The 115,343-nt window shown below is 61.8% G+C and carries 88 protein-coding genes and 1 riboswitch (1 of these 89 running past the window's edge); of the genes, 37 read left to right on the forward strand and 51 right to left on the reverse strand.

Annotated elements, in window-relative coordinates; all coding sequences use genetic code 11:
• The first annotated feature begins 794 nt into the window (after positions 1-794).
• On the forward strand, positions 795-2,795 hold the full coding sequence (gene rpoD, locus KHO30_RS00005; RefSeq protein ID WP_200575239.1) for an RNA polymerase sigma factor RpoD: 2,001 nt from the start codon (positions 795-797) through the stop codon (positions 2,793-2,795).
• Positions 2,796-2,857: 62 nt separating this feature from the next.
• On the opposite strand, the gene KHO30_RS00010 is transcribed toward rpoD, so the two are convergent.
• The 13 genes from KHO30_RS00010 to KHO30_RS00070 form a co-directional block, all read right to left on the reverse strand.
• A complete protein-coding gene (locus tag KHO30_RS00010; RefSeq protein WP_093635132.1) occupies positions 2,858-3,247 on the reverse strand; it encodes a hypothetical protein in 390 nt (129 codons plus the stop codon).
• A gap of 359 nt (positions 3,248-3,606) precedes the next feature.
• Positions 3,607-4,623 carry a M48 family metallopeptidase gene (locus tag KHO30_RS00015; RefSeq protein ID WP_211699683.1) on the reverse strand — a complete coding sequence of 339 codons (1,017 nt, stop codon included), beginning with the start codon at positions 4,621-4,623 and terminating at the stop codon, positions 3,607-3,609.
• 19 nt (positions 4,624-4,642) lie between these two features.
• Positions 4,643-5,749: a YjgN family protein gene (locus KHO30_RS00020; protein ID WP_211699684.1), complete on the reverse strand. Its 1,107-nt coding sequence runs from the start codon at positions 5,747-5,749 to the stop codon at positions 4,643-4,645.
• A gap of 147 nt (positions 5,750-5,896) precedes the next feature.
• Positions 5,897-6,694, reverse strand: a complete 798-nt coding sequence (locus tag KHO30_RS00025; RefSeq protein ID WP_211699685.1) for a YfaP family protein — start codon at positions 6,692-6,694, stop codon at positions 5,897-5,899.
• A gap of 22 nt (positions 6,695-6,716) precedes the next feature.
• On the reverse strand, positions 6,717-7,496 hold the full coding sequence (locus tag KHO30_RS00030) for a YfaP family protein (protein WP_211700923.1): 780 nt from the start codon (positions 7,494-7,496) through the stop codon (positions 6,717-6,719).
• 152 nt (positions 7,497-7,648) lie between these two features.
• Positions 7,649-9,469 (reverse strand): DUF2300 domain-containing protein, encoded by a 1,821-nt coding sequence (locus KHO30_RS00035; RefSeq protein ID WP_211699686.1) that lies wholly within the window; start codon positions 9,467-9,469, stop codon positions 7,649-7,651.
• 11 nt (positions 9,470-9,480) lie between these two features.
• Complete coding sequence (locus KHO30_RS00040) at positions 9,481-14,274, reverse strand: alpha-2-macroglobulin family protein (protein ID WP_211699687.1); 4,794 nt, start codon at positions 14,272-14,274, stop codon at positions 9,481-9,483.
• Entirely contained in the window at positions 14,271-14,924 is a 654-nt protein-coding gene (locus KHO30_RS00045) for a DUF1175 domain-containing protein (RefSeq protein WP_234486701.1), read from the reverse strand. Before KHO30_RS00045 ends, KHO30_RS00040 begins: the two co-directional genes overlap by 4 nt.
• Positions 14,925-15,002: 78 nt before the next feature.
• Entirely contained in the window at positions 15,003-16,793 is a 1,791-nt protein-coding gene (locus KHO30_RS00050; protein ID WP_211699688.1) for a DUF2138 domain-containing protein, read from the reverse strand.
• A 489-nt stretch (positions 16,794-17,282) separates the two neighbouring features.
• A complete protein-coding gene (locus KHO30_RS00055; RefSeq protein WP_211699689.1) occupies positions 17,283-18,479 on the reverse strand; it encodes an aminotransferase-like domain-containing protein in 1,197 nt (398 codons plus the stop codon).
• A 123-nt stretch (positions 18,480-18,602) separates the two neighbouring features.
• Complete coding sequence (locus tag KHO30_RS00060; protein ID WP_200619479.1) at positions 18,603-19,775, reverse strand: NAD(P)/FAD-dependent oxidoreductase; 1,173 nt, start codon at positions 19,773-19,775, stop codon at positions 18,603-18,605.
• 156 nt (positions 19,776-19,931) lie between these two features.
• Positions 19,932-21,431: an L-piperidine-6-carboxylate dehydrogenase gene (amaB, locus tag KHO30_RS00065; protein ID WP_200654023.1), complete on the reverse strand. Its 1,500-nt coding sequence runs from the start codon at positions 21,429-21,431 to the stop codon at positions 19,932-19,934.
• Positions 21,432-21,714: 283 nt separating this feature from the next.
• Positions 21,715-22,557 (reverse strand): HTD2 family dehydratase, encoded by an 843-nt coding sequence (locus KHO30_RS00070; RefSeq protein ID WP_211699690.1) that lies wholly within the window; start codon positions 22,555-22,557, stop codon positions 21,715-21,717.
• A gap of 227 nt (positions 22,558-22,784) precedes the next feature.
• Here KHO30_RS00070 and KHO30_RS00075 point away from each other — a divergent pair, with 227 nt between their 5' ends.
• Positions 22,785-23,597 (forward strand): 2OG-Fe(II) oxygenase, encoded by an 813-nt coding sequence (locus KHO30_RS00075; RefSeq protein ID WP_211699691.1) that lies wholly within the window; start codon positions 22,785-22,787, stop codon positions 23,595-23,597.
• A gap of 282 nt (positions 23,598-23,879) precedes the next feature.
• Positions 23,880-25,796 carry an FUSC family protein gene (locus KHO30_RS00080; protein ID WP_211699692.1) on the forward strand — a complete coding sequence of 639 codons (1,917 nt, stop codon included), beginning with the start codon at positions 23,880-23,882 and terminating at the stop codon, positions 25,794-25,796.
• 168 nt (positions 25,797-25,964) lie between these two features.
• On the opposite strand, the gene KHO30_RS00085 is transcribed toward KHO30_RS00080, so the two are convergent.
• From KHO30_RS00085 to KHO30_RS00100, 4 genes are all read right to left on the reverse strand, one after another.
• Positions 25,965-26,780, reverse strand: a complete 816-nt coding sequence (locus tag KHO30_RS00085; protein WP_211699693.1) for a VOC family protein — start codon at positions 26,778-26,780, stop codon at positions 25,965-25,967.
• A gap of 57 nt (positions 26,781-26,837) precedes the next feature.
• Positions 26,838-28,022, reverse strand: coding sequence for an ABC transporter substrate-binding protein (locus tag KHO30_RS00090; protein ID WP_211699694.1), 1,185 nt, complete (start codon positions 28,020-28,022; stop codon positions 26,838-26,840).
• Positions 28,023-28,401: 379 nt separating this feature from the next.
• Positions 28,402-29,148 (reverse strand): CbtA family protein, encoded by a 747-nt coding sequence (locus KHO30_RS00095; RefSeq protein ID WP_211699695.1) that lies wholly within the window; start codon positions 29,146-29,148, stop codon positions 28,402-28,404.
• Between the two features lie 11 nt (positions 29,149-29,159).
• Positions 29,160-29,381 (reverse strand): CbtB domain-containing protein, encoded by a 222-nt coding sequence (locus tag KHO30_RS00100; RefSeq protein WP_054040208.1) that lies wholly within the window; start codon positions 29,379-29,381, stop codon positions 29,160-29,162.
• 53 nt (positions 29,382-29,434) lie between these two features.
• Positions 29,435-29,522: riboswitch (adenosylcobalamin (AdoCbl) riboswitch) on the reverse strand.
• 95 nt (positions 29,523-29,617) lie between these two features.
• Between KHO30_RS00100 and KHO30_RS00105 the strand changes: the two genes are divergently transcribed.
• Entirely contained in the window at positions 29,618-30,229 is a 612-nt protein-coding gene (locus tag KHO30_RS00105; protein ID WP_211699696.1) for a histidine phosphatase family protein, read from the forward strand.
• Positions 30,230-30,266: 37 nt separating this feature from the next.
• Here the strand turns inward: KHO30_RS00105 and KHO30_RS00110 are convergent, their stop codons facing one another.
• The 5 genes from KHO30_RS00110 to KHO30_RS00130 form a co-directional block, all read right to left on the reverse strand.
• Positions 30,267-30,707 (reverse strand): hypothetical protein, encoded by a 441-nt coding sequence (locus tag KHO30_RS00110; RefSeq protein ID WP_093635116.1) that lies wholly within the window; start codon positions 30,705-30,707, stop codon positions 30,267-30,269.
• Between the two features lie 45 nt (positions 30,708-30,752).
• Entirely contained in the window at positions 30,753-31,763 is a 1,011-nt protein-coding gene (locus KHO30_RS00115) for an alpha/beta hydrolase (protein WP_211699697.1), read from the reverse strand.
• 43 nt (positions 31,764-31,806) lie between these two features.
• Positions 31,807-33,165 carry an MFS transporter gene (locus tag KHO30_RS00120; RefSeq protein ID WP_093635114.1) on the reverse strand — a complete coding sequence of 453 codons (1,359 nt, stop codon included), beginning with the start codon at positions 33,163-33,165 and terminating at the stop codon, positions 31,807-31,809.
• The gene (locus KHO30_RS00125; protein ID WP_211699698.1) at positions 33,162-34,238 is read right to left on the reverse strand and encodes an alpha/beta hydrolase; all 1,077 of its coding nucleotides are present in this window, start codon (positions 34,236-34,238) and stop codon (positions 33,162-33,164) included. Before KHO30_RS00125 ends, KHO30_RS00120 begins: the two co-directional genes overlap by 4 nt.
• 76 nt (positions 34,239-34,314) lie before the next feature.
• On the reverse strand, positions 34,315-35,370 hold the full coding sequence (locus tag KHO30_RS00130; RefSeq protein WP_093635112.1) for a porin: 1,056 nt from the start codon (positions 35,368-35,370) through the stop codon (positions 34,315-34,317).
• A gap of 210 nt (positions 35,371-35,580) precedes the next feature.
• Between KHO30_RS00130 and KHO30_RS00135 the strand changes: the two genes are divergently transcribed.
• The 8 genes from KHO30_RS00135 (at position 35,581) to KHO30_RS00170 (ending at position 45,276) form a co-directional block, all read left to right on the forward strand.
• Positions 35,581-36,489, forward strand: a complete 909-nt coding sequence (locus KHO30_RS00135) for a LysR family transcriptional regulator (RefSeq protein ID WP_093635111.1) — start codon at positions 35,581-35,583, stop codon at positions 36,487-36,489.
• 121 nt (positions 36,490-36,610) lie between these two features.
• The gene (locus KHO30_RS00140; RefSeq protein WP_200619492.1) at positions 36,611-38,128 is read left to right on the forward strand and encodes an ATPase domain-containing protein; all 1,518 of its coding nucleotides are present in this window, start codon (positions 36,611-36,613) and stop codon (positions 38,126-38,128) included.
• 4 nt (positions 38,129-38,132) lie between these two features.
• Positions 38,133-39,791, forward strand: a complete 1,659-nt coding sequence (locus KHO30_RS00145; RefSeq protein WP_093635109.1) for an ATP-binding protein — start codon at positions 38,133-38,135, stop codon at positions 39,789-39,791.
• Positions 39,792-39,905: 114 nt separating this feature from the next.
• Positions 39,906-40,367 (forward strand): MarR family winged helix-turn-helix transcriptional regulator, encoded by a 462-nt coding sequence (locus KHO30_RS00150; protein WP_093635108.1) that lies wholly within the window; start codon positions 39,906-39,908, stop codon positions 40,365-40,367.
• Between the two features lie 6 nt (positions 40,368-40,373).
• The gene (locus tag KHO30_RS00155; protein ID WP_211699699.1) at positions 40,374-42,476 is read left to right on the forward strand and encodes an FUSC family protein; all 2,103 of its coding nucleotides are present in this window, start codon (positions 40,374-40,376) and stop codon (positions 42,474-42,476) included.
• Positions 42,477-42,521: 45 nt separating this feature from the next.
• On the forward strand, positions 42,522-42,731 hold the full coding sequence (locus KHO30_RS00160) for a DUF1656 domain-containing protein (protein ID WP_211699700.1): 210 nt from the start codon (positions 42,522-42,524) through the stop codon (positions 42,729-42,731).
• A complete protein-coding gene (locus KHO30_RS00165) occupies positions 42,728-43,747 on the forward strand; it encodes an efflux RND transporter periplasmic adaptor subunit (RefSeq protein WP_211699701.1) in 1,020 nt (339 codons plus the stop codon). Before KHO30_RS00160 ends, KHO30_RS00165 begins: the two co-directional genes overlap by 4 nt.
• Positions 43,744-45,276 (forward strand): efflux transporter outer membrane subunit, encoded by a 1,533-nt coding sequence (locus KHO30_RS00170; protein WP_093635105.1) that lies wholly within the window; start codon positions 43,744-43,746, stop codon positions 45,274-45,276. The genes KHO30_RS00165 and KHO30_RS00170 overlap by 4 nt, the downstream gene beginning before the upstream one ends.
• Positions 45,277-45,535: 259 nt before the next feature.
• Here KHO30_RS00170 and KHO30_RS00175 read toward each other — a convergent pair whose 3' ends face one another.
• From KHO30_RS00175 to KHO30_RS00185, 3 genes are all read right to left on the reverse strand, one after another.
• Positions 45,536-45,997, reverse strand: a complete 462-nt coding sequence (locus KHO30_RS00175; protein WP_093635104.1) for a (2Fe-2S)-binding protein — start codon at positions 45,995-45,997, stop codon at positions 45,536-45,538.
• Positions 45,998-46,022: 25 nt separating this feature from the next.
• Entirely contained in the window at positions 46,023-48,293 is a 2,271-nt protein-coding gene (locus KHO30_RS00180) for a xanthine dehydrogenase family protein molybdopterin-binding subunit (protein WP_211699702.1), read from the reverse strand.
• 259 nt (positions 48,294-48,552) lie between these two features.
• On the reverse strand, positions 48,553-49,440 hold the full coding sequence (locus KHO30_RS00185; protein WP_211699703.1) for a LysR family transcriptional regulator: 888 nt from the start codon (positions 49,438-49,440) through the stop codon (positions 48,553-48,555).
• A 100-nt stretch (positions 49,441-49,540) separates the two neighbouring features.
• Here KHO30_RS00185 and KHO30_RS00190 point away from each other — a divergent pair, with 100 nt between their 5' ends.
• Positions 49,541-50,962 carry an aldehyde dehydrogenase family protein gene (locus KHO30_RS00190; protein ID WP_211699704.1) on the forward strand — a complete coding sequence of 474 codons (1,422 nt, stop codon included), beginning with the start codon at positions 49,541-49,543 and terminating at the stop codon, positions 50,960-50,962.
• Between the two features lie 59 nt (positions 50,963-51,021).
• On the opposite strand, the gene KHO30_RS00195 is transcribed toward KHO30_RS00190, so the two are convergent.
• From KHO30_RS00195 to xylA, 4 genes are all read right to left on the reverse strand, one after another.
• Positions 51,022-52,221 carry a sugar ABC transporter permease gene (locus KHO30_RS00195; RefSeq protein WP_093635100.1) on the reverse strand — a complete coding sequence of 400 codons (1,200 nt, stop codon included), beginning with the start codon at positions 52,219-52,221 and terminating at the stop codon, positions 51,022-51,024.
• A complete protein-coding gene (gene xylG / locus KHO30_RS00200) occupies positions 52,218-53,786 on the reverse strand; it encodes a D-xylose ABC transporter ATP-binding protein (protein WP_211699705.1) in 1,569 nt (522 codons plus the stop codon). Before xylG ends, KHO30_RS00195 begins: the two co-directional genes overlap by 4 nt.
• A gap of 88 nt (positions 53,787-53,874) precedes the next feature.
• On the reverse strand, positions 53,875-54,903 hold the full coding sequence (gene xylF / locus KHO30_RS00205; protein WP_054040132.1) for a D-xylose ABC transporter substrate-binding protein: 1,029 nt from the start codon (positions 54,901-54,903) through the stop codon (positions 53,875-53,877).
• A 174-nt stretch (positions 54,904-55,077) separates the two neighbouring features.
• Positions 55,078-56,400: a xylose isomerase gene (gene xylA / locus KHO30_RS00210; protein ID WP_211699706.1), complete on the reverse strand. Its 1,323-nt coding sequence runs from the start codon at positions 56,398-56,400 to the stop codon at positions 55,078-55,080.
• A 274-nt stretch (positions 56,401-56,674) separates the two neighbouring features.
• Here xylA and KHO30_RS00215 point away from each other — a divergent pair, with 274 nt between their 5' ends.
• The 5 genes from KHO30_RS00215 (at position 56,675) to KHO30_RS00235 (ending at position 61,840) form a co-directional block, all read left to right on the forward strand.
• Positions 56,675-57,892, forward strand: a complete 1,218-nt coding sequence (locus KHO30_RS00215) for a XylR family transcriptional regulator (RefSeq protein WP_093635097.1) — start codon at positions 56,675-56,677, stop codon at positions 57,890-57,892.
• A gap of 33 nt (positions 57,893-57,925) precedes the next feature.
• Complete coding sequence (locus KHO30_RS00220; protein WP_211699707.1) at positions 57,926-59,011, forward strand: aldose epimerase family protein; 1,086 nt, start codon at positions 57,926-57,928, stop codon at positions 59,009-59,011.
• Positions 59,012-59,184: 173 nt separating this feature from the next.
• Positions 59,185-59,475, forward strand: a complete 291-nt coding sequence (locus KHO30_RS00225; RefSeq protein WP_211699708.1) for a DUF4148 domain-containing protein — start codon at positions 59,185-59,187, stop codon at positions 59,473-59,475.
• 799 nt (positions 59,476-60,274) lie between these two features.
• The gene (locus tag KHO30_RS00230; RefSeq protein WP_234486705.1) at positions 60,275-61,351 is read left to right on the forward strand and encodes a polyamine ABC transporter substrate-binding protein; all 1,077 of its coding nucleotides are present in this window, start codon (positions 60,275-60,277) and stop codon (positions 61,349-61,351) included.
• A gap of 126 nt (positions 61,352-61,477) precedes the next feature.
• On the forward strand, positions 61,478-61,840 hold the full coding sequence (locus KHO30_RS00235) for a cupin domain-containing protein (RefSeq protein ID WP_211699709.1): 363 nt from the start codon (positions 61,478-61,480) through the stop codon (positions 61,838-61,840).
• 60 nt (positions 61,841-61,900) lie between these two features.
• Here KHO30_RS00235 and KHO30_RS00240 read toward each other — a convergent pair whose 3' ends face one another.
• From KHO30_RS00240 to KHO30_RS00250, 3 genes are all read right to left on the reverse strand, one after another.
• On the reverse strand, positions 61,901-62,128 hold the full coding sequence (locus tag KHO30_RS00240; protein ID WP_211699710.1) for a hypothetical protein: 228 nt from the start codon (positions 62,126-62,128) through the stop codon (positions 61,901-61,903).
• Positions 62,129-62,192: 64 nt separating this feature from the next.
• The gene (locus KHO30_RS00245; protein ID WP_211699711.1) at positions 62,193-67,637 is read right to left on the reverse strand and encodes an AAA family ATPase; all 5,445 of its coding nucleotides are present in this window, start codon (positions 67,635-67,637) and stop codon (positions 62,193-62,195) included.
• Between the two features lie 315 nt (positions 67,638-67,952).
• Positions 67,953-68,555 (reverse strand): NADPH-dependent F420 reductase, encoded by a 603-nt coding sequence (locus KHO30_RS00250; protein ID WP_200619509.1) that lies wholly within the window; start codon positions 68,553-68,555, stop codon positions 67,953-67,955.
• A gap of 167 nt (positions 68,556-68,722) precedes the next feature.
• Here KHO30_RS00250 and KHO30_RS00255 point away from each other — a divergent pair, with 167 nt between their 5' ends.
• From KHO30_RS00255 to KHO30_RS00275, 5 genes are all read left to right on the forward strand, one after another.
• Positions 68,723-69,652: a LysR family transcriptional regulator gene (locus KHO30_RS00255; RefSeq protein ID WP_200619510.1), complete on the forward strand. Its 930-nt coding sequence runs from the start codon at positions 68,723-68,725 to the stop codon at positions 69,650-69,652.
• 291 nt (positions 69,653-69,943) lie between these two features.
• Positions 69,944-70,813, forward strand: a complete 870-nt coding sequence (locus KHO30_RS00260) for a transporter substrate-binding domain-containing protein (RefSeq protein ID WP_093635087.1) — start codon at positions 69,944-69,946, stop codon at positions 70,811-70,813.
• A 75-nt stretch (positions 70,814-70,888) separates the two neighbouring features.
• Complete coding sequence (locus tag KHO30_RS00265; protein WP_093635086.1) at positions 70,889-72,415, forward strand: amino acid ABC transporter permease/ATP-binding protein; 1,527 nt, start codon at positions 70,889-70,891, stop codon at positions 72,413-72,415.
• A gap of 8 nt (positions 72,416-72,423) precedes the next feature.
• Positions 72,424-73,098: a GntR family transcriptional regulator gene (locus KHO30_RS00270; protein WP_093635085.1), complete on the forward strand. Its 675-nt coding sequence runs from the start codon at positions 72,424-72,426 to the stop codon at positions 73,096-73,098.
• Positions 73,099-73,209: 111 nt separating this feature from the next.
• Complete coding sequence (locus tag KHO30_RS00275; protein WP_054040108.1) at positions 73,210-74,064, forward strand: urea carboxylase-associated family protein; 855 nt, start codon at positions 73,210-73,212, stop codon at positions 74,062-74,064.
• A gap of 56 nt (positions 74,065-74,120) precedes the next feature.
• On the opposite strand, the gene KHO30_RS00280 is transcribed toward KHO30_RS00275, so the two are convergent.
• The 4 genes from KHO30_RS00280 to KHO30_RS00295 all read right to left on the reverse strand — a co-directional run bounded on the left by KHO30_RS00280 (position 74,121) and on the right by KHO30_RS00295 (position 77,745).
• The gene (locus KHO30_RS00280; protein WP_200619512.1) at positions 74,121-75,389 is read right to left on the reverse strand and encodes an RNA polymerase sigma factor; all 1,269 of its coding nucleotides are present in this window, start codon (positions 75,387-75,389) and stop codon (positions 74,121-74,123) included.
• Positions 75,386-75,757, reverse strand: a complete 372-nt coding sequence (locus KHO30_RS00285; RefSeq protein ID WP_054040106.1) for a YciI family protein — start codon at positions 75,755-75,757, stop codon at positions 75,386-75,388. The genes KHO30_RS00280 and KHO30_RS00285 overlap by 4 nt, the downstream gene beginning before the upstream one ends.
• A 222-nt stretch (positions 75,758-75,979) precedes the next feature.
• On the reverse strand, positions 75,980-77,197 hold the full coding sequence (locus KHO30_RS00290; protein WP_200652495.1) for an MFS transporter: 1,218 nt from the start codon (positions 77,195-77,197) through the stop codon (positions 75,980-75,982).
• A 113-nt stretch (positions 77,198-77,310) separates the two neighbouring features.
• On the reverse strand, positions 77,311-77,745 hold the full coding sequence (locus KHO30_RS00295) for a winged helix-turn-helix transcriptional regulator (RefSeq protein WP_093635082.1): 435 nt from the start codon (positions 77,743-77,745) through the stop codon (positions 77,311-77,313).
• A 157-nt stretch (positions 77,746-77,902) separates the two neighbouring features.
• Between KHO30_RS00295 and KHO30_RS00300 the strand changes: the two genes are divergently transcribed.
• The 4 genes from KHO30_RS00300 (at position 77,903) to KHO30_RS00315 (ending at position 82,016) form a co-directional block, all read left to right on the forward strand.
• Positions 77,903-78,901 carry an aldo/keto reductase gene (locus KHO30_RS00300; protein WP_211699712.1) on the forward strand — a complete coding sequence of 333 codons (999 nt, stop codon included), beginning with the start codon at positions 77,903-77,905 and terminating at the stop codon, positions 78,899-78,901.
• 16 nt (positions 78,902-78,917) lie between these two features.
• Positions 78,918-79,229 carry a high-potential iron-sulfur protein gene (locus tag KHO30_RS00305; protein WP_200619516.1) on the forward strand — a complete coding sequence of 104 codons (312 nt, stop codon included), beginning with the start codon at positions 78,918-78,920 and terminating at the stop codon, positions 79,227-79,229.
• A gap of 73 nt (positions 79,230-79,302) precedes the next feature.
• A complete protein-coding gene (locus KHO30_RS00310) occupies positions 79,303-79,752 on the forward strand; it encodes a (2Fe-2S)-binding protein (RefSeq protein WP_093635079.1) in 450 nt (149 codons plus the stop codon).
• Positions 79,752-82,016: a xanthine dehydrogenase family protein molybdopterin-binding subunit gene (locus KHO30_RS00315; protein ID WP_211699713.1), complete on the forward strand. Its 2,265-nt coding sequence runs from the start codon at positions 79,752-79,754 to the stop codon at positions 82,014-82,016. The genes KHO30_RS00310 and KHO30_RS00315 overlap by 1 nt, the downstream gene beginning before the upstream one ends.
• 22 nt (positions 82,017-82,038) lie before the next feature.
• Here KHO30_RS00315 and KHO30_RS00320 read toward each other — a convergent pair whose 3' ends face one another.
• The 9 genes from KHO30_RS00320 to KHO30_RS00360 form a co-directional block, all read right to left on the reverse strand.
• Positions 82,039-82,653 (reverse strand): ankyrin repeat domain-containing protein, encoded by a 615-nt coding sequence (locus tag KHO30_RS00320; protein WP_211699714.1) that lies wholly within the window; start codon positions 82,651-82,653, stop codon positions 82,039-82,041.
• A 67-nt stretch (positions 82,654-82,720) separates the two neighbouring features.
• Positions 82,721-84,208, reverse strand: coding sequence for a catalase (locus KHO30_RS00325; RefSeq protein ID WP_211700924.1), 1,488 nt, complete (start codon positions 84,206-84,208; stop codon positions 82,721-82,723).
• Positions 84,209-84,899: 691 nt separating this feature from the next.
• Positions 84,900-86,078 (reverse strand): porin, encoded by a 1,179-nt coding sequence (locus tag KHO30_RS00330; protein WP_200619520.1) that lies wholly within the window; start codon positions 86,076-86,078, stop codon positions 84,900-84,902.
• 53 nt (positions 86,079-86,131) lie between these two features.
• Positions 86,132-87,217, reverse strand: a complete 1,086-nt coding sequence (locus KHO30_RS00335) for a DSD1 family PLP-dependent enzyme (protein WP_200652506.1) — start codon at positions 87,215-87,217, stop codon at positions 86,132-86,134.
• A 162-nt stretch (positions 87,218-87,379) separates the two neighbouring features.
• On the reverse strand, positions 87,380-88,810 hold the full coding sequence (locus KHO30_RS00340) for an aldehyde dehydrogenase family protein (RefSeq protein WP_200619521.1): 1,431 nt from the start codon (positions 88,808-88,810) through the stop codon (positions 87,380-87,382).
• A gap of 72 nt (positions 88,811-88,882) precedes the next feature.
• A complete protein-coding gene (locus KHO30_RS00345; protein ID WP_211699715.1) occupies positions 88,883-89,647 on the reverse strand; it encodes an SDR family NAD(P)-dependent oxidoreductase in 765 nt (254 codons plus the stop codon).
• A 57-nt stretch (positions 89,648-89,704) separates the two neighbouring features.
• Positions 89,705-91,249, reverse strand: a complete 1,545-nt coding sequence (locus tag KHO30_RS00350) for an APC family permease (protein WP_200619523.1) — start codon at positions 91,247-91,249, stop codon at positions 89,705-89,707.
• Positions 91,250-91,466: 217 nt separating this feature from the next.
• The gene (locus KHO30_RS00355) at positions 91,467-92,399 is read right to left on the reverse strand and encodes a LysR substrate-binding domain-containing protein (protein ID WP_093635072.1); all 933 of its coding nucleotides are present in this window, start codon (positions 92,397-92,399) and stop codon (positions 91,467-91,469) included.
• 223 nt (positions 92,400-92,622) lie between these two features.
• Positions 92,623-93,588, reverse strand: a complete 966-nt coding sequence (locus tag KHO30_RS00360; RefSeq protein WP_211699716.1) for an ornithine cyclodeaminase family protein — start codon at positions 93,586-93,588, stop codon at positions 92,623-92,625.
• Between the two features lie 188 nt (positions 93,589-93,776).
• Here KHO30_RS00360 and mug point away from each other — a divergent pair, with 188 nt between their 5' ends.
• The 5 genes from mug to KHO30_RS00385 all read left to right on the forward strand — a co-directional run bounded on the left by mug (position 93,777) and on the right by KHO30_RS00385 (position 104,102).
• Positions 93,777-94,358, forward strand: coding sequence for a G/U mismatch-specific DNA glycosylase (mug, locus tag KHO30_RS00365; protein ID WP_211699717.1), 582 nt, complete (start codon positions 93,777-93,779; stop codon positions 94,356-94,358).
• A 557-nt stretch (positions 94,359-94,915) separates the two neighbouring features.
• Positions 94,916-96,169 (forward strand): efflux RND transporter periplasmic adaptor subunit, encoded by a 1,254-nt coding sequence (locus tag KHO30_RS00370; RefSeq protein ID WP_200652486.1) that lies wholly within the window; start codon positions 94,916-94,918, stop codon positions 96,167-96,169.
• A 15-nt stretch (positions 96,170-96,184) separates the two neighbouring features.
• A complete protein-coding gene (locus KHO30_RS00375; RefSeq protein WP_093635068.1) occupies positions 96,185-99,316 on the forward strand; it encodes an efflux RND transporter permease subunit in 3,132 nt (1,043 codons plus the stop codon).
• Positions 99,313-102,624: an efflux RND transporter permease subunit gene (locus KHO30_RS00380; RefSeq protein WP_200622343.1), complete on the forward strand. Its 3,312-nt coding sequence runs from the start codon at positions 99,313-99,315 to the stop codon at positions 102,622-102,624. Before KHO30_RS00375 ends, KHO30_RS00380 begins: the two co-directional genes overlap by 4 nt.
• Positions 102,621-104,102, forward strand: a complete 1,482-nt coding sequence (locus KHO30_RS00385; RefSeq protein WP_211699718.1) for an efflux transporter outer membrane subunit — start codon at positions 102,621-102,623, stop codon at positions 104,100-104,102. The genes KHO30_RS00380 and KHO30_RS00385 overlap by 4 nt, the downstream gene beginning before the upstream one ends.
• Positions 104,103-104,125: 23 nt before the next feature.
• Here the strand turns inward: KHO30_RS00385 and KHO30_RS00390 are convergent, their stop codons facing one another.
• Positions 104,126-105,160: a saccharopine dehydrogenase family protein gene (locus KHO30_RS00390; protein WP_200622345.1), complete on the reverse strand. Its 1,035-nt coding sequence runs from the start codon at positions 105,158-105,160 to the stop codon at positions 104,126-104,128.
• A 180-nt stretch (positions 105,161-105,340) separates the two neighbouring features.
• On the opposite strand from KHO30_RS00390, the gene KHO30_RS00395 reads away from it, so the two are divergent.
• Together KHO30_RS00395 and KHO30_RS00400 are read left to right on the forward strand one after the other, a co-directional pair.
• A complete protein-coding gene (locus KHO30_RS00395; protein ID WP_211699719.1) occupies positions 105,341-105,952 on the forward strand; it encodes a TetR/AcrR family transcriptional regulator in 612 nt (203 codons plus the stop codon).
• 125 nt (positions 105,953-106,077) lie between these two features.
• Complete coding sequence (locus tag KHO30_RS00400) at positions 106,078-107,799, forward strand: tannase/feruloyl esterase family alpha/beta hydrolase (protein WP_425312885.1); 1,722 nt, start codon at positions 106,078-106,080, stop codon at positions 107,797-107,799.
• A gap of 224 nt (positions 107,800-108,023) precedes the next feature.
• Here KHO30_RS00400 and KHO30_RS00405 read toward each other — a convergent pair whose 3' ends face one another.
• From KHO30_RS00405 to KHO30_RS00415, 3 genes are all read right to left on the reverse strand, one after another.
• The gene (locus KHO30_RS00405) at positions 108,024-108,554 is read right to left on the reverse strand and encodes a carboxymuconolactone decarboxylase family protein (RefSeq protein ID WP_211699721.1); all 531 of its coding nucleotides are present in this window, start codon (positions 108,552-108,554) and stop codon (positions 108,024-108,026) included.
• A 39-nt stretch (positions 108,555-108,593) separates the two neighbouring features.
• On the reverse strand, positions 108,594-109,499 hold the full coding sequence (locus KHO30_RS00410; protein WP_211699722.1) for an NmrA/HSCARG family protein: 906 nt from the start codon (positions 109,497-109,499) through the stop codon (positions 108,594-108,596).
• A gap of 70 nt (positions 109,500-109,569) precedes the next feature.
• Positions 109,570-110,148 carry a YceI family protein gene (locus KHO30_RS00415; RefSeq protein ID WP_211699723.1) on the reverse strand — a complete coding sequence of 193 codons (579 nt, stop codon included), beginning with the start codon at positions 110,146-110,148 and terminating at the stop codon, positions 109,570-109,572.
• Positions 110,149-110,340: 192 nt separating this feature from the next.
• Between KHO30_RS00415 and KHO30_RS00420 the strand changes: the two genes are divergently transcribed.
• On the forward strand, positions 110,341-111,249 hold the full coding sequence (locus KHO30_RS00420; protein WP_093635060.1) for a LysR family transcriptional regulator: 909 nt from the start codon (positions 110,341-110,343) through the stop codon (positions 111,247-111,249).
• Positions 111,250-111,266: 17 nt separating this feature from the next.
• On the opposite strand, the gene KHO30_RS00425 is transcribed toward KHO30_RS00420, so the two are convergent.
• Both KHO30_RS00425 and soxR read right to left on the reverse strand, forming a co-directional pair.
• Positions 111,267-111,698, reverse strand: coding sequence for a hypothetical protein (locus KHO30_RS00425; protein ID WP_200617274.1), 432 nt, complete (start codon positions 111,696-111,698; stop codon positions 111,267-111,269).
• 81 nt (positions 111,699-111,779) lie between these two features.
• Positions 111,780-112,268: a redox-sensitive transcriptional activator SoxR gene (soxR, locus tag KHO30_RS00430; protein WP_211699724.1), complete on the reverse strand. Its 489-nt coding sequence runs from the start codon at positions 112,266-112,268 to the stop codon at positions 111,780-111,782.
• 83 nt (positions 112,269-112,351) lie between these two features.
• Between soxR and KHO30_RS00435 the strand changes: the two genes are divergently transcribed.
• Positions 112,352-113,407 (forward strand): questin oxidase family protein, encoded by a 1,056-nt coding sequence (locus KHO30_RS00435; RefSeq protein ID WP_211699725.1) that lies wholly within the window; start codon positions 112,352-112,354, stop codon positions 113,405-113,407.
• 134 nt (positions 113,408-113,541) lie between these two features.
• Positions 113,542-115,343: the 5' portion of a TonB-dependent siderophore receptor gene (locus KHO30_RS00440; protein ID WP_211699726.1), read on the forward strand. 361 nt of this gene lie beyond the right edge of the window; the window shows 1,802 of its 2,163 coding nt (coding positions 1-1,802); the start codon lies at positions 113,542-113,544; its stop codon lies off the right edge, out of view.

Here is a 115,343-nt window from a genome sequence, read left to right on the forward strand (position 1 = left end):
CAAACTCTTCAGTTCAAACCTGTTACTGTTTTTCGGTTCTGTTACGAACCGGTCGCTCACTCAACGTACTGACGAATGATCATCCCGTCCGAAGACGGGAAAACCTTCCTTTAATACTAGTGTGAGACTTGATACTTTCGCTTATGCCAGACCCCGAAGAGCCCAGCTCGCGTCGCGCATCAAGCGCCCACACTTATCGGCTGTTAATTTTTAAAGATCGAGTCCGCATTCACTACCGAACCGCTGCCCACTTCAACTACCCGGCACCGCTTCGTTCTGCGTCGCTGCATCAGCAGCAGAGAAACGAGATTATGGAGAACGACCGACAGGTCGTCAACCCCCTTTTGTGAATTTTCTTTTGAACAACCGCGATTTGGCGCCGAAACATGCGCCCCACTAAATGTAGCAAGATCGACGGAAAGTCATCCGGTCGTGCGGGAGTGGCCGACATAGCCTATAGTGAAGAGCCTGCATACGCGCACGACGAGCAGTTGAAGTGCTGCCTTCTGCCCCCACCTGAACTTACGGATGACAGGCGATGAAGGGACCCTGCGACAAGAGCGCATGACAAATTGGTGCGCTCATAATGCGCGCGAAGGCGCAAGCTCGTATATAATGCGAGCCGCGCGAATTTCGCACATTTCTATCGGCCCGCTTCGCGCGGGCTCATCTTTTTTGCTCCCCAGAGCACAGCCAAACAACCGCGTTGAGTCACTCAGGTGATGTTGAGCCATGCTCGAAACGCCTGACGGTAGCGTCTTGCGTCTCATAGCGAAGCCTCTAGAGGAGAATACGTGAACCCTTTTGATCGCGAAGATTCGCAACACGAAACTGCCGGATACACCGCCAAGGCGCCCGCTGGCCGTACGGCCAAGGGCAAAGGCGCAGGCAAAGCGATCCCCGTAGCGGCCGAACTGCCGCCGCAACAAGCTGAAGAACGCCAGCGCCAGATGCGCGCGCTGATCCAGCTGGGCAAGGAGCAAGGCTACCTGACCCACGCGCAGATCAACGACCACCTGCCCGACAACTTCGCGCAGACGGCGGCGATTGACAGCATCGTCAGCGCCTTCAACGACATGGGCGTGCAGGTCTACGAGCAGGCCCCGGATGCGGAAACGCTTCTGCTCAACTCGAACGCCCCCGCCGTGGTGTCGGACGATCAGGCAGACGAGGAAACCGAAGTCGCGCTGTCGACCGTCGATTCCGAGTTCGGCCGTACGACCGACCCCGTGCGCATGTACATGCGCGAAATGGGCGCAACCGAGTTGCTGACCCGCGCGGGCGAAATCGCGATTGCGAAGCGCATCGAAGACGGTCTTCACGAAATGGTGCAGGCGATTGCCGCTTGCCCGCTCGCGATCTCCGCCATTCTGGCGAGCGCCCAACAGGTTGCGGACGGCGAACTGCGCATCGACGAACTGGTCGACGGCCTGAATGAAGACACGGTTGCGGCGGAAGAAGAAAGCGCGAGCGCGGACGCAGCAGCCGACGTCGACGCAGACGCCACCGATGACGACAGCGATAGCGAAGACGACGACGATGCCGGCCCGGCCGACTCCTCGGCAGCAGACGAAGCACGCCTGAAGCAACTCACCAGCGATTGCCTGGAAATCTTCGCGCAAGTCGGCATTCTGTCCGACCAGCAGAACGCCTCGCACACGCGCGGCGACGTCAGCTCGAAGGCTTACCTGCGCGCTCGCGAAGAGATTCAGCAGCACCTCGCCAAGATCCGCTTCACGGCACGCACCATCGACCGCTTGTGCGGCGACGTGCAACACCAGGTCGCGCAAGTCCGTGCAATCGAACGCCGCATTCTGCAAATCGTCGTGACGAAGAGCGGCATGCCGCGCGAGCAGTTCATCGAATCGTTTTCGGGTCATGAAGCCGATCTGGGCTGGACCGAGCGTGCCGCGCGCGGCACGTCGACGTACGGCGCGGCGCTGGAGCGTCACCTGCCGGCAATCCAGTCGGAACAGCAGAAGCTGATCGACATCGAAGCAACCGTTTCGCTGCCGCTCAAGCATCTGAAAGAGATCAATCGTCAGATGGTCGCGGCCGAGTCGAAGATGCGCAAGGCCAAGAGCGAGATGATCGAGGCGAATCTGCGTCTCGTGATCTCGATCGCGAAGAAATACGTCAACCGCGGCATGCTGTTCCTCGACCTGATTCAGGAAGGCAACATCGGTTTGATGAAGGCGGTGGACAAGTTCGAATACCGCCGCGGCTGGAAGTTTTCGACGTATGCAACGTGGTGGGTTCGTCAGGCTGTGACGCGCTCGCTCGCCGACCAGGCGCGCACGATTCGCGTGCCGGTGCACATGATCGAAACGATCAACAAGCTCAACCGCATTTCGCGCGAGATCCTGCAGCAGACCGGTCAGGAAGCCCATCCGTCGGTGCTGGCAGAACGCATGGAACTGTCGGAAGAGAAGGTGCGCGGCATTCTGAAGATCGCCAAGCAGCCGGTGTCGATGGAAACGCCGGTCGGCGACGACGGCGACGCCACGCTGGGCGACATGATCGAAGATTCGGCAGCTTCCTCGCCGGCCGACGCAGCGATGCAGGCCGACTTGCGCGCCGCCATCGACGACGCGCTCGACTCACTGTCGCCGCGCGAAGCGAAGGTGCTGCGTATGCGTTACGGCATCAACACGAAGTCGGACCACACGCTCGAAGAAGTCGGCAAGCAGTTCGACGTCACGCGCGAGCGGATTCGTCAAATCGAAAGCAAGGCCATGCGTAAGCTGATGCATCCGAGCCGTGCAGATCGTCTGAAGTCGTTCCTCGACCGCTAAGCCAAGCCGGTCGTTGCGCTTGTCGTGCGCCATGCACGGCAAGCGCATCTCCCTCTCCCCATTCAAGCAAGCAACGAGATGATCCCACCAATGGTGAGTCCCGCTGCCAGCCAACGCCCAGCCGTGTAGAACGCATTACGCTCTTCATGAGGCTGATCCGGGCGTTCGAGACCCAACGTACCGTACGCAAACGCCTTGACCGCCGAGGTATCGGTCGTCGACGCGCTCCCCCCCGCTGAATCGCTTACTTCACCGTCCTGAATCGCATTGCCCTCTTGCGCCGCCGTCGCTGCGCCTTCGGCGGAGATGTGGACGGCGTCGTCCTGTTCGGATGTATTCGACGCAACAGCCTGCGTGGCCGTGTCGTCCGCGTTGTCCGTTACGGACCGGCTCTTCATCATCGCGCGATCCGATTCCGGCAGTGTCGACGACAGCGCACTGTCGATTTGCATGGCAACCTCCGTTTATTTCGCCCAACGCATGCGCCGCCCCAGTTCGCCGCGGCAATGCAAACAGAACGCTCGCACACGGCGGTTCGACGCACAACCGCTTACAGGATCTATCGACGGCAGTACGCCAAAACTTGAGCGCTGGAAAGAAACGGTAAGTTCCATCGGACGCATTGCTCCGGCCCGAAACGTATCCGACGGCTGCGTGCGCAACACGCGGTTCTACAGAACGAATTCCATAGGTCGATTTGTTGTCCACAGAAACTGTTCAGAAGCCTGTGGATATCCTGAGCAAGAGTCACCCAAGTCGTTGAGCGCATTGCTTTTCACATCTACGCTTCCGACACGACAGGTCGCATCGCTCACGGCTTCCCGCACATTGCCCGAACCGCCGCCCATTGCTGCGCCGTCAATGCACTTTCGCCGACAGGTGATCCCTGATTCAGCTTTTCCCGGTCGAGCGTACGCGGATGATCCGACAGAAACCCAATCGTACCGCTGCCATTACGCTTCTCAGTCAACGCAAAAAATCCCGCGAGCCCATCACTGCGCAATCCGCTCGCTTGCAGATAGGCAACGCCGTTCGCATCGGCGAGACGCTCCATGTCACGGCTATACGATAGTCCCACCAATCGCCCCGCCAGTGACGATACGTCTGCGAAACCAAGATGGATGCCCAGGGTTGTGCTGATCAGCGTGATACCGGCGCTGCGAAACAAAGCGGTCAACGGATCGCGCCGCGCGATATGTCCTGTCTCGTGCGCCATCACGCCAGCCAGCTGATCGGGATTGTCGACGCGCTGGAACAGGCCGCGCATGATGATCATCCGTGCACCAGGTAACGTGAGTGCATTGACCGTCTTGCTGTCGATGACCACCACGCGTACCGGCTGCGCGATCCCCGCCGCGTGAGCGAGGCGCGCTTCGAGTTGTTCGAGCGCGCGTTGTCCGTCGTCGCCGCGGCACACCCGATGCTTACCGACCACGACCGACTCCACCATCTCGCCAAGCCGGTTTTCCGCGCTGCGTGGCACAAGCGCCGCGCCGGCCGAAGGCAGTCGCACAACGAGTACGAACGCAAGCGCCAGTGCCGCCACGCCGATCGTGACCCAGCCCAGATAATGCCAACGCCGCCTGCGCGGCGCCGTCATCTGCACAGGTAGTGCAAAGGCATCGGCCAACACGCGGCCCGGTTCGCCTTTGCACGACAACGCGACTCTGCCTTCCGGGTCGGGTTCGCCGACGATCAGCCGCGCACGCGGCCAAACCGCCAGCTCGCCCTCAACACCGTCGATCGACAGAAACGCCTCGCTCCAGCGCAGCGTTGCCACATGAGGCGCGGCGGTATGGCCGTCGTAATAGCGTGTACCGCTCGGCACTGAAGACTCCACAACCGCGTCAGAACGCGCCGCCATGATCGAGCAGGTTCAGCATGCCTTCGCCGGTGCGCGGCGGCGGCTGATCGCTCTGACCAAGCGTCTGCGGGTCGAGTTGACCGGACACCTGCAGCGTATCGGCTGCGAAGCGCATCACGCGATGCAGCACGATCGGAAAACCCAGACCCAGCGTAAAAACGATGATCGCCAGATTGCCCAGCATCATGCCGAGCAGACGCCCGGCGGTAATGCTGCTGCCGAAACGCAGTTGCGCGCCAAGCGTCGTATTGCCCATGACATGGCGCGTCACCAGCGCCAGATAGAAGCACTGGATCAGCAACGCGCCGACGATAAACAGCACGTAGAACAGGAATATCGAGCCGAATGCGGCGAACGCGGCGGGATCATGAGCCTTCAGCGGCGCATGCCCGATGGGCAGGAACGCCATGATGCTCTTGAGGAAAACTGCCCCGAGCACGACGAACAGCGCGACGATGCCCAAAAACGTGCCGACGAACGCGCCATACAGCGCACGTGCGCGCCCTTCAAAATGAAACGGCAGGCTGCCGAAACTGCTCGCGTTGATGCGTCGCTCCGCCAGGCGCATGGACACCCACGGCACCATCTGTCCAAGCGTGACGATGCACAGCAGGCCATACAGCAATGCGTACGCACCATAGACCCACGACGAGCCGGTCATGCCGCCGCGGATCCCACACCATTGGGTGCGGCTCAAGCGGTAACGCTGCGCGCTGAAATACGCCCCTGCTGCGATCACCGCGATCACGATGTAAAGAACAATGATCGGCACGAGAGCCAGTGCAGCGCTCCCAGTGATGGCGCGCAGAATCGCGCTAAGAATGCCTGCACCGACAATCGCGCCAAAGATAATCGCAATCGCCAGTAGAAAACCTTTGAACAGTTCGCCGCCCGTCCCGGTGTACTCAAATCGCTCACCTTGAAAACGCATGCGCGACCAGATATATCGACGGTTATTCGTGGTGGCCCAAAAACGATAAATGCCAAGCGTGATGATCTGCAGCAACAGATTCTTGATGAATATCCCGTACAGCTCTCCAAGCTTGCCGTCATAGCTCAACAGCGGTTGCTTCTGGTCGAGTGAGTTCATTTTTTCTTCCCCCGGCTGGCAAATATACGTTTTTGAGGCCCGCATGCGCATAAGCGCATATGCACGGCGGGCGGGTGGTCTTTCCTTCGCAAAACTGACTACGACAGCGTGAAAATTTGAAATCTGGCCCGCAAGAGAGCAACTGTTTTACGGCATCACGAATGTTTTCACGAGCGTCAGTTCGCCCGGCTTACGCATCGGCACCCGAATGGTTTCGCTCTTTTCGTTCGGCGTGTTCTCGTTCGTGATGATCGTCACCTGCGCGACGGTCATATCGCTGCCGCTGTTCCCGCTACCGTAGTAATTCACATAGACCAGATACGTACCCTTCAAGGGTGCCGCCGACGAGTAAATCTCCGGCCCGTAGCCGGTCGTCACATCCACGTCGAGCGCGCCGCCGTTCGGCGCAACGCGATCGCCATACCAGGTGTGTGCGCCGTCCGGCGACACCACGTGCAAGTCCAGATCGGTGCCGTCGGTGTCCCATGCGAGCAACACGCGCAACTTGGGCTGCGTCTTGCCACTGTAGGCGTCGTAAAACTGCACGCGTTTGCGCGAGCCATCCGGCGCCCGCAGTTCCACGCTATTGCTGCCGGACGGAAACGCGTAAGGCCGCGAAAACTTGCCGTCTTCCTCAACGCGCTGCGGCAACGGCGTGCCGTCGACCACCAGCGTGCCCACCGTAGTACCTTTCTTCTTCGGCGTGTTGCGGATCTGCCCTTCGATCAGCGCAAATTTCGACTGCCCTTCCGGCGTCGATACCGACACTGCCGGGTAATGCACGTCCTGCGTATAACGCTCGCTGTCACCGCTGGTGTTGCGCCAGCCGTTCAACGGCGCGCCGAAGTCGATATCGCTCGCGTGCGCCACCGTGGCGCCCTGCAAGCAGGCGACGACGAGCATCATCCAGCCAGCCTTCACCCACCCCGTCGTCTTGACCTTCATCGTCACTGCTCCCATCCCGCTGTCAGAGTCGCTCGCTTTTCACGAGCTGCAGGTCGCCGATCTTACGCAGCGGCACGACCATCGTTTCACGCCGCTCGTTCGGCGTGTTTTCATTGAACACCAGCGTCAACGTCGCGGTAATCACGTCGCGCTCGTGCGCGGCGGCGTCGAAGTTGTAGCCGGTCGAATCGAAGTTGCCCCAGTAGTTCAGAAAGAACAGCCACGTCCCGTGCTCGGGCGCCGCCGACGAAAATATTCCCGGCCCCGCACCGTCCACCGAATCGACATCGAATCCGCTGCCGTCTTCGAGCGTGGGGTTGGCGAAGAACGCGTGCAGACCGTCCGGCGTAATCACGTGCAGATCCACCTGCGCTTTCGGATCGTCCCACGTGACGATCGCGCGCAGCTTCGCCTGCGGCTTGCTGCGGTCGGCTTCGTAGAACTGCATGCGCTGGCGCTGCTTGCCGTCGGCGGAAATCAACTCGATGCTGTTCGAGCCCGCGCCAAATGCCCACGGGCGCGCGAATGCGCCTTCGTCGTCGGTATAGAGCGGCGTTGGATTGCCGTTGACAACCAGCGTGGGCAGCTTGCGCGCGTGTTTGTCGATGTGTTTCAGGCGCCCTTCGATCAGCGTGCGATAGCGTTGCGCGCCACGGTCGACCGGCGGCCGGGGATACGCCGCGACGAAGTGCTCGCCTTCGTTCGTCAGCCCGCTGTGGCGCCAGCCGCCGAACGCGCCGGTGAGATCGGCAAGTGCGCCGCCATTGCCGTCCGCGCCGGCGGCTTGCACGTTCGTCGTCATACTCGCCGCGAGCGCAACCGAGGCCACAGCAATTGCCATGTGAACGCGAACACCCTGCCTAAGAGGCGCCAAAGCAACGGCCGCAGGAATGCGAACGCGGCGCATCACAGGAAGCGCACGGAACACGGCAGAAAGCGAGCGCGAGACGGTGTTCATTGGATCGGATTGTCGGTACGAATCAGCGTGCGCGCGGTACGTTCGACGAAGTCTTCATCGAGGCCACGCGGATGATGCTGGAACGCGAGGTGAATATATTCATGCGCCAGCGCGATACGGTCTTCTTCGGTCTGCAGGCGATACACGTACACGCGATTGCGCTGCGCATCGGCATACGGCCGACCTTCGCGCACCGCGCACACGGCCGGCAGATCGGGCGTTTCGTAGCCGGGCGCGCCGTCCATACGCCGCGCCCACAACGGCGCGTTGCGCTGCAGCCATTGCTGGGCGCCGGCCACCTGGATGCAATCGCCGGACAACGGACTCTCGAACGACGTCAAGGTCGCTTGCGGCCAGGTGCGCGAGAGAATGGTGTCGAACGTGAGGCCGGTTTGCGCGGACGCCTTCGCAGCGAGCCAGCTCATCTGACCGGGTGCGGCCTTGTCGTGGTGATACTGAACCGGCACGCCGGTGAGCACCAGCGCGTCGGTCAGATCCGCGGCGCGACGCGCGGCGGCGGTCGGCACACGTGGCAGGACGCGCTGCGTGCTGCTGCTGTCATCGATACGGAAGCAGCCGTGATCGTGATTGCCGTGCTGCACGACGTAGGATCGCGCCGCCACCGCCAACGCTTTGGCCGCTTCCGGTTGGCTCGTGTCGCCTTCCCGCTCGACCACTCGCGCGACGTAGTCGTTCATGCCGAAGCGGCCGACTACTTGCGGTGCGCCTGCAGCGTCGCGATCGAGGCGCAGTTCGCCGCGGCTTTCCACACGCGCCCAGTTGCCATTGACAAAGCCGATCCGGAACTCGCCACGCAATGGGCCGTCCGGTACCGCAGCCGAACCTTTGTCGCCAAGCACCTGGCGAATCGGATAGCGGCTGAAGAAGTCGACCAGCACGCACGCGTTGTCGTCCGGCACGGTGACTTGTGTGAGCAACGGCGCGATGCGCGGTGCGGCGGCCGCCAGCACGCGCGCGCTGCCGCCGGCGCCGCCGAGCCACACCGGCGTGCCATCGGCGAGCCAGCCTGCCGCACCGCCGATCGAGGCGCCAGGCCGCGCGGGATCCGGCATCGTCCAGGTTTTGGCGCGCAGCAGGCTGCCGTATAGCGACACGGTGCCCTCGCCGCGTCCGCTCGTCAGCACCGACACCAGCGTGCTCGCCGCCGCTTCGCGCGGCTTGGCCGGCATCGCCTGCAATGCGGCGAGCAGGTCGGTCACGGGCACGCGGTGCGTCGGCGTCATCGCGTGAAGGTCGCGCAGCCAGGCGGGTGCATGCGCGGCCGTCCAATACTTGCGCCAATCAGAGGGATCGAGTTGCAGGCGTGCGGGCTCGAAAAAGCGTCCGCATGATTGCACCAGCGCATGTTCGCGGTCGATGTGCCCGCCCGTCATGCAGCAATACACTTCTTCAGGATCGCCGCCGCTGCAGGTGTAATCCGGCGTGGCGATATTGCGATCGACCAGATAGCCATAGACGAACAGCTTCCACACGCTGCCGAGCGGCGTCTCCAGCGTCGCCGGCAACGGACGCGCCGACTGCGGCGCGAGGCCGTCTGCAGCGCCGCCGGCGTTGAACTGCCAAAGCTGCGATTGACCATCGCGCAACCATGCGAAGCGCAGCATTTGCGCCGAGGACGCAACGGACGGCGAAGTTGGCGATGCGGTTGACGACGACTTTGCCCCCGCAGGCAGTGACACAGTCGACGACGCCATAGCCGCAGCCGCACCACTAAAAGCACACCCCACTCCCACGGCGAGCGCGACCCGCAGCGTAGCTGCCAGACGATCGCGCGAGTGCCGAAGAGCGGAGAACATAGCGATCTCGCTTACTGAATACGCAGAGTCGTCATGCGATCGCTCTTGCCGCCTTCGAACGCCTTGGCGTCCGGCTGATACATGCGGAAGTAGCGTGCGGGAGGCAACGCGAACGTACCCGGCAACGCAAAGCGCACCAGTTGCCGCAGCGTCACCGGACGATCGAGCAAAGGCACCGGCTGGTGATACGCCAGCTCACCCATCTCATACGAAGCAGCACGCGCAAACGGCTGTGGGCCGCTTACCCCTTCCTTCTCGCCCGGCAAACCGTCGATCGACACACCCCAGCTGGTCGCCTCCACGTCGCCGCCCGGCGGCAGCGGCACATCGAGCAGACCGTAGTGGTACGCATTGCCGGAGCGCGGCGTAAGCGTGACTTCGTCGACGTACAGCGCATTGCTGTCGATCGCATCGCCCTGCTTGACCAGGCGCGCGGTAAAGGCCGAGCGGCCCAGCTGGCTCTCCGCGCCACCCGCCTTCTTCGGATCGACCTTCACTTCGAGCGGCTCCAGCTTGTAGAAACGACGTTCGACGGTGATGTTCAGTCGACTGTCCTCGCTCGTATGACTGCGGAACGAAACCAGCGCGTTCACGTCGGTGCGCGCGCCGCCTGCGTCGAGCGTGGCCGGCAAAGCGGCGCCGGTCCACTTCCACAGCGGCGTACCAGTCGGCGTCGCGGCGCGCGTCCAACCCGCACCTTGCAGCGACGGCAGCGAAGCCGGCGCCGTGTCGCCACCAAGCGCTTTACGCACCCACAGCAACGTCAACGCGCGATCGAGCGTCGGGTAGTCGGCGCTGCTCTTCGCGAGCAACGCAGATGCATCGATCGCCGCACCACCATCGCCACCCGTCATATAAAGCAGACTCTGCACGAGCGGCGCGGGATCGTTGGCCAATGCCGTGCGTGCAGCACTCGCCGCTGCATCGAAGCCGTCCGGCAGTTGAGCACTCGCGCTACGCGCCATGTTGGCGACCAGCAGCGTCGCCATCTGCTTGCCGCGCGGCGAATCGGCTTGCGCGAACACGATGCTGTCCGACGCGCCATATGTGCCGTTGCGTGTAGGGGCCGAAGCATTGGCCGAGGCCGCTGAATCGCTCTGCAAGTCCGCCGCAACACCCGACACCGGCGTCGCGACCGGCAGGCCCATCTGCTGCATGAACCACAGCGCCAACGCGCGATGCAGCAGCGGCTCTTTCGCACCGGCATCGCGATAGACGTCCATTGCATGCTGCCAGTTGTCGGCGGGCAGCGTAATGCCGAGGCTGCGGCTCGCGAGCCAATCCGCGTAATACGCGTAGGCGGTGATCAGCGAACTGCCGCCGGTCGTATCGCCCCACCAGCCGAACGTGCCACCGACACCTGCCAGCATCGCCAGACGTTGGCGCTGATTGCGCAATAGCGCTTCGAGCCCTTGCGTCGAGCTAGTGTTATCGCCGCGACCGATCGCATCATGTGCGAGCGCCAAAGGAATCAGGCGGCTCGACGTTTGCTCGGCGCATCCGTAGGGATAATTGATCAGATCGTCGGCAACGCGCGCGAATTGGCTCGTGGCGCTGCCGATGAAACGCACGCTAACGTCCTGCGCATCTTGCGGCAGATTGAGCGGCTTGTTCGAGCCGTCGAGCGCCACCGTGTTCTGATGCAGATCGAGCCAGCCGCTCGCATCGAGCTGGATGGTGGTCTGCAAGCGATCCACATCCTTACCCGCCCGCCGCAGGCTCGCGTTGATCACACCCGCCTTCAACGCACCGGTCGGCAGACGCAGGTAATTCGCGCCGCGCTTGAGCGTGACCTTCTGGTTCAACGAGAGACCGCCGCCGTCAACCACCCACTCGGCGTCCATATCCGCGTCGGTCTGATTGAAGGCGATCATGTCGATGGCCGGCTGATCGTTGACGCGGAAATGCGAAGGCCCACTCCACTTCAGATACAGTGCCTTGTCCGAACGCACATACGCGGTACGTTGACCGACCATGCCGTCCGGCGCCGCCGCGCGCACGGTGACGCGCCAGCGGGCCAGCGAGTCCGGCATCTTGAAGGTCATGGTGGCGTGACCATTCGCGTCAGTCTTCAGCGTGCCTTCCCACGCGGCTGTGTCCTGATCGTCACGACGCGGCCGTTCGAGCACTTTCACGCCGCGCTCGTTGTAGTTGGCGCGTTGCGGCCCGCCCGGCGCACCCTTCAACGGCGAGCGCGCGAGGTCGTACGTAATGAACGACAGACTCGACGACGTCCGCACATTGTTACGGCGCGGATGATAGAAAAAGTCGACGATATTCGGTGCGATCTCCGGCTGCAGCACGTAGACCATTTCATCGACCACGCTGACCGTCAGATTCGCCGCTTCCGGCTTGCCGTTCAGCGTGCTGTCGAAGTTGAGCGTGACCGTATCGCCCGGACCGTACACCGGCTTGTCGCTCTTCACGTTCAATTCGATCTGCGGTTGCGCGACCACGATGCCTGCATTCTGGAACACGTATTCGCCCGCATGCACGTACAGCACCGAGAACGTCATGTTCGGCGCGAATGCTTCCCCGACCTTGATACGCGCTTTCCATTGCGAAGGCGCTACGCGTTGCAGTTGCAGCCAGTCGCCGCCGGCTGTCAGCAACGCGCGACGTTCGACGTTGTCGCGCTCCAGCGTCAGAAGAGCATCGTCGACCGGCATCGGGAAAGTAATCAGCGCTTCGGCGGTATCGCCGATCTTGTACCGGTCGCGATCGAACACGATTTCGACGCTGCCCGGAATCGCCTTCAGACCATCGCCGGCCACCCAATGACTTGTAGCCGCGAGCAGATTGCCGGTGTCGTCCTTGACCGACAGCATGTACGAACCCGGTTCGTCGAATTGCACCGGGAACGACAGCTTGCCGCCCGCGTTTGCGCCTTTGATTGCGCCTTCGCCATGAGTCTGCGATTCAAGGCGCGTCCATTCCCACTTGGCCGGCGCATGCGAAGACGGATCGATCGTGCCAAGCGCTTGCAGATCGAAATTGACCGCTTCCTTCGGCTGCGAAAACGATTTGGCCGTCGACAAGCGATACGGCGTCGCGCCGCGTGCGATCAATACCTCACGCGTCACACGTACCTTGTAGGCCGCGCCGTCCTGCGCGAACAGGGTCAACGCATAGCGGCTCGGTTCTTTAGCAGCGGGCAGCGTGAGGCTCGCATTGCCGTCGCTATCGGTCGTGAGTTCCTGCTGTTCCAGCTTGACCGGAAACAACCCTGCGTAGCGCAGTTCACCGTCGACGATCGTCACTTTCTGCGCGCGCAGCGTGACCGAAACCTTGCTGTCGCGCACCGGCTTGCCGTCCGGATAGCGCAACTGGATCTTGCCCTTCAATTGCTCGCCCGTCGCATAGTCGGCTTTATCCATCGACAGGTTGACGTCGAAATGCGGCTTCACATATTCGGCGACGCGAAATGCGCTGCCGTATACATCGCCGTTGTAATCGAAACGCAGCGTATAGCCGCCAGCGGTGGCATCGGCGGGCAACGTGAAGGACGCGTCCGCGCCCGTATCGGAAGCAAAATGCACCTTGCTGGTCGCCACCGGCGCACCGTTCGGATCGAGCACGTCGAGCTTGATATCGGCATCTGCAGGCGCGGTGGATTGCGTCGCGTTCTGGAACGTGCGGCCGATGAACTTCACATGCACTGCGTCGCCCGGCCGGTACATCGGACGATCGGTCACCGCGTAGATCTTGGTGTTGTAGATCTCGCTGTCGTAGTAGAAATTCTCCGAAACGAACACGCCGCCTTGCGGATCGGTGCCGAGCACGTAGCTGCGCTCGGGGCTAACGTGTTGCAGCACCAGTGCGCCGTCGTTACCGGTGGTGCCGCTTTGCAGCACGCCTACGCCGTCGGTCCAGTTCACGTCGGTATTCGCCACCGGCTTGCCGTTATCGCGCCGCGTGGTCCACACCAGCATGCCGCTCGACGCCGCTTTCACGACTGCGACCGTGTCCGATACGAACAGCAAGGTATGCGCGCGATAGTTGCCGATTACCGCCTCAACGATATACAGCCCCGGCGGCAGCTTGCCCACCGGAATCATCACGTTGCCCGAACTCGCTTCGATGAAGTTACTGCTGCTGCCTTCGAGATTGACACCCTTCGGCGGCTGGATCACCTTCGCGTCCCAGATCGGATAGCGGAAGCGCGCGACCATGTCATAGCCCTTCAGCGGTGCGAACTGCGAGTTCTGCTGGAATTGCGTCTGCTTGCCGGTCTGCTCGCCGAGCTTGAATTGCGGCTGGGCTTCGGTTGCCTTGCTACGCGTCGCGAACGACAGCACACGTTGCCAGGCGCGGCGTGCTTCCGTGAACCAGCGGTCCCACAGATAGGCCAACGTATTTGCGAGGCCTTCACCTTGATAATTCGGCGCGACGTTCAGGCGATGCAGATTCTTCTGCGCCTTCAAAAAATCCAACGGCTTCGACACGCGATACACAACGATGTCCGCACCGCCGTATGCTTGCAGCGCGTCCTTGAACTCGCGGCCGGGCGCTTCGAGACGCACCTGCGCCAACTGATCGCTGCCGAAGCTCGCATCCGAGAGCAGGAAGAATGGCTGGCCGTCGACCTTCTGCGACGCGAAATTACTCGATGGCGCTGTTTGCAGCGTCGGGTTCGCGGCGATGTTGGCATCGGCGGCGCTGCTCGAGGCGGCGTCGTCGGCGTAGGCCGTTGGTGCGATGGCGAGCGTCAGCGCCGCGAAGAGCGCGACCACGGTGAAGCCTGCACGACGTTTCAGGTTGCCAAGCCAGGCGCGCGACGCAGTGACGGAGTTCATTCGGGTCATGGTGTCAGAAAGTCCAAACGAAACACGCCAACGAAATTCGGATTGCCGTCGAGCGGCTGCCAGCGGGAATCTTTCCATTGCATCAGGTCGGAGACGGCCACGGCGCGCAGACCTGTATCGGTCGGCGTAACGGTGCCTGTGTGATAAGCGATGTAGCGATCCAACCAGATCATCAGATGCTGGTCGTCGCCCTGGTCGAAGAACAGCAGATCGCCAGGCAGCGCCTGGTTCACGTCCTTCGAAACAAAACGGCTATTGCGTTGAATCAGTGCGATCGCCGATGCGTACGCGCCGGTGGAACCGTCGAGCCGCGTCCAGCGATTCGCGATTCCGCGTTGCGACGTGGACAGTTGCAGCTCGGGCGGCATGCTGCTGGTGTCCGCGAGACTGGTCATGCCGTTCGCGCGCAACCATTTGGTGTCATGCGGCTTGAGCGTCTCGCCGACGGCAAAGCGCACGAGGCCCGCGCAATCGCGCTGCGTCCAGCGCGGCGTCGGGCCACGGCGCATTTGCTGGTCGACGATGCGCACGAACCACGCGCGAAATGCAGCGGATTGCTGCGGCGAAAGCGCGTCTGGGTCCGGCGATGCGGTTGTGCTGGTGAGTGCGTTCGCGTACGGCGCGAGGCCGGCCACGACGAGCGTCGACATAGCACGCACGAGCCAGATGCGGCGTGCCGTGCGGGCATTCGTCGCGAATGCCACGTCGGGGACGTGAAGGCGGCGCACTTAGTCGCCCTCGGTGCCGGGCTGATCTGCAGGCGAGTCTGCTACTCCCGCGGTGGCAGCGGGATCCGCACCCGCCTTCGCGCGATCGAACCACCATTCCACCGGGACCCAACCCGTCGACCCCGGCAAGTTCTGCGGCAGCGTCAACGAAACCGGCGGGTAGTGTGCCAGCGCATGCAGCTTCGGCACGAGGTGAGTGCGCGACGCATTGCGGAACACCGCTTCCTGATCCGCCGGCAAGGCCGCGCCCGCTTCGCGTTCGATCAACGCAGCCGCGGACGAAGGTGTCAGCGTGAGAATCGTGCGCGGCAGACGCTGCGGCGCGAGCGTATCGGCCAGCGCCGGATAACGCTTGTCGAGCACGGCGAGCGTGTCGTCGACCAGACGTGAATCAGGAGAGAAAATCAGATAACCGTGCGCCAGTGCGAGCGTCACGGGGAAATAGCGCTCTGCAGACAGTTGCGATGCGAACGACGCCTTGCTGGACAGCGCCGTACCGGAGAGCGCGCTGACCGGCCGTTGCCACACGGTAACGCCGGCGCCCTGGTCACGCTTCGTGACCGGCAAGCGACGATAGCCCGAATCGGCATCACCGGATTTGGCGGCCTTCGCCTCGTACGCGCCGATCACGTCGCCAAAGGTCTTGCCGAGCGCGGTCTGCAGCGCAGCGATGCTCGTCGCGTCCTGTGTCTTCACGCGAGCAACGAACACCGGCGCAACCAATGTGGATTTCGCATACCAGCAAACGGCCGCGGGGCCAGTGAGCTGATCGCCGATCGCAGAAGCGCCATCCGCGCCCACATCGGCCACCTTGCCCAACAAGCCCGAGGCTTCTTTCCAGTCCGCTGGCAAGCTCGTGCACGCTGCCGGATTGGCCGGTAAGGCACGCCACAAGTCGGCGCTATTCCACGCCTGCGGCAACTTGCCCGGCTCGATCAAAGCGGAAGTCTGCCAGTTCGCCGCAGCGCTGCCGTTCGGCGAAAAATCGAATCGCAGTGCGTCGATGCCGGAGAAAAATGCCTGATAACCAAACGACAAATAATTGGCCGACACCACCAACCGGTGGCCCTTCGGCGCATCGCCGGGCGCGTCCAGCTGATAGGCGCGCGTCGCATCGTCGCGGCCGGAAGAAAGCATCTCGGACACGGCGTCGGCCCGCTCGCCCAGCAAGCTGCCTTTCGCGTCGAGCAGCACGCCCGGGGCGGACATCACGACAAGGCGGTCGTCCTTCGTTGCAAACAGAATCGTGCGGCCAACCGCCAGCTTCAACGCGTAGACCGGCACATCGCCGGAGAGTTTGGCGACCTGGCTCAACTGCGAGTCGCTCGCGGCGACGTTGCCGAAGCCTTGCAGCAGCTTCGCCAGCCCGTTACGGTGCATCGACATCACCCAGTAACCGAGGCGGCCGTCCGGCGAGCGCCACAGCAGCACATGCGCGGGTTCGTCGAATACGCGGCGGATCAGTTCATCGCGCCAGTCGAGTTGATGTTCGAACGCGAGACGGCGCAGCGCGCCTTCTGTGGACAAGCGTGTGTCGTTTGATTCGTAATAGTCGACGAAGTCTTGAGTCAGCACGTCGTGTAACAGCGGCACACGCAAGATATCGCGTGGCAAACGCGAGAGGGCTTCGCTGTCGATCACCGCATCCGGGTGATGAATATCGAGCACGATTTCGCTGGTCCCGGAGGCTTTGCGGTGCCCGAATGGACGCCACACCGCCTGAATGACGATGCCGGCCACGACCAGAAGACCGACTACCAGGATTGCAATCTTTTTTCGCGACATCTTCATCTGATTTTTTCTGGTTCGATGCGACGGTATTAACGTGGATGGCCGATGAATTAACTCACCGAAATCATTCGCCGAAGGCAGCGATGATAACCGATATTTTTAGTCCAAAACCAGCGGGACTCGCCATTTAACATTCAGCCATGTTTCAGGAGTTTGACGGAAATATTGAACGAGCGAAATTAAATATTTTTAAAACGCGCTCATCTGAAGCAACGGCTTGAGTTAAACGGCAGCGGAAGGCGGCGGCATACACAGACGGGAACGCTTGCGCCCGTTGCCGCCTTCAACCGCGCACAGATGGGCCTGCGAGCATAGTCCGACCAGGCGCGGCCTTATGCTGCTTTACCGGATCGGGATGGTTATGCTAAATCCCAGCGATTTAGCATCTGCATAAAAAAACCCGGCTACGCACTACGTGCTCACCGGGTTATTTCAGGTATTGCCCTTACTGCTTTACCGCCAATACTATGTTAGCCGCGTTAGCCGTCGTCAAACCAGTGCGAGCGCCTGCTTCATTCTCTGCACGCCGGTTTCGATTTCGGCGACGCCGGGCGCTGCAAATGACAGACGCAGTGCCGTCAGATCGATATTGTCTTTATAAAACGCGACGCCCGGCACGAACATGACATTGCGCTCGATACAGGCACGCAGCGTGCCGGACGCATTCTGCCCACCCTTCAATCGCGCCCATACGAACATGCCGCCGGCAGGACGATGAAACGCGATGGCGTCACCCAGATGCTCATCCAACGCGTCGCACAGCGCGCGGCACTTCACGGCATAGGCGTCGATGATCTTCGGCAAATGACGCTCCAGCGCTCCACTCGCGAGATATTCGGCGGCGATCGCCTGGGTCCACGGCGAGCTGCACAGGTCGACGGTCTGTTTGGCAACCACGCAGCGGCGCAAAATTTCCGCGTGCGCGATCATCCAGCCGACCCGCAAACCCGGCGCGACGATCTTCGACAGACTCGAAAAATGCACGACCCAGTCGCGTGAACCGGGCACCTGATCGCTTAACGCGAGCAGCGACGGCAACGCCGCGCCGCTGAAACGCAGGTCGCCATAGGGATCGTCTTCGACGATCAGAAAATGGTGACGCGCCGCCAGCTTCAACAACGCCATGCGGCGTTCGAGCGACAAGGTCGCGCCGGTTGGATTGGCAAAAGTCGGCACGGTGTAGAGCAGCTTCGGTGGCCGAGCTAATGTTCCCGCTTCGAGCAACGCGGCCAGTGCGGCGACATCGAGTCCATCGTGATCGACCGGCACCGTCACCACGTCCGCCTCTTGCAGCTTCAATGCCTGCAAGGTCGCCGGATAGGCGGGCTGTTCGACCAGCACCACGTCACCCGGCGCAACCATCACGCGCAGCAGCAGATCAAAGCCTTGCTGCGAACCCGTCGTGACGAGCAATTCCTGCGGCGTGCAAGGCGTACCGCGCCGCGTCATCAAAAGCGCGAGTTGGTCCTTGAGGACGGCGAGGCCATCAGTCGGCCCATATTGCAGGCAGAGCGTGGGCTGCTGCGACGCACGCGCGGCGGCCGCATCCAGACCCTCGCGATCGAACAGATCGCTCGCCGGGTAGCCGCCGGCAAACGAAATCATGCCGGGTTGCGCCAGATACTTGAACAGCTCGCGGATCGGCGAACCGGTCGGCGCTTCGAATGCAGGATTGAACGTGAACATGGTGACGGGCCGTTTATCTTATCGATGGAAGATCCGCGTCGATTGTGGCCATCGTCCGGGTGGGCGGCAAACGATATCTACGCACTACGTATTGCGTTTTCCGCATCACCTCGAACGCGCGGGCTAAACCACGTTCTTCTCGACGATCGGCCGGTTTTCGAGCACACGCGTGAAACTCAGCGAACCGAGATCGAGCGTCGTATAGCGGCCATGCAGAATCAATTCGCTGATGCCGCGGCCGGTTGCCGGGCCTTGTTGCAAACCATGCCCGCTAAAGCCATTGGCAAAAATGCAGTTATCGACGTCCGGGTGGTAGCCGATGATTGCGTTCTGATCGAGCACGTTGTATTCGTAGTAGCCGGACCAGCAGTTCTGCACGCGCAGCGCCTCGAATTGCGGTACGCGATGCGCGAGCGTCGGCCAGATCACGTCGTCGAATAGTGCGTGATCGACTTCGTCGAGCGGCAAATCGTCGGGATCGTTATCCGCTGACGGCGACGTACCGCAGATGAACGAGTTGCCCTCAGGCCGGAAATACACGCCGCTCGGATCGATCAGCAATGGGCACCGTTCGAGTCGCGCAGGCGACGTGACATTGAAAATACTGCGGCGCCGTGCGAACACCGGAAGATCGATGCCGGCCATCTGTGCAACCTTGCGCGACCAGGCGCCCGCTGCATTCACTACGAAATCGCAGGCGTAGACCTCGCCATCCGCGGTTTGCACTTGCGTCACGTGTTTGCCGTCGCGATGCAGCGCGGTGACGTCGGCGGCAATGTAGCGCGCGCCGAGCGCCTGCGCTTTCTTGCGCAGTGCCTGCACGAGGCCGTAACCGTCGAACCAGCCTTCACCGCTTTCGCCGTAGGCGCCGGCAACGAGGTCTTCGGTATTGAGCCAGGGAAAGCGCGCTTGCAATGCGTCTTTGTCGAGCAAACTGATATCGGCGCCAAGCCGCTTTTGCAGCGCGTGATTCTCACGCAGAGTCGCCTCACCGGCGGGCGTAGCGAGAAACAGATAGCCGCCTTCGTGCAGATCGATCGAGGGCTTCGTGCCGTCGATTTCGAGCCGCTCGCCGATCGAGCGCAGAAATTCGATGCCGAATAGCGACATCTGAATGGAAAGCGGTGTAGAAAATTGCTGGCGAATGGATGCAGCCGATAATGCCGACGACGAACGCGCATACGTCGGATCACGTTCGATCACCGTCACGCTGACCGACGGATCATTAAGCTGCAGAAAATACGCAACCGAGCTGCCGAGCACCCCACCGCCGACGATCACGACTTTGGAACTCACGTCTTACTCCACGAGTAGCGTGGCCGCTCTGAAACGGCGGGCGGCGCAAACGAATTGCTGAAAGAAGTTGTGAACAACGGCGCCTGAATGCGCCGCTGCTTCCTGCTGAATGCTCTACTGGTCGATTGCTTTATCGCTGTAGTGCTACTGGCGGGATCAGTCGATATTGAAGTCGATGCCCTGCGCGAGCGGCAACGCCGACGAGTAGTTGACCGTGTTGGTCGCGCGGCGCATGTAGGCCTTCCACGCATCCGAACCCGACTCACGACCGCCGCCGGTTTCCTTCTCGCCACCGAACGCGCCGCCGATTTCCGCGCCGCTCGGTCCGATGTTCACATTAGCGATGCCGCAGTCGCTGCCCGAGTCGGACAGGAAACGTTCAGCTTCGCGCAGATCGGTCGTGAACACGCACGACGACAAACCGTGCACCGCTGCATTGTTTGCATCGACCGCATCCGCGAAATCCGAATAGCGCAGCACGTAGAGAATCGGAGCGAAGGTTTCTTTCAGCACCACCGCCGTTTGCGACGGCATTTCGACGATCGCCGGACGCACGTAGTACCCGCCTTCATGGCCCTTCACCTCGACGCGCTCTCCGCCGAACACCTTGCCGCCTTCGGCCGTAGCCTGCTGCAGCGCTTCCTGCATGCGTGCGTACGATTGCTTGTCGATCAGCGGCCCCATCAACGTGCCCTTTTCGAGCGGGTTGCCGATCGGCACCTTGCTGTACAACTGCTTCAGACGTTCGATGGTCTTGTCGTACACGCTCTCGTGCACGAACAGGCGCCGCAGCGACGTGCAACGCTGCCCCGCCGTACCCACGGCCGAGAACAGGATGCCGCGCATTGCGAGTTCGTGATCTGCCGTTTGCGCGACGATGCCCGCGTTGTTGCCGCCGAGTTCGAGCAGCGAGCGACCGAAGCGCTTCGCCACTTCAACGCCGACCGTGCGGCCCATTTCCGTGCTGCCCGTCGCGCTGACGATCGATGCACGCGGATCGGCCACCAGTTTCGCGCCGACATCGCGGCCACCGTTGATCAGCGCGGTCAGGCCGGCCGGCGCGTCGCCGAATTCCTTCAATGCTTCGCTGAGGATCTGGTTGACGGCAAGCGCGGTCAACGGCGTCTTTTCCGACGGCTTCCAGATCACCGCATTGCCGCACACCAGCGCCAGCGCCGCATTCCACGACCACACTGCGGCCGGGAAGTTGAACGCCGAGATCACGACGCACGTACCCATGGGATGCCAGGTTTCAGCCATACGATGGCCCGGGCGTTCCGAGGCGATCGTCAGACCGTACAACTGGCGCGACAGACCGACCGCGAAGTCGCAGATGTCGATCATTTCCTGCACTTCGCCCAAGCCTTCCTGCAGGATCTTGCCGGTTTCGAGCGTGATGATGCTGCCAAGTGCGTGCTTTTTTTCACGCAGGCGATTGCCGAGCAGGCGCACCAGTTCGCCGCGGCGCGGCGCCGGGACGTTGCGCCAGGCGGTGTACGCCTCTTTCGCATTGGCGAGGGCCGCGTCGACTTCCGCCACCGTGTTGCTGGCCACACGGCCAATGAGTTCGCCGGTGATCGGCGAATGAACCGCGATGTCGCCGGCTTGCGCCGCGTGGGCGATGCCGAGGTCGGCGAGGATGGTGGAAGCGTCCATGAGAATCCCTTTAATTTCCGATGCGAAACAAGAGTAAGTTCGGAAACTATACACGCGGGATTTTGTGGCGGCAAGGGTATTTGCCCAGGGGCGGGGTGCCTGGACATGCGAGTTGGCTTGCTGGGGTTGATTCGAGGGTACACGGGGCAAGCCTGTGCGGACTGATTCCCGCGTGGTTAGCGGCAAATTAGCGGCGCTTCGGCAGATGCGGCTCGTTTCTTATTGGAAATATTCTTGTCGCGCCCCAGCAATCCCCGTTCGCTTTGGCTTTGATCCCGGTTGCCTACTCAAGCGCGGTCGTACCGCGCATCGTCAGATAACCTTCATGGTCTTTGGCCCACAGATCGACGGTCCTACCGTCGGCAGAAAGTTTGCCGCATACCGTGAAAGCCTGACCAGAGAAGGTGGGCCGCAGCGCCTTGTACGCGAAGCTTTGCACCACCGCGTCCGGTTGTTCACGGCGTACCAGATCGACCAGCAGCGTCGCGATCAGCGGACCATGCACGATCAGCCCGGGATAGCCTTCCACTTCGGTCACATACGGGTAGTCGTAGTGAATGCGATGACTATTGAAGGTCAGTGCCGAGTAGCGAAACAGCATCACGGCGTCCGCATCGATCGCACGGCTCCACGTTTCGCCCTCGGGGGCGAGTGCCGCTTGCGGTGGTCGGGCGCCCTCTTGCGGCGCATCGCGATAGACAATGTCGTGCTCTTCTTCGAGCTTCAGTTCACCGCCAACTTCAATCGTGTGCTGCACCGTCACGAACACGAGACGGCCCGAGCGGCCGGTCTTGTCTTCGATATTGGCGATGGTCGACGTGCGTCTCGCATGCTCGCCGATTTTGAGCGGCGCATGGAACGTCAGCCGGCCACCGGCCCACATGCGGCGCGGCAACGGCACCGGCGGCAGAAAGTCACCGCGCTTCGGATGACCATCCGGACCGGCATCCGACAGCGGCGCGACCGGCAGGAAGTACAGCCAGTGCCAGAGTGGTGGCACCGTATCGCCGCTTTCTTCCCGGTCCAGGGTGGCGGCCATTGCCGTCAGCGGAAAGGCGGTGATGTCGTCCTCAATCACGACCTCTTTGTCGAGCCAGCTATCGAGGTTCTCTGGGGCGGCGGACATGGGCAAAGTCTCCGAATACGCTGTTTGGTGGGCCAGATAAGGTTTTACTACGAACTTCGCGTCAGGTTTCGCGAGGATTGCGTTTTCGATACCTCCGAACCTGCGGGGCAGGGTTCGAGCGCCGCCATAACGATACGGGAATTGGAGAGCAAGAGTCGGAGTGCGTGGCCGTGAGCGTGTGCTTACACTCGGTCATCGTTTGATGAATCGCCTTACGGAGAATGCTCATGAATATGGTCGCGAAGGCTCTGCACTCGCCGGAGTTGGAACTGGAGCTGGGGTTCGAGCCCAAACAGAATCACACGGCAGCACTGACGCCAGGCACCGTCACCAGCCCGCTCACGCAACGCGTCGACGCGATCGACTGGTTCGATATCGAAGAAGAACTGAACGGATATGGCTGCGCGATGCTGCGCAATCTGCTCAGTGCGCAGGAATGCGACGCGCTGAGCGCAAACTATCCGCGCGACGATCTGTACCGAAGCCGCGTCGTGATGGCGCGGCATGGTTTCGGTCGTGGTGAGTACAAGTACTTTGCGTATCCGCTGCCGCCGTTGGTCGCCGAGTTGCGCGCCGGGCTCTATCCGCGCCTCGCGCCGGTCGCGAATCGCTGGAACGAGGCGATGAATATCGATGTCCGCTATCCGGCCGCCCACGGCGAATTTATCGAGCGCTGTCACGCCGCCGGCCAGCTGCGTCCAACGCCCCTGATTCTTCAATATGCCAAGGACGACTTCAACTGCCTGCATCAGGATCTATACGGCGAGCACGTGTTCCCGCTTCAGGTCGCGATACTGCTCTCGGAGCCCGGCCAGGATTTCACGGGCGGTGAGTTCGTCATGACGGAGCAGCGTCCGCGGATGCAGACACGTACGGAAGTCGTGCCGCTCGGCAAGGGCGATGCGGTGGTGTTTGCGGTCCATCACCGGCCGGTGCAGGGCACACGCGGCGTGTATCGGGTGAATCTGCGGCACGGCGTGAGCCGCCTGCGCTCGGGCCACCGGCACACGCTCGGGGTGATTTTCCACGACGCGACCTGATTGCGTTCCAACACTGCTGCGCCGCCGCAAAAATTCGACAACCGCATTTTTGAACCGGTATCATCCGGGAAAACCCGAACCCGCCGGATGCGCTGCGCCACCTTTTGCAGCGCGTCCGGCATGCCTGTTCGAGTGTTATCGCCCGTCGTCGGACGGGGTGTCCAGCCGGTGATCCCGGCAGGGCCGCCCCATTCGACGCTACGAAGGTGGCGGGCTCGCACGCACGCCCTGTCGCAATCGGCCAAAAGCCGGTGCGGCCATTTAGCCTGGATATCATCGATCATGATTGCTGCCGCGTTTTCACGCGTCGCCGACCGCCTGCTGGTTGCGGACCCGGGACTCGTGCGTCTCCATACCGCGCTGCGCGTTGCGCTTGCCTGCCTGCTCACCGGCATTGCCAGCATCGCGTGGACCGTCTTTCATCACCAGCCGATTACCCTCGCCGCGCCCGGCATCCTCTTTGCGATGGTGGCGCCGCTGTTCGTGCGCGATGCGCGGCGGCCTGCGTGGTTCGGCACGCTTCTCTGTCTTTATCTCTGCGCCTGCGTGTGCTTTGCCGCAGCGAGCGTGCTGAGCCGTTATCCGCTCGCTGGGGATGCGGGCTTCCTGGTCGTGATGTTCGTTGGCATGCTGGTCCAGGCCTGCGGTCCGCGTGCGCTGGGTTGCGCGATGCTGGGCGTGGTGTGCTTCTATCTTGGGCTGTATCTGCATCCTTCTGCCCTGCATCTTGTGCAGTCGCTCTTGCTGTCCGCGTTCGGTCCGCTGATGGTCACGCTCGTCGGCCGCGTGATCGTGCCGATGCGTGCGGCTGCCAGCTTCCGGCTTGCCATTCATACGGTGACGTTGCGCGCCTCGCGTGTACTCGCGGCACCGAGCGCGGTGCATCTGTCAGCACTGAACGAAGCCGCGCTCTCGCTTGAAGAACAACTGACGTTGCTGAATCCGCCCGACGCCGAGACGATTCGCGAGCGAATCGTCGAAGTGGAAGTGGCGGCGGGACAGCATGCGTTTGCTTCAGCGCCGGCGCACGGCGGCGCTCATGCACGCGCCGACATGCTGCGTCACGCGATTGTGCGGCTCAAAGAAATTGCGCATCAAGGCCATGTACGCGGCACTTCGCCTTCACCGGTTGGCGCTACGAGTGCTCAGTCCGCGGCGTCATGGCTTGCCGATTTGCGCGCCAAACTCTGCTGGCTGCACGCCACGCGCGCCACGACCGCTGCCTTTCTCGCGATGCTGATCGGCCACTCGTTGTCGCCCGAGCGCTGGTTCTGGGCGGTCATCACGACCTTCGTGGTGTTTCTCGGCACGCGGTCACGCGCGGACACGGTCTATCGCGGCGCACAGCGCCTCGCCGGAACGCTGGCGGGCGCGTTAGTCAGCGTGTTGCTCGTCGCGCCGCTGCACGACTCGTCCGTGTTGCTCGTGGCCACGATGATCCTGTGCGTATTCGGATGGGCTTACTACATCCTGAGTGCGTATGCGCCGGGGGTGTTTTTCATTACCGTGCTCGTCGGGCTCGTTTACGGCGAGTTGGGCTTCGCAATGGGACCGCTGGTCGAGTTGCGGATCGAAGAAGTACTGGTCGGTTGCCTCGTGTCGTTTGCGGTCGCGATTCTGATGATGCCGCTTGCGGCGACCCGGCACGTAGAGGCGAGGCTTGGGGCTGTGCTTGGCGCACTGCGCGAAGTGGTGCGGCTTGCTGGCTCGACTGCTCAAGCGCCCGAGACGGCGTCGGTCATGCGCAAGCTCGATCGAGCCTGGCATGATCTACGGATCGCGTTGAAACCACTGCAGACACAGCGGGTGGTGGTGTGGAATCCCGGCGTTGAACTTGCCACCGGGTCGCTGCTGTGCTGCTTGCATTGGGCTCGAGTGCTGAGTGATCCTTCGCGGCGAGTCACGTCGTCGGAAGATGTGTCGCTCAATGCGGCGAATGTTAGCGCTGCGCATGTGGAATCGATCGTTGCGCGGCTGGACTCGTTGATCGCCAGGTACAACGGTGGCGTAGCAGTGACTACACGTGACGAGTTGGAAGGGCCCGTGCCGATGACTGCTGCCGTTGATGTCGATCCGGCAAAGGCACCAGCGCTCGCTCAACTCGATGGCGCCGTCGCCCAGTTGTTTGATCGGTTGACGCAGCCGGCCACCAGAACGCGGAGCGTGTTCAATTGGGCGCTTAGGAATAGGAGCGCCTAAGCGGCGATGGAATTCGGATTTTGTTTGCCCACGGTATTCAGGGCCAGCAGCTGTTGTGAACTTGTCCACAGAAAATGTTCGCAAGCCTGTGGATAACAACCCCACAACAGCGCCAACTGCTTGATCCACTTAACTTACCAAGCGCTGCGCGCCGAAAAGCGATTCCCCTCACCCCGCAGTGATCTCGAACCACGCGCCATGCGTGCGATCACGGTCGAGCACCTCCGGCTGTGCTTTACCATCAGCGCGCAAAGCAACACCAAACACCCCTTCCCCACGCGTGGCCAATTGCCGGCGCAACGCCGCGCCCTCGGCGGTAACGCTCGCGGCATCGACGTGCACGGGGCTCAGCAACACAACGGACGTATCACCAATCGACACCGTCGCCGACACCGCCCCCAGCCCCGGCAAAGCCACCGTCCGCGTCTCCCCTTCACCGATACCGAGCAACGCCCGATACCGCTGCAAACTCGCCGTCAGATCATTCACAGCGACCGTCAAACTCGCCACCCCTCGCACGCCGTTCTTATGTTCACGCACCGCGCCCTCAGCGACACGCAGATGACGCGGCGTGATATCCCCGCACAGGAACGGCAAGTCGCTGGTTTGCGGCCGGCCGGTCTGCCACTCGAGCCGCGCGCCATCCGGACGCACACGCCCACCTGCCTGCGGACCGTCGTATAGCAGACCTCGTCCATGAGCGGCATCGATTACTGCGCCCACGCTCGACGGCAGCAACGCGTAATCAACAAATCCATCGCCGTGACGCTGCCCCACGTCCCACCAGCGACGTTGCGGCGCCGCCTGCAAAAAGGCGATCAGCTCGATGTAACTGCCGTCCGCGAAACCGATCAGTGCGTTATGCGTCACGCCATCGGCATGGGTGCCGCCTTGCTGCACGGTGAAACCGAGCGCAGTGAAGTTTTCAATGGTCTGCGTCAGATCGTGGACGCGAATCACAATGTGGTCGAGTAAAAGGCTCATGGCGCAAAAGTCGTGAATGTTGTGAATGTTCGGAGAGCAAGACCGCTAGCGGAACGCCTACTTCTGCGCAACCGTCGCCTTACTCTCAAGCAACGTCCACTTATCGTTCTTCACCACCACGTTGATGTTTTTTACGCCGATCACACGACGCGTCGCCGGATCAAAATTGGCCTTGCCGAACACGACGCTCGGAATGTCGTGCAGCTTCGGCAGCGCATCGCGCACGGCCTTGCGGTCAGGACCGCCGGCGCGCAGCGCATAGGCGGAGATGATGACGGCGTCATACGCATACGCGTTGAACGCGTCCGGCTCGCGGTGGTATTTCGCCTCGAAGCGTTTAACGAAGCTTTGCACTTCAGGCCCGGATTCACCGGGGAAGAAGCTGGTGTTCGTCGCCACGCCATTGACGGCCTCACCGCCGAGTTCGAGGAATTTCGGCGAATACACGGAACTGGCCGCAGCAATCGGCAGGTTGATGCCGCTAGTTCTCGCCTGGCGGGCGATCTGCGCGCCGTCGGAGTAGTACGAGATCAGCACGATGCCATCCGGATTCGCGGCGCTCACGCGGACCAGCGTCGCGCGGAAATCTTTCTCGGCCGACTGATAGCCTTCGGCCGCAACGACTTGCGCGCCGCGTTCATTGGCGGCTTTGACAAAGACGTCCTTGCTGGTGCGTCCCCAGTCGGTGTTCAGATAGAGCACGGCAATGCGCTTGAGGCCGAGCGTTTTCACGGCGAGGTCGGCAAGCAGCGGCTGCGCGTCGGCCTGGCTGACCGATGGGCTCCAGATGTAGTCGCCGCCTTTGGTGAAGTCAGGATGCGAGTTGGTGAAGCCGAGTTGCACGAGGCCGGCATGCTGATAAATCGGCGACGCTGCCATCGAAGCGGGACTCGAGAAGTCGCCGAGTTCGATAAGGATGCGCGGGTCGTTGACGAATTTCTGCGCGATCGTGATGGACTGGCGTGGATCGCTCTGGCTGTCTTCGAAGACGTAGTTCAGCGGACGGCCGTTGATGCCGTTGTGGCTGTTGATCTCATCCAATGCAAGATCGAAACCAGCTTTCCATTGCGCGCCGTACTGAGCGTTCTGGCCGGTCAGCGGGCCGCTGACGCCTATCAGGATCGGATCGCCCGAAGGTGGCGCGGCGATGGCCGTTGTCGTCGTTAGTGCCGATGCGGCCAGCAGCAGAAGTGCCGTGATGCGAGTGGCCCACGATGGGCGCAGGCTTGATGTGTTCGACATGGCTCCAGACTCGGTTTGCTTGAGATTGGAGTGAGTGTCGGATTTGCCCCGGCTTCGGGCAACCAAGCGATTTGCATAACGTTATGCGGCCATGGCACTTGTCCACAGAAAATGTTCATAGGGTTGTTGATAACAACGGGGCATCGTACCTAAGTGCTTGACGCAGATCGGTTTGTTGCTTGCGGTGCGGGGGGACGCAGCGATGATCGCCGACACGGTTGGCGCGGAGCGGCGCATTGCAGAGGGGTGGCTTATCCACAGAAAACGTTCACAAGCCTGTGGATAACATTCCGGCAAACGCGCCAAGTACTTGATGTATTTGGCTTCTCTCGCGCTGCACGTCGGCGTGACCGCGGCTCGCACGGTCACGCCGTTCACATCAAAGGTAAGCAGACTTCGCGGCGCTGCGGCTCGCGGGAGCCAGCAATTTGCTTCGCTCAACGAGCGCGCCGAACAGCAGCCCAAGGGTTGTCCACATGATCACCTGCATGCCGATGGCCGCGACGCGGAATTTCCACAACAGCACCGCCGGAAAAGCCGCCGGCACTTCGTTGATCGTCGGCATCGACAGTTGCACGCCCGCAATGATCGCAACGAACACCACGCCCGCCACGATCGAACCATTCCATGCGCCCAGCTTCAGTGCCGCGCGGCGTCGAACCTTCAGCGAAAACACCATTGCCGCCAGCGAGATCGCAATCATCAGGAAGAACAAGCCGGTCCGCATCCCGATCGTCTCGGGGTCGCCCACCGAAGGGGGATTCGCCGGGTACTTGATGTTCGGGACAATCACCAGTGTGATAAACGCGCCAAGCGCGAGCCATGCGGACAACGCGCGTGCACTCAGCGTGCCGACGCGACCGTACGCATAGGCGAACACCAGTGAGAACAGGCCGCCGAACGCGGCACCGTACGTCACCACGCCCGTCAACAATCCCAGCCCAGCTTGGGTGCCGCGACTCACCAGTTCGGGTTCGGGCGCTTCGCCTTTGGCGGCGTCGGCCTTTTCCTCGAAGGAAATCGCCTGATCGACCTGCGGTTCGCCCACCAGTCTCGCGAAGCCGAACGTGAGCAATCCCGCGGCGATGCCTGCAAGCATCCCGCGTACCAACAATTTACCGACCATGTTCGACTCCGTTAGTGGCAGGGAAAGCCGAGCAGATGGCGGCCGTCGTGCACGAATTCGTGCACATACATGCCAGGCACCAGCGACGTGGCGCCCTGCTCCGCACCAACGAAATACAGCGCAAGCAACAACAGCAAGCCGCCGAACACGACCCAAGGCAGCAGTTCACGCAGCGGAATCGGCGTGGGTTGGGCGACGGGCTGTGTCGTGGAATCGAAAACAGCGTTGGACATAATGGACATCTCCTGGGGGTAACGCGCCCCGATAGTCGATTGAAGAGGGATGGTGCGAAGCTCAGGTCTGGCTTTCGGCTCATGAATGCCGATTACAGTGGCGCGACCGCGCCGGGCTCTCACCGGCTTCCGTGCTTCGCAGTGACGCTATTCTACGCGCTAAACTTTGCCTCCCGGCAATGCAAAGCATGTACGCGGCGTCCCGCTCTAGTCCGGTCTTTATGGAAATCAATTGAATGGACATACGGCTGTTACTGATCAGCCACGCATCGACCGCGGCGATGCGCGCGGGCCGCTTCCCTGCCGACGACCCGCTCGACGCACGCGGCCTCGCCGAAGCCGCCGCCGCACGAGCGCGTCTGTCGATTCCGGATGACGCGGCGGTTTTCGTCAGTCCTGCCGTTTGTGCGCGCGATACGGCGTCGGCCTTGGGGCTCGGCGCCGCGGCATCGGTCGACGAGCGGCTGGCAGATATGGACTACGGCCGGTGGCACGGCCGCCGCCTTGCCGATCTCGCGGTCGAAGCACCACACGACCTCGCCGCATGGACACACGATCCCGACGCGGCCGCGCACGGCGGCGAGTCGTTCAGTCAACTCGTGAAGCGGGTGGGACAGTGGCTCGATGCGCTAAACGGTGCGTTGAGCGATACGTTGAGCGAGGGCGTCATACCGGGCAACACGCACAACGTGGTCGCCGTCACGCACGCGCCTGTGATCCGGGCCGCGATCGTTCATGCACTCGGCGCGCCGCCGGCTGTGTTTCCACGCATCGAAATCGCGCCGCTCTCGATGGTCGAGTTGCGCCGCGCGCGACGCGGCTGGACATGGTGGCCAGCATCACAATAACGGCTACGCTCGGATAGTCCGAAACGCACGTGCCCGCTCACTTGCCCGATACAACCAGCCTCAACTTGCTCGAATCAGCCCGCGTCAACGTGATATCGGTCCGTTTGGCGCGCGTGCCAAGATAAAAATGCTGACGTCCCGGTGAATTCTGATCATGCGTCGCGTCCGGCAGGCACGAGGCGATGTCCGCCGCGACACCCTGCAGCGCGTCCGCGCTCGAACCGGCGTCGTGATGCGGCGTCCACGTGCATTGATAACTCCCGCGGCTCGCCGAACACTGGGCGTCATCGCCGTAGGGTTGCGCGACGCCCTTGCCGTCATCCGGTGTCAGCGAAGCCAGGCCGTCCGGCGCCGCCGCGACGATCCGTTTGAGCGATGCACACGGGCTAGGCGCATCGTCAGCATTCGCGCTGCACGGCAGCAAGGCGCCAAGTGATACAGCGGCGATCGCGGCCGCGAGAATTCTGGTCTTGTTCATGTCGGCACAGTCCTTTGAAAGCTGGCCTTATCGCAGTAGCACGGTTCATGCCTTGCCGAACAACGCCGCCAGCCCCTGCGCCGATGCAAAAATCCCCTTCGCGTCGTGCCCGACGCCGTCGATCACAAACGTACGATGCTTCAGCGCCCGTTCCGGATGCCGCGACGCCATATAGCGCGCGTAAGCCAATCCGCGCCCCAACCGATGCTCGCCCTGCGTCTGCGCAGCGCATGAACGGTCGAGTGCCGGATGCTGCGGATCGCAATCCGCGCCGCCGAGCAGCACGGTGACGTCACGACGCGCATAGCGTGATTCGAGCGCATCAGCGGAGCTCGAATCACCGTCGCTCGAAGCATAGGCCGGCAAATCTTCGAGCCCATACTTCCAGCGATTGAACGACGGACATGCCGTCGCATCGAACGCCACGAATTCACCTGATGCTGTCGGCCGCATCGCATCGAAGTACACGTACGACGAAGGATTCGCGACCACATAGCGCAGCGCAATTCCGCGCGCGACGAGCGGCGCCTCACCGCGCGTCACCACGGCATAGCGCTGCACCACCTGGCCACCGCCCGAATGCCCGGCGATCACCACCTCGGTCAGCGACGCAAACTGCTCACGCGACGCCAGCGTCTGCAGAATGGCGTCGAGCACATCGAACGAACTGAGCGGCGCCGGACCTTCGGCGTTGTCGCCGCCCATCCAGCTAGTCCATTCCCAATGCAGCGTGGATGGCGGTAACGCATGCGCGCCAACGTCGGCACTCGCGAGGAACTGCGGCACGATCAGCAGCGTATCGGCCGCATCGCCACCAGCCAGTGCGCACGCGCGCTCCGCCAGATTGAAGTACGTGTCCGCATTTCGCAGGCGTCCGTGAATCAGAATCACGGCACGCTTGACGTCATGCGTCGGCGCAAGCCAGTCGCCGTTCGCGAACACCGGCACGGTGCCGCTACCCGCAAGCGTCGCGACACTCAGATGCCGGCTCGCGACGACGGCAACCGGACGTTCATTTGGCGCGCGTTCGTCATCGGTAATCAAAGGCTGGGTCATGCAATAAGCTCGTGAGTCATCTAATCAGTCTGGCTAGTGGCGGCTAACGCGTGACGAACTTCGCCGTTGCACCGCCCGGCTCACGTCCCGAGCGCGTGAAATACACCATCGCAAGCGACACGAAACCGGCAAAAATCAGGTAGAACGCCGGCGTCAAACTGCTGCCGGTCAGATGCGTCAAGGCGGTGATGGTGAGCGGCGCCATGCCGCCGAACAGCGTCACCGCAATGTTGTACGACAGCGCCACGCCCGCCGAACGGCTGCGCACCGGAAACAGCGTCGCGAGCATGCCGGGGTGCGAACCGGACATGGCGGCAAGGAACACCGTTGCGACCATCTGCGCGATGAACAGATGCCCCGGCGTGGGATTCGTCACGACGAAGTGATACAGCGGATACACGCACACCATCCACGTGATCACAATCGGATAGAACAGCCGGTACGCGCCGTAACGATCGGCAAGCTTGCCGGACAGCGGAAACAGGAACAGATTCAGCACGCCCGACACGAACGCGCCGAGCAGCGCGGTGGACAGCGGCAGATGCAATTGCCGCTCGACATACACCGACAGATACGAGTGCCACACATAATTGGTCGCCGCGCCGATGATGATCACGCCCATCGCACAGATCGCCGCGTCGCCGTTATCGCGGAAGAACTGGCGCACCGTCACGCGCAGCGGCTTGTCCTTTTGATCGAGCAAGCGCTCGAACTCCGGCGATTCCGCCACCCGATGCCGGATGTAGAAACCGAACGGCCCCGCCAACGCGCCGAACAGAAACGGCAGGCGCCAGCCCCACGCCACCAGTTGCTCATGCGTGAGCTGCGTGGTCAGCAGATAACCGACGCCTGACGAAAGCAGCAACGCGAACGCCTGCGCCGACATATTGAAGCTGCCGTAGAACATCTTCTTGTGCGGCGGCGCGTACTCGACCAGCATCGCCGAGGCCGTCGCGAACTGCCCGCCCACCGAGAGCCCTTGCAACAGCCGCGCGAGCACCACGAGCAACGGCGCCGCGATGCCGATGCTGGCATAGCCCGGCGTGAGGCCCATCAACAGCGTGCTCGCCGCCATCGAAATGATCAGCAGCGAAAGTGCTTTGCGCCGCCCCGCCCGGTCCGCATAGATACCGAACAGAATGCCGCCGATCGGCCTCACGATAAAGCCCACGGCGAACGTGGCGAGCGTCAGCATGATCGACACGAAACCGCTGCCGCCAGGAAAGAACACCTGCGCGATGATCTTTGCGAAGTAGCCGTAGATCAGAAAATCGAACCACTCGAGCCCGTTGCCGAGCACTGAGGCAAAGATCGCGCGCCGCACCATCGAGGGGCTCAGTCCGTTCGATGCCTCCAAAGCGGACGCCGCATCGTCACGCCGATTCAAACTCGCCTCGCTCATTGTTCGCATCCTTTGGTGTCGAACATCGCCGACAACGCGCAGACCGACGTCAACATGCGCGCGCCGTTGTGACCCACACCCGGCACGATATGAAAACTCTGCTTCAGCCCTTCCGGATGACGCGACTGGATGTAGCGGTAATACGCCTCTGCACGCGCGACACGCTGCGGACCTTGCGCTTCGGCGGCACAGCTTCTATCGAGCGCGCTTTGCTGCGGATCGTCGTCCGCGCCGCCGACCAGGTAGTCAATGCGGCGCGACGCATAAGTCGCTTCGAGTTGTGCGGGCGAGCGGTCATCCAGGTACGGCGGCCGATTGTCCATGCCGTATTTCCATTGATTGAAATCGGCGCATTGTGCGGCATCGAACGGCGCCGCTACACCTTGCGCATTCGGCCGTTGTGCATCGAAATACGCATACGTCGACGGGCTCGCCACCACGTAGCGCACGTCGATGCCTTCATCCGTCAGCACGCCGATGTTATGCGCCGCCACCGCGTAGCGCTGCACGACCTGGCCACCACCTGAGTGCCCCGCGAACACGACGTGCCGCAGATTCGGAAACAGCTTGCGATCCGCGAGACGCGTGACGATCGCGTCGAGCACTGCATACGAACTGATGGGCTGCGGCGCCCGCGCCGCTTCGCCGCCCATCCACGCGTCGCCGGTCCAGCGCAACAGATTGGCCGGTTCGTTATGCACACGCGTGTCGAGCGTGGCGAGGAACTGTGGCGCGATCAGGAGCGTGCTATCGGGATCCGCATGAGCAGCATCGCGTGCATTCTGCGCGGTGCGAAAATACACGTCCGCGTTGCGCAGTTTGCCGTGAATCACAATCACCGCACGTGTCACCTGCGGCTGCGCGACGGTCCAATCCTTCGACAGGTACAGCGGAAATTCAGCTTGCCCTTGCGGCGTCTCGATCACAAACCGCGTATCCGAGATCGTCGCCACCGGCTTCAGATGCGACTCGTAGGCATGCACCGCGAACGCCGGTTGCGCGAGCAATGCCAGCATGGCAGCACCCACTGCCGCGCACCCCATCGCCAGACGTCGTGAAAGATTGAATGTCATGCAGCTTGCTCCTGATCACCGTGCACTGTCTTGAACGCGGCGCATCGTCAAATCTGTCGTTGAAAAGCTCAAAAACTCAGAACCGGTGGCGGATACCGAGCGTCACACCCGTCTGGTTCGGACCGAAAGCGGTGTCGCTCGTCAAGCCGACCGGCGTGTACTGGTCGTTGGCATAGCGCGTGGAAGCAGCATAGGCAACGGTTGCGTACACATCGGTTCGCTTCGACAGAATATAGTCCGCACCGAGCACGCCCATCAACGAGTTCGATACGTTGTCCGCCTTGTTGCTCTGGTAATACGCGGCGGCCGTCAAACGGAACGTCGGCGCGATCAGATAGCGCACGCCGCCGAACCACAACGCCGACGACACCGTCTTGCCTTTGGTCGGGTTGAACAGATAGTGCTCGTAGCCGCCCATGACGGTTACGTCGCCGATCTGCTCGCGCGCCGACGCGCTCCAGTTGCGCGACTTGGTCCACATGCCGGTCGAATTGATGGCGCCGTTGCGGTAGTCGTAAGCCACCGCTGCGGCAAAGCTGCCGCTGTCGTAATCAAGCGCGCCGCCGTATGCCGCGCTGCTTTGAAACGAATCCGCCGTGCCGCCGAAGCTGTAATCCGCCGTCGCGGTCAAGCCGCCGAAACGGCCCACATACTTGACCGAGTTGTTCACGCGCGCCTTGAACGAGAAGCCGTCCGCGGAGCCGGTGGTCGGCATCCACGTGTATTGCTGGCCGAACACCATCGGGTCGTACTTGATGAGCGTGTCGTACATCGCCGTGTACTGCAAACCCGCCGACAACGCACCGAAGGCTTCATTCGACACCCCGACCGCCGCGGTCCGGTTGAATAGCACGCCGGCAGTTGCATTGGTGCCGTCGTTGCCGTTGAAACCTGCTTCGAGAATGAAAAACGCTTTATTGCCGCCGCCGAGATCTTCAGTCCCACGAAAACCGAAGCGCGAGTTGCTCAGTCCACCGGAGTTCTCGCGGACCAGCGAGCCACCACTGGCCCCTGCATGGTTGAGGAATTCGATATTCGTATCGATCACCCCGTACAGCGTGACCGATGCCTGAGCATGCGCACTCGCGCAACTCACCACGGCCAATGCGGCCACCGCACATTGCTTTTTCACTATCGTCTCCTGTGGATTTTGTTTTATGTCGCGGGGCGCTCAAGCCTGCTTGCCGTACTTGTCGTACGCAGCGCAGGCCTCGATCGACGCGATGGACGAGATCGTAGGATTGAGCGTGGTAAATGTAAAATACCTGTTTTGTGCACCATCCATATCTATACGATATGGCAATGAATCGAACGCAAAGCACGACCCAGGAGACAGAACACGATGGAGCTTCGACATTTGCGCTACTTCCTGGCGGTTGCTGAGGAAGGCCAATTCACGCGTGCGGCCGAACGGCTGGCCATGCAACAGCCGCCGCTCTCGCAGCAGATTCGAACGCTGGAGGAAGAGATCGGCTTCGAACTGTTTGTGCGCATGCCGCGCGGCGTAACTTTGACGCCTGCGGGGCAAGCCTTTGCGGAAGACGCGCAACGCTTGCTGCAGGAGCTGCAACAGTCGGTGGACAGGGCGAACCGGATTGCGCGCGGCGAGCTCGGCACGATCTCGATCGGCCTCACCAGTTCGGCGGCGTTCCATCCCTTCACCACCGAGACGATCCGGGCCTTTCGCGCGGTGTGCCCCGAGGTTGCCGTGGAACTTGCCGAACTCAATGCGGCGGAAATTATCGAGCGTTTGGCCGCGGGGCAAATTCAGGCCGCGTTTCTCCGCAAGCCGGTCGATGTACGCGAGGGCGTGGCGTTCGAGTTATTGCTCGACGAACCGATGGTGGTGGTATTGCCGGTTGGGCATCCGCTGCTGAAAGGGGCGGGTAAAAAGCGGCCGCAGGTGTCGCTAAAGGCATTGGCGCACGAGGACTTCATTCTGGTCCGCCGGCCGGGGGCGCCGGGCATGTATGCGGATATCCTGGCAGCATGCAGGCAAGCCGGGTTTGTCCCGCGGATTGCGCGCGAGGTGCCACGCATGGTGTCGGGGATCAATCTGGTCGCGGCAGGGTTGGGGGTGACGCTGGTGCCGGCGTCGATGCAACGGTACGACCAGGTGGGCACCGTCTATTGCACATTGACGAATCCCGCGAAGTTGAGTGCTCCGCTGCATCTTGCTTACCCTGCGGGACTGCGCAATAGCGCGGCGACCCGCTTTATCGAACTGGTCAAGGAGCGCGTTCACGGCTGAGCGTTCCGGGTGCTTGCGACACAACCGCGAAGGCCGGCGCAACGCACCCATAGGCATACAAATTGCATTCCGTCCGTACCGGCTGAAAAAACAAAGCCACTACCGACGCGATCGCTACGCTATGCCCAACCTACCTGCCGCCGCCTCAACGGCCCGCCTTTCCTCGGGGATCGAGGGAATCGACAACATCCTCGGAGGCGGCCTCACCCCCCACCGCATGTACCTTGTCGAAGGCGCGCCCGGCACCGGCAAAACTACCCTTGCGTTGCAATTCTTACTCAAGGGCATTGAGCAGGGCCAGGCGGGGCTGTACATCACACTGTCCGAGACGCGCGCCGAGTTGATCTCGGTCGCGGACAGCCACGGCTGGAACCTCAGCCGGTTCACGATTCTCGAACTGCTGTCCGACGAAGGCCTCGACCCGCAATACGAGCAGACCGTGCTGCACCCGGCCGAAGTCGAGCTCGGCGAGACCGTGCGCAACGTCATCGAACAGGTCGACGAACTCAAACCCGTGCGCATCGTGCTCGACAGCCTCTCCGAGTTGCGTCTCCTGTCGCAGAACCCGTTGCGCTATCGCCGGCAGATTCTCGCGCTCAAGCGCTATTTCGCCACCCGCGAATGTACGGTGCTGTTGCTCGACGACAATTCGTCGGACCCCGGCGACGTCCAGTTGCACAGCATCGCGCACGGCGTGATCAGCCTCGACAACCTCGTGCACGACTACGGCGGCAACCGGCGGCGCATGCGCATCGCCAAGATGCGCGGCATGAAGTTCCGCGAGGGCTATCACGACTTCACGCTCGACACCGGCGGCATCCACGTGTATCCGCGCCTCGTCGCAGCCGAGCATCACACGCCGTTCGACACCAATGTGCTCAGCACCGGCACGTCCGGCCTCGACGCGCTGCTCGGCGGCGGCCTGATCCCCGGCACTAACGCGCTGATGATCGGACCGTCTGGCGTCGGCAAAACCACGACCGTCGTGTCGTGCCTGATTGCGGCGCTCGAACGTGGCGAGCGCTGCGTCTACTACGTGTTCGACGAAACCCTCACCACGTTGATGATCCGTTGCGCGACGCTCGGCATGTACCTGGCGCCGCACGTCGAGAGCGGCTTGCTGACCTTGCGCCAGATCGATCCGGCAGAAATCTCGCCCGGCGAATTCGCGAGCGACGTGCGCAACTCGGTTGAGAACAAAGGCGCTAAATACGTCGCCATCGACAGTCTGAATGCCTACCTCCAGGCCATGCCCGGCGAGCGCTATCTCCTTCTGCAGATGCATGAATTGCTCGGCTATCTGAACCAGCAAGGCGTGATCACGATGCTGGTGCTCGGCCAGCACGGCATCATCGGCGAGGTGCAGAACGATCTCGACATCAGCTATTTGAGCGACGTCGTGGTGCTGTTCCGCTACTTCGAACACCATGGCGAAGTGCTGACGGCCGTCACCGCCGTGAAGAGCCGCGCCAACGCGCACGAGCGCTCGATCCGCCAGTTCCGGCTCGGCCGAAACGGCGTGGAGGTCGGCGAAGCATTGCGCGACTTCGAAGGTGTGCTCTCCGGCCTGCCCTCCTACCGCGGCGGTACAGCCCTGCTCGGCGAGCAGGATCGGCTCATCGACACGTCGCGGCGGTAACGCCATGGAGCAACGCGTCCTTATCCTGGCGCCGTTCGGCCGCGACGCCGATGTGATTGCCGAAGTCCTGCAGAAGGACGCCCGACTATCCGTTGCTTGCCGCGATGCCGATGCACTCACCGAAGCGCTGGATGCCGGCGCGGGCAGTGCGTTGATCGCCGAAGAAGCCCTCGCGGACGGCCACGCATCGCGCCTGTTCGGCTGGCTCGAACAGCAACCGGCATGGTCCGACTTCCCCTTCATTCTGCTCGCCGCCAATCGCGTCGGGCGCCGTTCGGCGCGCAGCCTCGAAGTGCTCGAGCGGCTCGGCAACGTGGTGGTGCTCGAGCGTCCGCTGAACTCGGAAACGCTGCGGCGCGCGGTGGGTTCATCGCTAAGGGCGCGCTCCCGGCAGTACGAATCGCGCCGCCATCTGGCCGAACTGATCGAGGCGCAAGAAGCCCTGGTGCACCTCAACGATTCGCTGGAGAGCCGCATTGCCGGACGCACGCAGGAGCTTGCGTCCGCCAACAACCGGCTGATGATGGAGATTCACGAGCGCGCCAAAGTGCAGGCCGTACTGGTGCAATCGCAGAAGATGGAAGCGCTCGGGCAACTCACCGGCGGCATCGCGCACGACTTCAACAATCTGCTGAACGTCATCATGGTCAACTCGGAGTTGATCGCGCGGATCGGCAGCGACGATCGCATTCGCGCCATGGCCGCCACGGTCAAACGCGCAACCGAGCGTGGCGCGAAACTCACGGGCCAGCTACTGACCTTCTCCCGCAACAGCAACCTCGATCTGAAAGCGGTGGACGTGGTCGCCTTGCTGCAAGGCATGCGCGACATCATCACCGTGTCGCTCGGGTCGGGCATCCGCTACACCAACGAATTCGATGGCGAAGAGATGTGGACCCAGGCCGACGCCAATCAGCTCGAACTGGCCATCCTCAATCTGGCGATCAATGCGCGCGACGCAATGCCAAACGGTGGTCAGTTGGCCATTCACGTGAAAGAGCGTGAAGCCCCCGATGAAACGCTCGGCGACGGTCACTATGTCGTGCTCGAAGTCGTCGACACCGGCTCAGGCGTCCCACCCGATGTGGTCTCGCGCGTGTTCGATCCATTCTTCACGACCAAGCCGATCGGCAAAGGCACGGGCCTCGGCCTGAGCCAGGTCTACGGCATCGCGCGGCAAGCCGGCGGCACTGCGCGCCTCTTCAGCGAAGAGGGCGCGGGCACCACAGTGGAGATCTGGCTGCCCTTGCGCGAGCGCGTGGCGTCGCAGATCGCGGTGGTCTCCGACGTCGAACAGAACGCAGTGGGCGTGAAACGCGTACTGGTTGTCGAAGACGACGGCGAGGTGCGGGCGATGCTGGTCGAGTGTTTAAGAATGCTCGGCTACACCGTGACCGAAGCCGCGGACGGCCAGGCCGGGCTGAACCGTTTGCAGGACGACAAGCCCGACTTGCTCGTGGTCGACTTCGCGATGCCGGGCATGAACGGCATCGACGTCATCGCCGCGGCGCGCAAGATGCGCGAGGACTTGCCGGTGATCCTCGCGACCGGTTACGCGGACGTGGATATTTCGGGTCTCGCCGTCAAGCGCTGCACGATCTTGCGCAAACCATTCCAGCTCGACGATCTGGCGCGTACCGTCCGGCTCGGCCTCGCGGCCTGAGAAGAAGACGCAATTGTTTGCCACATTACGACTTCAGACTTCCGCGGAGTACATTCCCACAAAAATCCAATTCAATAGTTTGCTAACGAATTTTTAGGAAATACAATAGCGGCCATGTCGAATCTCGATATCTTGCGCCGCACCGTTAGCAGCACCCTGGTCGTCGCTGCCCGAAAATGGCGGCGCACGAGCCATGACGTGCTCGCGGCCTTTAACGTCTCGGAAGCGTGCGCCACGCCCCTCCTCACCGCCAGCCGGCTCGGTGAAGCGGTGCGGCAGGTCACGCTGGCCGATCACATCGGCATTGAAGGGCCCTCGCTCGTGCGGCTGCTCGATCAACTGTGCGCGGCCGGCCTGATGCGCCGCGACGAAGATCCTGAAGACCGGCGCGCCAAGACTGTGGCACTCACCGATGAGGGCCGCGCCGTCACCGCAAAAATGGAAGAAGAGCTGAATACGCTGCGGGCGCAAGCTTTGAAAGGTATCTCGCGTAGCGATCTCGAAGCGACCTTACGGGTGCTGGCTGCTTTCACGGCCGACGCTCCGGCGTCCCCCAATCCCCGGGACGCCGAGTAACGGGTTATGGTCTATCCCTCCATCCGCGACTGGCTCTTCTCCGTCAAGACGTTTGCCGCGGCGATGATCGCGCTTTACATCGGCCTCGCGCTCGAATTGCCGCGACCGTACTGGGCGATGGCCACCGTCTACATTGTGTCGAATCCGTTTGTCGGCGCGACCCGCTCCAAGGCGCTTTATCGTGCGCTCGGCACCATGCTGGGCGCATCGGCTGCGGTACTGCTGGTGCCGCCCTTCGTCGAATCGCCGTATCTGTTCAGCGTGATCGTCGCGTTGTGGACCGGCACGCTGCTGTATCTGGCGGTGGCCGATCGCACTGCGCGCAGCTACGTCTTCATGCTGGCGGCCTACACCATGCCGATCATTGCGTTGCCTTCGGTGACCAATCCAGGCGGCGTGTTCGATCTGGCTATCAGCCGTACCGAGGAGATCCTGCTCGGCATCGTGTGCGCGAGCATTGTCGGCAGTTCGCTGTTTCCCAGCCGGCTCGCCCCCACCATCATCGAACGAACCGACGCGTGGTTTCGCGACGCCGCGTTCTATGCGACCGAAACGCTGTCCGGCCGCATTGCGGGCTCGGCGATCTCGGGGGCTCGCCAGCGCATTGCGAGCACGATCAACGGGCTGGAATTGCTACTGAGCCAGTTGGCCTACGACCATACCCGGCCGGACATCCTGACACGCACTCACGAGTTGCGCGGGCGCATGCAGTTGCTGCTGCCGATGATGTCGGCGCTGGCCGATCCGTTGATCGCGCTCTACAACAGCGGCCGCCAGACATGGCCAGAAGGCCTCGAAGCCTTGCTCAACGACGTCATCAAATGGTTCAATGCGCCGCTTCCCGCAGTCAGCGGGGGCTATCATCCCGACGAGGCAGCCAACGCTTTGCGCGAACGCATCGCCGCGATGCAGCCGCCGCCGGCCGCGCTGGCGACCTGGGACAACGCGCTGCTTTCGAACGCGCTATGGCGCCTGAAACAGGTGATCGATATCTGGCAGGACTGCCGCTCGCTGCGCATCATCATCACGCGCGAAGAAGGGTCGTGGCGGCCACGTTTTCGTCACTGGCGGCTGGGTGGCACCGAGCGGTTCTTCGATCGCGGCATCATGCTGTTTTCGACGGTTTCAGCGGGCGCCGCGGTCGTCATCGCGTGCAGTCTGTGGATCAGTTCAGGCTGGGCGGACGGCGCTAATGCGGCGACGCTGGCAGCAGTCGCCTGCTGCTTCTTCGCCGCGTTCGACGAACCCGCGCCCATGGTGTTCAAGTTCTTCGTCGCCACGGCGATCGCCGTGGTGGCCGCCGGTATCTATCTGTTCGCCGTGCTGCCTCACGTGCACGATTTTCCGATGCTGGTCATCCTGTTCGCCGGGCCGTTCATCCTTGTCGGCACGTTGATCCCGCGTCCGCAGTTCAACATGGTGACGGTGCTCGTGGCCGTCAATACCGCCACCTTCATTAGCATTCAGGATGCCTATTCGGCCGACTTCCTGATCTTCCTGAACAGCAATCTCGCGGGCCTTGCCGGCTTGCTGTATGCGTATCTGTGGACCCGCGCGACGCGGCCGTTCGGCGCCGAACTCGCGGCCTCGCGGCTGTTGCGCTCGAGCTGGGCCGACGTGGCGCTGACTGCGTCCGCCCGGACGATCGAAGACCCGCGCAATCTCGCCGCGCGCATGCTCGACCGGCTGATGCAGCTGATCCCGCGCCTTGCCGCCACGGACGACCATCGCCATCCGTCGATCGAAAGCTTCCGCGATCTGCGCATTGCTTTCAACGCGCTCGATCTGCGCCGTCTGACCGGGAAGCTCGGCGGCGAAGCGCCGGCTGCGATCGATCAGGTCCTCGAAGACGTGCGCGACTACTTCCAATGGTGCATCGACCAGCGCAAGCGCCAACCGGTGCCCGAGAGCCTGATGTCGTCGATTGATTCAGCCGTGGCGCGCGTCACCGCACAAGGCCTAGCCAATGCCGGCGCGCCGGGCCCGACCGCGCAAACCTCGGCGCGCAGATTGCGCGAGGCGCTGCACGCGCTGGTCGGCTTGCGTCTTTCGCTGTTTCCGGCCACGCTAATCACACCCACGCCGCCCGAACCGGAGGCCGCTGCCTGATGCGCCCGTCCCGCAACCCCATCCTCTCCTTTGCCCGTTCCCGCGATGATCGGTGAAATCGATATCTTCGGCGTGTTCGTGCCGGCCGTGCTGGTACTGATGTTGATCGCCTATCTGATCAACCTGGCCATTCGCACGGTGTTCGAACGCGCCGGCTTTTACCGCTTCGTCTGGCATCGCTCCATCTTCGATCTCGGCATCTATGTGCTGGTGCTGGGCCTTGTCGTCGTCGTTTCGCACAGACTAATAACGTGAAAAAAACCTGGTTCTCCGTCGGTCAAATTCTGCTGACCCTGATCGTCGTCGTGGTTGCAGCCTTCGTGCTGTGGAAACTGGTCGCCTATTACATGTTCGCGCCGTGGACTCGCGACGGTCATGTACGCGCCGACGTGATCCAGGTTGCGCCGGATATCTCGGGGCTGATCTCATCGGTCGAAGTGGTGGACAACCAGCAGGTCAAACAAGGCCAGGTGCTGTTCGTGATCGATCAGGCCCGCTACGCGCTCGCACTGCGCCAGGCGCAGGCCACCGCGCAGCAACGCCGCGCTACGCTCGATCAGGCACGCCGCGAAGATGTGCGTAATCGCCAGCTCGGCAACCTGGTTGCGGCGGAGGTCGCAGAGGAAAGCCGCTCGCGTGTTGAAACAGCGGAAGCGGCGCTCGCCGATGCGAACGTCGCGATCGATACCGCCAAGCTGAATTTGCAACGCACTACAATCGTGAGTCCTGTCGACGGTTATCTGAACGACCGCGCACCACGTACCGGCGAATTCGTCTCGGCGGGCCGTGCCGTGCTGGCGGTGGTGGATATGCATTCGTTCCGCGTCGACGGTTACTTTGAAGAGACCAAACTGCGCGGCATCGACATCGGCCAGCGGGTCGATATCCAGGTGATGGGCGAGCCAAACGTGCTGCGCGGTCACGTGCAAAGCATCGTCGCGGGGATTGAAGACCGCGACCGCACGCAAGGGTCGAATCTGCTGCCGAACGTGAATCCGGCATTTAGCTGGGTGCGGCTCGCGCAACGGATTCCGGTGCGCGTTGCGCTCGACGAGGTGCCTGCCGACTTCCGCATGATCGCTGGACGCACCGCGACGGTGTCGGTGCGCGATCTGTCGCCGACCGGCAAGCAGCGTCCGGCTGCGGGCGCTTCGGGTATGGTGGATGCATCGGCGGCTTCGGCTTCGGCTACTTCTGCTGTCCCGGCTGCCTCCGCTGCTTCTACTGCGCAACCGGCATCTGCTGCCGTCATGTCGGGCGCGTCGCAATGAAGCTGTCGCGCGCCCTTCCCTTATTGCCGCTGCTGCCACTCTTGCCGTTGAGCGTCGCGCTCAACGGCTGCGTGAATGTCGGCCCCGATTACGCACTGCCGAAGCAGGCGCTGGTCAACGCGCCGCTCGCCAACGCGCCGATCGAAGGCGCCGATGCCAAACTGACCACGCGACAGAACGTGCCGGTGATCTGGTGGAAGCTCTACGACGATCCGGTGCTGAACAAGCTGGTCGACGAGGCGCTGCAGTCGAATACCGACTTGCGCGTCGCGGCGGCGAACCTCGCGCGTTCGCGTGAAGCGCTGGGTGTCGCGCAGGCTCAAGGCGGCTTCTCCGGCAAGAGTTCGGTGCTGCTCGAACGCGCGCAGGAATCGGCCGAGCAGTACCTGCTTACCGAGAAGCTGCCGGTCGTCAATGAAGGCGATATCGGTATCAGCATCTCCTACGAAATCGATCTGTTCGGCAAGCTGCGGCGTGGTGTCGAAGCGGCGGCGGCGGATACGGAATCCGTGCAGGCGGCCGCCGATCTCGCGCGAATTACGGTGGTCGCGGATGTGGTGCGCTCGTACGTCGACCAATGCTCGGCCGCCGAGGAACTCAGGATCGCGCAGCAATCGTTGGCCTTGCAGAAGGAGCGTGTGGACGTATCGCGCCGATTGCGCGACGCGGGTCGCGGCAATCAGCCCGATGTGACGCGCGGGCAAACCCAGGTCGATACGTTGGCGGCGGATATTCCGCGCTATACGGCGCGCCGCCAGATTGCGCAATACCGGCTCGCAGCGCTGCTCGCACGCGCGCCGTCCGATTTGCCGCCAGCCGTGCTGGCCTGCAGCACGTTGCCGCAGATCCGCCAGCCGATCCCGGTCGGCGACGGTGCCGCGCTGCTCAAGCGTCGCCCGGACGTGCGCGAGGCCGAGCGTCAACTGGCAGCATCGACGGCGCGCATCGGCGTCGCGACGGGTGCGTTGTATCCGACGGTGAGCATCGGTGCGTCGGCGGGTTTGACGGGGGTTCTGGAGGACCTCGGCACCTCGCCGACGGCACGCTGGGCCTTCGGTCCGCTGATCAGCTGGACCTTCCCCACGAATGGCGCACGGGGTCGTGTGCGTGAAGCTCAAGCGTCAAGCAATGTTGCGTTGGCAAAGTTCGACGGCGTGGTGCTGACCGCATTGCGCGAAACCGAAACCAGCCTCGCGACCTACGCGTCCGACTATGCCCGCGCCGACGCCTTGCGTGCCGCGTTGAAGTCGGCCACTGCGTCGGCGGATGAAACGCATCGCCTGTATCGCGCCGGGCGCGAGTCGTTTATTTCGGATCTGGATGCGACCCGCACGCTGACTTCGACGAAATCTCAGGTGGCGGCTGCGGAGGGGCAGGTGGCGATTGATCAGGTCAATCTGTTCCTCGCGCTGGGTGGTGGGTGGGAGACTGACGCGCAGGCGGTGCCTGGGGCTGCGGGTTCTAACGCTGGGACTCCTGCTGCCCCGGCTAAGGTCGCGGTGCCGACGCCGATCACCAAAGCGCCTTGACCCTCCCATCTCGCCTCATCCGGGTAAATCGCTATTATTGACAAGCTTTCTTTTACCTTTCAATTCAGGTTAAATACGAGCCTCAACACCACACGTTATGGGGTCACGTATGTCGCAATTCATGCAAGGCGCAGCCACACTGGGCGGTTGTATCGGCGTTTTCACGGTAGTGGTGGCGGTCGTGGAGATGCTGGCGAACTGAGCTCACCGGGCTCGTAATCGGCTCACCCAGGCGTCTCTGTCTGCGGTGATGCCGGCCTTAAACGGGCCGCCGTTTCGCAGCCGCCTGGTGAATCGCCGCCCTTACCCTCGGGTACGTGCCGCAACGGCACACAATGTTGGACATCGCCGCATCGATGTCCGCGTCAGTGGGATTGGGCTTCTGCTTGAGCAGCGCGCAGGCCGCCATCAACTGCGCGCTCTGACAATAACCGCACTGCACCACGTCGAGATCAATCCACGCCGCTTTTAACGCCTGCGCTTCGGCGCCCTGCACGCCTTCTATCGTCGTGATCTTCTGCGAGTGCAAGCTGGACATCGGTGTCTGACAGGCAAGGCCCGCCTTGCCGTCCAGGTGGATCGTGCATGCGCCGCAAATGCCCACACCGCAGCCGAACTTGGTGCCGGTCATGCCGAGGTCGCAGCGCAGCACCCACAGAAGCGGCATGTCCGGTTCAGCTTGCACGGCAACCGCGCGGCCGTTGATGTTTAACGATCCCATGTTTTCTCCGTCAATCTGAAGCGTTTCACGCAACCCTCAGCGGCAGCGCGCGCAAGCGCTGACCGGTCAGTGCGAATACCGCGTTGGCCACCGCCGGCGCAACCGGCGGCACGCCTGGTTCGCCGACGCCCTGGGGGTGCATCTGACTGGGCATGATGTCGACTTCGATCACCGGACAGTCGTTCATCCGCACAACCGGGAAATCGACGAAGTTCTTCTGCGCCACCTGACCGCCGACGAAAGTGATTTCATCCTGCAACGCAGTCGAGAGGCCGAATACAATGCCGCCCTCCATCTGCTGACGAATCAGGTTTGGGTTCACCGGCAGTCCACAGTCAATCACGCAGACCACCCGATGCACGCGAATCTGCTTGTTCGCACCGACCGATACCTCTGCCACCTGCGCGACGACGCTGCCGAACGCTTCATGCAGCGCGACGCCGCGCGCCCGCTTTGTGCCATCGGCCGCACGCGTCATGGGATGTCCCCAGTCGGACAAGGCTGCAACGCGCCTTAACACCGCAAGATGGCGCGGATGCTGCGCGAGCAGCGCCGCGCGAAATGCAATCGGATCCTGACCGGCGGCTACAGCGAGTTCGTCGGTGAAACCTTCGGTGAAAAACGCCTGATGTGAATGGCCAACCGAGCGCCAGAATCCAATCGGGATCGGTAATTCGACGATCTTGTGCGCCACACGTGCAGCGGGCCATTCGTAGGGCTGATCGAACGCGCCTTCGCACGTGGTCTTGTCGATGGGAATGCGCGGCACGCCGTAGTAACGCACGAGCGATTCCGGCACGATCGCCTGACTCGCTGAAGTGGCATGCCACGCGACCAGCTTGCCGTCTTTGTCGAGACCGGCTTTGAGTCGCGACACGCACGCCGGACGATAGAAATCGTGGGTGAAATCCTGCGCCCGCGACCAGATTGTTTGTACTGGACGACCACCGCCTTCGCGCGCAATCGCCGCGGCTTGCGCGATGAAATCGAGTTCGAGACGGCGCCCGAAAGCGCCGCCGAGCAGTTGCGTTTGCACGTCGACCTTGTCGATGTCGATGTCCAGCACTTTCGCAACGTGCTGCCGCGCGAGCGTCGGCATTTGCGTGGAAACCCAAACGGTGGCCGCGCCGTCCGCGACCTGCACCGTGCAGTTCACTGGTTCGACCGCGCCATGTGCGAGATACGGTGCGTGGTACTCGGCGCTGATCGTGCGCGCGGCACCGCTCAATGCGGCGTCGACGTCACCGCGATGGTAGTAGGCGTGGCCGTCGCTGTCGTCCAGCGCCTGCGCGAGTTGAGTGTCTACGTTTGCGCTCGACAGATTGGCCGCAGCGCCGTCATTCCACACCACGTTGATTGCACTCACCGCGTTCATCGCGCGGAACGGGTTGTCGGCGATGACCGCGACGCCGCCGCTGCCACCCGCGTAGGGCTTCAGCGAAAACGCCTTGATGAAGCCGGGCATCGTCCTGGCAGGCGAGGCGTCGAAATGCGCCACCGTGCCGCCCAAAGTGGGACACATCACCACGCTTGCGTAGATGAGACCATCGGGTAGCGCGTCAATGCCGAAGCGCGCTGTGCCGTTGATTTTCGACGCGGCTTCGATACGCCGCACCGGCTTGCCGATCAGTTTGAACTCAGCAGGATCTTTCAGCGCAACCTTGCGTGGCAGCGGTTGCTGTGCGGCCATCGCGGACAGTTCGCCGAAGCTCGCCTTGTGACCTGCTGCATGCAGTACGTAGCCGCCTTCCGTACGACATTCCCCTGGTGCCACCTTCCATTGCGCGGCCGCCGCGCCGATCAGCATCGCGCGCGCCGAGGCGCCGGCTTCACGCATCGGCGCCCATAGATCGTTCATGCTCGATGAACCGCCCGTCATCATCGTGCCGGCGTCGCGCACCAGCTTGCGGGTCATCCAGACCGTGGCGCGCTTGACCGTGCTGTCGTCGTCCGGGCGAAACGGCAGGTCGTCGACGATGTTCTGCACGCTGTTGTAGATCTTGTCGATCGGCGAGTTTTCCACTCGAACCTGCGACCAGTCGGCGTCGAGTTCCTCGGCCAGCAGCATCGCAAGGCCCGTGTGGATGCCCTGGCCCATTTCCGCTTTGCACACCACGATCGTCACGGTGTTGTCCGCGGCGATTTTGACCCAGCCGTTGAGTGCGACCTGGTTGCCTTCTGCCGGCAACGGCGTGGAGGGAGTCAGACGCTGCCCCGGCGGCAGCACCGACCAGCCGACCAGCAGCACACCGAGCGCGCCGGCGCCGCCAAGCAGGAAGGTTCTGCGCTTTAACATCGTATGGCTCGATCAGCTTGCACGGTGGCAGGGACGCTGTGAAAGCGCGGGCTGGCGCGGGAGTTTGTTTCGTTGGAACAGTAGTAAGACGGAAGAGTGGATGGGGGACTGAAAGCTAAAGGGTTTCAGCCGAGCTGCACAGTGCTGGCGCATGCAAGCCGTGTGTCAGTTCATTAAATGTTATTCGTCGCGTGGTGGCACGCTGCAACGCAACTGGCTTGAACGGCGGAAAAATGCGAGACGTGGCGGATTTTTACTATCACCCGCCCTCCCGAATCATCTCAATCAACGCCCGCAACCCTGCCGGCACATGACGTCGCCCGGGATAGTAAAGACACAGCCCATCAAACGCCGGCGTCCAATCCTCCAGCACACGCTGCAGCGTGCCAGCTTCCAGATCCGCCGCCACGTTCCACTCAGTCATATACGCCAATCCGAATCCCTCGCGGGCTGCCTCCATGATGAGCAGCGGCTCATCGAGCGTCATCATTCCCTGCACATCCACGCTGATTGCCTCGCCGCGTCGCTCGAACTCCCAGTGATAAATACGCCCGCTCGGCATGCGCATCCGGATACAACGGTGTGCACGCAGGTCGTCTGGCTTGCGCGGCTTCGGATTTTCGGCGAAATAGGCGGGACTCCCAACGACGGCAAAACGCTGTGGCCGGTTGAACGGCACCGCGATCATGTCCTGCGGCACAATCTCAGCCAAGCGAATGCCGGCATCAAAGCCCTCCACCACGATGTCGATCATGCGGCCCTCTGTGACGAGATCCAGCTTCATCTCCGGATAACGCCGTAGATATTCCAGCAGCAAGGGCATCACCTGGCGCGCCGCGCCCGTCGACGTATTGATCCGCAGCGTGCCCGCCGGTGTGTCGCGAAAGCTGCCGGCCTGCTCGATAGCCACGCGGATGGTCGACAACGCCGGCGCCACGCTGTCGACGAATTGCGCACCCGCCTCGGACAACGACACGCTGCGCGTGGTCCGATTAAAGAGCCGCACGCCGATGCGCGCCTCCAACGTCGCAATCGCATGGCTCAGCGCCGATGTCGACACGCCAAGTTCCGTGGCCGCTGCGCGGAAGCTGCGATGGCGCGCCACCGCAAGCACGCCTTCCAGTTCGCTCAAACCGGGCGTCTTCATTATCCCATCCTGCTCAACGAATCATCCTTGATTATATGGCTAGTCGGCTTAATCCTTTGAGCCTATCTTTGAGGCAACAACTTCCTGGGTAGGAGCTTTCATGCAGCAAATCGACAAGGTTTATATCGACGGCGCGTTCGTCACCCCGCACGGCGAAGAGTGGTTCGATCTTCACAACCCGGCTAAGGAAACGGTGATCGGCACGGTGCGTCTGGCCGACGCGGAAGACGCTCGCCGCGCGATTGCGGCCGCCAAACGCGCCTTCCCGGCGTTTTCCCGCACCAGCAAGGAAGAGCGGATCGCGCTGCTCGAACGCATGCACGCCGCGGTTCAGGCGAGAGAAGACGAGCTGTATGAAGCAATCGTCGAGGAATACGGTGCGCCGGTGTCACGCGCGCGCTGGATGGCGAAATACCCGGCGGACGTGCTCGCGGAAGTCATCAAGGTCTTGCAGACCTATGATTTCACGCGACGCGCCGGCACGGCCGACGTCGTCATGCAGCCGCTCGGCGTCGCCGGACTGATTACGCCGTGGAACAGCAATGGCGGCTTTATCTGCGGAAAACTGGCTGCCGCGATTGCAGCGGGCTGCACGGCCGTCATCAAGCCGAGCGAAATGAGCGCGATCCAGACACGCATCATCACCGAGGCGCTGCACGAAGCTGGCTTGCCCGCGGGCGTCTTCAATATCGTCACGGGCCGGGGCGATACGGTGGGGGCGGAAATCAGCGCGCATCCGGACGTGGCGAAGATTTCCTTCACCGGATCGACGGCTGTCGGCAAGACGATTCTGCGCACCGGCGCGGAGACATTGAAACGCGTCACGTTAGAGTTGGGCGGTAAATCGCCGGTGGTCATACTCGACGACGCCGATTTCGCAGAGGCAGTGCCCTTGGCGCTCCAGGCAGGTTTCATGAACAGCGGTCAGGCGTGTATCGCCGGTACGCGGATTCTTGTGCCGCAGAGTCGCCTTGCGGAATTCGAAGAGCGGATGCGCTTAGAAGTCGCTCGCATGCAAGCCGGCGATCCGCGCGATCCGGCTACGCAGATCGGCCCGATGGTCAGCCGCAAGCAGTGGGAGCGCGTGCAACGTTATATCGGCATCGGCATCGACGAAGGCGCGCGATTGATTGCCGGTGGCGAGGGCCGGCCGGAAGGCGTGGAGCGCGGCTGGTTCGTGCGTCCGACCGTATTTAGCGGCGTCAGCAACGACATGACGATTGCCCGTGAAGAGATTTTTGGGCCGGTGCTGTCGATCATTGCGTATCGCGATACTGAGGAAGCGATTGCGATCGCCAATGACACAAGCTACGGGCTGCAAGCGTACGTACTCTCAGCCGATGCAGCGCGGGCTCGCGCAGTCGCCACTCGCATCGACGCAGGACGTGTACTGATCAACACGTTGGCACACGAACCGGCAGCACCGTTCGGCGGCTTCAAGCAATCGGGCATTGGGCGGGAATATGGCACGTTCGGCCTGGAAGCCTTCATGGAGCCGAAGTCGTTGCTCGGCGTGAACTAAAGCGTTTGATCGCTTAGCAGGCGGTGCGTCAGCATTTGCATGACGCACCGCCTGCTGTTTCATCGGCGGTTCGATCCCGACACCACATCGATCCACACGGCCAGCACGAGAATGCTGCCCTTCACGATCATCTGCCAGTACGCGTCGACATCCAGCATCGACATGCCGTTATCCAGACTCGCCATCACCAGCGCGCCGATCAACGCACCGTAGACCGTTCCGGAGCCGCCGCGCATCGATGTCCCGCCGATAAAGCACGCGGCGATCGCGTCGAGTTCACCCATCGATCCCGCCGACGGCGAGCCCGCCGCGAGGCGCGCCGTATTGACGATCCCCGCGAACGCACACATCAGTCCCATCAGCGCAAAGATGGCCAGCTTCACACGATTGGTATTCACGCCGGAGAGCCGCGTCGCTTCCAGGTTCGACCCCACCGCGTAAATACGCCGCCCAAAAACAGTCTGCGTTGCGATCCACGTGAAAATTCCAAGCAGCGCGAGTAGCAGCAAAACCGGCACAGGAATGCCGCCATAACGATCGAGCGTGGCGACAAAGGCGGCCAGAATCACGCCTGCCCCGACTACCTTCGCAACGTCCTGCCAGATCGGCACCACGCGCAACTTATAACGCTCGCGGTTGCTTCGTTGTCGCACAGTCAGAAACGCCAGTACGACAAACAGCGCGACGGCCAGCGTATCGCCCGCAAGACGCGGCAAATACCCCTGACCGACAAACACGAAACCATCAGAGACCGGCGCAATCGTCGAACCGCCGGTGACGCCGAGCAGAATGCCGCGATATGCAAGCATGCCGCCCAGGCCGACAATAAACGAAGGCACACGCCGGTAGGTCGACCACCATCCATTGAACATGCCGACGAGCACGCCAAGCAGCATCACGACAGGCACGGTGACGCCAATCGGCCAATGCCGGTTCACATCGAGAATCGCCGCGACACCGCCGAGCAAACCCAGCAACGACCCGACCGACAGATCGATCTCGCCCGCGATGATCACGAACACCATGCCGCACGCGAGCATGCCGGTGATCGACATCTGCCGCAGCAGGTTCGACAGATTGCGCGGCGTCACGAATGCGCCGTGTGTCAGAAAGGAGAAGAAAAGCCAGATCACGGCCACGGCGATCAGCAACGCGAGAATCTTGTAACGCGCAAACAGTTGCTGAATGCGCTGCGGGCCACCGAATGCGCCGCGCGACGCAGCGCCGTCGGCGGGTTGGGAAGTGACGTCGGGAGTCATGCGGCACTCGCTTCAGTTGGTGCGGTCGGGTTGAGGGATCGCTGCACAGGACGGATGGCGGCGCTGAGAATGTCCTCTTGCGTGAGGCCGTCGTTGACGAAATCGCCGCGCAATTCGCCTTCGCCGATAACCAGCACGCGATCGCTGATACCGAGTACTTCAGGCAATTCGGACGACACCATCACGATCGACATGCCGCGCTGTGCCAGTTGAAAAATCAGTTTGTAGATTTCGAACTTCGCACCGACGTCGACACCTCGAGTCGGTTCGTCGAGAATCAGCACCTTCGGGTCGGTCAGCAGCATGCGCGTCAACACGGCCTTTTGCTGATTGCCGCCCGACAGACTTGCAATCGAGAGCATCGGATGCGCCGCGCGCACCGAAAGCCGCTTCATCTCGGTGTGAATCGTGTCGAGTTCGGCGGCAGAATCGATGCGTCCGCCCTTCGCGAAACGTTGCAACACCGCAAGCGTGATGTTGTGGCCGACACTCAGACCCGGCACGATGCCGTGGCGCTTCCGATCTTCCGGCACCATGCCGATACCGGCGCGAATCGCATCGACAGGGGCACGAATTTTCAACGGCTTGCCGTCCATCACCACCGTCGCCTCGCTCACACCGGGATACGCGCCGAAAATCGCCTGCATCAGTTCCGTACGCCCCGCGCCGACCAAACCGGCAACGCCGAGAATCTCGCCACGCCGCAGCGCAAACGACACATCGTTCACGCGCTTTCGGCGCGGATTGTTGACGTCAAAACAGGTCACGTGGCGCGCTTCAAAGATTACGTCGCCGATAGGATGCGGTTCACGCGGAAACAGGTTCTTGATTTCGCGGCCCACCATCAGGGAGATGATGCGGTCAGTGGTCAGCGCGCGCATGGGTTCGGTCGCGACATGGCGGCCGTCGCGAATCACGCTGATTGTGTCGCACACCGCCGCCACTTCGTCGAGCTTGTGCGAGATGTAAACGCATGCAACCCCGCGCCGCTTCAGATCGCGCACGATATCCAGCAGGATGTGTATCTCCGTAGCCGTCAGCGACGACGACGGTTCATCGAGGATCAACAGTTTCGCGCGCTTGTTCAGCGCCTTCGCGATCTCGATCAACTGCTGGTGGCCGCCACCGTAATTCATCACCGGTTGCGCCGAGTTGATTCCGCTGATGCCGAGCTCGCGCAGCAACTCATCGGCGCGCTGATACATCGCGGCGTAATTCATTCTGCCGCCGGGCAGCGTAATTTCGTTGCCGAGAAAGATGTTTTCTGCAACCGAGAGCTCCGGCACCAGCATCAACTCCTGATGGATGATGATGATGCCCGCGCGTTCCGTGTCTCGTATGCTCGCGGCCTTCAGCGGCTCGCCTTCCCAGATGATTTCGCCGTCCCACGTACCGTGGGGATAGACGCCGGACAGCACTTTCATCAGCGTCGATTTGCCCGCGCCGTTCTCGCCGCACAAGCCGACGCACTCGCCAGGCGCCACCGTCAGGTCGATGCCGTCGAGCGCCTTCACGCCGGAAAAGGCTTTGACGATGCCGCGCATCGTCAGTAATGGTTCACTCATTCGCTATGCCTCGCTGCAGGGCGCGTGATCGCGCCGATGTGCCTGACGCATGCCAGGCACACCGGCTTGAACTACGCACACGTTACGCTCATTGGCTCGCGAGCTGGGCCTGGGTGTAGAAGCCGTCCTTGACGACCACATCAACATTGCTCTTGGTGAGCAACGTGGGTTGCAGAAGCACCGTGTCGACCTTCTTCTTGCCGTTGTCGTACTGTGCATTAAAGGCCGGCTTCTCGCCCTTCGCAAGCGCGACGGAGAGTTTCGCCGCTTCGCCTGCAATCAGCTTCAGCGGTTTGTACACGGTCATCGTCTGCGTGCCGGCGATTACGCGCTTCACAGCGGCCAGATCAGCGTCTTGTCCCGACACCGGCACCTTGCCAGCCATGTGCTGCGCAGCCAGTGCCTGAATCGCGCCGCCTGCGGTGCCGTCGTTCGAAGCGACGATTGCGTCGATCTTGTTGTTGTTCGCCGTGAGCGCATCTTCAACGATACGCAGCGCCGTCGACGCGCTCCATTCCGGTACCCATTGCTGACCGACGATTTTGATGTCGCCCTTGTCGATTGCGGGCTTCAACACTTTGAGCTGGCCCTCACGCAGCATCTTGGCATTGTTGTCGGTCGGCGCGCCGCCGAGCATGAAGTAGTTGCCCTTCGGCTGCGCGTTGAAGACACCTTGTGCTTGCAGCTCGCCAACCTTCTCGTTGTCGAACGAGATATAGGCATCCACGTCGGCGTCAAGAATCAGGCGGTCGTAGGAGACGACCTTGATGCCGGCTTTCTTGGCTTCGGCGACCACATTGCCGAGCGTCTTCGAATTGAACGGCACGATCACGATCACGTCGACGCCGCGCGAGATCAGGTTTTCAATCTGCGAAATCTGCCGCTCTTCGCTCGCATCGGCGGATTGCACCGATACTTTGGCGCCGAGCTTTTCTGCCGCTGCAACGAAGTAGTCACGATCGCGCGACCAGCGTTCGACGCGCAGATCGTCGATACAGAAGCCAATTTCCGGGTGGTCCTTGCTTGCATGCGCGAGCGGCGCAACAAGCGACAGGCTGGCGAGCATCGCTCCACATACGAGCGAACTCAGTACGGTACGACGCGTTGCGAATTTCATGTCTCACTCCTTGTTCTGATAGCCGGAATACCGGATTGGACGGTCTGCGCTGCGAGCCGCAGAACCGGACAAGCGACAACCCAAAGCTTCTTTTATTCGCGCGGTCAACGTGGCCGCGCGATTTTTATGTCTTACTGCGCGCCCTTTTTCGGGCGGTTACTTCACGACTGCCTTTTAGCGTCTGCTGTAAATCGCCTGATTTACAACGTTTTCCAGTTGCTCCTGTCTGCCGCTCGCGTGCTGTGGATTCAGACCGCGTGCCAATGCATCCGTAGCCAGCGTCGAGAGCGAATAGTCACCCTTCAGAATTTTGCTGCCGAACTCCGACTCCCAGCCTGCGTAGCGCTGACGTTTGAACGCTTCGAGTCGGTCGTTTTCGATCAGCGTTGCTGCACGCTCGACGGCGAGCGCCAGGTTATCGATTGCACCGATGTGGCCGAAGAACAGATCTTCCGCATCGACGCTCTGACGCCGCACCTTTGCGTCGAAGTTCATACCGCCGGTGGTGAAGCCGCCGTGTTTGAGGATTTCGTAGAAGGCCAGCGTCAGTTCTTCGACGCTGTTCGGAAACTGGTCCGTATCCCAGCCGTTTTGTTGATCGCCGCGATTCGCATCGACGCTGCCGAAAATACCTAGCGCGTAGGCCGTCGCGATCTCGTGGTGGAACGAGTGACCGGCAAGCGTCGCGTGATTGGCTTCGATATTCACGCGAATCTCTTTCTCCAATCCGTATTGCAGCAGGAAGCCGTGTACGGTCGCCACGTCATAGTCGAATTGATGCTTGGTCGGCTCCTGCGGCTTCGGCTCGATCAGCAGTGCACCTTTGAAGCCGATCTTGTGCTTGTGCTCGACCACCATGTGCAGGAAACGGGCGAGCTGATCACGTTCGCGCACGAGGTCGGTATTGAGCAGCGTGTCGTAGCCCTCACGGCCGCCCCACAACACATAATTTTCGCCTCCCAGCATTTGGGTCGCATCAAGAGCGTGACGAACCTGAGTCGCAGCGAACGCAAAAATCTCGGGATCAGGACTGGTCGCCGCACCTGCTGCATAACGCGGATGCGAGAACAGATTGGCTGTGCCCCACAGCAGTTTGACGCCGGTATCCTGCTGCTTGCGCGCCAGATATTCGGCGATGCGGGTGAAGTTCTCGCTATAGGCCTTCAGGCTGTCACCTTCCGGTGCAACGTCGGTATCGTGAAACGTGTAATACGGCGTGCCGAGCTTCGAGAAGAACTCAAACGCGGAATCCGCCTTTTGTTGCGCCCGTTCCATGGCGTCGCCGGCCTGCTGCCAGGGACGCCGAAACGTCCCTTGCCCGAAGATATCGACGCCCGGCCAGACAAACGTATGCCAGTAGCACACAGCAATGCGAAGATGTTCTTCGAGTGTCTTGCCGAGCACCCGCTTACTCTTGTCGTAATGACGATAAGCAAGCGGGTTATCCGATTGCGGGCCCTCGTAGCGGATCTCGGGAATGTGTTCGAAGTAGGACATCAGCGTCTCCTGTTTTATGCTGCACTGCAACCCGTGCGGTATCGCCGCGCCGGTCGACAAGGTGACGCCATGCTGCCGCTTGCAAGGTGCATCGGCAATTGCGAAATTGCGCAGCGTGCTTGATGTTTCTTACCGCCCATGCGTTTGTTTCACACCGGCGCGATGTTCGCGGCCTAGAATAACCAGACGCTTAAAAACGGTGCTGCCTTCAGAGCGCATCCAACAGGAGACGAAGGCGCTGCGAATCTTGACGATCTGCACGCCACCCACTGCCATGACCCGTCCGCAAACACCACAGACGACCCATCGAATCGCGCTGCTGTTCAACGCGAACAAGGTGTATGACCGCGAGATCATCACCGGCATCGGCAATTACCTGCTGTCGACGCGCGTGGCGTGGGATCTCTTCCTTGAAGAAGATTTCCGCTGCCGGTTGACGGGTATCGAGCGTTTCGACGGCGACGGCATCATCGCGGATTTCGACGATCCCGCTGTGGGTGAAGCGCTGCGAGATTGTCCGTTGCCGGTGGTGGCGGTCGGTTCATCGTTCGAAGATCCGGCGCACTACCCCCCGGACTTACCCTATATCGCGACCGATAACGCCAAGCTTGTTTCGCTCGCCTACACGCATCTGATCGGCGCGGGACTCGAGCATTTCGCTTTGTATAGCCTGCCGCAAGCGCAGGAAAACCGTTGGGCGCAGCAACGTGAGTTGGCATTCGCTCACCTGCGCAGCACGGACGGCCATAGCGCCGAGCAGATCGGCACCGAGATCTATCGTGGCCTGTCGACCAGCGCGCCGTCGTGGAATCAGGCAACCGAGCAACTCACCGCGTGGCTCGCCCAGTTGCCGAAGCCGGTGGGCATCATCGCCGTCACCGATGCCCGCGCGCGGCATCTGCTGCAGGCCTGTTTGATCGCGGGTATTCCCGTGCCTGAAGAAGTGGCGATCATCGGCATCGACAACGATCCGCTCACGCGTACGCTGACCCGTATTCCGCTTTCCTCCGTGATTCAAGGCACCGAAGAAATGGGCCGCACCGCCGCTCACTTGCTGCATCAAATGCTGCACGGCGCGCGTTTTCCGGGGCGGCGCATTCTCGTGCCACCGGTCGGCATCAATGTGCTCGAATCGACCAAACACCAGCCGCTCGCAAGTCCGTATGTGATGCGCGCCCGGCACTTCATCCGCCAGTACGCGTGCCAAGGCATCCGCACCGAACAGGTTGCCGATTACGTGGGCGTGTCGAGATCGTCGCTCGAAGAGTACTTCCGGCGCGAACGGCAGTGCACCGTGCATCAGGAAATTCTGCGTCATAAACTCGATGTCGCGAAAGCGCTGCTGGCGAAGCGCGATGCGTCGAGTGCCGAGGTGGCGATCCGTTGCGGCTTCACGTCGCTGCAATACATGTACGCGGTGTTTCGTCGCGAACTCGGCTGCACGCCGCGCGAATACCAGGACCGTGTGAATTCGACCGCAGCACCCGGCTGAGCATGCCCTTTACCTTTTCTTTCTACCGACGACATGATCAGCATCGCACCACTTTCTTCTGAGCCATGGGGCGCTTTGCCCGGCGGCGATCCCGTGCGGCTCTTCACGCTGCGCAATGCGCACGGCATGAAAGTCGCCATCAGCGACCTGGGCGCGACGCTGGTCTCGTGGCATGCGCCGGACCGCGCGGGTCGCCTCGGCGACATTCTGCTCGGACACGACACGCCCGCCGAATACGTTGCGGCCACAACCTACATGGGCGGACTGGTTGGCCGGTGGGCGAATCGCATTGCCGATGCGCGTTTCACGCTCGACGGCATCGAGTACACGCTCGACCGCAACGAAGGCGCGAATCTGCTGCATGGCGGCACGCAGGGTTTTCATCGCGCATTGTGGGACGTGAGTGAAGACAACGGTGCGCTGCTTATGCGTCTGGAATCGCCCGAAGGCGACGCCGGCTTTCCGGGCAATGTCACGGTGCAAGTGCGTTACACGCTCGACGACGACGGCACCTTGACGATCGCGTATGAAGCGATCACGGACGCGCCGACGCCACTCAATCTGACCAGCCATCCGTATTTCAACCTGACAGGTCGGCGGGATGCCGACATTCGCGGCCATGTGTTGTCGATCGATGCCGACCGGTTCTTCGAAGTCGATGCGTCGATGATTCCTTGCGAGCTTGCCGAAGTGGCAGGCAACGCGTTCGACTTCCGGCAGAGCGCGCCGATCGGCGCACGGCTCGATTGGCCGCATGCGCAGCTGGCGAAGGCCGGTGGCTTCGATCACTGCTATGTGCTGCATGACGCGCCCGATGCCACGGTAGCCGGACGCGAGCCGCAGGTACGCGAGGTTGCACGCGCCTATGATCCCGGCAGCGGACGCGAACTGACCGTCTCGACCGATCAGCGCGGCTTACAGTTCTACACCGGCAATTTCCTGAAGGGCGACACGGGCCGCGGCGGCATCGCCTACCAGGCGTACTCCGGACTGTGTCTCGAAGCCGGCGGCTTTCCGAACGAAGTCAATATGGCTGAGCAGGAGCAGGTCATCGTGCGGCCCGGCAACGCATACCGGCAGGTGACGGCGTACCGCGTAGGCGTACGTTCTGGAGTCTGAAACAATTCTTCATATGTTAGGAAGAGCATTACATAACGCCGACTTATCATTTGCTGCAAGACTGAATTACGGGTTTAGGGGTTTGCCCTAGATCACCCGCTTCCTAGAATCCCTCTATAGGCCGCCGAACACTTGTTGTGGCGCCGAATAAAACATCCTCGGAGGGATTCATCATGAAATCGCTGATCAAAGCAGTCGCACTGGTCGTTGTTCTCGCAGCTCCGGTCGCTTCGTTCGCACAGTCCGAGCAACCGCTAACCCGCGCCGAAGTCAGGGCGCAACTGGTTCAGATTGAACAGGCCGGCTACAACCCCGCCACTGCAACTGACTCAACCTACCCCGCTGACATTCAGGCAGCCGAAGCACGCGTAGCCGCACGGCACGACGCCACCGGTTACGGTTCGTCGGCAAACGGCTCATCGCAAACCGGCACACCGATGCCCGCTGCGCCTGCAGGCCAGTAAAACGCCAACGTTGTCTGTCTTTGCGTAGTTCGATGCGAGCCATGCTTGTTTGAGCATGCGCTCGCATGCATGCGTCCCACTGCGCATGACAATAACAATGACAGCGCAGTGTCAGAAAATCCTTTGACGAAAATAATGTCTCATATATCCTAAGCCGGCAGTCTGGTGGTTCTCGCAGCGCGGTCAATCCGCATCAGCGAGAACTTCTACTCAACGTCGCTTCGGGTTCCATCGTGAAAGTCCGTGGTCCATTGGTGAGATATCAGCCTGGTCGGGAAAGAACGTTCCTGTCCGGCTGTTCGATCGCTCATCAGGGGAGCAACTGCGCTTCGCCATCCCGCCCCCTGTCCATCGATACCGTGTTGTCGCGTCGCTCTGTGCGTCGACACAACGTCATTGCAGCACCCGCAGCTATCGGGGTGCGTACCGACGAAATCGCGTCGCTTCTGCCTTAGCCCCCTTCTCTTTTCGCGAGCAAGTATTGCATGCGATCAGGCCGCTTTATCTAGCGGCTGAACGTCTGCAATGCGTTTGACCGTCCGCGCTTTGCATCTGTCTTGCTAGCGTTGGCCGGCTTATAGCACTCGCCTCTCTGCGTCCCTTTTAGCTCTGCTGTGCGCTTGCGCTGCGGCAGGCGGCGTCACGTCCTTTATTCGTCGCATTCGTGCGGAACGTCTGGACGTGTGGGTCGTCACGCTCGTGCATCGGTGCCTGCGCTGCGGCGAAAACTGAAGATCGAAACCAAGGAGATAGTCGAATGAAGATCCGTCATGCCAAGCTTCTCTCGCTCACCGGCACGATGCTGTGCTCGTTGACCGCATTAACTCCGATGAACGCTGCACACGCGGCAGATACGACGATCAACGTCTACAACTGGTCGGACTACATCGCCAAAGACACGATTACCGGCTTCGAAAAGCAATCGGGCATCACGGTGAAATACGACAGCTACGATAGCGACGACACGTTGCAGGCGAAACTGCTGGCAGGCAGCTCCGGATACGACATCGTTGTGCCCACATCGAGTTATATGGCGCGTCAGATCGAAGCCGGCGTGTATCAGAAGATCGACAAATCGAAGATGCCGAATCTTGCGAACCTCGATCCGGGTTTGATGAAACTGATTGCCGATGCGGACCCCGGCAATCAGTATGGTGTGCCCTGGGCGTGGGGCACGGACGGTGTCGGATATAACGTTCAGGCCGTGAAAAAAGCGCTCGGCGCCGATGCGCCGGTTGATAGCTGGTCGCTGTTGTTCGACCCGCAGAATCTTTCGAAGCTGAAGAGTTGTGGCGTGTCTTTCCTCGACGCGGCGGCGGATGTTTTCCCGGCCGTGCTTCAGTACATGCATAAGGACCCGAACAGCACCAACCCCGGCGACTACCAGGCCGCATACGAAGTGCTGAAGAAAGTGCGGCCGTATATCACGCAGTTCAATTCGTCCGGCTACATCAACGATCTGGCGAACAACGATATCTGCGTGGCGTTGGGCTATTCGGGCGATGTGGGGATTGCGCGGCGACGTGCGTCGGAAGCGAAGCGTTCGTATGACGTACGGTTCTCGAATATCAAGGACGCTGGCTTGCTCTGGATGGACGTGATGGTGATTCCGAAAGATGCGCCGCACCCGGAAGCGGCGATGGCGTGGATGAACTACATCGAAGATCCGAAGGTCAGCGCGGCGATTACGAACGAAGTGTTCTATCCGACTGCGAATCGCGCTGCGAGACAGTTTGTGACGCCGGCGATCGAGCAGGATGCGAATGTGTATCCGCCCGAAGCTGTGCTGAACAAGATGACGTTGATGCGGCCGCAGCCTGCGCCGATCATGCGGCTTGAAAACCGTCTGTGGGCGCAGTTGAAGTCGGGGAGTTAAGCTCGGTTTAGCTGGTGTAGTTTGCTGATGGTAGATGTCACCTTTTGAGCGTGGCGCATGCAGTGGGTGTGTGCGCTACGCCCTTTTTGAAGCTTTGATTTTTAACCCTGTTTGCAGCGAGCCATTATGAGCATTCTGAATATCGTAGATTTTGCGCAGCCGGCCAAGGAAAGCGTTGAGTACATGCCGAAGGCGGAAGCGGTGCTTGCCGGCAATCCTTCGCAACTTGTTCACACGCATTTTGCTAGCCCGTGTGGGCAGCTCGCGGCGGGCGTTTGGGAAGGAGCTTGCGGGCAATGGAGGGTGAATTTCACCGAGAGCGAGTATTGCGAGATTCTCGAGGGCGTGTCCGTGATTCGGGATGCGGATGGGACCAGCAAGACGGTGCGCGCTGGGGATCGGTTTTTGATTCCGGCGGGGTTTAAGGGGACGTGGGAAGTGCTTGAGCCGTGTAAGAAGATTTTTGTTTCGGTGGAGTTTAAGGCGTAGGTTGCTGCGGTGGTGCTGCTTTCACGCTTCGCTGCCGTCAGCGTCTAGCTTGCGCCTTCATCACAAATCGCCTTGAGCTGGGCGACGAACTTTTCGGCTACCTCGCCCCGGGCTGTCCTCCCGCCAGATGGCTGACAGTGGAAGCGCTCCGAACAGCGGAGCGTAGCCGATCTTGCGCAATCCATACATGGCGCCGACTTCGTCGACCGCGAATCCCGACAATACGGCAATCGCATCCGTTTGCGCGCAGATCGCGAGATTGATCGTGTAGATGTGCGAGTAAATCACGCGATGCAGTATCGGTCCAGACCCAGTTGATGGAGGGTCTCGGTCTAGCAGAACTCACCCCAAACTAGGCCGACGTCGCCTGACGATCGGGAAGACTGACCTTGATCGCGGTGCCGGTTCCCAGCGAACTGACCACCTCGATCCGACCGCCCAGCATCAGGACCCGTTCTTCCATCCCCGCAAGGCCGAACGATGTTTTTCTGATTGCCTGCGCGTCGAAACCCTGACCGTCGTCGCGGATCTCCAGCACGCAGGCGTCGGGCGTTCGTTCGAGCGTGATGATCACTTCGTTGGCCGACGCATGACGAGCGACGTTCGTCAGTGCCTCCTGAACGAGGCGAAACAGCACGATAGCGCGGTCCTCACTCATCACGATGGTCTCGTCCTGCACGTGAAGGCGGCACACCGTACGACCGTTGCGGTCGAACTCGGCAGCGAGCCACTCGAGCGCTGCCACGATGCCGGCGTCCAGTGCCGGCGGACGCAGCGACGCGATGACGCCGCGCACAACCTGCATGGTTTCGTCCACCAGGGCAATCAGCGCCCGGGTCCCGTCGAACAGCTCCGGGCGATCGTTGCCAAATTGCATGCGCAATGCCGACGCACGCATGCGAAGCGCGGTGAGATACTGCCCGAGCTCGTCGTGCATTTCCCGTGCGATGTGTTTGCGCTCTTCCTCGCGTGCCGTCTCGCGACGCGACGTGAGTTCCCGCAACATATCGTATGACTCCCGCAGGCGCTGCTCTGCCTCCTTGCGGTCGGTCAGATCGATCACGAAGGCGACGCCCTCCTTCCCGCCTGCTTCGAAAGCGACCCTGCCGATCATGACGGGCACGCGGCTGCCGTCTTTTCTTAGGTACTCCTTTTCCTCGGGCTGCAAGCGCCCAACCCTGCTGAGCTCTGCCAAAGCGTGTTCGGTACTTTCCCGCCATTCCGGGGGCGTCAGATCCGTCCAGCGAACGCGACCCGAAAGGAGATCCTCCCGCTCGTATCCCACCATGCGCAAAAACGCGTCATTGGCCTCGAGAATGTCGCCATCAACTCGCCACATAATGATGCCGATGATGTTGGCGTCGACAAGCCGCCGGATTCTGGATTCGCGCTCTGCAAGATCGCGGTAAAGGCGGGTATTTTCGAGCGATGTCGCGGCCTGGGAGGCGAGGAGCCTGAGTCCGGCAATCCGAGCCGGCGCGAAGACGCGAGTGATCAGATTGTTTTCGAGGTATAGCGCGCCGATGAGCTTGGCCCGATTCATCAAGGGCAGGCAGAGCATCGAACGGGTCTGGTGTTGACGGATGTACGGATCCGTGGCAAACGTGGGATCGCCCGCGGCATCGTCGAGAATTACGCTCTCCTGCGTGCGCAGGACATGGTAGAGAACGGACTCGGGCAGCATCGCCGCGCTCACCGGGACATCGCGTAGTTGCACGCGCGGCGTGTCGCCGTCCGTCGTGACCTCCGCCGCGATCCGTTGCTCATCGCCCTCTGGGAGAATCAAGAGGCCTCGCTCGGCGCCAGCCTGTTCGATCGCCGTGCGCATCACCGTGTCGATCAGCTTGTCGAGAACAATCTCTCCCGAGACCGCTTGCGACACTTTGATCACGGTCGCGAGGTCGAGGTGTTCGACCGGTGTCCCGATTGTGCTGGTTGGTCGAGGTGCCGGCTCGACCTCCCTGAGATACCGGTGCATCTCGTCGAGTTGCCGTACCTTGCCGTCTGCGCCCCAGCGTTGATAACCCTGCCGGGCGTCCTGCAGATACACGCGCGCGATCTTCTCGAACCCGCGCGCCGCGTAGAAGCGGGACGCGAGTTCGCCAGCAAGCGCTTCGTGGTGCACGAAACCGTTTGCGCGCGCTGACCGGATAGCCTCCTCATAGAGGCGCATCGCGTCGACGTCGCGGCCCTCCAGGCGGGCTAACTCGGCACTCACCAACACCGCGCGGTTCTCGAAGTTTTCGGGGCAAGTCTCCGCTCGTAATTGCAGTTGTCTGTTATGAGCCGTTATTGCTTCGAGGGACTCCCGTCGTTTGCGGTCGGATATAGGACCGCGCCAGGCGGCGAGAGATAGCGCGCTGTAAAAATGATATTCGGCCTCCTCCAGATAAGAGGCCGATGTCCACAAAAGACCTTGTGCCCTCAAGGAGGCCTCCGCGGCCGCCGCGTAATCGCCTGCAAAGAAGCGCGCCTGCAATTTGCGGGTCCAATACCAGCAATGGGCAATCACCAGGTCCGGATTTTCCGCGAAGTGGCGCTCGATCTGCGTCTCGTCAAACTGTCCGTCGTCAAAACAGCCGAAGGCGGGCGTCAGGCCTCGCAGCGTGCGTATCAGACCAAGCTGAGTAGAGCTGACGTCGATGGCGAATCCGAAATGTGATTTTTGCGCGAACGTCAGACTGGCTTCGGCTTCGCGCTGCACGTCCGCGAGCGCGTCTCCCGCGAAGAGCAAGTTGGTCGTCATATGGGTGTAGCAGTAGGCCTCACAAACCAGATCGCCAGTATTCTTCGCAGCCTCGACCCCGCGGCGCACCAGCTCCCGGCCACCCCGGAGATGTCTGGCCATCGGCAAAATGACATTTCCAAAGTGCATATAGGTTCTTGCGCGAAAGCGCATCAACCCGCGCCGTTCGACCAGGTCGTAACCAAGCTGCCCGAATTGAAATCCGACCTTGTAGTGGCCAAAACGCGCTCCGGCAATCATGCCGAGCCGGACATAGGCAGAGGAAGATCCATCGCAATTGCCGCGTTCGAGGCTCAGATTCACTGCCGTGGAGACGACCAGCGACCATAGATTGGCATCGGTAAACAACGCCGCGGGCATGACTTTGACCAGGACGTCCATTGTCGCCAGCGATTCCGGGTCGGTCATCAGCGGCAGATCGATGAGCCTTTCGATCGGGAGGTTCCCAAGCTGGGACCAGATTCGCTCGTATTCCTTTCGCGCTTTCTCTTCTCTTGTATGCGGCGACCAGTCGATCCCGAGATGTTTCAGATAGTCGAGAGCGACCGCGACGGCGCGGCTGGCCTGATCGAGCGTCATGTACAGGTCGACGCGCAAACACGCTACATTGGCGCGCTCAGGCACAGTCGCGGCACAGCGTGAAAGCACGTTCAAGCGCTCTTCTGCGACCGGTAACCAACCGGTCAAAAATTCGCATTCGGCCCGGTTCAACTCCAGCGCGAAGATCAGTTCATGCCTGCGCGCCCAGCAGTCGTCCGTGAGAAGTTCAGCGCCGGTGGTCAGATAAGTGAGCGCCGATTCATAGGCTGACGAGGCCTTCGCGCGCTGGCCGGCTATCAGATTGAACTCAGCCAGTTGCTCCCGCTCTTCCTGTCGCGCAACAAGGGCCACGCCGCGGTTGAGTTGATTGACAATCTCGAAGATGGCTTCTTTCCGATTCTCGGGCAGCGTTTGCGCCGCAAGCAGCCGCCCTATGCGCAGATGGGCCTCCTCGCGCGCGGCCTCCGGGATCATCGAGTAGGCACCCTCCTGCACCCGGTCATGCGCGAATCGGAAGGATTCCTCAAGCTGCTCGATAAGCTCCTGTTCCACTGCCGGTCGCAACAACGCCCGGATCTCCTGCCTCGAATTTTCAAGAACGTTCGACAGCATCGCCATCGTGGCGGTGTTGCCAAGGCAGGCAAACTGTTGCAGCGCCCGCTGCGTTTCGACCGGCAAGCGAGCCAGCTTCGCAACCATCAGGTCCGCTACGTTGTCCGTATAGCCCTTGCCATGAATGTTCGGCAGATCCCAGAGCCAGCGGGCCGCGTCGTGATCGAAGCCGAGCAAGCCTTCATCAACGAGCGCATGTAGAAACTGAATGACGAAAAACGGGTTACCGGCGGTCCTCTCGTGTACAAGCTGCGCGAGCGGTCCGGCGCGTTCCGGCGTGTCGTGCAGCGCCTCTGCGATCAATTGCTCGACGTGCTCGCTCGCCAGCGGCGCCAGGGCGACTTCATCGAACTTCGCGCCCGCGTTTCTGACGGCCTGAAGTGTGCGCATCAGCGGATGCGTGCCGTCGACCTCGTTGCTGCGATAGGCCCCGATTAACATCAAATGGCGCAGGTCCTGACGCGTGAGCAGGTCCTCCAACAGATCGAGCGTCGCGGCGTCGAGCCACTGCAGATCGTCGAGAAACAGCGCCAGCGGATGCTCCGGTCTGGCAAAGACTCCTATGAAGCGCCGGAAGACAAGCTGAAAACGACGTTGCGCATGATGCGGCTCGAGTTCCGGGACAGGCGGCGGATCACCGATGATCAACTTAAGTTCGGGGATCAGATCGGTCATGAGCCGTGCGTTAGATCCGAGGGCCTCCGTCAGGTCGCCGCGCCAGATCGCCAGTTCCACTTCGCGTTTGCCGAGCAGGGGCCGCACGAGTCCCCTGAAAGCTTGCACCAGCGTCGAATAGGGTATGTCGCGCTTGTACTGGTCGAACTTGCCGGAGGCAAAGAGTCCCCTCGGCGGGACCAACACCTTGTGTAGCTCATTGACGACCGCGGATTTGCCGATGCCGGAATAGCCGGAAACCAGCACCAGTTCCGGCGCGCCGCTACTGACGACGCGGTGGAAAGCGGCCACCAGCGCTCCAACCTCGCGCTCCCGTCCATAGAGCTTCTCGGGGATGAGCAGCCGGTCGGGCGTGTCGTGCGCGCCCAGCCGGAAGGCGTCGACGCGATGCCGGAGCTCCCATTCGGCAAGGCAATGCCGCAGATCCCACTCGACGCCGGCTGCGGTCTGGTAGCGCTCCTCGGGTGTCTTCGCGAGCAGCTTCATGACCACGGCGGAGACGCCGCGCGGGACCATCGTGACCCGCACGTTAGGTGACATCGGCGTGCGGGCAACATGGCAGTGCACCCACTCCATCGGGTCGGCAGCGCTGAAAGGCAGTGTGCCGGTGAGCATCTGGTAGAGAGTGACGCCGAACGCGTAGAGGTCGCTGCGCGAATCGATCGAACGATTCATCCGTCCGGTCTGCTCGGGTGCCATGTAGGCGAGCGTCCCGGCGATGGTTTCGGGCGGCTCGGGCGGTTGCCGCTCGCGTGGGAGCCGCGAGGCAATGCCGAAGCCCGTCAGCCGCACCTGAGCGTCCGCGCAGTTCACCAGGATATGAGCCGGCTTGAGGTCCTTGTGGACGAGGCCGTGCTGATGGAGCTTGCCCAGCGCTGCCGCGATTCCCCCGGCAACGCGCAGAACACTGCCCGCCTCCATCGGCGCACCAACCAATCGCTCGAGCGGTTCGCCGCCCGGATCCTCGAGCACCAGCATCGTGCGGCCGTCTGCCCGCAGCAGTTCCTTGGGGCGCACCGCCCACGCGCTACCGAGTTGATCCCTCAGCGCGAACTCATGAGCGAGGCGCGCGAGGCTGGCGGGTGAGGGATGTTCGGCGGCGATGCGCGCAACAAGCACGCTGTCGCCGCCGTCTCGTGGCTGCCACCGACAGAACACGCGCTCGCCATCCTCCCAAAGAATCTGGAGGCCGCTACCTGGGTCGAATCCGTGTGTGGCGTCCATCTGTCGTGGCTGGTGTTCGAGCGTCGCCCGTCATGGCTCAAGAGGGCGCGCGCCCCGTTCCTTTGGCTCACTGCACCGGTACGCACGAAATGCACGGGACAAGGCGACATTTGTACGATCGGCAATGCTTACAACTGACAGTATCGTTGTCACGATACACCTTGACGACCGCGGCAAGATATTCGCCTCAACCCTTTGGGAGGCCTTCGGAAAGGCCGGTGCCATCTCCTTTGTGCCGAGCCGGCAGCACGGTTCTGGCGAAAGCGATTCGCCTAAAGTCTGATGAAAGGCGCGGCATTCCGCGCCTTTGTTTGGTTATCCAAACTTAACGAAGTTGTGCACCGGCAGCGGGCCGCCCGGGATTTGAACTAGCTGGCCCCCGGCTTCGAGCGAACCCAGGTCAATGCCGAAGAAATCGAGCTTCTCGATCAATCCGCTCACTGCCGCTTTCGCCTGTGCGTCGTCTCCCGCGAAGAACAGCACGCGGCGTCCGCCTTCGGCCTGTGGATCCTTCGAGAGGAGATGTGCCGGCAGATGATTGAACGCCTTCACGACGCGTGCGCCCGGCACGAGTTCCGAGAAGATTCCGCTCGACGTCCGGCCATGCAATTCGGCCGGCTTGAACAGCGGCGGCTCGATCGCGTTGTTCGCGTCGATCACGATGCGGCCGCCGAAGTCCGGCAGCCCGGCCAAGGCGGTCGGCAGCTTCGCCCAGTTGACTGCGACAAGGACGATGTCCTGCGCGGCCGCCTGTTCGCGCGTTCCCGGCGTGATCGATGGACCGAGCTCGCGCACGAGGTCAGCGAGTGAGGCCGGGCCCCGGCTGTTCGCAATGACGGCCTTGAGGCCTTTGCCCGCCAGCGCTCTCGCGAACGCGGATCCGATGGCGCCTGCTCCGATGATACCGATGGTGCTCATAACGATGCTCCTGGTGAAGAGTGATCAATCAAGTGGTAAGCCGGCAAGGAGAGGGACATCTGAGGTTCACTCCCACGGCTAGGTGACTGAATGTTGCCGCCTTTATTGCTTGATGATTAGCCGGGAATCGCTTGAATTATTTTCAAGCAATGCTTTAAGATTTCCGCATGGAAACCCTCGCCAACCTTGAGTCGTTTGTCCGCAGCGCCGAAACGGGCAGCTTCTCCGCGGCCGCGCGGCGCCTTGCGCTGACGCCCGCCGCGGTCAGCCGCAACGTTGCGCTGCTCGAACGCAATCTCGGTGTGCGGCTATTCCAACGCTCGACGCGCAAGCTCACGCTGACCGAGGCGGGCGAGCGCTTTCTCGTGGAAATCGGCGGCAATCTGGATGCGCTGCAGGCGGCAATCGCGTCCGTCTCGAACGATCGGAGCGAGCCGGCCGGCGTGCTGAAGGTCAGCATGGCGCCGACGTTCGGCATCACGTACGTCATGCCGCTGCTGCCGGCGTTCCTCGCACGCTATCCAATGATTCGTCCGGATTGGCACTTCGAGAACCGGCCGGTTGACCTGATTGAAGAGGGCTACGACGCAGCGCTGGGTGGTGGCTTCGATCTCGCACCGGGCGTCGTGTCGCGCGCATTGACGCCCGCGCATCTCGTGGCGGTTGCGTCTCCGGCTTACATGGCCGGCCGCCTATCGCCGATAGATCCCGGCGATCTTGCGGACCTCGACGGCATCGTGATGCGCTCGAGCCGCACGGGCCGCGTGCGTCATCGGACGATGCGTAACGCGGTAGGCGATGAGATGCCCGCACAGCTCGGCGAGACCATCATGGTCAATGACCCGGCAGCAATGCGCGAGGCAGCGATTCTCGGACTGGGCGTGACGTTGCTGGCCGTGTCGGACGTGCTGTCTTCGATTGAACGAGGGGAACTCGTGCGATTGCTACCGCGCTGGTACGCGGACGCCGGGGCGATCTCGATCTACTACGCGACGCGAGCGCTTCTGCCGGCGAAAACTCGGGTGTTTGTCGATTTCGTTGTCGAGGCATTCGAGCGGGAGCGGTTGGCTGAGAGGTTTGCAGGCAGCATCGGGTGAGTCGCGCCGCGCAGGCACGCTCCCTCCTTCCCCACGAAATGCACCGTTCCTGAACGCGTTCGCCAGTAACACGCGCAGGCGCACGGAACCGGTGCGCCTGCGGCGGCCACGCCTCCGTTAAAGACCAGCCTGCATGTCCCGCACAGCCGCGCCAGACCCACATCACAGCGCGCTTACCCACCTCCTCGCTTCCCTGGCTCGGATTCTGCTTATGCAGGAATTATTGTTGAACAATATTTTTTCTATTGTTCAACAATGTATATTACCTCCACCCCGACGAGCGAGAACTCCATGAAAGCCCAACCTGATCTGAAAACTGTCATGCCCTCCCTGCCGCGGGTCGCGAAGTGCGCCGCCGCGCTCGCGCTATTCGCCGCGTCTCACGCGTTCGCCTCGAGCGGCGCGCCGACCGTGGCGCCCGGCAAGCTGACGATCGGCGCGGATCTGACGTATCCGCCGTACGACTACGTGCAGGACGCGGATCCGGCCGGCTTCGATCCCGCGTTCATGACGAAGCTCGCCGGGCATCTGAAGCTCCAGCCCGGCTTCGTCGACACACGTTTCGCGAATCTGATCCTCGGCGTGAACGCCAATCGCTTCGACGTAATCGCGTCGGCGCTCTATGTGACGCCGGAGCGCGCGAAACAGATCGACTTCGTGCCCTACCTGAAAACCGGCGGCTCGCTGCTCGCCTTGAGCCACACCGGCTTTGAGCCGAAGAAGCCCGAAGATCTGTGCGGCAAGCGCGTGAGCTCGATCAAGGGTGCGTCGTGGATTCCGAAACTCAACGACGTGTCGAAGCAGGTCTGTACACCTGCCGGCCGCGGCGCAATCGACGTGCGCGAGTTCGAGACTTCGCCGGAAGCGGCCCAGGCCGTCCTCTCGCACGCCGTCGACGCGCAATTCGAAGACTCGGCCGTCGCGCAAATGACCGTCAACAAGCTCGGCGGACGCGTGGCGATTACGTCGACAACCCCGCTCTATCCGGTCGTCATCGGGCTCGGCGTCAAGAAAGGCAATGACGCGCTGCTGGCCCAATTGAAGAGCGCGTTTGCGTCGATGAAGCAGCTGGGCGAATACCAGGCGCTACTCAAGCAGTACAACGTCGCGGAGCCGACCGGCAATGACATTGCCCAGGCGCTCGGCACGGCATCGAACTAACTGCACGTTGCGCGCGCAGCCAGAGGCCGGGCACTCGCCCGCGCCCTCGCGGCTGCGCGTCGTAAGGGGAAGCACATGGTATTCGACTGGCACTACACGGCTTCGCTATTGTTCGACGCCGCCTTCTGGAAAGCCACCTGGCTCGTCGTCGAACTGAGCGCCGCGACCTGGCTGATCGGCATTGTCGCGGGCTTCGCACTCGCGCTCGGCAAACAGTCTGTGTTCATGCCGCTACGCGTGGCATGCAGCACCTACATCTGGCTCTTTCGCAGCCTGCCGCTGCTGGTGCTGCTGATCTTTGTCTATAACCTGCCGCAGGTGCTGCCCTGGACGGGCGGCCTGTTGTCCGACCCGTTCTGGGCCGGCCTGCTGGCGCTTTCGATCAGCGAAGCGGCCTACATCGCCGAGATCCATCGCGGCGGCCTGCTGTCGCTCCACAAGGGCCAGCTCGAAGCAGGCAAGGCGCTCGGGATCCGCTTTGTCGGCCTGCAACGGTTGATCGTGTTGCCGCAGGCGTTTCGCGTCGCGCTGCCCTCGCTCATTAACGAGTACGTTACGATCGTCAAACTGACGTCGCTCGTGTCCGTCATTTCGCTCGCGGAAATCCTGCTGGTCGGCGAACGCCTGTACACGCAGAACTTCAAGGTGCTGGAGACGATGCTGGCCGTCTCGTTCTACTATGTGCTGATCGTCACGGTGTTCGGCCACGCGTTGAAAATGCTCGAAAAGCACCTTGATGTCACGCTCCGCACGCGGGCTGCGAATGCCGTCATTCCCGTGGAAACACCGCGGCCCGTGCAGGCAGCAAAGGACGTTCGTACCGCGCGAGCAGGCAGCGCGACGCGTTCGCTGGAAGCCATCGGCATCCGCAAGCGCTACGGCGATCATGAAGTGCTCAAGGGGATCGACTTGACCGTGCGCGCAGGAGAAGTGGTGTCGATCATCGGCCCGTCGGGTTCGGGCAAGACTTCGCTGATCCGCACGCTGAACGGCCTCGAGACGCTCGACGGCGGCGAAGTGCGCCTGCATGACAAGGCGTTCCTGTGGCCGCCCCGTGCGAGACATGGCAAGGTACCGCATGCGCAGTACATGCGCGGCATCCTCGACATCGGCATGGTGTTTCAGAGCTTCAACCTGTTTCCACATAAGACTGTGCTGCAGAATGTGACGCTCGCGCCCCGCTATCACGGGCGTCTGACCGGAACCGCGCTCGACGAATCCGGCATGCGTTTGCTGGCAAAGGTAGGCATGGCTGCGCATGCGCACAAGTATCCGCATCAGTTGTCCGGCGGTCAGCAGCAGCGCGTCGCGATTGCGCGGGCACTCGCGATGCAGCCGTCGATTGTTCTGTTCGACGAACCGACGTCGGCGCTCGATCCGGAACTGGTCAACGAAGTACTGAAGGTCATCGAGGGACTTGCCCAGGAAGGCATGACCATGATTATCGTCACACACGAAATCAACTTTGCGTTCCGTATTTCAGACCGTATCGTGTTCATGGAAGCAGGCATGATAGTGAGCGATGCGCCGCCGCGCGAACTGGCGACGCTCGACAAGACTTCGCGTATCGCCAGCTTCCTCAAAGACGTCCACCTTGCATAAAACACCGTATGCCCACCTCGCAATCAACTGTTACTCCCCTCGCTGCGCAGGAGCCCGAGCAATCGGTCACGGACCGGATTCTGTCGACAATCCGCAACGAGATCATTGAAGGCAAATTGCCGCCGGGCACCGCACTCGTCGAGAACGATCTCACCCAGGCGCACGAGGTCTCGCGCAACACGCTGCGTGAAGCGCTGCGTCTCTTGTGCCGTGAAGGGCTCGCGGTGCATTACCGGCATCGCGGCGTGATCGTGCGCACCCTGACGCGCCACGATGTGCGCGACATCTATCGGGTGCGGCGCACGCTCGAACTGCAAGCCCTGATGCGCGAAGACCCGATTGAGGAAGATGAAATCGCGGCGATGCGCGACGCCGTCGTGCACGCGCAAGCGGCGGCGGACGAAGGCGACTGGCGCAGCGTCGGCACCTACAGTCTGCTGTTTCACCGGCGCATCGTGCAGTTACTCGGCAGCCCGCTGTTCGACACATTCTTCACGACGATACTGGCGCAACTGCGTCTTGTGTTTGCGTCGGCCCCCGACGAGCGGCGCTTCCAGCGTCCCTGGATTGCGAAGGATCAGGAGATTCTCGAACTGATCGCGAGTGGGCGCACCGCCGAGGCGAGCGCCGCGCTTGCCGGTTACCTGAAGCAATCGGAGCACGCGCTGCTCGATTACCTTTGATTCGTTGCCTCTCATTCCTTCTTCGTCCACCGATTCACGGCTACTGCTCACACAGGCGACAGCGCGTGACAAGCGCAGCCTGTCCGTGTGCTTTATCAAGGAGTCTCCATCATGTTGAATTACCCCGCCGCCTATCAATCCACCAAGGGCTCAGCGCTCGACCCTGACAAGGCGTTTTATGGTCGCATCGCCTCCGAACACGATACGCGCACCCTGGTTGAATCGATCGTCGTGCCCATCCGTTCGGGTCAGGCATGGACCGTACCGGCTGGCCACGTGTTTCGCATCGTCACGATTGAAGGTCCGCAAGTAGCCGACCTGAACATGTGGAATCTGCACAACCCGCGCGAGCGCATGTGGGCCTCGCGCACGCGCCAGTTGCAGCAGGCGCACGTGAGCACATTCGACCGTTTGTGGTCGACGCTACCCTTCCTGCGCCCCATGGTGACGATCACCGACGACAGCCTCGCCGATTACGGCGTCGACGAGCATGGCGGCCGCGTTCACGACCTGCTTGGCACACGATGCGATCCGTACGTGAACCGCATGCTGACGGGTGAGGATTTCCATTTCCACTGCCATTCGAACCTGACGCGCGCAATCGCCCCGTATGGGTTGACCGAATACGACGTGCACGACGTGCTGAACGTGTTCCAGTGCACCGGGCTGAATCTCGAAGACAAGTACTTCATGAAAGCCTGTCCCGCGAAGAAGGGGGATTACCTCGAATTTTTCGCGGAAATCGACCTGCTTTGCGCGTTGTCGACCTGCCCTGGCGGCGATCTCTCGTTGCCGATGTGGGGGCCGGATGCGCGCGATCCGCTGGAGGTATGCCGTCCGCTTGGCATCGAGATCTACCGGCTCGCACCGCAGATGCTGGAGGGATGGACCTCGCCCGCGGTCGCCGCGTACAAGGGACAGCACGGGATGACGTTGCAGCAGCCGCAGTGGAAGTGTGGGTGTTGAGGATTCAGCATCGGCGCAAGGCTTGCAAGCTCGCATGGCAAACGCAACGCGTCGATCTAACTTCTCGCCGATGACAGCTCGGTGCGCTTGCGCTGCAGGAAGCGGCGCACGGCCGGATCGCGCTCGAGTCCGATCGCGAGATCGTACGCGCCGAGCGCTTCGGCCGTTGCGCCGGCACGCGCCAGCAGATCGGCGCGCGCGGCCCAGTACGGCTGGTAGTCGGCCAACCGCGGATCGTCCGAATAGGGCTCGAGCGCGTCGAGCGCCGCCTGCGGGCCGTCCCGTTCCGCCAAGGCGAGCGCACGGTTGATCGCTACCACCGGCGACGCCGCAATCGCGAGAAGCGCATCGTAGAGCTGTACGATCTCGCCCCAGTTCGGCCGATGCGTCTGGCAGCGGTAAATGTGCGCTGACTGCAGCGCGGCTTCGAGCTGAAAGCGTCCGATTGCGTTGAATGTGCTCGCGCGTCGAAGCAACGTGTTGGCAGCGTCGATCATCGGCGTGTTCCATGTCGCCGGATCCTGAGCCGACAGCGGCACGTAGTCGCCGGCCGCATCGCGTCGTGCATCGCGCCGCGCCTGGGCATACAGCATGAGCGCGAGCAGACCCAGTGCCTCCGGCTCCTCGGGCAGCAGCTCGATGAGCAGTTGCGCAAGAAACATTGCCTCGCCGACGAGATCGCGCCGCTCAGTATCACCGCCAACCGGATCGGTCCACCCTTCCGCGTACGCCGCATAGACCGCTTCCAGCACGGCAACGAGCCGGCCGGGCAACTCCTCGCGCTCGGGTACGCTGAACGGAATGCCCGCTTCGCGAATCTTGTTCTTCGCTCGCGCGAGGCGCTTGCTCATTGCGGCGGGCGACATCAGGAACGCGGACGCGATCGTCTTCGCTTCGAGCCCCAGCACCACCTGCAACATCAGCGGCGTGCGAATCGCGGCCTCGAGCGCGGGGTGCGTGCACGCGAACAGCAGCGCAAGCCGCCGGTCGGGCAACACGCCTGCTTCATGCTCGTCGATCTCGTCGGCGAGGATCGCGAGCTGGTTCACGACTTCGTCGCCGACATGCCGATGGCGCGCGCCATCGATCGCCCGGCGGCGCGCAACCGTCATCAGCCACGCTTCGGGATTCGCGGGGCAGCCGCGCTCGGGCCAGTCCGCGAGCGCGGCTGCAAACGCGTCCGCCAGCGCGTCCTCGGCGGCGGCGACGTCGCGCGTGCGCATCGCCAGCAGCGCGACGAGCTTGCCGTAACTGCGGCGAGCGACCGCCTCGGCAATCGAACGCGCGGCGCCGTCAACTTCACGGCCGCCGCGGGACGGACTCATACAGCAGATGGCGCGTCGTAGGGGGCAGTCCAGACCGGCCGCACTTCCATGAGGCCGTGCGCCGCGCCTGGACAACGCGACGCCCACGCGATCGCCGCGTCCAGGTTGGGCACGTCGATCAGGTAGTAGCCGGCGAGCTGCTCCTTCGAATCGGAATACGGTCCGTCGAGCACCTGTGGCTTGCCGTCGACGAGCCGCACCGTGGTGGCCGAATTCGTGTTCTGCAGCCGGTTGGCGCCCACCAGCACCTCCGCTTTCTTCAACGACTCGGTGTACGCGTGATACGCGGCGACGCCCTGCTGCCGCTCGCTGTCGGTCATCTTGTTCCAGCCGTTTTCTTCCGAATAGATCATCAATAGGTATTGCATATGAGCCTCCGTCATGGGGTTGAGGCGGGTGGACATATCGGGCCGCCATGACAATGACGCTCGGGCGGCATGCTAACGGACAGGCGGTGGAGAAAAATTCAGAGTGGCACGCGCGATCTGTTCCTGTCAAACGCCGTGCGCCAGCAGATCGTCAACATCCTCAATCGTAGTAGAGAAGGAAGTCACGAACCGAACGACGTTTTGTTCCCAGCGGCTTCGCGTTCAGTCACCGATCGCTTGCGCATCTTGCCCCGTGTCCGCCTGCTCACGCATCAGCAGGAGCAGCGCGATAAGCACAAGCACTATCGTCAAGCCAACGAAGAGCAACGTCGCGCGTTGAATGTCGGCGAGTTGCACGGCGATGCCAAGGCCGATCACAGGTAGTGAGATCGCCACATAAAGCACGACGAAAAAACTGGACGTGACTTCCGCTCGTCTGTGCGCCGGCGCGGCGGACGCGATCTCGCCCAACCCGGCGCGGAAGCTGATGCCCTGCCCGATTCCTGCCAGGGCGGTGCCGAGCAAAAGCGCGCCGAGCGAGCGCTCCGGCACGCACAAACCAACACATATCAGTCCCACGACGAGTCCAACGCAGCCAGCCGCTTGCCTCCATCGGGCAGCAATGACCGTCTGCACGATTTGCCCGAGTGCGGAGCACGCGAACAGCAGGAACACGATCGCGCCGGTCACGATGCCGCTGTGAAAGCCGAGTACGACCCGAATCAGTTGCGGGGCGACAGCCGCAAAGAAGCCCACCACGACGAAACCTGCAAAGCCCGCAAGCGCGGCAGGAATAAACGCACGGCGTACTTCGGCAGGAAGCGAAATTTTCTGGATGCCGAGCTTCACGCGCGCAGGAATCGTAGCGGTCTCCGGCACGCCAAGAACGACTAGCGCGGCGACGCCCACCAACGCGAGATGCGCCGCATAGGGCAAGCGCGTTGGCCAGGGGAATAGTTCGACGAGGATGCCGCTTAGCAACGGACCACAACCCAGCCCGAGCATATTGGACGCCGTAGCCGCGAGCATGGCTTTGCCGCGCCACGCAGGCGGCGCGAGTTCGATCACAGCTACGGTGGCGGTTCCTGTGAAGATGCCGGCGGAGATTCCCGACAGCAGGCGGCCGAGCATCAGAAGCGCCAGCCCGTCGCTGAGCAGGAACATCAGCGCTGACGCAGCCGATGCAAACAGTCCGGCCAGTAGCATGCGACGACGGCCGAGCTGATCGGACCAGTTGCCGACCAGTAGCAGTGCACCCAGTACCCCGATTGCATACGAGGCATAGATCACCGTGATGATCGTCGGTGTAAAACCATACTGCAGTTGGTAGTACCGATAAATTGCCGTCGGTAGCGTTGTACCCATCATGTTGATCGCGAACGCCAACGCGACAGCCAGAAATGCGATCGGGGATTGCGGTGTGACAGAAGCTGCTTTCATGAAACGTCCCAACGGTTGCTCGAAGACTGCGCGCAATTATGGGCAATTTCTCACGGCCTTGCTGGCGGCTCGACAGTGGCGGTCAGCTTCGACCTCGCATTACGACGGCGGCGCTAAGCGATCGGCACATCACGCGGACGCAGGTGATCGACCCGCTTTTCGCCGTGGTCGAATTCGCGCCGCGCCAATTCCATTTCGCTCATGTGGACTTCGACCCAATCCCATATCCCGCAGATCTTGTCGAGCAGGCTCCGCCCCAGTGGCGTCAGCTGATAGTCGACCCGTGGCGGGATCACCGGATGTACGTAGCGCGTAACGAGGCCGTCACGCTCGAGCTGTCGCAATGTCTTGGTGAGCATTTTCTGGCTCACGCCCTCCACCACCTCGCGCAGCCGCGAAAAACGCATCTCGCCGTGCGTACCGAGCGCGTCAATGACGAGGATCGTCCACTTGTCCGCGATCTGCTCGATGATGTTCCGCGCCAGGTCATCGGTTTTTTTTTGCGGATTGTCGTGCGCGTAAGCGCCGTCGTAGCAATTAGTTTCCATGGGGAAAGTATGAAACCGTCAGGTGCCTTCTTGTGATCGCCGGATGCCGCTGAAATAATCGGCTCGCCTGCCCGTCCGATGGGCACGTCGCCGTTAGTCAGATCGCATTCGACCCGTATGCGGTGCTTTACGTAGTGCTTTGATTAGAGAGCTTCACATGACTATTGAAACAATCGCAATTGAAGGTTTAACGACTCCCGTCTCACGCATCGGCCTTGGCACCTGGGCGATCGGCGGATGGATGTGGGGCGGCACCGATGAGAAAGACTCGATCGCGGTGATCCGCCGGGCGCTCGACAGCGGGGTCAATCTGATCGACACAGCGCCGGTGTACGGCTTCGGCGCTTCGGAGGAGATTGTCGGCAAGGCGCTGGCCGATGGGTATCGGCACAAGGCGGTCATCGCGACCAAGGTCGCATTGGAATGGCACGACGGTGCAGTGTTCCGCAATTCGTCGTCAGCGCGCATTCGTCAAGAAGTAGAGGATACGCTTCGGCGCTTGCGGACAGATTACATCGATCTGTATCAGGTCCATTGGCCCGATCCGCTGGTGCCGATCGAAGAGACCGCCGCGGTACTCGACGATCTGCGCAAGGAAGGCAAGGTGCGGGCGCTGGGCGTCAGCAACTTCTCGCCTGCGCAAATGGATGCATTCCGGCGCGTGGCGCCGCTGTCAACCACGCAACCGCCGTACAACCTGTTCGAGCGCGATATCGATCATGACGTGCTGCCGTATGCAAAACAGCATGGGCTCGTCGCGCTTGCCTATGGGGCACTATGCCGCGGGCTGCTGGCGGGGCGCATCGGTGTCGAAACGCGTTTCGAGGGCGACGATCTGCGCCAGCGCGACCCGAAGTTTCGCGAGCCGCGTCGCGAGCAGTATGTCGCGGCCGTGAAAGCACTCAACGTGTTCGCGCGCGATAACTTCGATAAATCGGTGCTCGCGCTGGCGGTGCGCTGGGTGCTCGACCGCGGCCCGACGATCGCGCTGTGGGGCGCACGTCGTCCGGCGCAGCTCGACGGGATCGAAGATGTGTTCGGCTGGCGCCTCGACGAGAAGGCGTTCGAGCAGATTGACGCGATTGTTGCGCAGTTCGTCAAGGATCCGGTTGGGCCGGAATTCATGGCGCCCCCGGAACGCGTGCTCGTAGCATGACAGGGAGCCATCGACCATGCGAACCCATCGACGCACCTTCATGCTCCATTCAATCGGCGCGGCAGCGCTCGCGATCAGCGGACGCAACGTCTGGGCGGCGCCCCCGCAGCTTCAGGAGAGCGATCCCGCTGCGCAGGCACTCGGGTACAAGACCGATGCGGCCCATGTCGACCGCGCGAAATATCCCCATTTCAGCGACAACCAGCGCTGCACGAACTGCCAGTTCTTCCAGGGCAAGCCGACCGACGCCAGCGCGCTTTGTGCGCTGTTCGGCGCGAAGCAAGTGAGCGGTACCGGATGGTGCAACGCTTATCAGGCAAGGGCATGAACGGCGTGCGCAGGTAGGCGATGCCAGGCAGCGCCGACGGGTGTGGCGTGCGTCGACAACAAGGAGTGAACCGATGGAACTGATTGTGAATGGCGTGCATCACAACGTCGACGCCGACGCGAACATGCCGCTGCTGTGGGCGGTGCGGGACCTGTTAGGGCTGCATGGCACCAAGTTCGGCTGCGGCGTGGGCGCATGCGGCGCCTGCACCGTACATCTGGATGGCGTGGCCGTGCGTTCGTGCGTCACCTCACTGAGCGATGTGCAGGGCAAGCCCGTGACGACGATCGAAGGCCTGGGCAAAGGCGGCGAGCATCCCGTGCAGCGAGCGTGGAAAGCCGCGAATGTGCCGCAGTGCGGCTACTGTCAGCCTGGCCAGATGATGCAGGCTGCGTCGCTGCTAAAACAGACGCCGAAGCCGAGCGACGAGCAGATCGTCGAAGCGATGTCCGGCAATGTCTGCCGCTGCGGCACCTATCAACGCATCAAGGTTGCCATCAAGGCAGCGGCGGAGCAGGCGTAATGAGCGAGATTGTCAATCTGAGCCGGCGCCGGGTGCTGAAGGGCACTTTGGCGGGCGGGGTGGTATTGGGCCTGCAAGTCGGCGGCGCACGCATGGCGTTTGCAGCGAGCCCGCTCGCTTCGGCAAGCGGCGCCAAAACGGTATTTGCACCGAACGTCTATGTATCGGTCGCGCCGTCGGGCGAGATCGTGCTGGTCGTGCATCGCTCCGAAATGGGCACCGGCATCCGCACCAGCCTCGCAATGATCCTCGCCGACGAACTCGATGCCGACTGGAACACCGTCAAGGTTGTGCAGGCACAAGGCGATGCGAAGTACGGCGACCAGAATACCGACGGCTCGCGCAGCATCCGCCAGTTCTTCCAGCCACTGCGCGAGGCAGGCGGCTCCGCGCGGCAGATGTTGATGGCGGCCGCCGCTGCGCAGTGGCGCGTAAGCACGGCGAGTTGCCGGACCGAACTGGGTCATGTGGTGCATGCGGCGAGTGGGCGGCGCCTTTCATACGGCGCGGTGGCGGCGGCCGCGGCGCGTCAGCCAGTACCCGGCCGCGACACGCTGCACCTGAAAAACGAGGACACGTGGCGCTATATCGGCAAGTCGATGCCCATCGTCGATCTCGACGACATTGTTCACGGCCGTGCGACGTACGGCATCGATGTCGTGTTACCCGGTATGACGTATGCGTCGGTCGAACGTTCGCCCGTGTACGGTGCAACACTCAAAAGCGTCGACTCGACCGAAACGATAAAGGTGCCCGGCGTGTTGCACGTGGTGCGCATTTCTTCCACGCCGCTGCCCGCCGGGTTCCGGCCGTTGGGCGGCGTCGCGGTGATAGCGACCAACACGTGGGCTGCGCAGCAAGGGCGACAGAAACTGAAGGTCGAATGGGACCTCGGGCCGAACGGCACTTACGATAGCCACGCGTATCGCAAGGCGCTTGAGGACACCGCGCGGCAGCCTGGGAAGGTTGTGCGTAACAACGGCGATACCGCGGGCGCGCTGAAAAACGCTGCACGACACGTGTCGGCGGACTATTACGTGCCGCATCTGGCGCACGCGGCGATGGAGCCGCTGGCTGCGACTGCATCGTTTGCGAACGGCGCGGTCGAGGTCTGGACCGCGACGCAAAACCCGCAGCAGGCGCGGACAACCGTCGCACAGGTGCTCGGCCTGCAGGAGCAGGCTATAACAATCAATGTCACGTTGCTCGGCGGCGGCTTCGGCCGCAAGTCGAAACCAGACTATGTGGCCGAGGCCGCGTTCCTGGCGCGCGAAGTCGGAGCACCCGTCAAGCTGACGTGGACACGCGAAGACGACATACGAAACGACTACTTCCATGCCGTGTGTGCGCAGCACATGGAGGGCGGACTCGATGCGCAGGGCAGGACGATAGCGTGGTTGCACCGGAGCGTGTTTCCGTCGATCGGTTCGACGTTCACGCCGAACGTGGTTTATGGTTCGGCGGGCGAGCTCGGTCAGGGTGTGACCGACATGCCTTATGAAGTCGCCAACGTGCAGTGCGAAAACGGAGCCACGCCCGCGCATACACGTATCGGCTGGTATCGCTCGGTGTACAACATTCCGCACGGCTTCGCGCTGGGCTCGTTCGCCGACGAGCTCGCCGCTGCTGCGCGACAGGATCCGGTGCAGCATCTGCTCGCGCTGTTGGGCAGTCCGCGCCATGTCGATCTGCATGCGCTGGGGGTCGACTATCCGAACTACGGCGCGTCGATCGACGAGTATCCGATCGATACCGCGCGCTATGCCGCGGTGGTCCGCGCGGCGGCGGTGCGGTCGAACTGGTCCGCCGCGTTGCCCGCTCGCCATGGACGCGGCATCGCTGTTCATCGCAGCTTTCTGTCGTACGTCGCCGCGGTCGCGCAGGTGCAAGTTGCCGACGATGGCTCGGTGCGCGTGACACGTATCGATCTGGCGGTCGACTGCGGACGTATCGTCAATCCCGATCGCGTGATCGCGCAGTTCGAAGGCGCTGTCGTGATGGCGCTCGGCAACACGCTATACAGCGAACTGACGTTCAGTCAGGGTGCAGCCGACCAGTCGAACTTCACCGACTACCGTGTCGCCCGTATCGACTCCGTGCCGGAAACGCACGTATATATCGTGCCGAGCGCTGCACCGCCCGGTGGTGTTGGCGAACCGGGCGTGCCGCCGACAATGGCTGCGATCAGCAACGCAATCTTCCATGCGACAGGCACGCGGGTTCGGGCGTTGCCGGTGGATAGCGCGTTGTTGAAGCGGGCGTGAACGGCGGTTTATCGACCACGTCTCATTGTGTCGCGCCGGCGTGTCGCAATGCATCCTCCGCAGCCGGGTTGTGTTGTGCGATCGCCATTTGCAACGCGGTCCCGCCACGCGCATCGACATGATTCGCGTTGGCGCCGTGCGCGACAAGCACCGGAATCATATCGAGCCGGCCGAATAGCGCGGCAAACGACAATGCCGTTTCCCCTGCGTTGTTGGTTTGATCGATGTCGCAATGCGTGTTGAGCAACATCGTTGCAATATTCGTCTCGCCTTTGAAGAGCGCCCCCATCAGTGCCGTGTTGCCATGCCGATCGGCGGCGCAAGCGTTGGCGCCTGCAGAAAGAAGGGCCTTCAATGTCTCCGGGTGGTTGTCATACGCGCTAAGGATCAGCGCGGTATAGCCTTCGGGCGTCGTTGTCTCAAGCGGGAAATGCGCGTCGATCAATGCCTGAACGATATCCGTGCGTCCCGCACGCGCCGCGACAAACCAGTCTTCTGTGAAACGCGGGGTGTCCGTCGCGGCCGAATACGTTCCCGGTTGATACACATGCTGTGCGCAACTCGCCGTCAACAGTGCGGCCAGGGCGGCGACCGCCGCGGTCCGAACAAGGCGCCGGGCAGTGAAAAAGCATCGCATTACGTTCTCCGTAAAAAGCCTGTCTGATCAGTCGGGAAGCCTGCTTACGCAGGCTTCCGTGCATGCTTCAGTTATCGCTCAGGTGTGCGGCCGCATCCTTCACACGGGTGACATCCGCGTTGGTCGCACGCGCGAGACGGGTACCGTAGTCGGCATCAGCCTTATAGAAGTACGAGAGCATTGCGTACTTGTTCGCGTCGTTGGTCACGCGGCCAAGGTCGCCCGACAGCGCCGTGATCAGATCGGTCTTGCCGGTCTCGGACAGCGTCCGGTAATACTCGCCGGCCTGACGGAAGTCGAGCGTCTTGTGGATCGCTCTTTGCTGGGTTGTCCCCTTCAGCGGCGTCTGCACGGACTTGTACTTGTCCTGCTGCGAGATTTCGGCGACTCCGGATGGCTCGTAGTTCACTTCGCCCTTTCGATCGCCCTCGTTCATGAAACCGTCCTGGTTGTTGTTATAGACCGGGACGACGGGGCGATTGATCGGCAACTGGTTGTAGTTCGGGCCCAGGCGATACATCTGCGTATCGGCGTAGGAGAACAGACGACCCTGCAACATCCGGTCCTCGGAAGGCTCGATCCCCGGCACGAGCCGCGACGGCGCGAATGCCGATTCTTCCGTGGACTCAAAATAGTTGTCCGGAATGCGGTTGAGCGTCATCGTGCCCACCTTCTGCTCCGGGATGGAAGACGGCCACACCTTCGTGTCGTCCAGCGCATCGAAATCGAATTTGTCCAGATCCTTCGGCGAGAGCACCTGGATGTAAAGGTCCCACTGTGGATACGAATGCGCCTTGACCGAGTTGTACAGGTCATTGGTCATCAGATTCCAGTCCGCGCCGATCGAATGCGGGATATCCTGGGGACGAATGCCTTCGACACCCTGCCGGCTCTTCCAGTGAAACTTCACGTAGTGAACTTCCCCTTTCGCATTGACGAACTTGAAAGCGTGCACGCCGTAGCCGTCCATGTGGCGATACGAATCCGGCATGCCCTCGTCCGTGTAGAGGTGCGTCAGCATGTTCGTCGCTTCGGGCGAATGAGCAAAAAAGTCAAACGCCAGATTCGGATCCTGCACGCCAGTCACCGCCGATAGCTTGTTCGCATGCACGAAGTCAGGAAACTTGATCGCGTCCCGAATGAAGAAGATCGGCCAGTTGATGCCGACCATGTCCCAGTTGCCTTGCTGCGTATAGAACTTGATAGCGAAACCGCGCGGGTCTCGTGCCTGCTCGGGCGAGCCGCGATAGCCCATCACCGTCGAGAATCGGACGAAGACCGGCGTCTTCGATCCAGGCGTGAACACCTGGGCAGAGGTGAGGGAACTGATGTCTGTAGTCGGCACGAACTCGCCATAGATACCTGTGCCACGCGCATGCACGACGCGCTCGGGTATGCGCTCGCGGTCGAAGCGCTGCAGCTTCTCGATGAGATGAGAGTCCTGCAAAAGCACCGGACCTTCGGGGCCCGCCGTCTGGGAGTTCTGGTTGTCGCCGACAGGGGACCCGCTATCCTGGGTCATATCCACGGCAAACGCCGGTTGAGCGATCGCCATGGCGGAGACGATCGAGAAAATGCTTGCTGCAATCTGTGTCTTCAGTATTTTCACGTTGTATTCCTGGTTCATGGGGGGAAACCGGAGGAATCCTATTACTCAGACATTCGATTATCCAATCTCTTTTTTCTATCATTTCAATAGTCACTGAATTCAGTTAGACAACAAAAATTACAAAAATAAAGTTGACAATTGACGCGAATTTATTCGACAGGAAATCGCAGATTCAATGACGGAAATGTGAATTGAAAGATCGTTCTGAATTTCGTGGGGAAAATCTGCCGTGGGTCTTGCGGCATTGCGCTTTTCTCAACAATGACGCCGTGCCACGCTTGCAGCGCCTTGCGTACGCCCCGTGCGTGGTGGCGCCGTGTACGCTTTATCCAGTTCAAATAATTTCAACTGAATTTATTATTTTTTCGCATACCCTTATGAATGATATGTTTTTATCCAGCATATCCAAAAAACGTTTTTTTATTTTATAAACAACCTTAACTTAACCTTATCTTTGTGTGGAATAGCGTTAATTAAATCAGGAGCGTGGGCATGCGTGCCAATAATTGGCGATGTCTTTCCTGATTTCATCACTCGTCTCGAATGTGAATTGAAGCGTTATCAATAATCATTCACGCGACAAAGCGCTTGCGTGGGTTCACGATCGCGAAAGCCACACAAGCGAGAGCGCTGCGCTTTAGAACTGATGCCGCACGCCGAGCAGTACCATCGTCTCCGAGTTCTTACCCGAATCGAGGCCATAGGAGCCGATCGATGCGGTAGCTGCCATACTGCCGCCCGTGCCGTCAGCCGTTCGACCAGATGCCTTCTGATATGCAGCGAGTGCGTAGACGTCCGTACGCTTCGAGAAAGTGTAGTCGGCGCCCAGGCTAACCTGATTGTAGGTCGCGTCGGTTTGCGCACCGCCGTCGCCCTTGGTGAAGTTGTAGCCGACGCCCAGTGTCGTCGTGGGAACCGGTTTGTAGTTCACATAGACCGTAGCGTTGTTAAAGTGGGTATCGGCCGACAGCGATCCTTCTCCGTATGCGACATTGCTGTATGCCGCGCCGAACTGGAACAAGCCGAGTTGATAACTCGCGGCCGCGCGAATCATGCTCACCGACTTCGCCGAGAACAGTCCGCGATTGATACTCGAAAAATAGGGGTTGTCGGTTGTCGGCGCGCTGGCGCCCGGTGCGAGCGACACACCGCTGCTGGTCAACACGAAATCGTTCGCGAAGTTCGCGTGAAGGTACCCGGCGGCAAGATTCAGCGGACCGTTCGCATATGCCGCTGCAAGCGCATAGGTCTGACCACTCGACGCGCTGCCCGCAACTCCGCCGAGCGCATACATTCCTTCCCACTGAAAACCCGCGTAACTCGGGCTCACATACTTCACGGCATTGTTGACGCCAAGGCTTTCGTCGTAGTTGTCGAGATCGCCCGGAGTCGCAAACGCCGACCCGAATATCGCGTCTTCCGTCAGCGGCTCGATGAGGTCGACCAGCGGATCGAATTGCCGGCCAAGCGTGACAGTGCCAAGCGGAACGCTCGCCAGGCCGACAGTCGCCACGCGACCGAACTCCCGCCCGTTGTTGTTCAGGGCACCGTTGCTAAGAACAAAGCCGTTTTCGAGCCTGAAGACTGCGGAGAGTCCGCCGCCCAGGTCTTCCGTGCCCTTCAAGCCCCAGGAGTTGGCGCTCAGCGTCCCGTTTATCATCTGGAACGCGCTGCCCGTCCCGCCATTCGCTTTCGGCAGATTGCTCACGTAGCCGATGGCGGTATCGAGCGTGCCGTACAGCGTCACGCTGCTCTGCGCCTGTGCGGCGCTGGCCAACGCGCTACAGGCAAGCGCCGCCAGAAGTTTTATCTTCATCTGATCTCTTCTTCGTTGAATTTAAACTGCGTCTGTCCAATGTGGCTGCATCTTCACCATCCCCTGAATCTCGACCATTGGTCGACAATCTCGCGCGATCCAGTCTGTATGACCTTGTAGTGATCGTGCTGGGCGGCGGTCGGGCACGCGTGATTGGGAAGAATGCGCACCAGCGAGCCGATGGGCAGTTGCGGTAACTGCGCGTCCGCCCCGCTGCGCAGCGCGAGAATGCCCTGCTCCTGATTCGCCTGGGCCATGATCAGGCCGGGGTACGGCACACCATTCACATCGCAGACCACGCCGTAGCCCTGATCGAGCTTCTGCGATGCTGTGCCGCGATCGCGCGACATCGCCATCCAGCCCGCATCGACCAGAATCCAGCCCTTGTCGGGTTGATGGCCGATCACGGTCGCGAGCACGCTGAGCGCGATGTCATCGACGGTGCACACGTTGAGGCCCGCCATCACGAGATCGAAGAAGACGAACACCCCGGCGCGCACTTCCGTAACACCGCTCAGATCACGCGCGAAGTGGGCCGTCGGCGTCGACCCCACGCTCACTACCGGCGCGGGGAGACCCGCGTCGCGCAACACGGTTGCACACGCAACCGCTTCCGCACGTTCGCGCTCGGCCATCTCGCTGATCGCTTCGACGGTGTCGCACGCGTACGATTCCCCCGCATGGGTCATGACGCCGCGCAATAGCGCGCCACCCTCATGCAGCACGCGACCGATAGCCACCAGTTGCTCAGACGCTTTGCGGCTTACGCCAGCACGATGACCGTCGGAGTCGATCTCGATCAACGTGGGAATAGGATCGCGACTGATGCGTGACTGCTTCGCGACCGCGTGGGCGGCATCCAGGCTGTCGACCACCACCGACAGATCGACCCCGCGCCGGCGCAATGCTGTCACGCGCTCGAGCTTGCCCGGCGCGATACCGACGGCATAGAGGATGTCGCGAACGCCGCCCTCCGCGAATTGCTCGGCCTCGCGCAACGTCGACACCGTTGCGGGGCCGGCTGGGCCATCCATGACACGGCGAGCAACGTCGAGCGACTTCCCCGTTTTCAGGTGCGGACGCAGGTTGACACCGAGCCCCGCGAGCCGCCCTCGCAGACGGGCGATGTTGCGTGCCATCCGGCTTTCGTCGAGCAGTAGCGCCGGCGTAGCCAGATGTTCGATTGATCGGCTAGCAGCAGGAACGTATTGCGAATCGCCGACAGTAGTCGGCTCACCGCGCAAGCGCGGTGCGGGCATGATGCTGGTCATGAGTCGGAATGTAGAAAGAAGTGAACGCACTTACAGCGCGACGACACCGGTCTTGATCTGCGCAAAGCTACGCAGCCCCTCCGCGCCTTTTTCGCGGCCGTAGCCCGAGCGTTTGAAGCCGCCGAACGGCAGCTCGACGCCACCGGATGCGCCATACGTATTGACGAAGACCTGTCCGGCCAGCACTTCCCGGATCATCCGGTGCGCGGTGCCGATGTCGCGCGTCCATACACCGGCGACAAGACCGTAGTCGGTACCATTCGCGAGACGCACGGCTTCATCAATATCGCGGAACGGCGTGACGGCCAGCACAGGACCGAATACTTCTTCCTGACCGATCGCGCTGTACGGATCGACGTTGTCGATCAGCGTCGGTTGGAAGAAAAAGCCGTCGCCCAGCACACCACCGTTGAGTGCATCGCCGCCGACAACGATTTTTGCGCCGTGACTGCGAGCCCGTTCGACGAACGACATGACGCGGCCACGCTGAGTCTTCGAAATCAGCGGACCCAGCGCAGGGTCGTTCAACGCGGGACCGATCTCGACGTTGGCGAAGGCCTGCGCAATGCGCGCCACCATCACGTCGTGCACGCTTTCGTGGACCAGCAGCCGTGAGCCGGCTGAGCATGTCTGACCTGCGTTTTGCAGGATCGCATTGATCACACCCGGCACCGTGCGTTCGAGATCCGCATCGGCGAACACGATATTAGGCGACTTGCCGCCCAGTTCCATCGTCGCGGGAATCACGCGGTTCGCCGCTGCGTGGGCGATGATGCGCCCCACTTCGACCGAGCCGGTGAATGAGATGTGGTCGATATCGTCGTGACCCGTCAATGCCGCACCCGCGGTCTCACCGTACCCGGTTACGACATTGAGAGCGCCGGCGGGCAGGCCTGCTTCGAATGCGAGCGACGCGAGCCGCACAGCGGTCAACGGCGCCTCTTCCGCGGGCTTCAATACGCAGCAGTTGCCCATCGCGAGCGCCGGCGCAATCGTGCGCGCGAAAATCTGCATCGGGTAATTCCACGGGATCACGTGCGCCGTCACGCCATGCGGCTCCCACTCCGTGAAGATCATCGTGTCCGCATTCAGCGGAATCGATGAACCGTAGTGTGTTTCCACCGCACTGGCGTAGAAGTCGAAATACCGGGCGGTGAGTTCCGCGTCGCGTCGCGCCTGCTTCAACGGCTTGCCGGTTTGCAACGCTTCGAGACGCGCGAGATCCGCCTCGTCGCGCTTGATCAGTTCGGCGATGCGCCGCAGAATGCGCGCACGCTCGGCAACCGCGACTCTGCGCCATTGCCGCGACGCGCGCCGGGCCGCGCGCACGGCGCGATCGATTTCGTCGGGACCACAATCCGCTGTTTGGGCGATCGCCTTGCCGCTGGACGGGTCCAGCACCGCAGCCGTGTTGAGTGTTTCGACCGACTCCGCGTCGATAAAGGCTGCCGTCTGTTTCATTGTGTGACTCCTGTAGGGGCGTAATCCGGCCGCCGCATGAGCGGCCGAACATTGCGGGAATGCCTGGGATGCCTAACGCGCGGTAAAGCCGCCGTCGAGCACGAGATTGGTGCCGACCGCGAACGAGCTTTCGTCGCTGGCCAGAAAAAGTGCGCCATAGGCGATTTCGCGCGCGTCGGCGACACGCATGATCGGCGCCCACGATGCCTGAGCCGCGGCGGTCTTCGCCGGGTCGAGGCTGTTGTCGACTTCCGCCTGCAGCAGCGGCGTACGCGTAATGCCGGGACACAACGCGTTGACGCGAATGTTGTGGCGGATCAGGTCGAGCGCGATCGATTTTGTGAACATCATTACCGCGCCCTTGCTGGCGTTATATGCCGGTGACTCAGGGACCGCGACGATGCCCATCTCCGAGCCGAGCGTAATGATCTTGCCGCCGCCGCGCTCGATCATCTTGGGTACGGCGTGCTTGACCATCGTGAACATGCCTTTGACGTTGGTGGTCAGAACCGCGTCCCACTCGTCCTCGGATAGTTGCTCGATCGGCATCACGCTGGTAATGCCCGCATTGCATACGAGGATGTCGAGGCCGCCATGCTCATCGACAGCGTGCCCTACCATGTAGCCGGCATCCGCCATCGAACGCACGTCGCCTGTGCAACCGGACACTGTGCCGTATTGCGCCAACTCGTCGACCGCCGCAGCAAGCGCCGCCGTGTTGATGTCGGTAATCACGACGCGGGCGCCCTCCTCGGCGAACAATTGCGCAATCGCCCTACCTATGCCTGACGCGCCGCCGGTAATCAGCGCGCTCTTACCATTCAGTCTGCCCATCATAGTTCTCTGGTTGGTTGCTACACGCCACGCACACACCTCTACGTGGCGAAGAAAATTTCAGGCCGCTTCGTTGCCGTAGCCAAGTGCCTTATCAGCGCCACGCATGGTTGCCGAGCCGGGCGGCAATTGATCGAGCGATTCGATTTCGACGTCCACCATTTCCGGAATCGCATCGCCCTCAATGAAGAGCACTGCGCCCAGGCGATAGAACGCCGGCGAGCCGCGACGCTTCAGTCGCCGGCCCCACAACGCGGCGAGCACGATCACGGCCACGACAATCCACGGGAACGCGGTCAACGGCGCGGCAGGCCACGGATGAACATTCAGCCAGATCGCTGCCAGGAAAATGACGTTGGAGATAACGGGGAACGCGACATGCAGCACCAGCGAAAACTCTGCGCGATAGCGTTTCCACATGAATACAGGCAATGCGACGTTGGTGAGAATCAGGATGGGCAGCATGCCGAGTGACGACAGATAGCCGAGATTGCCGAACGCGGACATCGGGTCCCACCAGAACCCCGCACCAATACCCACCACGAGGGTCAGGATCGAGTACACGATAATCGCGACGTGAGGCGTCTTGTGCTTCGGATGAGTACGGCCGAGCGCCTTGTGAAGCAGTCCATCGCGGCCCAGCGAATACAACACGCGGAAATTGGCGGTATGGATGGCAAGCACGACGGCGACGATGGCAGAGACGGCCGCGAGATCGACGAGATTGCCGTACATGTGCCCAAGGTAGCGCACGGCGAGGTCGTGAATCGGCTCCTGAGAATTGGCCAGCTTGTCCATGTGCGCCGAGCCGTAGCCCACCACGATCGAATACATCGCGAATGTGAACCACAAGCCAGCGAGCACCACCGACCCAATCAGCGCGATTGGCAGATTGCGACGTGGATTACGGCATTCCTCCGCCACGGTCAGGCACGATTCGAAGCCGAAAAACGCCATGACGATAAAGACGAATGCCTGCCCGATACCGCCGAATCCCTGATCCGCATGCATCGGCGAAAAACTTTCCGGCACCTGGCCCGCATCGCCGCCCTTGAACACGATGACGATCAACAAGCCACCCACCACCACGACTTCGGCAATCAGCAGCGCGACGTCGAATTGCATCGACGCATGGACCGAATACCACGCGAGAATACCGACCAGGACCACGACGCCGATCATCAACGCCCACCACGGCACCGTGATGCCGAAGTCATTCCGAAGTGCGTTGCTGAGAAAACCGCCGAACAGGTTGGTATTGATCGGGCTTTGCAGCGCGTACGCGAACAGCATCAGCATCCCGGCTGCAAAACCGGCTTCGGGTCCAAGACCCAGCGTAATGAACTTGTAGAAGCCGCCCGCTGACGTGACGCGCTTGGCGAATTCCGCGATCGTCAATGCCATGAGCGCAATGCCAGCGGTCCCTAGCACGAACACAAATGGCGAAGACACGCCGGCCTTGCCGCCGATCAACGCCGATATAAACATCACGCCGATGGTCGGCGAGATGAACGCGAGGGACATGCCCATCGCACTGATCAATCCCAACGCGTTGCGCTTGAGGCCATCGGCCTCTGCACTCGCGCTCACCTCTTTCGTAGTCATCGAATTGCTCCAGTCAGGTCAACTTGAGCGCATCGTAGGTGGCCACAAAATTGCAATCCAATGCCGAAATTCGATCACGCGATGCTGAGCGAGCATGGCGCTATGGCGTATACGTATGACTTATTCGGATGGGGATGAACAGAGACTTCGCGACCGGACCTGCCGATTGCGATGACGTATTGCGGCGACTTGAACGGCAGCTTGCGCTTTCAGCGACTCAGGCAGCAGCCGGCTGAACCGTATTGGTTGCGGAAGTGGCTGTTAGCGTTTCCCAGAATGCTTCGGCGCTGCTGGGCAAGCGAGCACGTGGACGGAACAGCGTGATGTCGACGTCGAGATCCCATTCGGAAGAGCCCGCGCGGACCAGTTCCCCCGATTCGAGCTCGCGACCAACCTGGCTCTGCGGCAGCCACGCAAGTCCGCGCCCATCGCGCACCATCGAGTTCAGCACGCCGGCGAGCGGCGAGACGAAGACGCGGTCGAGCCGATTGGCTGCGGGCGAGGTACGCAACAGGTTCTCCACCGCGCGACCGATGGCAGACGTTTCGGCGTACGCAAGGTACCGGCAGTGATGCGCAGGCGCACCGTCCAGAGAGTCGAGCGGCTCATTGTCGGCGCCGGGCCGCGACAACGGCAACAAGCGGTCGAAGCCAACGCGATAGACAAGAAACTGCTTGGGGTCGAGGCCAATATCGACAGAAGGATGTGTGTGGCACAGCATGAAGTGGCTCGTGCCCTGGAGCATCATCTGCACACACGCATTCGCGTGCCCGGTATCGAGCCGGAACTTCAGCACTTCCCCCGCTTTTTCAGAAGCGCTGATCCACTGGGGGAAAAACGTCAGCGAAAGGCTGTGTGTCGCGACAAACTTGACCGTACTCGCGAGTCCCTCCGCTGCCGCACGCAATTCGTCGCGCCCCTGATAGAGTTGCCGGGCCACCTCCTCGGCAATGTCGCGGAACCGTTCACCCGCTTCGGTCAGCGCAATCGGCTGCGCGTTGCGATCGAGCAACCTGACGCCGACCCACTCTTCCAGCATCTTGACGCGCCTGCTGAACGCCGGCTGTGTCATGAAACGCAACTCGGCGGTGCGCGAGAAATTGCGCGTGGCCGCCAGCGTCAAAAGATCTTCAAGCCACTTCAGTTCCATGGACAGAAATCAGCCGCTCCAGTCGAAAAAACACCCACGCCGATGAAGTCGTGCCCGGCGAAGGCAGATACAAAACGAAGCAACTGCTGTGCCGGGCGAAACATGTCACATAGGGAATGCCGACGATCCATTGTGGTGCGCACGCGCAACGCTGCCGGCGTCAAAGGAACTTGATGCACCATAAATGAGCATAAACACGCGGATCAACGTGGCCGCCTGTCGATCAAAAATCGCATGGAAACCCCAGCCCTTCTTTTTGCGCGCGTCGATAGGCGAGCGCTGCGACAGCCAGATCCTGCAGCGCAGTGCCGGTCCCGTCGAAGATCGTGATGTCGTCGGCTGCGCCGCGCTGCTGGGCGCCACTCACCAGCCCGCCGAGCGTGAGGCTCAGTTTTTCCGCCGTGAGCAATCCGCGGGCGTACGCATGTTGGCATTCGCCAATCGAGATCGCCTGCTGGATCTCGTCAACGACGATGCTGGCTGCCGCCACCAGTTCCACCTCGAGTTCCTGCTTGCCGATTGTGTCGGCTCCCATTGCGTTGATGTGGACGCCTGGGCGAATCCACTCGCGGCGGATCAGCGGCATATGTGACGGCGTTACCGTAATCAGCACATCGGCGTGACGCGCGACCGCCTCGAGGGACAACGCATCGAATCGCAGACCGTCCGCCTCGACCAGGTCGCGCAACGTGCGCAGGTTGTCCGGATTCGGGTCCCACGCCAGCACATGCGTGATCGGACGTACAGCGCACGTCGCGCGATATTGATGGATCGACTGTGCGCCGGTGCCGACGATACCGAGAATCGACGCGTCCGGGGACGCGAGACCACGCGTCGCAAGTGCGCTGGCCGCTCCAGTGCGAATGCCGGTGAGATAGTTCGCTCCTACAAGGGCGACTGCGCGACCGGTGTCTGCATCAAACAGAAGTACTGAAGACTGGTGATTGCCCAGCCCCCTTTTTACATTGCCCGGCCAGTAACCGCCGGCCTTGAGACCGAGCACCGGCAGCGACGCATCAAAGCCGGCTTTCACGCCGAATACGGCGTCGGCATGGCCAGTTTGTTCCCGCACGACGGGATACGATCGGGCATTGCCCGCGTAGCTCGCGGCAAAGGCACCGCCGACGGCGTCGATCGCGTCCTCGACGGACACGAGTTGGGACGCCTGTTGCTCCGGAATGATCAACATGAAAGCCTCGCAGCATTGAAACTCCCTAACATAGCGGGGCGGAATCCGGCTGGCCAATGCCGATACGGTCTGGACTCATGCAAAGACGGTTGCGGAGGAACTCAAGGCTGTAGCTTGTCCGCCGTGACGGTGTAGCCCAAACTGCTGCTCTCCTGGGAGCCTCTCCCCAATAAAGGATTACACCGTCCGTGACTCACTCCGATCCTCTGCAAAGTCTTCCTGACATTCTTGAACCAGGTTTGTCGGTGGTGTTTTGCGGAATCAATCCGGGCGTTCTTGCGGCATCGACCGGCCGCCACTTTGCCGGCAGAGGCAATCGGTTCTGGCGGGTCGTTCATCTGGCGGGCTTCACCCCTGAACAGATTTCTCCTGACGACGATCACACGCTCCTGCAGTACGGTTGTGGCCTGACGACCGTGGTCTCGCATCCAACCGCACGAGCCGACGAACTATCGCCCCGCGAGTTCAAAGCGGCGGCGACGGAATTCGAACAGAAGATTGAACGCTATGCGCCGCAATGTGTTGCCTTCCTCGGGAAGATGGCGCTCTCCGCGATGTCGGGCACACGCGACATCGACTGGGGCCCGCAACCGACAACGTTCGGCGGCGCCCGCGTATGGGTGTTGCCCAATCCCAGCGGACTGAACCGGACATTCAGCCTCGACGCGCTAGTGATCGCCTACCGGGAACTTCGTCTTGCCGTTGCGCCGGCCGGGGGCGCGCTTTCTCCTTCAACGCGCAGACCTGTTCCCTCATCGCGACTCGAATAATTTCAACAAGCTTTCATCGCGCACTCCCGCTCGCGACGACCACCGCCCAAAGAAAACCTCAACGATCAACCGTTCGTTAGCGCGAGCTGCAAGCCGAAAGACATCCGACGGAGTCTTTCAAACCTCAACATGTATCACTCCGGTAACTCAAGCCTTGCGCGCCCCTGGTACATTGACGCCATGCCTCGTCTCAATCGTCGTCCACCGGCTTCCACCAAGGCGAACATGAGCAACACACAGTCTGTCAGCAAGGCCCTCGCGGCCGTCGGCGATTCGCCGCACGCGCTATTTCGCGCGGCCACCTTGATAAAACGTTACCGCCAATTACGAAGCGCATTCATCGCTACGGATCCAGTCACCAGACCATAACGTCGCCCTGTGCCGGTCACGGCCTTAAGCATTTTGCCCAGTCCGCTTTGCTTGCAATTAGATAACAGCAGTCCAAACAGTCGTTGGGTTGTGACAACGCACGAGAACCATGGCATGTTCCCAACATCCCGGCAGAGAATGACTCCCCGTCCAACTATCAACGGCAGCATCTGTTTTCGGAGATACCTATGAGCGAAGCCGTGTCCAAGCAACCCAAGCGCTCCCGACGCGGGCTCATTCTGTTTGCGGTTGTCGTGCTGGCGCTAGTCGCGCTTGTCGTTGTCCACCTGTTGACCCAGAAGAAACCCACGCGCGACGTCGCACCGATCGTCGTCACTGTCGCGAGCGCCACACTCGGTTCGATGCCTGTCACGTTGAGCGAACTCGGCACGGTCACGCCGACCGCCACCGTGACCGTGCTGCCGCAGCTAAGCGGCTACCTCACGGCCGTCGGTTATCACGAAGGCCAGGAAGTACAGAAAGGCCAGTTCCTCGCCCAGATCGATCCGCGCCAGTATCAGATCAGCAAGCAGCAGGCTCAGGCGACACTCGCCAAAGACCGCGCGACGCTGGCCCAGGCGCGTGCCGATCTGGTCCGCTTCACGCAATTGAACGAGCGCAAGTCGATCGCCCAGCAGACCTTTGCGGATCAGCAATTCCTCGTGCAGCAGGACGAGGCTGCAGTCCAGGCCGATCTCGCCAACATCGCCCAGTTCGACCTCGACCTGGCCTATTGCTACATCACCGCGCCGGTCGCCGGCAAGGTCGGCCTGCGCCTCGTGGACCCGGGCAACTACGTGACGGCGTCATCGTCGACGGGGATTGTCGTCATCACCACCATCAAGCCGACTACCGTGCAGTTCACGGTGCCGCAAGACGCGCTGGCCTCCATCGTGCAGCGCCTGAACGGCGGCGCCACCTTGCCGGTCACCGCGTATTCCAGCGACAACGCGCGCGAGGTTGCCACAGGCACGCTTTACGCCGTCAGCAACCAGATGGCCACATCGACCGGCACCGTCACCTTACGCGCCACTTTTCCCAACGACGACGAAGCGCTGTTCCCCAACGAGTTCGTCAACGTCAAGCTGCTGGTCGATACGATGCAGAATGCCGTGCTGGTGCCGACCCCCGCCGTGCAAACCGGCGCGCCGGGCGACTTCGTCTATCTGGTCAACGCGAACAGCACCGTCTCAGTACATAAGGTCAAGCTCGGCCCGAGCGACGGCAAGAACACGGTCATCCTGTCCGGCCTCTCCCAAGGCAACCAGGTGGTCACGGACGGTACAGACCGCCTGAACGACGGCGCCAAAATCCAGCCGGCCAAGCCGAAGCCCGCGGCGGCTGGTGCGTCGGCCAGCGGCGCCGCCGCGGAGCCTGCCGCCTCCGAACCCGCTGCCGGGTCCGCGCCAGCAGCGGCGTCGGCTAATGCTGCTTCGTCGTAGCAAGCTCACGCGCCGATGAACATCTCCCGTCTGTTTATTCTTCGACCGGTAGCCACGCTGCTGCTGATGATCGCACTCGTGCTGGTGGGCCTCGTCGCCATGCGCGTGCTGCCGGTTTCGTCGCTGCCCAACGTCGACTATCCGACCATCCAGGTGCAGACGTTCTATCCGGGCGCGAGTCCCGACGTGATGGCCACCACGGTCACGGCGCCGCTCGAAGTGCAGTTGGGCGAGATCCCCGGCTTACAACAGATGACCTCGTATAGCTCGGACGGTGCATCGGTCATCACGCTGCAGTTCGATCTCTCGCTGAACCTCGACATCGCCGAGCAGAACGTCCAGCAGGCTATCAACGCCTCCAACAGCTACCTGCCCTCCGGTCTGCCGGCGCCGCCGACATATGCCAAGGTCAATCCGGCCGACCAGCCGATCCTGACGCTCGCGGTCACGTCGAAATCGATGTCGCTGACCCAGCTTGAAGACGTTGCCAACAACCGCCTCGGCACCAAGATTTCCGAAGTGTCGGGCGTGGGCGTGGTCACGACGAGCGGCGGCAATGTACCGGCGATCCGTGTGGAAGCGGACCCGCACAAGCTGGCCGCCTACGGTCTGAACATCGACGATCTGCGCACGCTGCTCAGCTATGTCAACGTCAGTCAGCCGAAGGGCAATTTCGACGGCCCGGAGCTCGATTACACGATCAACGGCAACGATCAGATCACCGATCCGAAGGACTATCTGGACACGGTGATCGCCTACCAGAACGGCGCCCCGGTATTCATGCGCGACGTCGCGCGGGTCAGTCAGGCCGCTCAGGACGTCGAGCGCGGCGCCTGGTACAACGGCTCACCGGCGATCGTGCTCAACGTGCAGCGGCAACCGGGCGCGAACGTGATCGCGACCGTCAACCAGATCATGAAACAACTGCCGCAGCTCGAGTCCACGCTGCCGGCCGGTATGAAAGTGACTGTGGTGTCGGACACCACGGGCGTGATCCGCTCGTCGGTCTCCGACGCGGCGTTCGAGCTGATTCTCGCCATCGTGCTGGTGGTCGCGGTGATCTTCGTATTCCTGCGCAACGTGCCCGCCACGCTGATTCCGAGCATTTCGGTGCCGGTCTCGTTGATCGGCACGCTGGCTGTGATGTACCAGTTGAACTACTCGATCGACAACCTTTCGCTGATGGCGCTCATCATCGCCACCGGCTTCGTGGTCGACGACTCGATCGTGATGATCGAGAACATCGTGCGCTATCTGGAGGAAGGCAAGACACCGCTCGAAGCCGCGCTGGAAGGCGCGGGCCAGATCGGCTTCACGATTCTGTCGCTGACCATCTCGCTGATTGCCGTGCTGATTCCGCTGCTTTTCATGGGCGGCGTGATCGGGCGTCTGTTCAGCGAATTCGCGGTGACGCTCGCCGTCACCATCGTGATCTCCGCGATCGTCTCGCTGACCGTGGTGCCGATGCTCTGTGCGCGCATGTTGCGCGCGCAGGCCGATCGTCATCCGAGCCGCTTTGAGCGCATCAGCGAAGGCCTGTTCGACAAAACGCTCGGCGCCTATGAGCGCGGGCTGCGCTGGGTGCTGGATCACCAGGTGCTGACGCTCGTGGTGGCCATCGGTACGGTCGTGCTGACCGGCATCCTGTACGTGGTGATTCCGAAGGGCCTCTTTCCGGTGCAGGACGTCGGCGTGATCGAGGGGATCAGCGTGGCCGACAACTCGGTGTCGTACACCGCGATGGTGAAACGCCAGGGCGCGCTCGCCGATGCGATCCTGAAAGACCCGGATGTGGTTTCGCTGACCTCGTACGTGGGTATCGACGGCACGAACTCGACGCTGAACAATGGCCGCTTCCTGATCAATCTTCGCGACCGCGACAAGCGTTCCGACACCGCGCAAGAAGTGGCCCGGCGTCTGCAGCAGGAAGTCGCCAGTGTGCCGGGCGTCAGGCTCTACATGCAGCCCGAGCAGGATCTGACGCTCGACACAACGGTCTCGCCGAACCAGTACAGCTTCGTGCTGCGCGGACCGAGCCAGCAGGCGTTCCAGAAGTACGTGCCGGAACTGATAGCGAAGCTGAAGCAGATTCCGTCGCTTGCCGACGTGCAAAGCGACATGAATACCGACGGCCTCAGCGTGAACGTCGAAGTCAACCGGCAACTTGCGGCGCGCTTCGGCATTACGCCCGCGACAATCGACAACGCGCTGTACGACGCGCTCGGCCAGCGGATCGTCTCGACCATCTTCGAGCAGTCGAACCAGTACCGCGTGATTCTCGTCGCCAAACCGGAATCGTTGCCGAATGTGCAGTCGATCGGCAACCTGTATCTGCCGAGTCAGACCAGCAGCACGGGCCAGGTGCCGCTGTCGGGCATCGCGAAGATCCAGATCACGAAGTCGCCGCTTGTGATCAGCCATCTGGCGCAGTTCCCATCGGTCACCATCTCGTTCAACCTCGCGAAGGATGCGTCGCTGAGTACGGCGGTCAAGGCGATCCACCAAGCCGAGCAGTCGGTGAACCTGCCGCCGTCGATCACCTCGTCGCTGCAGGGCGCGGCGCAGGCCTTCGAAGATTCGCTGTCGAGCGAAGTCTATTTGCTGATCGCGGCGCTGGTCGCGGTGTATATCGTGCTCGGCGTGCTGTATGAGAGCTTCATCCATCCGGTCACGATTCTGTCCACGCTACCCTCGGCGGGTATCGGCGCGCTGCTTGCGTTGATGATCGCCGGCAGCGACCTGGATGTGATCGGCATTATCGGTATCGTGCTGCTCATTGGTATCGTCAAGAAGAACGCCATCATGATGGTGGACTTCGCGCTGGATGCCGAACGCAATCACGGCAAGCCGCCGCGCGAGGCGATCTTCGAGGCTTCACTGCTGCGTTTCCGCCCAATCCTGATGACCACCCTCGCCGCCATGCTCGGCGCGCTGCCGATGCTGCTCGGCAGCGGCACGGGTTCGGAATTGCGCCGGCCGCTGGGCCTCGCGATCATCGGCGGTCTGACGCTGAGCCAGGTGCTGACGCTCTTCACCACGCCCGTGATCTATCTGTTCTTCGACAGAATGGCTGAGCGCACGAGACGCTGGCGCAACCGCAATAAACCGGAGAGTTCGCCTCCGGGCGGCGCGGAGGAAACGCCGTGAACATCTCGGCGCTATTCATCCGGCGGCCTGTCGCGACCACGCTTCTGGCCGTCGCGATCCTGATCTCCGGGGCGCTCGCCTACTTCCGGCTGCCGGTTGCACCGTTGCCGAATATCGCCTTTCCGGTCATCGTCGTGCAGGCGAACATGGCGGGCGCGAGTCCGGCCATCATGGGGACCACGGTGGCCGAGCCGCTCGAGCGGCGGCTCGCCACGATTGCCGACGTTGAAGAACTGACGTCGATCAGCACCGTCGGCTCGTCCTTGATCGTGGTCGAGTTCGGTTTGAAGCGCGACATCAACGGCGCCGCGCGCGACGTCGAAGCGGCCATCCAGGCCGCACGCGCCGACTTGCCGACCACGCTCCGCAGCAACCCGAGCTATCGCCAGTACAACCCGGCGGATGCGCCGATCATGGTGCTCTCGCTGACGTCGGACACGCTCACCAAGGCACAGCTCTATGACTCCGCGGATTCGGTGATCCAGCAGCAACTCTCGCAAGTCCAGGGGGTGGGCCAGATCACACTCGGCGGCGGCGCGTTGCCCTCGGTACGCGTGGAATTGCAACCGGGCAAACTGAACAGCTACGGCATCGGACTGGAGGACGTGCGCGCGGCGATCAGCGCCGCCAACGCCGACAGCGCGAAGGGCCATCTCGACGAGGGCGACCAGCGCTACGTGGTCACGTCCAACGACCAGATTACGCATGCCGCGCCGTATCGCGACCTGGTGGTCGCCTACCGCAACGGCTCGCCGGTCCAGTTGCGCGACGTGGCCCAGGTCAGAGATTCGAACGAAAATATCCGCAATGCTGGGCTCTTTAACGGCAAGTCTGCCATCCTCGTGATCGTGTATCCGATGCCGGGCAGCAATGTCGTGAGCACCGTCGCGCAGATTCGCAAGGTCCTGCCGTCGATCGAGGCGACACTGCCGAGCAGTGTGCACGTGGGCATCGCGATCGACCGGTCGGAGTCGGTCAGAGCGTCGGTGGGCGACACGGAGCGCACGCTATTCATCGCCGTGCTGCTGGTAGTGGGCGTCGTGTTTATTTTCCTGCAATCGCCGCGCGCCACGCTGGTGCCGGCCGTTGCGCTGCCGCTGTCGATCGTGGGCACCTTCGGGCCGATGTACCTGCTCGGCTACAGCATCGACAACCTTTCACTGATGGCGCTGACCATCGGCACCGGCTTCGTGGTCGACGATGCGGTGGTGGTGCTGGAAAACATCGTGCGTCATATGGAGTTGGGGCTCAGTCCGAAAGAGGCCGCCTTGAAAGGCAGCGGCGAAGTGGGCTTCACGGTGATCTCGATGAGCCTCTCGCTGATCGCGGTGTTCCTCCCGATCATGCTGATGCCGGGTGTGGTCGGCCTGCTGTTCCATGAGTTCGCGGTCACGCTCTCCATCGCCATCCTGATCTCGCTGGTGATTTCGCTGACGGTCACACCGGCCATGTGCGCCTACGTGCTGAGCCGCGACAACGCCGGACATTCGAAAGCGCGTTGGGCGGTATGGGTCGAAAAGCAGTTCGATCGTTTCAAGAATGCCTACGCGCGCTCGCTCACGGCCGTACTGGACCATGCACTGCTGGTCATCCTGCTATTGATCGGTCTGCTGGTGGGCAACGTGTTTCTGTTCAAGCTGGTGCCGGCCACCTTCTTTCCTGAGCAGGACACGGGCATCCTGATCGGACAGATCATCGCCGACCAGAGCATCTCCTTTCCGGCGATGCAAAAGAAGCTCACGCAATTGCAGGAGATCGTGCAGAAGGATCCGGCAGTCGCCTCGGTAGCCGGCTTTACGGGCGGCCGCGCGCTCAATACCGCGAACGTGTTCATCGAACTCAAGCCGCTAGCCCAACGCCACGCTTCGGCCACCGAGGTCGTGAACCGCCTGCGGCCCAAGCTCAATGCGGTCTCGGGCGCCCGGCTCTTTATCCAGGCACAGCAGGATCTGCGAATCGGCGGACGGCAATCCGCCGCCGAGTATCAGTACACGCTCACCAGCGACGATTCCGCCGCACTGTTCAAGTGGACACCGCTGCTCGTCGCCGCGCTCGCCAAGGAGCACGCGCAGTTGCTCGACGTGAACTCCGACTTGCAGCAAAACGGTCTGCAGACCTACGTCACCATCAATCGCTCGACGGCGGCGCGCTACGGCTTTGCGCCGAACCAGGTCGACAGCGTGCTGTATGACGCGTTCGGCCAGCGCACGGTGTCGACCATCTACAACCCGCTCAACCAGTATTTCGTGGTGATGGAGGTGGCGCCGGATTACTGGCAATACCCGCAAGCGCTCAACCAGATTTACCTGAGTACGGCGTCGGGCAACGCCACCGGCACGGCGGGCACGCAGATGCCGGGTGGCACGGTGTCGGGCGTGACCGTCGCGACCGAAGCCAGTGCGACCACGAACACGCTCAACTCGAACGCGCAAGCCAACGCGACCACCAACAGCATTGCCAATAGCAAGGGCGGCAGTTCGACCGGCAGTGCGGACAGCACCGCGGCCGAAACCATGGTGCCGCTGGCAGCGCTGGCTTCGTTCTCGAACAGCCATACATCAACCCAGGTGAACCACCAGAGCGGCCTCGTGGCCGCGACGATTTCGTTCAACCTGCCCGCGGGCGGTTCGTTGAGCAAGGCAGGCGTGGCGATCAACAACACGATCCGCGAGATCGGCATGCCCGCCAGCATCCACGGCTCGTTTGCCGGCGCGGCGGCGGCCTACTCGCAGTCCATGGGGACGGTGCCGCTGCTGATCCTGGCCGCGCTCGGCGTGGTGTATATCGTGCTCGGCGTGTTGTACGAAAGCTCGATCCACCCGCTGACCATCCTGTCGACGCTGCCGTCCGCGGGCATCGGCGCGACGCTGGCCTTGCTGATTTTCGGCACACCGTTCTCGGTGATCGCGTTGATCGGCATCATCCTGCTGATCGGTATCGTCAAGAAGAACGGCATCATGATGGTCGACGTCGCGATCCATTTGCAGCGCACCGAAGGCATGCCGGCGCGGGACGCGATTCACTCCGCCGCCGTGGTCCGTCTGCGGCCGATCATGATGACCACATTCGCGGCCGTGCTCGGCGCGGTGCCGCTCGCCATCGGCATTGGCCAGGGCGCGTCGCTTCGGCAACCGCTCGGTATCACGGTGATGGGCGGCCTGATCCTGAGTCAGGTCTTTACCTTGTACACGACGCCGGTGATCTACCTCTACCTCGACCGCTTGCGTTTCAAGCTGGTCAGATGGTCCGCCAACCTGCCATGGAATCGCGACGCGCAGCAACCCGGACAACCGGATACGAGGGCATGACGATGAAGATTTCCCGTAACCGCTTTGGCCGCCCTGGTCGCTTTGGCCACCTTCGGCCGCTGGCCGTCGCGACGCTGGCCCTGCTGGCCAGCGGCTGCATGGTCGGCCCGGACTACCACCGGCCGCAAGTCAACGTGGCCGCCACCTACTCGGAGTTGCCGGGCTGGACGCAAGCCGAACCCGCTGCGGACAAACCGAAAGGCGACTGGTGGACGGCCTTCAACGATCCGCTGATGGACCAGCTCGAACCGCTGGTGTCGGTGTCGAACCAGACCGTGCGCGCGGACTACGCGAACTATCAGGAAGCGCTGGCAGAAGTGCGGGCGGCGCGTGCCGGCCTGTTCCCGACCATCGGCGTAACCGGTTCGGGCACCAAGGCGCGCAGCTCGGTCGGCAATGCCGCCCGAGTGGTCAACTCAGCCTCGCTGGAAGGCAACGTCAGCTGGGCGCCTGACCTGTGGGGCCAGGTGCGGCGCACGATCGAAGAAAACGCCGCGACCGCGCAATCGAGCGAAGCGACGCTCGCCAATGCGACGCTCGCCGAGCAGGTGGCGTTGGCCACAGCGATCATCCAGCTGCGCACCAGTGACGCCAATATCGACCTTCTGCAGAAGACGGTCGTGGCCTACCAGCACTTTCTGAGCGTCGTGTCCGACCAGGATCAGGCGGGCACTATCCCGCCGTCCGACTTGATCTCTGCCCGCACCCAGCTCGAGACGGCGCAATCCAATCTGATCGCGCTCGGCGTGGCGCGCGCTCAAGACGCGCACGCGATCGCCGTATTGGTGGGCAAGAATCCGGAAGAGCTCTCGATTACGCACAGCACCACGATGCCGACGCTGCCAGGCGTGCCCGTCGGCGTGCCGTCGACGCTGCTCGAACGCCGGCCCGACATCGCCGTCGCCGAGCGCAAGATGGCCGCGCAAAACGCGGCAATCGGTGTAGCGGTGTCGGCGTACTACCCGGAGATTTCCCTTTCCGGGCTGGCCGGACTCACGCAGTCGCCGTTGTCCGGTCTGTTCAAAGTGGCCAACTACGTCTGGTCGCTCGGCGGCAGCGCCACCGAAACGCTTTTCGACGGCGGCTTGCGCAGCGCCGATGTCGACGCGGCGAAGGCAGCCTACGACTCGGCCGTCGCCAATTACCGGGGCACGGTGTTGACGGCGTTCCAGAACGTTGAAGACGATTTGAGCGGGTTGCGAATCCTGGCCGAGCAGTCGGTCGTTCTCGATACAGCCGTGCAAGATGCAACTCGCGGCGCCGAGATCGCGCTCAACGAGTACGAGGCCGGTACGGTGGACTACACGACCGTGGCGACCGCGCAGGCCACACAGTTGGCCACTCAGCAGACCGCGCTGAATGTTCAGGAGACGCGCTTGCTGGATGCCGCGTCGCTATTCGGCGATCTGGGCGGCGGCTGGTCGGCGGACCAGTTGCATGATCCGCGGCATCCGGACCGGCAGGCAGCGTCGCAGTGAGCGCCTGAGAGCAGGAGCACCGTTCACGGCATCGCCAATGCCAGATGCTCCTGACGACGCAGTGACCCCAGAAAATCAGGCGCGTGGAAGGCTTCGCCGGCGGTGAAGACGCCCGCCCCGTGGACCAGCCCATTGACAACGCGCGTGACTGCTTCAACCACCAGAGGCGCGCTGATTGCGTAGATATCCTGACCGCTTGCCGATATGCGACGTTCATTGCCTCCTGACCGCACCACAACGTCGACGAGGAAAGTTTGCGCGGAGCGTCCGTTTTCGTCGACCGCGACAGGCGGCGACGCATCCGGCTCCAGCAGGTCTTTAACCGCCACAGCCGTCATGTACGAGCGAATCTCGGGTGACTTCAGATGGCGCGCGATCGTCACCGTGTCCGCCATCGTGAATTCTCCAATGACTGGCTGCGTGCCGAGCGGTGCAGGGAACTGCCATTCGCCAACCGGCGCTGCGTCCGTGCGGAACACCATCTGCCCTTTCGTAAAGACAAGGCGCCGCCCCTCTCTACGCTGCCGCGAGACCTGGCCTGCCGCTCTTGTGCCGAGCGTCGGCTTCCAGCTGCTGAGCCCATAGGCGATGCAGATTTCGTCCGCTGCCGTCCAATCGCCCATTGCCGCTGTGGCGAGCAGATCGCCCAAGCCGCCGAAGAATGCCATCCCCGGCACGATCACGACGCCCGCCTCGCGCGCCCGTTCAGCGTAGTGCTTGAACGTATCCAGATTGGCCTCTAACTCCGCCGCGACATCCAGATACGGAATCCGTGCACGCAACGCGGCTTCGATCACCGGCGCGGACGTACTGGCGAAGGGGCCGGCGCAATTGATCACAGCAGCCGCACCTGCAAGCGCCCGGTCGAGAGAATCCGGGTCATCTACCGACGCGGGCCGAATGTCCAGCCCAGGGTAAGCGGCGCCGAGAGCGTTCAGCTTGCTGGCATCGCGTCCGGAAATGATAGGTCTCCAGCCACGCCTGAGCAGTTCAGACACCACGAAGCGGCCGGTATGGCCATAGGCGCCGAAGACGGCCACGGTTTGATTCGACGGCATTGCAGACCTCCAGTTGTTATTGTGTTTCTTCGCATGGGGAGACAGCAGTTTGGCAATACAACGACGCTACAGATCTGTATCGTTTTCTAAAGAGTAGAGTACAGATCTGTAGCGTGTCAAGGGATATGTTGGTACAGTAACCGGCAAGCAGAAAGTTTCCGTCTCTCAAGAGGACTTGCCATGAGCAGAGGCACATCTACCGCAGCAAAAGAAGCCGCAAGCGCCAGTTCCAGCAGCGTCCGGGAACGCATACTCGATACGGCGGCGGAGTTGTTCTATCAGGAGGGCGTCAGGGCCGTCGGTGTCGACCTCGTCGTCGAACGCTCAGGGGTTGCGAAGACCAGTCTCTATCGGCACTTCACGACCAAGGACGATCTTGTCGCTGCGGTGCTCGAGCGGGACGACGCGAATTATTGGGCCGACTGGGACAAGACCGCGACGCGCCACCGGAACGCCCCGAAAGATGAGCTCACGGCTCACCTCAAGTGGATCGCTCGCGACATCGCCGCGCCGAAATACCGTGGCTGCCCTTTTCTCAATGTGGCAACGGAGTTTCCGGCGCCGGATCATCCCGCGCGGGTGGTGGCCCTCAGGCATAAGGTGGAGTTGCGCCGCCGTCTCGGTGCGCTTGCGAAGCAAATCGGCGTTGCCCGGCCGGACAATCTGGCCAACCAGATCGCGCTCCTTATCGACGGTGCCTACGTCTATGGGCAGTTGGCAAACAAGGAGGCAGCGCAGCCGCTCGTGCCGGCGGCGCTTGCGCTGATCGCGGTTGCGGACAATCCTGGCTGAGCCGTGCGGGGGGATTGACAGGACGGCTGAGCAGCCTCAAGTTTGCGTGGCGTCCTCACCTGCATCCGCGAAGCAGACGAACCGTAGACGGGCGCGCCCCCTCATAACGGAGACAGGCCATGCAAATGAAGCATACCGTCCGAAAACTCGGCGGCATCGGTTCCTCGTTAGTGGTGGTATCGGTGCTTACCGTGCTGTCGCTAAACGGTTGCGGTAACAACAGCATTGCCCCACCCGCGGCGACGCCGCTCAGTTGTGCACAGCTTGCCGGCAAGACCGTGCCGGCGTCTTCCATTGGCCTGCCCACCACCGGCGCGACCGTGACCGCAGCCACCACGATGCCCGCTTCGGGCACCGGCGCGCAGGCGACCGGAGAGTATTGCCTCGTGAGCGGCGCGATCAATCCTGTCGATCCGGCTGCGCCCCAAATCAAATTCCAGATTGCGATGCCTACCGTCTGGAACAATAAAATCATGATGTTCGGCGGTGGCGGCTATGACGGAACGATTCCGGCGCCGACCGGTAACGTGCCGGCAGGCCCCACGGCGCAACCCACTCCGCTCGGACGCGGCTACGCGACATTCGCGAGCGACTCCGGGCATCAGGCCAACGCGTTGGGCAGCGAGGACGGCTCGTTCGGCGTCAACGACGAAGCAGTCCAGAACTTCTCCGGCGACGCGCTGAAGAAGACCCGCGACGCAGCCGTGTATCTGATCGACGCCCGCTATGCGGTCAAGGCGCCGAAACGCGCCTACTTCGCGGGCGGCTCGTCCGGCGGCCGCGAGGCGCTTGCTGTCGTGCAACGCTGGCCGCAAGACTGGGATGGCTCGATCGTCCTCTATCCGGCTTGGGCTGCCGCCAGTCTCGATCTCCAGTTCGGCCGCATCACGCGCTCGCTCGCGGCGCCTGGCGCCTATCTGGATCAAGCCAAGCGCAAAGTCCTGCTCAACGCCGTGCTGGCTGCCTGCGATACGCTTGATGGTGTCGCCGACGGGCTGATCAGCAACGTCGCAGCCTGCAACACCACGTTCAATCCGGCCACGGCGACGGTCAACGGTACAGCGTTACGTTGCGCCGGCGGCGCGGACACCGGCGACACCTGTTTGTCGGACGCACAGATTTCCGCGCTCAACGTGTACAACACACCGATCACCTTCGGTTACCCACTTGCCAGCGGTGAGACGCAGTATCCCGGCTTCAACGTTTACGGCGCGGACCTTGGTGTCGCGAATGCATCTGCGTTGCAACCCACAGTCACGACGCTCGCGCTGGGCACATCGCAACCGGCCTCGCCGATGCCCACTACCGCCCCTTATCTCAGCGTGTTCTGGGACCAGTGGATCCGCTACTTCGTGACGCGTGACTCCAACTACAACTCGCTTACCGTCGATCCGCAGAACCCCGGCAGTCTGCAAGCGCGTATCAGTCAACTGACGGGCCTGCAAGATGTCAACAAGACCGATCTGTCCGCGTTCAACGCGAGAGGCGGCAAGATCCTGATGGCGCACGGCATGGCGGACGCGCTCGTTAGCACACGCTCAACTGAGCAGTACTATCAGCGCTTGCAAGCGACGATGGGCGCCTCAGCCGTGGCCAATTTCGTGCGCTTCTACGAGATTCCCGGATATGGGCATGCGGTCAGCACGGTGTACAACGCGTCATGGGACTCACTCACGACGCTGGAAAACTGGGTTGAAAATGGCGTGACGCCGCCTGCGCAGACCGTCGCGGATACTGCGGGTGTGCCGGGCCGTACCCGGCCGCTTTGCGAGTATCCGAGCTTCCCAAGGTATAACGGTTCCGGCGATGTAAACGCTGCGTCGAGTTTCACGTGCGCAACGCAGTGATCTAGTGTGCAATGGCTTGTCCCTCAGCGCTTGCGCTGAGGCGACGGTCGGACGCGAGCGACCGAGGCACGCGATTTCGTGCTCGCCCTCGATCAGTGCTTCGGGGCGGGTACGCACCGAGTAGTAGCCGAGATGGAGATCGTGCGGCTGCTGAGCGGAGTTTGCATGACGGCATTCATTGCGCACTCTGCAGGTATTTTGCTTGCCGTCGATGACGTGCCTGTTCAGATATCCGAATCAGTTTGCGCGTAGTTGAGGAAGTATCCGGTGAACATCGTCAGCCCCAGGAACGCGAATGCCTCCGTCAGGTCTTCATCGCTCCAGCCCGCGTGTTGAGCAGCCTTCCACGTGGCGTCGGTGACGTTGCCCGAACTGGCAGTTGCTTCCCTGACCACCCGGGCCAGCGCGTCGACCTTGGTGTCGCCCGTCGTCGTGCCTGTCCGCAGCGCGGCGATCTGTGCTTCGGTCCAACCGTTCATGCCGGCGAATCGACTGGCGATGCCAATCATGTAGTCGTTTCCAACCGTGGCCGCAGTGGCGAGATTGAGTGCCCAGCTCACTTTCGGATCCAGAGTACCGTGCTCGGCAGTCGCGGCGCGCAGCGATGCGTACGCCGCCAGCACCGCCGGAGAATGCGCCATCTGGGCATGCAGGTTCAGGGGACGTCCCGTCGGCGCAGATTGGGCAATTTTTTGCAGAAGCGGACGCGACGCATCGGGCGCGCTTTCGATTGTGTGGGTAGGAATTCGGCTCATAGGTACTTGCTCGTTCGTAGTTTGATCAGTGCACTTCGTTCAGGTGGCTGCCGGCATGGCGAAGTTCGCCTTGGCCCATTCGGCAAATCTGGTCGGCGGCTTTCCGGCAACTTTGTTGGCAAGCGCGATCGCGTCGCGCGAATCCGAGCCAAGATAGGTGTGCGCTTCGAAGTAGGCGAGCATCGCCGCGATACCGTCGGCGTGCGGAAACCAGCTGGCAAAAACCTCGCGTGGGACTTGCTTGAACGAGAGCGTGTTTCCTTGTTGATTCAGGGCGGAGACGATCTCGTTGAAGCTCAGGAAATCGCCGACCAGCGCCAAATGTTCACCGTGCCCCACGAGTTCCGGCTGCGCGAACGCGCCGGCTACGAGGCGACCGAGTTCCGTGATGTCGCCCATATGGATGACGCGCCGCTCCGGATCAAGCGGCAGCGCCCAACCCAAGGCGCCGTCCGGTTGTTTCTGCGGAGCCATCAGGCCGATCAGGTTCTGGTAATAGAACGGCGCGATCACGAACGTGTGGTACGGAAATCCGGCTTCACTCACGACGGGTTCGATTTTCGCCTTGGCCGTAAAGTGCGGGACATTGATCGTGCCGTTGCTGATCGTCTCCACATTGGGAAGCGTCGACCAGATGAAGTGCTGTACGCCGGCTTCTTTCGCCGCGTTGACTGCCGCGAGCGCCTGCTTGGGCTCGTCATCTTGTGCTTCCCAGGAATTGGTCACCAGGAAAACGCCGTGTACGCCAGCAAATGCAGCTTTAAGCGTTTCCGGGCGATTGAAATCCGCCAGAACGACTTCGTTGCCCAGGTTCGGATGCTTGCCCGGATTGCGCGTCAACGCGCGCACTTTGAATTGACCGCTCGCCTGCAGCGCGCGCACAACGGCGCCGCCTTGCTGGCCGGTTGCGCCCACGACAGCGATATGCTTCTGGGTGTTCGACATGGTTGTTCTCCATGGGTTATTTTGTTGGGACGGTGCTAGCTCACGCGGCGAGCGCAGCGGTCCGATGGAATTACTGCTTCAGTGCTTCGGCCGAGATGAGCAGCCTGGTCTTCATACTGAAACCGTATGCCTTGCCAAAGTCGACGCCGAAGTCGCTGCGATCGAATTCGCCCACTGCGTCGACGCCGCACACTTCGCGCTTGAGCATTGGATGTGGCATGCACTTGAACGAGTCGATTTTCAGCGTCAGCGGTTTGGTCACGCCGTGCATCGTCAGATTGCCGACGACAGAGGCCGGCTTGTCGCCCTTGAACTTGATCGTGCCTTTGTAGGTCGCTTCCGGGAACTTCGATGCGTCGAAGAACTGATCCGACTGCAGGTTCTGGTCGAGCTTCGTGCTACCCGTGTGAATCGACGCAATGCCGGTCGTCACTTCAACTGTGCCGGTCTCTGCAGCGCGGTCGAGCGTCACCGTGCCTTGCGACTTGTCGAACTTGCCACGCCAGACCGACAGGCCGCCGATGTGGTCGGCCTCGAAACTCGGGTACGTGTGTTCCGGATCAAGCTGGTATGTCGATACGTCCGCGAAGGCCGAAAACGACAGTGAGGCGGCGAGTGCACCAGCCGCAATCATCAGATGCTTCTTCAAATCAATGTCCTTGAATCATTAAGTTGCCGCGCCCGTGCGCGGTATCGGGGATATGCAATGCCACCGTAGAGTGGAGCGGGAGAACGGCTTTTTACGGCCGCTTCCTGCGTGACACACCAAGTATGGGGATTAAAGACGCTTCACACTAGATGGTAAAATTGGATTTGATTCATCCATTTATGGAGAGATGTCATGCTCGATCTGAATGATCTGGCGATGTTCGTTCAGGTCGTCCGCGCCGGCAGCTTCTCCGAGGCGGCGCGCCGTCTGCAGATGCCGGCAAATACGCTGAGCCGGCGCATCGATCAACTCGAAGGGCAACTCGGCACACGTCTGCTGCATCGCTCGACTCGCAAGCTCGCACCGAGCACGGAAGGTCAGGCGCTGTTCGAGCGCTATGCGCCGGCGCTTGATCAGATCCTCGAGATCGGCCGGCTCCATGCAGACGAGCAGACACCGTCCGGCTCGGTCCGCGTCACCGCGATGGCCGGCCTGTTCGAATTCTTCCGCATGGAATGGCTGGTCGAGTTCTACGCGCGCTATCCAAACATCAGCGTCGACTTTCTGCTCGACGATACGCCTACCGATCTGATCGCCGAGCGCGTCGATCTGGCGTTGCGCATGGGTATTGAGAGCCGTAGCGGCCTTAAAGTACGTCGGCTGGCACCGAGCGCAATGATCCTCGCGGCGAGTCCGGCCTATCTGGAACGGCGCGCTGCGCCACGCACGCTGCGTGAACTGGCCGAACACGACTGTCTGACGATTTCCAATCGCCAGAGTCGCAGCACGTGGCGTCTGCAGGGGCCACGCGGTAGTCAGGAAGTGACGATCAACAGCCGGTTCGCGGTCAACGACATGCGCGTGCTGGCGCAGGCTTGCATTGCGGGACTGGGCATTGCGCTGCTGCCGCAGTTAATAGTTGAACCAATCATCGCGCAGGGGAAACTGGTGCGCGTGCTGCCGACCTATCGGCGCGCCGGTACCGGCCTCGGCTTGCAGCTCGTCTACACGAGCCGCCCACCGGTGCCGCCTGCGGTGGCGGTCTTCGCTGAATTTCTTTTGGAGAAACTGGACAAGGCGATGACAAACCCGTCAGGGTGATAGAAGTGCGCGCGCAATCAATGGTACGTCGTCGTAGACGACTGCAGCTTCGTCAGCACGCCGCGTTTGAATCGGAACCAGCCTTGCGAGCTTTGCATCACGACTTCATCGCTTTGCCAGAACACGCGTTTGACCGTCATGCGCTCTCCCAGACGCTGCACAAGCGGCGGACGGTGGCGAAAGTCGTACAGCACCGGGCCGGAATCCGTTTGCACGAGCATGCGGGTGACGGTGTCATTTGAGTTGCCGACATCGTCGAAGTGCGAGAGCGTGTTCGCACCGAAGCGGTCGAACATTTCCTTGTCGAGCGTCCCCACGAAATCACGGTCGACGCGCTCGAATTGCAGTTTGCCCGCAGGCGTGACGAGCGGGCCGGGGTCGTTGCTTTGCGCGTAAACGCAAGTCGCGAAAGAGGTGGCTGCGAGCGCAGCGAGGAATAGTCGTCTCATGCTTCCTTTTGGGTTCAGCGGCGTCTCCAGCGAAGGAGGCCGGTGCGAGCGTTTCACAAATGAGTTATCAGTTCCGTCGTCTCACGTTTTCTGCTTATCCGCGATATCGTCCGCCAACACGGCGTGCGCGGTGTCGCCCGACAGATATCGTGCACCGCTTCCCCGTCGTCGGGCAATATCGCCGGGATTGTAGAGAGAACAGGACTTCAGCGAAAGGCAGCCGCAGCCGACACAGGACGCTAGCTGATCGCGCAATGCAATAAGACCGTCGATGCGTTCCTGAAGCAGAGGCTGCCAGGCGCGAGAGAGACGCTGCCAATCCTGCTTGGTCGGAGTGCGTTGCCCGGGCAACGTCTCAAGGGCAGAACGAATTTCCGAGAGGTTCAAGCCGACAGCCTGTGCGGCGCGGATGAATCCGACGCGGCGAAGGACCTCCCTTCGATACTGCCGATGACCACCTTCTGTTCGGGTACTGCTGATCAGCCCCTGTTCCTCGTAGAAACGAATCGCACTCGCGGCTACGCCCGAGCGCCTGGCCAGCTCACCAATTGTAATCGTCGTCTCGTTCATCACGTTTCCACGAATTCTCTCTTGACTTCAAGTCTACTTGAACTTTCAGAATGAATTCGTTCCTTTGATCGAGAGACGGCAATATGCGCGAGGACCCCGCTCACGAAAAGTTGAATGAGCTTCTGGATGCAAACGCTCGCTTCGACCTGATGGCCAGAGGTACGACCAACCATTGTCCAATGGCGCTTGTCGCGTTGGCCGGGATGGGAGCGTCGCCTGCTCGACTGCAGGAATTCTTCGATATGTGGGAACGCGAATATGCATTAAGCGCGCCGCCTGTCGACACAATCGTCAGCCGTCACGAATGGTCGCGGCAGCTCGGCAATGCCGCCGCATTCGGTGCCTTGCGCTTGTGTTTTCTGGACTGGATCGCCGAAGCCGGCTCCGTCCCGGTCATCGCGGCAGTGCTGGAAGAGGTGCCGTTCGCACCTGCAACGCAGGCATTTCACGCGCTTATCCGCTTGGCATACGGCATCGAGGCGGCACATCCCGACGAAATCGCCTCCGGCCTCGCCGCATTAATCTCGTCGCATCTGCCGATTGACGCCCGTTTCGATGAGGCCCGCACGGCGGAAAACGTCGAAGCCGGGTTTGACAACGTCGTACGTGCAATAGACGACAGTGTCGTACAGGGCAACTCGATCACGTCACGCTTGCGCGCCGTTGCAGGCGATGTGCGGTTCAGGCAAGCCGTGCTTGCGCCTCCGGTCGCTATGTCCTTACTCGATGATCTGGCGCGGGCGACGATTAACGCCTACTGGCGCTCGCCGGACTTCACGGTGCTTCACACGGTTACGGCGACACACGCGGCACGAATCCTCCTCGCGCAATTGCCTGACGCGTTGGCGAAACAATTGCTGCCTGGTTTGTGGATTGCGCTGTGCGCGGCGTATGCAACGGTCCGCAAGGCTGCGAACGTTGAAACAGAGTCGCCTGACGCCGTCGTTGACTGGGACGACGTGTGCCGGATGGCCGTGGCGTCAAACGACGATCATGCGATCAAGTTGGCGTACACGTGTCTTTGCGAGGACCGTCGTAATCCATCACCGCTTTACCTGGCGTCAGCAGCGCGCATAGTCAGGTTGGACCTGGAAAAACAGCAGCGTCGCAATTCGCCCCGACCCGCAACGCCTGCCTAACATCTTATTTTTTTGATCGTTATTGATAACGATTCCCATTTACATTAACATCCGATCTCTTTCATAACCCTTAGCTCACCGCTACAACCACCTTTCTGCGTTCTCGCATGAGTTGGGAGGCGGTCTCCTGACACATGCGTTTTCTGCGAATTTCCGCGCTCCCGGGGCGTTACCGCCGTTTCGGCTTCGGTCTGCACATAGCCTTCCTGATGTACGCAGCTTCGACGCATTCCGCCATCGGAGCCTCTACCGACGTCACCAGCGATCAAACGCCCACGGAGAAAGAGTTGCCGGCGGTTTCCGTACGCGCAGCACCGGACCCCGAACCGACGGTCGGTTATCGCCCGCTCACCAGCCAGATTTCCGGCGGTGGCGAGCGGAAAATCAGCGAGATTCCGCAGTCTGTCGCGGTAGTCAGTTCGAGCGTGATGCAGGATCAGCAGGCGCGGAGCCTCGACGATGTGCTTGGCAACGTCAGCGGCATCACCCAGACCAACACGCTCGGCGGAACACGCGATGCGTTCATCAAGCGTGGCTTCGGCTCGAACAACGACGGCTCGATCCTTGTCGACGGCATTCGATCGCCGATCCTGCACAGCTATCTGGCCACGATCGATCGTGTCGAAGTATTGAAGGGGCCGGCTTCGCTGCTGTACGGCATTCAGGAACCGGGCGGTGTGATCAACATGATCACGCGCAAACCGGAGGACGAACTGCACGGCTCGGTATCGGCGACGTACACCAGCCACCGTGGCAGCGGAACCAGCTTCGACCTCACCGGCCCGATCGGACAACCGGGTCAGGTGGCGGGAGGAACGCTAGCCTTCCGGCTGACCGGTGAATACAACACCGCGCGTTACTGGCGCAGCTTCGGACGGCAGCGCGACGCGCTAATCGCGCCATCACTGTCGTGGCACGACGCCAACACCTCGATCGATCTGAGCTACCAGTACGTCGATTACACGACGCCCTTCGACCGCGGGACGGTTCTGGTGAACGGTCATCTGGACGACGCGTTGCGCTACACCCGTTACGAAGAAGCATGGGCGCAAAGTACCGGCAAGCAGGAAACGCTGCGGGCCAAAATCGAACACCGGTTCTCCGAGCAGTGGCGCATGCGTGCCACCTACGGGTGGAGCCGCGACCGCTACGATCAGTACCTGACCCGCGCAACGGCATTCAACAGCACGACCGGCATCATGAGCCGTTCATCGGATGCAAACCTTGGCCGCAACGATTCCGACGAGATCGCCACGATCGGCGCGGTCGGCGACCTGAACCTTGCGGGTATGCGCCACGAAGTCTATGTGGGCGGCGAATACGAACGGCAGCGCTCCTTCCGTGGCGACACGATCCGCGGCAAGGCAGTGTCCGGATTCGACCTGTACGACCCGGTCTATGGGACGCTCTCGACGGGCGGCACAGCGAGCGCGTCGCAAAGCGACAGCCTCTCGAAGGTCCATACGTACTCGCTGCTTACGCAGGACACGGTCCACCTGACCGACCGCCTGATCGCCATCGGCGGTGTGCGCTGGGAAAACTGGCAGCAACTTTCCGGCGTCGGGCGTCCATTCGTCATCGCCGATCACTCGCACGGGCAAGTGTGGCTGCCGCAGTTCGGGCTCGTGTACAAGCTCACTCCCGCGTTGTCCGCCTATGCGAACTTCAGCAAGTCGTTCGTGCCGAACGTTGCCACGGAGGTCAGCGAGCCGCTCGCGCCCGAGCGCGGCAGGGTCTACGAAGCCGGCTTGAAGTTCGAAGCGAAGCCCGGCATTACAGGCACGCTCGCGGTCTATCAGATCGACAAGCAGAATGTCGCGGTCACCGTCGGCGATACGACGTCGACAATCGGCAGCGCACGTTCACGCGGGATCGAACTCGATGTCGCCGGTCAGCTGACACGGCATGTCAGCGTGATTGCGAGTTATGCCTACAC

It is taken from the genome of Paraburkholderia aspalathi (assembly GCF_905220735.1).
GTDB lineage: Bacteria > Pseudomonadota > Gammaproteobacteria > Burkholderiales > Burkholderiaceae > Paraburkholderia > Paraburkholderia aspalathi.

Bases quoted from the DNA above. Each gene is read 5' to 3' on its own strand.
- KHO30_RS00420 (WP_093635060.1), top strand. From the start codon at position 110,341: ATGCTCGATCTGAATGATCTGGCGATGTTCGTTCAGGTCGTCCGCGCC.
- KHO30_RS00345 (WP_211699715.1), bottom strand. From the start codon at position 89,647: ATGATGGGCAGACTGAATGGTAAGAGCGCGCTGATTACCGGCGGCGCG.
- KHO30_RS00225 (WP_211699708.1), top strand. From the start codon at position 59,185: ATGAAATCGCTGATCAAAGCAGTCGCACTGGTCGTTGTTCTCGCAGCT.
- xylA (WP_211699706.1), bottom strand. From the start codon at position 56,400: ATGTCCTACTTCGAACACATTCCCGAGATCCGCTACGAGGGCCCGCAA.
- KHO30_RS00030 (WP_211700923.1), bottom strand. From the start codon at position 7,496: ATGACGACGAACGTGCAAGCCGCCGGCGCGGACGGCAATGGCGGCGCA.
- KHO30_RS00255 (WP_200619510.1), top strand. From the start codon at position 68,723: ATGGAAACCCTCGCCAACCTTGAGTCGTTTGTCCGCAGCGCCGAAACG.
- KHO30_RS00055 (WP_211699689.1), bottom strand. From the start codon at position 18,479: ATGTTCACGTTCAATCCTGCATTCGAAGCGCCGACCGGTTCGCCGATC.
- KHO30_RS00235 (WP_211699709.1), top strand. From the start codon at position 61,478: ATGAGCATTCTGAATATCGTAGATTTTGCGCAGCCGGCCAAGGAAAGC.
- KHO30_RS00280 (WP_200619512.1), bottom strand. From the start codon at position 75,389: ATGAGTCCGTCCCGCGGCGGCCGTGAAGTTGACGGCGCCGCGCGTTCG.
- KHO30_RS00325 (WP_211700924.1), bottom strand. From the start codon at position 84,208: ATGGCGATCGCTCAACCGGCGTTTGCCGTGGATATGACCCAGGATAGC.
- KHO30_RS00435 (WP_211699725.1), top strand. From the start codon at position 112,352: ATGCGCGAGGACCCCGCTCACGAAAAGTTGAATGAGCTTCTGGATGCA.
- KHO30_RS00305 (WP_200619516.1), top strand. From the start codon at position 78,918: ATGCGAACCCATCGACGCACCTTCATGCTCCATTCAATCGGCGCGGCA.
- KHO30_RS00265 (WP_093635086.1), top strand. From the start codon at position 70,889: ATGGTATTCGACTGGCACTACACGGCTTCGCTATTGTTCGACGCCGCC.
- KHO30_RS00155 (WP_211699699.1), top strand. From the start codon at position 40,374: ATGGTCTATCCCTCCATCCGCGACTGGCTCTTCTCCGTCAAGACGTTT.
- KHO30_RS00330 (WP_200619520.1), bottom strand. From the start codon at position 86,078: ATGAAGATAAAACTTCTGGCGGCGCTTGCCTGTAGCGCGTTGGCCAGC.
- KHO30_RS00270 (WP_093635085.1), top strand. From the start codon at position 72,424: ATGCCCACCTCGCAATCAACTGTTACTCCCCTCGCTGCGCAGGAGCCC.
- KHO30_RS00295 (WP_093635082.1), bottom strand. From the start codon at position 77,745: ATGGAAACTAATTGCTACGACGGCGCTTACGCGCACGACAATCCGCAA.
- KHO30_RS00105 (WP_211699696.1), top strand. From the start codon at position 29,618: ATGGACATACGGCTGTTACTGATCAGCCACGCATCGACCGCGGCGATG.
- KHO30_RS00100 (WP_054040208.1), bottom strand. From the start codon at position 29,381: ATGTCCAACGCTGTTTTCGATTCCACGACACAGCCCGTCGCCCAACCC.
- KHO30_RS00180 (WP_211699702.1), bottom strand. From the start codon at position 48,293: ATGTTAAAGCGCAGAACCTTCCTGCTTGGCGGCGCCGGCGCGCTCGGT.
- KHO30_RS00400 (WP_425312885.1), top strand. From the start codon at position 106,078: ATGAAGCATACCGTCCGAAAACTCGGCGGCATCGGTTCCTCGTTAGTG.
- KHO30_RS00425 (WP_200617274.1), bottom strand. From the start codon at position 111,698: ATGAGACGACTATTCCTCGCTGCGCTCGCAGCCACCTCTTTCGCGACT.
- KHO30_RS00070 (WP_211699690.1), bottom strand. From the start codon at position 22,557: ATGTCCGCCGCCCCAGAGAACCTCGATAGCTGGCTCGACAAAGAGGTC.
- KHO30_RS00405 (WP_211699721.1), bottom strand. From the start codon at position 108,554: ATGAGCCGAATTCCTACCCACACAATCGAAAGCGCGCCCGATGCGTCG.
- KHO30_RS00190 (WP_211699704.1), top strand. From the start codon at position 49,541: ATGCAGCAAATCGACAAGGTTTATATCGACGGCGCGTTCGTCACCCCG.
- KHO30_RS00175 (WP_093635104.1), bottom strand. From the start codon at position 45,997: ATGGGATCGTTAAACATCAACGGCCGCGCGGTTGCCGTGCAAGCTGAA.
- KHO30_RS00220 (WP_211699707.1), top strand. From the start codon at position 57,926: ATGATCAGCATCGCACCACTTTCTTCTGAGCCATGGGGCGCTTTGCCC.
- KHO30_RS00025 (WP_211699685.1), bottom strand. From the start codon at position 6,694: ATGAAGGTCAAGACGACGGGGTGGGTGAAGGCTGGCTGGATGATGCTC.
- KHO30_RS00110 (WP_093635116.1), bottom strand. From the start codon at position 30,707: ATGAACAAGACCAGAATTCTCGCGGCCGCGATCGCCGCTGTATCACTT.
- KHO30_RS00080 (WP_211699692.1), top strand. From the start codon at position 23,880: ATGATTGCTGCCGCGTTTTCACGCGTCGCCGACCGCCTGCTGGTTGCG.
- KHO30_RS00390 (WP_200622345.1), bottom strand. From the start codon at position 105,160: ATGCCGTCGAATCAAACCGTGGCCGTCTTCGGCGCCTATGGCCATACC.
- xylG (WP_211699705.1), bottom strand. From the start codon at position 53,786: ATGAGTGAACCATTACTGACGATGCGCGGCATCGTCAAAGCCTTTTCC.
- xylF (WP_054040132.1), bottom strand. From the start codon at position 54,903: ATGAAATTCGCAACGCGTCGTACCGTACTGAGTTCGCTCGTATGTGGA.
- KHO30_RS00050 (WP_211699688.1), bottom strand. From the start codon at position 16,793: ATGAAGATGTCGCGAAAAAAGATTGCAATCCTGGTAGTCGGTCTTCTG.
- KHO30_RS00310 (WP_093635079.1), top strand. From the start codon at position 79,303: ATGGAACTGATTGTGAATGGCGTGCATCACAACGTCGACGCCGACGCG.
- KHO30_RS00115 (WP_211699697.1), bottom strand. From the start codon at position 31,763: ATGACCCAGCCTTTGATTACCGATGACGAACGCGCGCCAAATGAACGT.
- KHO30_RS00045 (WP_234486701.1), bottom strand. From the start codon at position 14,924: ATGTCGACGCTCGTCGTGGCCGGCCTCGCGCCGTACGCGAACGCACTC.
- KHO30_RS00085 (WP_211699693.1), bottom strand. From the start codon at position 26,780: ATGAGCCTTTTACTCGACCACATTGTGATTCGCGTCCACGATCTGACG.
- KHO30_RS00145 (WP_093635109.1), top strand. From the start codon at position 38,133: ATGGAGCAACGCGTCCTTATCCTGGCGCCGTTCGGCCGCGACGCCGAT.
- KHO30_RS00195 (WP_093635100.1), bottom strand. From the start codon at position 52,221: ATGACTCCCGACGTCACTTCCCAACCCGCCGACGGCGCTGCGTCGCGC.
- KHO30_RS00355 (WP_093635072.1), bottom strand. From the start codon at position 92,399: ATGGAACTGAAGTGGCTTGAAGATCTTTTGACGCTGGCGGCCACGCGC.
- KHO30_RS00315 (WP_211699713.1), top strand. From the start codon at position 79,752: ATGAGCGAGATTGTCAATCTGAGCCGGCGCCGGGTGCTGAAGGGCACT.
- KHO30_RS00010 (WP_093635132.1), bottom strand. From the start codon at position 3,247: ATGCAAATCGACAGTGCGCTGTCGTCGACACTGCCGGAATCGGATCGC.
- KHO30_RS00375 (WP_093635068.1), top strand. From the start codon at position 96,185: ATGAACATCTCCCGTCTGTTTATTCTTCGACCGGTAGCCACGCTGCTG.
- KHO30_RS00185 (WP_211699703.1), bottom strand. From the start codon at position 49,440: ATGAAGACGCCCGGTTTGAGCGAACTGGAAGGCGTGCTTGCGGTGGCG.
- soxR (WP_211699724.1), bottom strand. From the start codon at position 112,268: ATGAACGAGACGACGATTACAATTGGTGAGCTGGCCAGGCGCTCGGGC.
- KHO30_RS00215 (WP_093635097.1), top strand. From the start codon at position 56,675: ATGACCCGTCCGCAAACACCACAGACGACCCATCGAATCGCGCTGCTG.
- KHO30_RS00040 (WP_211699687.1), bottom strand. From the start codon at position 14,274: ATGACCCGAATGAACTCCGTCACTGCGTCGCGCGCCTGGCTTGGCAAC.
- KHO30_RS00135 (WP_093635111.1), top strand. From the start codon at position 35,581: ATGGAGCTTCGACATTTGCGCTACTTCCTGGCGGTTGCTGAGGAAGGC.
- KHO30_RS00300 (WP_211699712.1), top strand. From the start codon at position 77,903: ATGACTATTGAAACAATCGCAATTGAAGGTTTAACGACTCCCGTCTCA.
- KHO30_RS00370 (WP_200652486.1), top strand. From the start codon at position 94,916: ATGAGCGAAGCCGTGTCCAAGCAACCCAAGCGCTCCCGACGCGGGCTC.
- KHO30_RS00020 (WP_211699684.1), bottom strand. From the start codon at position 5,749: ATGAACTCACTCGACCAGAAGCAACCGCTGTTGAGCTATGACGGCAAG.
- KHO30_RS00090 (WP_211699694.1), bottom strand. From the start codon at position 28,022: ATGTCGAACACATCAAGCCTGCGCCCATCGTGGGCCACTCGCATCACG.
- amaB (WP_200654023.1), bottom strand. From the start codon at position 21,431: ATGGACGCTTCCACCATCCTCGCCGACCTCGGCATCGCCCACGCGGCG.
- KHO30_RS00385 (WP_211699718.1), top strand. From the start codon at position 102,621: ATGACGATGAAGATTTCCCGTAACCGCTTTGGCCGCCCTGGTCGCTTT.
- KHO30_RS00350 (WP_200619523.1), bottom strand. From the start codon at position 91,249: ATGACTACGAAAGAGGTGAGCGCGAGTGCAGAGGCCGATGGCCTCAAG.
- KHO30_RS00260 (WP_093635087.1), top strand. From the start codon at position 69,944: ATGAAAGCCCAACCTGATCTGAAAACTGTCATGCCCTCCCTGCCGCGG.
- KHO30_RS00075 (WP_211699691.1), top strand. From the start codon at position 22,785: ATGAATATGGTCGCGAAGGCTCTGCACTCGCCGGAGTTGGAACTGGAG.
- KHO30_RS00140 (WP_200619492.1), top strand. From the start codon at position 36,611: ATGCCCAACCTACCTGCCGCCGCCTCAACGGCCCGCCTTTCCTCGGGG.
- KHO30_RS00285 (WP_054040106.1), bottom strand. From the start codon at position 75,757: ATGCAATACCTATTGATGATCTATTCGGAAGAAAACGGCTGGAACAAG.
- KHO30_RS00035 (WP_211699686.1), bottom strand. From the start codon at position 9,469: ATGTTCTCCGCTCTTCGGCACTCGCGCGATCGTCTGGCAGCTACGCTG.
- KHO30_RS00120 (WP_093635114.1), bottom strand. From the start codon at position 33,165: ATGAGCGAGGCGAGTTTGAATCGGCGTGACGATGCGGCGTCCGCTTTG.
- KHO30_RS00095 (WP_211699695.1), bottom strand. From the start codon at position 29,148: ATGGTCGGTAAATTGTTGGTACGCGGGATGCTTGCAGGCATCGCCGCG.
- KHO30_RS00335 (WP_200652506.1), bottom strand. From the start codon at position 87,217: ATGGCACGCAACATCGCCCGTCTGCGAGGGCGGCTCGCGGGGCTCGGT.
- KHO30_RS00170 (WP_093635105.1), top strand. From the start codon at position 43,744: ATGAAGCTGTCGCGCGCCCTTCCCTTATTGCCGCTGCTGCCACTCTTG.
- KHO30_RS00395 (WP_211699719.1), top strand. From the start codon at position 105,341: ATGAGCAGAGGCACATCTACCGCAGCAAAAGAAGCCGCAAGCGCCAGT.
- KHO30_RS00360 (WP_211699716.1), bottom strand. From the start codon at position 93,588: ATGTTGATCATTCCGGAGCAACAGGCGTCCCAACTCGTGTCCGTCGAG.
- KHO30_RS00250 (WP_200619509.1), bottom strand. From the start codon at position 68,555: ATGAGCACCATCGGTATCATCGGAGCAGGCGCCATCGGATCCGCGTTC.
- KHO30_RS00320 (WP_211699714.1), bottom strand. From the start codon at position 82,653: ATGCGATGCTTTTTCACTGCCCGGCGCCTTGTTCGGACCGCGGCGGTC.
- KHO30_RS00230 (WP_234486705.1), top strand. From the start codon at position 60,275: ATGCTGTGCTCGTTGACCGCATTAACTCCGATGAACGCTGCACACGCG.
- KHO30_RS00160 (WP_211699700.1), top strand. From the start codon at position 42,522: ATGATCGGTGAAATCGATATCTTCGGCGTGTTCGTGCCGGCCGTGCTG.
- KHO30_RS00150 (WP_093635108.1), top strand. From the start codon at position 39,906: ATGTCGAATCTCGATATCTTGCGCCGCACCGTTAGCAGCACCCTGGTC.
- KHO30_RS00290 (WP_200652495.1), bottom strand. From the start codon at position 77,197: ATGAAAGCAGCTTCTGTCACACCGCAATCCCCGATCGCATTTCTGGCT.
- KHO30_RS00245 (WP_211699711.1), bottom strand. From the start codon at position 67,637: ATGGACGCCACACACGGATTCGACCCAGGTAGCGGCCTCCAGATTCTT.
- KHO30_RS00275 (WP_054040108.1), top strand. From the start codon at position 73,210: ATGTTGAATTACCCCGCCGCCTATCAATCCACCAAGGGCTCAGCGCTC.
- KHO30_RS00410 (WP_211699722.1), bottom strand. From the start codon at position 109,499: ATGTCGAACACCCAGAAGCATATCGCTGTCGTGGGCGCAACCGGCCAG.
- KHO30_RS00340 (WP_200619521.1), bottom strand. From the start codon at position 88,810: ATGAAACAGACGGCAGCCTTTATCGACGCGGAGTCGGTCGAAACACTC.
- KHO30_RS00125 (WP_211699698.1), bottom strand. From the start codon at position 34,238: ATGACATTCAATCTTTCACGACGTCTGGCGATGGGGTGCGCGGCAGTG.